104 protein-coding genes and 3 tRNA genes (1 of these 107 running past the window's edge) are annotated in these 112,907 nt (G+C 64.9%); 70 read left to right on the top strand and 37 right to left on the bottom strand.

Going from position 1 to position 112,907, the window contains the following annotated elements:
• From FHS03_RS28665 to corA, 5 genes are all read left to right on the top strand, one after another.
• On the top strand, positions 1-395 hold the 3' portion of the coding sequence (locus tag FHS03_RS28665) for a ribonuclease catalytic domain-containing protein (protein ID WP_183442296.1). The gene continues 1,678 nt to the left of window position 1, outside the view; only the last 395 of its 2,073 coding nucleotides appear in the window; its start codon lies beyond the left edge, outside the window; the stop codon is at positions 393-395.
• A gap of 91 nt (positions 396-486) precedes the next feature.
• Positions 487-1,368, top strand: coding sequence for an energy transducer TonB family protein (locus FHS03_RS17860; protein ID WP_371871727.1), 882 nt, complete (start codon positions 487-489; stop codon positions 1,366-1,368).
• 26 nt (positions 1,369-1,394) lie between these two features.
• Entirely contained in the window at positions 1,395-2,213 is an 819-nt protein-coding gene (aroE, locus tag FHS03_RS17855; RefSeq protein WP_183442295.1) for a shikimate dehydrogenase, read from the top strand.
• Positions 2,210-2,923 (top strand): monofunctional biosynthetic peptidoglycan transglycosylase, encoded by a 714-nt coding sequence (mtgA, locus tag FHS03_RS17850; RefSeq protein WP_183442294.1) that lies wholly within the window; start codon positions 2,210-2,212, stop codon positions 2,921-2,923. The genes aroE and mtgA overlap by 4 nt, the downstream gene beginning before the upstream one ends.
• A gap of 172 nt (positions 2,924-3,095) precedes the next feature.
• Positions 3,096-4,064 carry a magnesium/cobalt transporter CorA gene (gene corA, locus FHS03_RS17845; protein ID WP_050411566.1) on the top strand — a complete coding sequence of 323 codons (969 nt, stop codon included), beginning with the start codon at positions 3,096-3,098 and terminating at the stop codon, positions 4,062-4,064.
• A 208-nt stretch (positions 4,065-4,272) separates the two neighbouring features.
• On the opposite strand, the gene FHS03_RS17840 is transcribed toward corA, so the two are convergent.
• From FHS03_RS17840 to thiD, 4 genes are all read right to left on the bottom strand, one after another.
• Positions 4,273-4,773: a hypothetical protein gene (locus tag FHS03_RS17840; RefSeq protein ID WP_183442293.1), complete on the bottom strand. Its 501-nt coding sequence runs from the start codon at positions 4,771-4,773 to the stop codon at positions 4,273-4,275.
• Between the two features lie 69 nt (positions 4,774-4,842).
• Positions 4,843-5,874: a hypothetical protein gene (locus FHS03_RS17835; RefSeq protein WP_183442292.1), complete on the bottom strand. Its 1,032-nt coding sequence runs from the start codon at positions 5,872-5,874 to the stop codon at positions 4,843-4,845.
• Positions 5,875-6,051: 177 nt separating this feature from the next.
• On the bottom strand, positions 6,052-7,338 hold the full coding sequence (gene hemL / locus FHS03_RS17830; protein ID WP_183442291.1) for a glutamate-1-semialdehyde 2,1-aminomutase: 1,287 nt from the start codon (positions 7,336-7,338) through the stop codon (positions 6,052-6,054).
• A 7-nt stretch (positions 7,339-7,345) separates the two neighbouring features.
• Positions 7,346-8,182, bottom strand: a complete 837-nt coding sequence (gene thiD, locus FHS03_RS17825) for a bifunctional hydroxymethylpyrimidine kinase/phosphomethylpyrimidine kinase (protein ID WP_183442290.1) — start codon at positions 8,180-8,182, stop codon at positions 7,346-7,348.
• Positions 8,183-8,277: 95 nt separating this feature from the next.
• Between thiD and FHS03_RS17820 the strand changes: the two genes are divergently transcribed.
• From FHS03_RS17820 to FHS03_RS17795, 6 genes are all read left to right on the top strand, one after another.
• On the top strand, positions 8,278-8,430 hold the full coding sequence (locus FHS03_RS17820; protein ID WP_050411571.1) for a rubredoxin: 153 nt from the start codon (positions 8,278-8,280) through the stop codon (positions 8,428-8,430).
• A 61-nt stretch (positions 8,431-8,491) separates the two neighbouring features.
• Complete coding sequence (locus FHS03_RS17815) at positions 8,492-8,893, top strand: response regulator (protein WP_050411572.1); 402 nt, start codon at positions 8,492-8,494, stop codon at positions 8,891-8,893.
• 16 nt (positions 8,894-8,909) lie between these two features.
• Positions 8,910-9,275, top strand: coding sequence for a response regulator transcription factor (locus FHS03_RS17810; RefSeq protein WP_183442289.1), 366 nt, complete (start codon positions 8,910-8,912; stop codon positions 9,273-9,275).
• A 1-nt stretch (position 9,276) separates the two neighbouring features.
• Positions 9,277-9,837, top strand: coding sequence for a chemotaxis protein CheW (locus FHS03_RS17805; protein ID WP_183442288.1), 561 nt, complete (start codon positions 9,277-9,279; stop codon positions 9,835-9,837).
• Positions 9,838-9,885: 48 nt separating this feature from the next.
• Positions 9,886-12,198, top strand: coding sequence for a methyl-accepting chemotaxis protein (locus FHS03_RS17800; RefSeq protein ID WP_183442287.1), 2,313 nt, complete (start codon positions 9,886-9,888; stop codon positions 12,196-12,198).
• 7 nt (positions 12,199-12,205) lie between these two features.
• Entirely contained in the window at positions 12,206-17,950 is a 5,745-nt protein-coding gene (locus FHS03_RS17795; RefSeq protein ID WP_229426269.1) for a hybrid sensor histidine kinase/response regulator, read from the top strand.
• 6 nt (positions 17,951-17,956) lie between these two features.
• On the opposite strand, the gene FHS03_RS17790 is transcribed toward FHS03_RS17795, so the two are convergent.
• The gene (locus FHS03_RS17790) at positions 17,957-19,408 is read right to left on the bottom strand and encodes a cryptochrome/photolyase family protein (protein WP_183442440.1); all 1,452 of its coding nucleotides are present in this window, start codon (positions 19,406-19,408) and stop codon (positions 17,957-17,959) included.
• A gap of 285 nt (positions 19,409-19,693) precedes the next feature.
• On the opposite strand from FHS03_RS17790, the gene FHS03_RS17785 reads away from it, so the two are divergent.
• The 6 genes from FHS03_RS17785 (at position 19,694) to FHS03_RS17760 (ending at position 24,363) form a co-directional block, all read left to right on the top strand.
• Positions 19,694-20,275: a YqgE/AlgH family protein gene (locus tag FHS03_RS17785; RefSeq protein ID WP_229426268.1), complete on the top strand. Its 582-nt coding sequence runs from the start codon at positions 19,694-19,696 to the stop codon at positions 20,273-20,275.
• Complete coding sequence (gene ruvX / locus FHS03_RS17780) at positions 20,268-20,666, top strand: Holliday junction resolvase RuvX (RefSeq protein WP_176347233.1); 399 nt, start codon at positions 20,268-20,270, stop codon at positions 20,664-20,666. Before FHS03_RS17785 ends, ruvX begins: the two co-directional genes overlap by 8 nt.
• Positions 20,653-21,189 (top strand): bifunctional pyr operon transcriptional regulator/uracil phosphoribosyltransferase PyrR, encoded by a 537-nt coding sequence (gene pyrR, locus FHS03_RS17775; protein ID WP_183442285.1) that lies wholly within the window; start codon positions 20,653-20,655, stop codon positions 21,187-21,189. The genes ruvX and pyrR overlap by 14 nt, the downstream gene beginning before the upstream one ends.
• Complete coding sequence (locus FHS03_RS17770; RefSeq protein ID WP_050411581.1) at positions 21,182-22,147, top strand: aspartate carbamoyltransferase catalytic subunit; 966 nt, start codon at positions 21,182-21,184, stop codon at positions 22,145-22,147. The genes pyrR and FHS03_RS17770 overlap by 8 nt, the downstream gene beginning before the upstream one ends.
• Positions 22,144-23,448, top strand: coding sequence for a dihydroorotase (locus FHS03_RS17765; protein WP_183442284.1), 1,305 nt, complete (start codon positions 22,144-22,146; stop codon positions 23,446-23,448). Before FHS03_RS17770 ends, FHS03_RS17765 begins: the two co-directional genes overlap by 4 nt.
• A 141-nt stretch (positions 23,449-23,589) precedes the next feature.
• Positions 23,590-24,363, top strand: a complete 774-nt coding sequence (locus FHS03_RS17760; protein WP_229426267.1) for a lysophospholipid acyltransferase family protein — start codon at positions 23,590-23,592, stop codon at positions 24,361-24,363.
• Positions 24,364-24,379: 16 nt separating this feature from the next.
• Here FHS03_RS17760 and FHS03_RS17755 read toward each other — a convergent pair whose 3' ends face one another.
• Positions 24,380-25,246, bottom strand: coding sequence for a symmetrical bis(5'-nucleosyl)-tetraphosphatase (locus FHS03_RS17755; RefSeq protein WP_183442283.1), 867 nt, complete (start codon positions 25,244-25,246; stop codon positions 24,380-24,382).
• Between the two features lie 134 nt (positions 25,247-25,380).
• Here FHS03_RS17755 and rfbB point away from each other — a divergent pair, with 134 nt between their 5' ends.
• The 10 genes from rfbB (at position 25,381) to FHS03_RS17705 (ending at position 36,233) form a co-directional block, all read left to right on the top strand.
• A complete protein-coding gene (gene rfbB, locus FHS03_RS17750; protein WP_183442282.1) occupies positions 25,381-26,454 on the top strand; it encodes a dTDP-glucose 4,6-dehydratase in 1,074 nt (357 codons plus the stop codon).
• Positions 26,451-27,356: a glucose-1-phosphate thymidylyltransferase RfbA gene (gene rfbA, locus FHS03_RS17745; protein WP_183442281.1), complete on the top strand. Its 906-nt coding sequence runs from the start codon at positions 26,451-26,453 to the stop codon at positions 27,354-27,356. The genes rfbB and rfbA overlap by 4 nt, the downstream gene beginning before the upstream one ends.
• Positions 27,353-27,898, top strand: a complete 546-nt coding sequence (gene rfbC, locus FHS03_RS17740) for a dTDP-4-dehydrorhamnose 3,5-epimerase (RefSeq protein WP_183442280.1) — start codon at positions 27,353-27,355, stop codon at positions 27,896-27,898. The genes rfbA and rfbC overlap by 4 nt, the downstream gene beginning before the upstream one ends.
• A complete protein-coding gene (gene rfbD, locus FHS03_RS17735) occupies positions 27,895-28,755 on the top strand; it encodes a dTDP-4-dehydrorhamnose reductase (protein ID WP_183442279.1) in 861 nt (286 codons plus the stop codon). Before rfbC ends, rfbD begins: the two co-directional genes overlap by 4 nt.
• Before the next feature lie 179 nt (positions 28,756-28,934).
• A complete protein-coding gene (locus FHS03_RS17730) occupies positions 28,935-30,032 on the top strand; it encodes an MraY family glycosyltransferase (RefSeq protein WP_050411588.1) in 1,098 nt (365 codons plus the stop codon).
• Positions 30,033-30,094: 62 nt separating this feature from the next.
• Positions 30,095-30,406, top strand: a complete 312-nt coding sequence (locus FHS03_RS17725) for an H-NS histone family protein (protein ID WP_183442278.1) — start codon at positions 30,095-30,097, stop codon at positions 30,404-30,406.
• Between the two features lie 170 nt (positions 30,407-30,576).
• A complete protein-coding gene (locus FHS03_RS17720) occupies positions 30,577-31,959 on the top strand; it encodes a phosphomannomutase/phosphoglucomutase (RefSeq protein WP_183442277.1) in 1,383 nt (460 codons plus the stop codon).
• Between the two features lie 7 nt (positions 31,960-31,966).
• Positions 31,967-32,944: a lipopolysaccharide heptosyltransferase I gene (waaC, locus tag FHS03_RS17715; protein ID WP_183442276.1), complete on the top strand. Its 978-nt coding sequence runs from the start codon at positions 31,967-31,969 to the stop codon at positions 32,942-32,944.
• Between the two features lie 6 nt (positions 32,945-32,950).
• Entirely contained in the window at positions 32,951-34,231 is a 1,281-nt protein-coding gene (gene waaA, locus FHS03_RS17710) for a lipid IV(A) 3-deoxy-D-manno-octulosonic acid transferase (RefSeq protein WP_183442275.1), read from the top strand.
• Between the two features lie 199 nt (positions 34,232-34,430).
• Positions 34,431-36,233, top strand: a complete 1,803-nt coding sequence (locus FHS03_RS17705; protein ID WP_229426266.1) for a CIA30 family protein — start codon at positions 34,431-34,433, stop codon at positions 36,231-36,233.
• 15 nt (positions 36,234-36,248) lie between these two features.
• On the opposite strand, the gene FHS03_RS17700 is transcribed toward FHS03_RS17705, so the two are convergent.
• The 7 genes from FHS03_RS17700 to FHS03_RS17670 form a co-directional block, all read right to left on the bottom strand.
• A complete protein-coding gene (locus FHS03_RS17700) occupies positions 36,249-37,175 on the bottom strand; it encodes a M48 family metallopeptidase (protein WP_183442274.1) in 927 nt (308 codons plus the stop codon).
• 86 nt (positions 37,176-37,261) lie between these two features.
• On the bottom strand, positions 37,262-38,002 hold the full coding sequence (locus FHS03_RS17695) for a lysophospholipid acyltransferase family protein (RefSeq protein WP_183442273.1): 741 nt from the start codon (positions 38,000-38,002) through the stop codon (positions 37,262-37,264).
• 19 nt (positions 38,003-38,021) lie between these two features.
• Positions 38,022-38,591: a D-glycero-beta-D-manno-heptose 1,7-bisphosphate 7-phosphatase gene (gene gmhB, locus FHS03_RS17690; RefSeq protein WP_183442272.1), complete on the bottom strand. Its 570-nt coding sequence runs from the start codon at positions 38,589-38,591 to the stop codon at positions 38,022-38,024.
• Between the two features lie 13 nt (positions 38,592-38,604).
• Positions 38,605-40,713 carry a glycine--tRNA ligase subunit beta gene (gene glyS, locus FHS03_RS17685; RefSeq protein WP_183442271.1) on the bottom strand — a complete coding sequence of 703 codons (2,109 nt, stop codon included), beginning with the start codon at positions 40,711-40,713 and terminating at the stop codon, positions 38,605-38,607.
• Positions 40,714-40,726: 13 nt separating this feature from the next.
• Entirely contained in the window at positions 40,727-41,638 is a 912-nt protein-coding gene (glyQ, locus tag FHS03_RS17680) for a glycine--tRNA ligase subunit alpha (protein WP_183442270.1), read from the bottom strand.
• Positions 41,639-41,753: 115 nt separating this feature from the next.
• Positions 41,754-43,319 carry an apolipoprotein N-acyltransferase gene (gene lnt / locus FHS03_RS17675; protein WP_183442269.1) on the bottom strand — a complete coding sequence of 522 codons (1,566 nt, stop codon included), beginning with the start codon at positions 43,317-43,319 and terminating at the stop codon, positions 41,754-41,756.
• Positions 43,319-44,197 (bottom strand): CorC family transporter, encoded by an 879-nt coding sequence (locus FHS03_RS17670; RefSeq protein WP_183442268.1) that lies wholly within the window; start codon positions 44,195-44,197, stop codon positions 43,319-43,321. The genes lnt and FHS03_RS17670 overlap by 1 nt, the downstream gene beginning before the upstream one ends.
• A gap of 150 nt (positions 44,198-44,347) precedes the next feature.
• Here FHS03_RS17670 and FHS03_RS17665 point away from each other — a divergent pair, with 150 nt between their 5' ends.
• Positions 44,348-45,361: a transporter gene (locus tag FHS03_RS17665; protein ID WP_183442267.1), complete on the top strand. Its 1,014-nt coding sequence runs from the start codon at positions 44,348-44,350 to the stop codon at positions 45,359-45,361.
• Positions 45,362-45,439: 78 nt separating this feature from the next.
• Here FHS03_RS17665 and ybeY read toward each other — a convergent pair whose 3' ends face one another.
• The 3 genes from ybeY to miaB are packed head-to-tail and all read right to left on the bottom strand — an operon-like array spanning position 45,440 to position 48,307.
• Entirely contained in the window at positions 45,440-45,907 is a 468-nt protein-coding gene (ybeY, locus tag FHS03_RS17660) for an rRNA maturation RNase YbeY (protein ID WP_183442266.1), read from the bottom strand.
• Positions 45,891-46,943, bottom strand: coding sequence for a PhoH family protein (locus tag FHS03_RS17655; protein WP_183442265.1), 1,053 nt, complete (start codon positions 46,941-46,943; stop codon positions 45,891-45,893). Before FHS03_RS17655 ends, ybeY begins: the two co-directional genes overlap by 17 nt.
• A 2-nt stretch (positions 46,944-46,945) precedes the next feature.
• Positions 46,946-48,307 (bottom strand): tRNA (N6-isopentenyl adenosine(37)-C2)-methylthiotransferase MiaB, encoded by a 1,362-nt coding sequence (gene miaB, locus FHS03_RS17650; RefSeq protein ID WP_183442264.1) that lies wholly within the window; start codon positions 48,305-48,307, stop codon positions 46,946-46,948.
• 109 nt (positions 48,308-48,416) lie between these two features.
• On the opposite strand from miaB, the gene FHS03_RS17645 reads away from it, so the two are divergent.
• Both FHS03_RS17645 and FHS03_RS17640 read left to right on the top strand, forming a co-directional pair.
• Positions 48,417-48,710: a hypothetical protein gene (locus tag FHS03_RS17645; protein ID WP_183442263.1), complete on the top strand. Its 294-nt coding sequence runs from the start codon at positions 48,417-48,419 to the stop codon at positions 48,708-48,710.
• A gap of 366 nt (positions 48,711-49,076) precedes the next feature.
• On the top strand, positions 49,077-49,427 hold the full coding sequence (locus tag FHS03_RS17640) for a hypothetical protein (RefSeq protein ID WP_176347212.1): 351 nt from the start codon (positions 49,077-49,079) through the stop codon (positions 49,425-49,427).
• Positions 49,428-49,460: 33 nt separating this feature from the next.
• Here the strand turns inward: FHS03_RS17640 and FHS03_RS17635 are convergent, their stop codons facing one another.
• Together FHS03_RS17635 and FHS03_RS17630 are read right to left on the bottom strand one after the other, a co-directional pair.
• Positions 49,461-50,303 carry an HDOD domain-containing protein gene (locus FHS03_RS17635; protein WP_183442262.1) on the bottom strand — a complete coding sequence of 281 codons (843 nt, stop codon included), beginning with the start codon at positions 50,301-50,303 and terminating at the stop codon, positions 49,461-49,463.
• Positions 50,300-50,638: a hypothetical protein gene (locus tag FHS03_RS17630; RefSeq protein WP_183442261.1), complete on the bottom strand. Its 339-nt coding sequence runs from the start codon at positions 50,636-50,638 to the stop codon at positions 50,300-50,302. Before FHS03_RS17630 ends, FHS03_RS17635 begins: the two co-directional genes overlap by 4 nt.
• Positions 50,639-50,804: 166 nt before the next feature.
• On the opposite strand from FHS03_RS17630, the gene FHS03_RS17625 reads away from it, so the two are divergent.
• The 7 genes from FHS03_RS17625 to FHS03_RS17595 all read left to right on the top strand — a co-directional run bounded on the left by FHS03_RS17625 (position 50,805) and on the right by FHS03_RS17595 (position 56,706).
• Positions 50,805-52,388 carry a sensor histidine kinase gene (locus tag FHS03_RS17625; RefSeq protein WP_183442260.1) on the top strand — a complete coding sequence of 528 codons (1,584 nt, stop codon included), beginning with the start codon at positions 50,805-50,807 and terminating at the stop codon, positions 52,386-52,388.
• Positions 52,389-52,453: 65 nt separating this feature from the next.
• Positions 52,454-52,996 (top strand): DUF1697 domain-containing protein, encoded by a 543-nt coding sequence (locus FHS03_RS17620; RefSeq protein ID WP_183442259.1) that lies wholly within the window; start codon positions 52,454-52,456, stop codon positions 52,994-52,996.
• 39 nt (positions 52,997-53,035) lie between these two features.
• Positions 53,036-53,425 carry a DUF3224 domain-containing protein gene (locus FHS03_RS17615; RefSeq protein WP_050411610.1) on the top strand — a complete coding sequence of 130 codons (390 nt, stop codon included), beginning with the start codon at positions 53,036-53,038 and terminating at the stop codon, positions 53,423-53,425.
• A 61-nt stretch (positions 53,426-53,486) separates the two neighbouring features.
• On the top strand, positions 53,487-53,663 hold the full coding sequence (locus tag FHS03_RS17610; RefSeq protein WP_183442258.1) for a hypothetical protein: 177 nt from the start codon (positions 53,487-53,489) through the stop codon (positions 53,661-53,663).
• Positions 53,664-53,782: 119 nt separating this feature from the next.
• On the top strand, positions 53,783-54,607 hold the full coding sequence (locus FHS03_RS17605) for a ChaN family lipoprotein (RefSeq protein ID WP_183442257.1): 825 nt from the start codon (positions 53,783-53,785) through the stop codon (positions 54,605-54,607).
• A gap of 55 nt (positions 54,608-54,662) precedes the next feature.
• Positions 54,663-54,989 (top strand): thioredoxin family protein, encoded by a 327-nt coding sequence (locus tag FHS03_RS17600; RefSeq protein ID WP_183442256.1) that lies wholly within the window; start codon positions 54,663-54,665, stop codon positions 54,987-54,989.
• A gap of 139 nt (positions 54,990-55,128) precedes the next feature.
• Positions 55,129-56,706: an aldehyde dehydrogenase (NADP(+)) gene (locus tag FHS03_RS17595; protein ID WP_183442255.1), complete on the top strand. Its 1,578-nt coding sequence runs from the start codon at positions 55,129-55,131 to the stop codon at positions 56,704-56,706.
• A gap of 215 nt (positions 56,707-56,921) precedes the next feature.
• Here FHS03_RS17595 and FHS03_RS17590 read toward each other — a convergent pair whose 3' ends face one another.
• From FHS03_RS17590 to FHS03_RS17570, 5 genes are all read right to left on the bottom strand, one after another.
• Positions 56,922-59,564 (bottom strand): TonB-dependent receptor, encoded by a 2,643-nt coding sequence (locus tag FHS03_RS17590; protein ID WP_183442254.1) that lies wholly within the window; start codon positions 59,562-59,564, stop codon positions 56,922-56,924.
• A 340-nt stretch (positions 59,565-59,904) separates the two neighbouring features.
• A tRNA-Met gene (locus FHS03_RS17585) sits at positions 59,905-59,981 on the bottom strand.
• A gap of 122 nt (positions 59,982-60,103) precedes the next feature.
• Positions 60,104-61,069 carry a tRNA (adenosine(37)-N6)-dimethylallyltransferase MiaA gene (gene miaA / locus FHS03_RS17580; RefSeq protein WP_183442253.1) on the bottom strand — a complete coding sequence of 322 codons (966 nt, stop codon included), beginning with the start codon at positions 61,067-61,069 and terminating at the stop codon, positions 60,104-60,106.
• Positions 61,070-61,082: 13 nt separating this feature from the next.
• Positions 61,083-63,032 carry a DNA mismatch repair endonuclease MutL gene (gene mutL, locus FHS03_RS17575; RefSeq protein WP_183442252.1) on the bottom strand — a complete coding sequence of 650 codons (1,950 nt, stop codon included), beginning with the start codon at positions 63,030-63,032 and terminating at the stop codon, positions 61,083-61,085.
• Between the two features lie 156 nt (positions 63,033-63,188).
• Positions 63,189-64,124 (bottom strand): peptidylprolyl isomerase, encoded by a 936-nt coding sequence (locus FHS03_RS17570; RefSeq protein WP_183442251.1) that lies wholly within the window; start codon positions 64,122-64,124, stop codon positions 63,189-63,191.
• Positions 64,125-64,288: 164 nt separating this feature from the next.
• Between FHS03_RS17570 and FHS03_RS17565 the strand changes: the two genes are divergently transcribed.
• Positions 64,289-64,933: a VTT domain-containing protein gene (locus FHS03_RS17565; protein ID WP_183442250.1), complete on the top strand. Its 645-nt coding sequence runs from the start codon at positions 64,289-64,291 to the stop codon at positions 64,931-64,933.
• Positions 64,934-65,011: 78 nt separating this feature from the next.
• On the top strand, positions 65,012-66,076 hold the full coding sequence (locus FHS03_RS17560; RefSeq protein ID WP_183442249.1) for a carbonic anhydrase: 1,065 nt from the start codon (positions 65,012-65,014) through the stop codon (positions 66,074-66,076).
• Here the strand turns inward: FHS03_RS17560 and FHS03_RS17555 are convergent.
• From FHS03_RS17555 to tsaE, 3 genes are read right to left on the bottom strand one after another with little or no spacing between them, the layout of a single operon-like run.
• Positions 66,060-66,863: a D-hexose-6-phosphate mutarotase gene (locus FHS03_RS17555; RefSeq protein ID WP_183442248.1), complete on the bottom strand. Its 804-nt coding sequence runs from the start codon at positions 66,861-66,863 to the stop codon at positions 66,060-66,062. The genes FHS03_RS17560 and FHS03_RS17555 overlap by 17 nt on opposite strands.
• Before the next feature lie 11 nt (positions 66,864-66,874).
• A complete protein-coding gene (locus FHS03_RS17550; protein WP_183442247.1) occupies positions 66,875-68,365 on the bottom strand; it encodes an N-acetylmuramoyl-L-alanine amidase in 1,491 nt (496 codons plus the stop codon).
• A complete protein-coding gene (gene tsaE, locus FHS03_RS17545) occupies positions 68,329-68,814 on the bottom strand; it encodes a tRNA (adenosine(37)-N6)-threonylcarbamoyltransferase complex ATPase subunit type 1 TsaE (protein WP_183442246.1) in 486 nt (161 codons plus the stop codon). Before tsaE ends, FHS03_RS17550 begins: the two co-directional genes overlap by 37 nt.
• A 58-nt stretch (positions 68,815-68,872) precedes the next feature.
• Here tsaE and queG point away from each other — a divergent pair, with 58 nt between their 5' ends.
• Positions 68,873-69,970: a tRNA epoxyqueuosine(34) reductase QueG gene (queG, locus tag FHS03_RS17540; protein ID WP_183442245.1), complete on the top strand. Its 1,098-nt coding sequence runs from the start codon at positions 68,873-68,875 to the stop codon at positions 69,968-69,970.
• A 151-nt stretch (positions 69,971-70,121) separates the two neighbouring features.
• On the opposite strand, the gene FHS03_RS17535 is transcribed toward queG, so the two are convergent.
• Genes FHS03_RS17535 through FHS03_RS17525 form a run of 3 tightly spaced genes read right to left on the bottom strand, consistent with a single transcriptional unit; the run spans position 70,122 to position 72,400 of the window.
• Positions 70,122-70,982 (bottom strand): CPBP family intramembrane glutamic endopeptidase, encoded by an 861-nt coding sequence (locus FHS03_RS17535; protein WP_183442244.1) that lies wholly within the window; start codon positions 70,980-70,982, stop codon positions 70,122-70,124.
• 19 nt (positions 70,983-71,001) lie between these two features.
• Positions 71,002-71,463, bottom strand: coding sequence for a MarR family winged helix-turn-helix transcriptional regulator (locus tag FHS03_RS17530; protein WP_183442243.1), 462 nt, complete (start codon positions 71,461-71,463; stop codon positions 71,002-71,004).
• A 43-nt stretch (positions 71,464-71,506) separates the two neighbouring features.
• Positions 71,507-72,400, bottom strand: coding sequence for a LysR family transcriptional regulator (locus tag FHS03_RS17525; RefSeq protein WP_183442242.1), 894 nt, complete (start codon positions 72,398-72,400; stop codon positions 71,507-71,509).
• A 152-nt stretch (positions 72,401-72,552) separates the two neighbouring features.
• Between FHS03_RS17525 and FHS03_RS17520 the strand changes: the two genes are divergently transcribed.
• The 4 genes from FHS03_RS17520 (at position 72,553) to FHS03_RS17505 (ending at position 75,288) form a co-directional block, all read left to right on the top strand.
• A complete protein-coding gene (locus FHS03_RS17520) occupies positions 72,553-73,497 on the top strand; it encodes a cyclase family protein (protein ID WP_371871726.1) in 945 nt (314 codons plus the stop codon).
• A gap of 118 nt (positions 73,498-73,615) precedes the next feature.
• Positions 73,616-74,671 carry an alpha/beta hydrolase gene (locus FHS03_RS17515; protein WP_183442241.1) on the top strand — a complete coding sequence of 352 codons (1,056 nt, stop codon included), beginning with the start codon at positions 73,616-73,618 and terminating at the stop codon, positions 74,669-74,671.
• Between the two features lie 51 nt (positions 74,672-74,722).
• Positions 74,723-74,974 (top strand): AbrB/MazE/SpoVT family DNA-binding domain-containing protein, encoded by a 252-nt coding sequence (locus FHS03_RS17510; RefSeq protein WP_183442240.1) that lies wholly within the window; start codon positions 74,723-74,725, stop codon positions 74,972-74,974.
• Positions 74,968-75,288, top strand: a complete 321-nt coding sequence (locus tag FHS03_RS17505) for a type II toxin-antitoxin system PemK/MazF family toxin (protein ID WP_183442239.1) — start codon at positions 74,968-74,970, stop codon at positions 75,286-75,288. The genes FHS03_RS17510 and FHS03_RS17505 overlap by 7 nt, the downstream gene beginning before the upstream one ends.
• 6 nt (positions 75,289-75,294) lie before the next feature.
• Here FHS03_RS17505 and FHS03_RS17500 read toward each other — a convergent pair whose 3' ends face one another.
• Positions 75,295-75,882, bottom strand: a complete 588-nt coding sequence (locus tag FHS03_RS17500; protein ID WP_183442238.1) for a response regulator transcription factor — start codon at positions 75,880-75,882, stop codon at positions 75,295-75,297.
• A 13-nt stretch (positions 75,883-75,895) separates the two neighbouring features.
• A complete protein-coding gene (locus tag FHS03_RS17495) occupies positions 75,896-77,920 on the bottom strand; it encodes a sensor histidine kinase (RefSeq protein ID WP_183442237.1) in 2,025 nt (674 codons plus the stop codon).
• Between the two features lie 127 nt (positions 77,921-78,047).
• On the opposite strand from FHS03_RS17495, the gene FHS03_RS17490 reads away from it, so the two are divergent.
• The 5 genes from FHS03_RS17490 to xerD all read left to right on the top strand — a co-directional run bounded on the left by FHS03_RS17490 (position 78,048) and on the right by xerD (position 82,764).
• Entirely contained in the window at positions 78,048-79,040 is a 993-nt protein-coding gene (locus FHS03_RS17490; protein WP_183442236.1) for a TRAP transporter substrate-binding protein, read from the top strand.
• A gap of 63 nt (positions 79,041-79,103) precedes the next feature.
• Positions 79,104-79,667 carry a TRAP transporter small permease gene (locus tag FHS03_RS17485; protein ID WP_183442235.1) on the top strand — a complete coding sequence of 188 codons (564 nt, stop codon included), beginning with the start codon at positions 79,104-79,106 and terminating at the stop codon, positions 79,665-79,667.
• The gene (locus tag FHS03_RS17480; RefSeq protein ID WP_183442234.1) at positions 79,664-80,944 is read left to right on the top strand and encodes a TRAP transporter large permease; all 1,281 of its coding nucleotides are present in this window, start codon (positions 79,664-79,666) and stop codon (positions 80,942-80,944) included. Before FHS03_RS17485 ends, FHS03_RS17480 begins: the two co-directional genes overlap by 4 nt.
• A gap of 420 nt (positions 80,945-81,364) precedes the next feature.
• Positions 81,365-81,886: a methylated-DNA--[protein]-cysteine S-methyltransferase gene (locus FHS03_RS17475; protein ID WP_183442233.1), complete on the top strand. Its 522-nt coding sequence runs from the start codon at positions 81,365-81,367 to the stop codon at positions 81,884-81,886.
• Positions 81,862-82,764, top strand: a complete 903-nt coding sequence (xerD, locus tag FHS03_RS17470) for a site-specific tyrosine recombinase XerD (RefSeq protein ID WP_183442232.1) — start codon at positions 81,862-81,864, stop codon at positions 82,762-82,764. Before FHS03_RS17475 ends, xerD begins: the two co-directional genes overlap by 25 nt.
• Positions 82,765-82,773: 9 nt before the next feature.
• Here xerD and FHS03_RS17465 read toward each other — a convergent pair whose 3' ends face one another.
• The gene (locus tag FHS03_RS17465; protein WP_183442231.1) at positions 82,774-83,982 is read right to left on the bottom strand and encodes an MFS transporter; all 1,209 of its coding nucleotides are present in this window, start codon (positions 83,980-83,982) and stop codon (positions 82,774-82,776) included.
• 140 nt (positions 83,983-84,122) lie between these two features.
• On the opposite strand from FHS03_RS17465, the gene FHS03_RS17460 reads away from it, so the two are divergent.
• Positions 84,123-84,299, top strand: a complete 177-nt coding sequence (locus tag FHS03_RS17460) for a hypothetical protein (protein ID WP_183442230.1) — start codon at positions 84,123-84,125, stop codon at positions 84,297-84,299.
• Between the two features lie 201 nt (positions 84,300-84,500).
• Here the strand turns inward: FHS03_RS17460 and FHS03_RS17455 are convergent, their stop codons facing one another.
• Both FHS03_RS17455 and FHS03_RS17450 read right to left on the bottom strand, forming a co-directional pair.
• Positions 84,501-87,656, bottom strand: a complete 3,156-nt coding sequence (locus FHS03_RS17455; RefSeq protein ID WP_183442229.1) for an efflux RND transporter permease subunit — start codon at positions 87,654-87,656, stop codon at positions 84,501-84,503.
• Positions 87,657-87,661: 5 nt separating this feature from the next.
• A complete protein-coding gene (locus FHS03_RS17450) occupies positions 87,662-88,894 on the bottom strand; it encodes an efflux RND transporter periplasmic adaptor subunit (protein WP_183442228.1) in 1,233 nt (410 codons plus the stop codon).
• A 296-nt stretch (positions 88,895-89,190) separates the two neighbouring features.
• Between FHS03_RS17450 and FHS03_RS17445 the strand changes: the two genes are divergently transcribed.
• Positions 89,191-91,692 (top strand): sensor domain-containing protein, encoded by a 2,502-nt coding sequence (locus tag FHS03_RS17445; protein WP_183442227.1) that lies wholly within the window; start codon positions 89,191-89,193, stop codon positions 91,690-91,692.
• Between the two features lie 43 nt (positions 91,693-91,735).
• On the opposite strand, the gene FHS03_RS17440 is transcribed toward FHS03_RS17445, so the two are convergent.
• Positions 91,736-92,740: an endonuclease/exonuclease/phosphatase family protein gene (locus FHS03_RS17440; protein WP_183442226.1), complete on the bottom strand. Its 1,005-nt coding sequence runs from the start codon at positions 92,738-92,740 to the stop codon at positions 91,736-91,738.
• 39 nt (positions 92,741-92,779) lie between these two features.
• Here FHS03_RS17440 and ybaK point away from each other — a divergent pair, with 39 nt between their 5' ends.
• The 9 genes from ybaK to FHS03_RS17395 all read left to right on the top strand — a co-directional run bounded on the left by ybaK (position 92,780) and on the right by FHS03_RS17395 (position 100,176).
• Positions 92,780-93,271 carry a Cys-tRNA(Pro) deacylase gene (gene ybaK / locus FHS03_RS17435; RefSeq protein WP_183442225.1) on the top strand — a complete coding sequence of 164 codons (492 nt, stop codon included), beginning with the start codon at positions 92,780-92,782 and terminating at the stop codon, positions 93,269-93,271.
• A gap of 156 nt (positions 93,272-93,427) precedes the next feature.
• Positions 93,428-94,033, top strand: a complete 606-nt coding sequence (gene plsY, locus FHS03_RS17430; protein WP_183442224.1) for a glycerol-3-phosphate 1-O-acyltransferase PlsY — start codon at positions 93,428-93,430, stop codon at positions 94,031-94,033.
• 79 nt (positions 94,034-94,112) lie between these two features.
• Positions 94,113-94,766: a DsbA family oxidoreductase gene (locus FHS03_RS17425; RefSeq protein WP_183442223.1), complete on the top strand. Its 654-nt coding sequence runs from the start codon at positions 94,113-94,115 to the stop codon at positions 94,764-94,766.
• 120 nt (positions 94,767-94,886) lie between these two features.
• Positions 94,887-95,930 (top strand): sensor domain-containing diguanylate cyclase, encoded by a 1,044-nt coding sequence (locus FHS03_RS17420; RefSeq protein WP_183442222.1) that lies wholly within the window; start codon positions 94,887-94,889, stop codon positions 95,928-95,930.
• Positions 95,931-95,947: 17 nt separating this feature from the next.
• Positions 95,948-96,238 (top strand): DUF427 domain-containing protein, encoded by a 291-nt coding sequence (locus tag FHS03_RS17415; protein ID WP_183442221.1) that lies wholly within the window; start codon positions 95,948-95,950, stop codon positions 96,236-96,238.
• Between the two features lies 1 nt (position 96,239).
• On the top strand, positions 96,240-96,968 hold the full coding sequence (locus FHS03_RS17410; protein WP_183442220.1) for an AAA family ATPase: 729 nt from the start codon (positions 96,240-96,242) through the stop codon (positions 96,966-96,968).
• 6 nt (positions 96,969-96,974) lie between these two features.
• Positions 96,975-98,204: a metal-dependent hydrolase gene (locus tag FHS03_RS17405; RefSeq protein ID WP_183442219.1), complete on the top strand. Its 1,230-nt coding sequence runs from the start codon at positions 96,975-96,977 to the stop codon at positions 98,202-98,204.
• A 167-nt stretch (positions 98,205-98,371) separates the two neighbouring features.
• Entirely contained in the window at positions 98,372-99,259 is an 888-nt protein-coding gene (locus FHS03_RS17400; protein WP_183442218.1) for an ion transporter, read from the top strand.
• Positions 99,260-99,261: 2 nt separating this feature from the next.
• Positions 99,262-100,176 (top strand): LysR family transcriptional regulator, encoded by a 915-nt coding sequence (locus FHS03_RS17395; RefSeq protein ID WP_183442217.1) that lies wholly within the window; start codon positions 99,262-99,264, stop codon positions 100,174-100,176.
• Here FHS03_RS17395 and tsaD read toward each other — a convergent pair.
• Positions 100,173-101,204, bottom strand: a complete 1,032-nt coding sequence (tsaD, locus tag FHS03_RS17390; RefSeq protein ID WP_183442216.1) for a tRNA (adenosine(37)-N6)-threonylcarbamoyltransferase complex transferase subunit TsaD — start codon at positions 101,202-101,204, stop codon at positions 100,173-100,175. The two genes, FHS03_RS17395 and tsaD, sit on opposite strands and share 4 nt — an antisense overlap.
• 99 nt (positions 101,205-101,303) lie before the next feature.
• The gene (locus tag FHS03_RS17385) at positions 101,304-102,359 is read right to left on the bottom strand and encodes a 3-deoxy-7-phosphoheptulonate synthase (protein WP_183442215.1); all 1,056 of its coding nucleotides are present in this window, start codon (positions 102,357-102,359) and stop codon (positions 101,304-101,306) included.
• A gap of 120 nt (positions 102,360-102,479) precedes the next feature.
• On the opposite strand from FHS03_RS17385, the gene ybiB reads away from it, so the two are divergent.
• The 10 genes from ybiB to FHS03_RS17335 all read left to right on the top strand — a co-directional run bounded on the left by ybiB (position 102,480) and on the right by FHS03_RS17335 (position 112,557).
• On the top strand, positions 102,480-103,439 hold the full coding sequence (gene ybiB / locus FHS03_RS17380; protein ID WP_183442214.1) for a DNA-binding protein YbiB: 960 nt from the start codon (positions 102,480-102,482) through the stop codon (positions 103,437-103,439).
• A 178-nt stretch (positions 103,440-103,617) separates the two neighbouring features.
• Positions 103,618-104,829 carry a BaiN/RdsA family NAD(P)/FAD-dependent oxidoreductase gene (locus FHS03_RS17375; RefSeq protein WP_183442213.1) on the top strand — a complete coding sequence of 404 codons (1,212 nt, stop codon included), beginning with the start codon at positions 103,618-103,620 and terminating at the stop codon, positions 104,827-104,829.
• A gap of 196 nt (positions 104,830-105,025) precedes the next feature.
• Entirely contained in the window at positions 105,026-105,238 is a 213-nt protein-coding gene (gene rpsU, locus FHS03_RS17370; protein ID WP_005665410.1) for a 30S ribosomal protein S21, read from the top strand.
• Between the two features lie 132 nt (positions 105,239-105,370).
• Positions 105,371-105,820 carry a GatB/YqeY domain-containing protein gene (locus FHS03_RS17365; protein WP_183442212.1) on the top strand — a complete coding sequence of 150 codons (450 nt, stop codon included), beginning with the start codon at positions 105,371-105,373 and terminating at the stop codon, positions 105,818-105,820.
• A gap of 124 nt (positions 105,821-105,944) precedes the next feature.
• On the top strand, positions 105,945-107,741 hold the full coding sequence (gene dnaG, locus FHS03_RS17360) for a DNA primase (protein WP_183442211.1): 1,797 nt from the start codon (positions 105,945-105,947) through the stop codon (positions 107,739-107,741).
• A 444-nt stretch (positions 107,742-108,185) separates the two neighbouring features.
• Positions 108,186-110,429 (top strand): RNA polymerase sigma factor RpoD, encoded by a 2,244-nt coding sequence (rpoD, locus tag FHS03_RS17355; RefSeq protein ID WP_183442210.1) that lies wholly within the window; start codon positions 108,186-108,188, stop codon positions 110,427-110,429.
• A 111-nt stretch (positions 110,430-110,540) separates the two neighbouring features.
• A tRNA-Ile gene (locus tag FHS03_RS17350) sits at positions 110,541-110,619 on the top strand.
• A gap of 510 nt (positions 110,620-111,129) precedes the next feature.
• Positions 111,130-111,243 carry an antitoxin Xre/MbcA/ParS toxin-binding domain-containing protein gene (locus FHS03_RS17345; RefSeq protein WP_183442436.1) on the top strand — a complete coding sequence of 38 codons (114 nt, stop codon included), beginning with the start codon at positions 111,130-111,132 and terminating at the stop codon, positions 111,241-111,243.
• 285 nt (positions 111,244-111,528) lie between these two features.
• Positions 111,529-112,341 (top strand): hypothetical protein, encoded by an 813-nt coding sequence (locus FHS03_RS17340; RefSeq protein ID WP_183442209.1) that lies wholly within the window; start codon positions 111,529-111,531, stop codon positions 112,339-112,341.
• 113 nt (positions 112,342-112,454) lie between these two features.
• Positions 112,455-112,557, top strand: a tRNA-Met gene (locus FHS03_RS17335).
• Positions 112,558-112,907 lie beyond the last annotated feature (350 nt).

Genomic DNA, 112,907 nt, shown 5'->3' with positions numbered 1-112,907 from the left:
TGGAACGCTACTGGTGCCTGCGCTGGTTGGGCCAGGAGGATGCCAAGGAAGTCGACGCCGTCGTGCTCAAGGACGAGGTGCTGCGCCTGGTCGAGATTCCGCTCGTCATCCGCCTGCCGGGCATGCCTTCGCTGGCGCGCGGCATCCAGGTCAAGCTCGACGTGCTGCGCTGGGACGAGGTGGACCTGGGCATCGAAACCCGCCTGGGCGAAGTGCCGGTCACGCAAACGGCCAGCGAGGACGTGGGCTTCGAGGAAGACGATCTGGTGGACGAGGCGAACGATCCGGCCCAGGTGGAAGAGACGGTGGCGGAAGCGGCCGACCCGGTCCAAGCCGAAGTTGCAGTCACCGCAGCGGCCGGCCAGGACGGCGCCGCCGAGCCTTCCGGCCAGTAGCGCCTGGCCGCGCGGCGGGTCTCGATTTTTCTTGAGGCCCGCCGGCTTTGTCGTAGAATGCAGCATTCTGTTTGCTCTGGCCCAGCCCCGCGTGAAGTATTTAAGAGACAATCTGTTCCTCTGCATCGCCATCGGTATTTCGCTGGCGGCCCACGCGGCCATGCTGACGGTGCACTTTGTCGCGCCGAAGGACTTCAAGATCGAACCCACCGATCCGGGCCTGGAAGTCATCCTCGTCAACGCCAAGCACGATAAGAAACCGCTCAAGGCCGAAGCCCTGGCCCAGGCCAATCTGGACGGCGGCGGCAATGCCGCAGCCGGACGCGCCAAGTCGCCCCTGCCCGATATGCGCAAGATGGAATCGGGCGACAGCATCAAGGCCACCAAGCGCCGCATCGCCGAGCTGGAAGAACTGCAGAAAAAACTCCTGACCCAGGTGAAGGACAGCCCTGTCGCCGCGCCGCCCGTCACGGAAAAGAACAAGCCCGAGCCGCTGCCCAGCGGCGCCGACCTGATCGACAGCAGCAAGGCGCTGGCGCGCATGGCGGCCGAAATCACCCAGACCATCGACGACCAGAACAAGCGTCCGCGCAAGACGCGCATCACGCCCAGCACCCAGGAAGTGGGCTATGCCCAGTATTACAAGGAATTCCAGCAGCGCGTGGAAACCATCGGTACGCTGAACTTCCCGCAAAAGAATGGTCGTAAGCTGTATGGGGAGCTGGTGGTGAACATCCCCATCTTTCAGGACGGCACCATCTATATGAAGGAAGGCGGCGCCCGCGTCGAGCAAAGCTCGGGCAACCCGGCGCTGGACGAAGCGGCGCTGGCCATCGTGCGCCGCGCCGCGCCCTTTGGCAAATTCCCGCCCAAAATGCTGTCCAAGGATAAGGATGATCTGTGGATCATCATCACCCGCTTCAAATTCACGCGCGAGGAAAAGCTGGAAGCGAATCTGGGCGGCGTCAATTGAATCCACTCTACCCATCGGAGCCTGATTTGGACCGCTACTGCGTCTTTGGCAATCCCATCGCCCACAGCAAATCGCCTGACATCCACGCCGCCTTCGCCGCCCAGACCGGCCAGCAACTGAGCTATGAAAAGTGCCTGGCCCCGCTGGACGGCTTTGCCGCCGCCGTGCAAGCCTTCATCGCCGCCGGTGGCAAGGGCGCCAATGTGACCGTACCCTTCAAGCTCGAAGCGCACGCCCTGGCCGACGCCCTCACCGTGCGCGCCCAGGCGGCCGGCGCGGTCAACACCCTGGTCTTCAGCGAGCAGGGCATCATCGGCGACAACACCGATGGCGCGGGCCTGGTCAACGACATCGCGCGCAACGCCGGCGTGGCCATCGCCGGCAAGCGCGTGCTGCTGCTGGGCGCGGGCGGCGCGGCGCGCGGCGTCGTGCTGCCGCTGCTGGAACACCGTCCGGCGGCGCTGGCCATCGCCAACCGCACCGTCGCCACGGCCGAAGGCCTGGTGCAGCAGTTCGCCGCGCTGGCGGGCGAGGGCGTGCTCTCGGCCTGCGGCTTTGCCGACGTCCAGGGCCAGTACGATATCGTCATCAACGCCACCTCGGCCAGCCTGAGCGCCGAACTGCCGCCGCTGCCGCCATCGGCCTTCGAGCCCGGCGCGCTGGCGCTGGACATGATGTACGGGAAGGAGCCCACCGTCTTCCTGCGCTTTGCCGCCAGCCATGGCGCCATCCCGCGCGACGGCCTGGGCATGCTGGTCGAACAGGCCGCCGAAGCGTTTGAAGTCTGGCGCGGCGCGCGTCCCGCCACCACGGATTTACTGCAACAACTGCGTACAAAACTATGACAAAAACGCGCAACAAAGCTGGCCGCTTCGCCTGGGTGAAGTGGGTCTTCATCCTTCCCGTGGTTTTGTTCCTGGCGGTGCAGGCTTACTTTCTCGTGCAGATCTGGTGGTGGGTCGACCACAATCCGAGCATGACCTCCTTCATGCGCGAGCAGCAGTCGGCCCTGCGCGAAAAGAATCCCGACGCGAATATCCAGCAGCAGTGGGTGCCGTACAACCGCATCTCGAAAAACCTGAAACGCGCCATCATCGCCTCGGAAGACGCCAACTTCTCCGAACATGAAGGCGTGGACTGGGACGCCCTGCAAAAAGCCTACGAGACCAACCAGAAGCGCAAGAAAGTGGCGCGCGGCGGTTCCACCATCACCCAGCAGCTGGCCAAGAATCTCTTCCTGTCCGGCTCGCGCAGCTATCTGCGCAAGGGCCAGGAGCTGATCATCACCTATATGCTGGAAGCGCTGATGGACAAGGAGCGCATCTTCGAGATCTACCTGAACGTGGTCGAATTCGGCAAAGGCATCTTCGGCGCCGAAGCGGCGGCCAAGCATTACTACGGCATCCCGGCCGCCAAGCTGGGCGCGGCCCAAGCCGCCAAACTGGCCGTGATGCTGCCCAACCCGCGCTATTACGACGGCCACCGCGATTCCAGCTATCTGGCGCGGCGCACCGGCACCATCCTCAAGCGCATGGGATCGGCCGAACTGCCTTAAAGCGCGGCGGAGTGCGCACTCAGCCCGCATAGACCGAAAATAGCCGAAGTTCGGGCCAGGGCAGCAAAAAATAGCACGCCGGGGTGGCCTCGCCCCGGGCTTTGCGAGTACACTTGCGCTGTTTCGTTTTCCGCGCGGCAGCGCCTGAACCCACCGTCGGCTGAGAGTGCCTATGATTAATGTTTTCGTTCTACAAAATGGCCGGCTCAATCAGGTGCCTATTGAGACGCGCGAAGACCTTGAGCAAGCGGCGCCGGTGTGGGTCGACCTGACCGATCCGACCGAAGACGAACGCGCCTGGGTCAAAGCCATTTACGGCGTGATCCTGCCGGGCGAAGACGAAGTCAAAGACATTGAAGCCTCGGCGCGCTACTACGAAGCCGAAAACGGCGACCTCCACCTGCGCACCGATTTCCTGCTGGAAGAAGACGACGGCCCCTCGCGCGTGGTCACCGTGGCCTTCATCCTGGCCAAGAAAATGCTGTTCTCCGTGCACACCGACGACCTGCCGGTGTTCCGCCTGGTGCGCATGCGCGCCCGTTCGCGTCCCGGTTCGATTGCCGACTACATGGACGTGCTGCTCGACCTGTACGCCACCGACGCTGAATACTCGGCCGACGCGCTGGAAGGCATCTACCAGAAGCTGGAAGAGGTCTCGGGCCGCGTGCTGCAGGAGGAATTCACCGACCAGGACGCGGCCGATGCCCTGAGCGCCATCGCCCACGAAGAAGACTTGAACGGCCGCATCCGCCGCAATATGATGGACACGCGGCGCGCCGTCAGCTTCCTGATGCGCGGCCGCCTGCTCAATTCCGAGCAGTTTGAAGAAGCGCGCCAGATCCTGCGCGACATCGAATCGCTGGACGGCCACACCTCCTTCCTGTTCGACAAGATCAACTTCCTGATGGACGCCACGGTCGGCTTCATCAACATCAACCAGAACAAGATCATCAAGATCTTCTCGGTGGCCAGTGTCGCCTTCCTGCCGCCGACCCTGATCGCCTCGATCTACGGCATGAACTTCAAAGGCTGGTTCCCCGAACTCGAATGGTCGATGGGCTACCCCTTCGCCCTCGGCCTGATGGTCTTCAGCGCCATCGCCCCCTTCCTCTACTTCCGCCACCGCGGCTGGCTCAAGTAAGCCCTAAAGCCGAGCTCGTGTCCACCTTGGGGTCAGACCCCAATCTGACACGGCCTGAGCTATGGAATGGCCCGTGTATCGTCGCGTTCTTATCCACCTTGGTGCATGGCAGCGAAACGGACACAAACTCTGCTACTGGCCTATGGACGAGTTCGTGTCCGATTGGGGTCTGACCCCAAGGTGGACACGGACTGGGCTGTGGTGGCGTTCAGGCGGCGAGGCGGGGGCGGAAGTCGAGGGAGAGGGCGCTGCAGTAGGGGATGGCTTGCCATTGCTGGTTTAGCGCCTGGGCTTGCTCGAATAGCGAGTTTTGCACGTCGATCGGGCTGAGGTCGAAGGGACGCTTGCCGCGCGCTTCGCAGGCGGCGGCTGTCAGGCTCAGGAAGCTGGGCAGGTCGAAAGCGCCGGCTTGCAGCTGGGCGTGCAGGCCGTCAACGATGGATTCGGCCTGGACCAGCTGTTCTTCGGCGCGCTGGTTGCCGGCCGTGTGGGCGGCGTCCTGGGCGGCGTCGGCCTCGGCGCCATGGGCGACCCGGCTCAGGAAGCCGTGGTGCAGGGGCAGGGCCGATTCCACCACATAATGCAGCAGGTCGCGCGGCAGGCTGCTTTGGCGCGGCATGCGGATTTCGGTGGCGCTGCCGTTGTTGCGGACCAGGCGCAGCACGTCGAATTGGTCGTGGCGGGAGCGTTTCTCAGCGATCAGGATCATGACAGGTGGGGCAACAATTCTGTAGGTGCAAGTATGCGCCGTACAACTGCCAGAAAAACTCACCAAAAATCACTTTTCATCTGCAATCCGCGCCTGCAAGGCTGACAGAAAATCTTGCGGCCGGTCCAGGCCGAGGCAAATGCACTGCACCGGCTGCATGCCGCCGAGGAAGCCGGGCAATTCGCTGCCGGGACGCAGCCGCAGCGCCACATTCAGCTCGCCCATCTGCTGCAAACGCCGCGTGCCGCGTTCGCGCGGCGCCGGCCCGTGCAGCGGCGCGGCCGATGCCAGCATGGCGTAGGGGATGCGCGCATCGGGGGCGAACAGGCCGCAGCGCAGCAGCAGGGCGTCGCGGCCCAGCGACACCGGGCGGCGCAAAGTGGCGCGGTATTCGGCCAGTAGATACAGCAGGCCGAAGGCGGTAAGGGCGCTGATCAGCCAGGCTACGGCGGGCGCGGCGAGAAAATGCAGTAGCGCATGGGCCAATGGGATTTCGAACATCATCAGGAAAATAATACCGAGCTGGTTGGAGGCATTACCGCCATTTTGCGCATAGCCGAAATGCTGCTCGCCTTCGTATTGAATCGTCTTATTCGTTCTGAGCAGCAGTCCGTAAAACCAGATTTTGGCGTCGAATAATATGATGCGGCTCACGGGGCTGTCGCCCAGGCGGCCAATGACTTCCCGCTCCAGCATATTATCGACATCACCCGATAGGCGCAGCAGTTTCCAGGTCTGATAAACCAGCCAGCCGACCAGGGTGAATTCGGCGATCACCATCAACCCGGCCAGATACGGTCGCACATTCTCCAGGTCATGCCAAAGGATTTTGCTTTCGTCGGGAATGGCGAAACTGTCGAAGCCAATGCCGCCGATGCACAGCGCAATGGTCTTGAATAGAAAGTCTTTGAGGCCGGGACGGAAAATCAGGTAATACAGCAGGGGCAGGAAAAATACGGTATCGAATAAGAGCGGCCATTCTTCGATCTGTCGCCCATATTCGTTCAGCAGCGTGGCGGTATTGAGCAGGGCGTAATGTCCGCTGAATACCAGCAGCACCAGGAAGCCAAACAGCAGTTGTTTGCGCAAGCTGAAAACCATATCTCCTCCGGCCGGTGGGATGGAACGCGGACTATTCTACGCGGCTGCGGCGGCGCTTGCATGAAGACGCCGCAGCCATGCCAGTTCCCTGCGCGATCAGGCTGAAATCTGGCATGAAAAGCAGATGAAAGGACGAAAAAAAGCCCGCGTGGCACGGGCTTCGGGGAGGGGGGCAGCTCAGCCCAGCTTGGCGAATACGCGGCGCGCGGCGGCGATGGTTTCGTCGATTACCGCGTCGTCGTGTTGCGCGGAAACGAAACCTGCTTCAAACGCGGCCGGCGCGAAATACACGCCCTCATCCAGCATCATATGGAAGAAGGTATTGAATTTGGCGCGGTCGCCGGCCATCATTTCCGCGTAATTATTCGGCGGGGTGGCGCTGAAATACAGGCCGAACATGCCGCCTTCGGAATCGGCGCAGAAAGTAATGCCGGCTTCTTTTGCCGCCGCGGTTAATCCGGTGGCCAGGCGTTTGGCGCTGGCGGCGAGTTTATCGTAGAAGCCCGGCTGTTGAATCAGTTTCAGCGTGGTCATGCCGGCGGCCACGGCCACCGGATTGCCGGACAGGGTGCCGGCCTGATATACCGCGCCCAATGGCGCCATTTTCGACATCAATTCGGCGCTGCCGCCGAACGCGGCCACCGGCAGGCCGCCGCCAATAACCTTGCCCAAGGCGGTCAAATCCGGCTTGATGTTATACAGCGCTTGCGCGCCGCCCAGGCCGACGCGGAAACCGCACATGACTTCGTCGAAAATCAGGACCGCGCCGTATTTGCTGCACAGATTGCGCAGCGCTTGCAGGAATGCCGGCGTAGCCTTGATCAGATTCATATTGCCGGCCACCGGTTCCACGATGACGCAGGCAATTTCTTCGCCCATATTGGCAAAGGCCTCTTCGATCTGGGCCACATTGTTATAGTCCAGCACCAGGGTGTGCTTGACGAAATCTTCCGGCACGCCGGCCGAGGTCGGATTGCCGAAGGTCAGCAGGCCGCTGCCCGCTTTCACCAGCAGGGAGTCGGCGTGGCCGTGGTAGCAGCCTTCGAACTTGACGATCTTGTCGCGGCCGGTGGCGCCGCGCGCCAGGCGCAGGGCGCTCATGGTCGCTTCGGTGCCCGACGAGACCAGACGCACCTGTTCGATGGACGGCACCAGGCGGCAGATTTCCTCGGCCATCTCGATTTCCGCCTCGGTCGGCGCGCCGAAGGAGAGGCCGCGCGTGGCCGCTTCCTGCACTGCCTTCACCACTTCGGGATGGGCGTGGCCGACGATGGCTGGTCCCCAGGAACCGATGTAATCGATATAACGTTTGCCGTCCGCGTCCCAGAAATACGGTCCTTCGGCGCGGGTGATGAAGCGCGGCGTGCCGCCCACGGAGCGGAAGGCGCGTACCGGGGAGTTGACGCCGCCCGGGGTGGTTTTCTGGGCGCGGGCAAACAGCGTATCGTTCTTGGAAGTAGTCATAGTCGTTTCAATGGGGGTTGTGCAGCTTGAAAAATCGGTTGGGCACCAATTTGCCCATGCCATGGCGCTGGGCGTGGGCCAGCGTGCCGAAGGTGTATTGCTGGGCCAGATCGACGGCTTGCGGCGTTTCCGCGCCCAAGGCCATGAAGGCGGCGATCGCGCCCGACAGCGTGCCGCCGGCGCCGAGGAAGGAGCCGGGCAGGTGCTGCCAGCGGTCGTGGCGCACCACGCCGCCGGCGCCGTACAGGGTGTTGGCGCGCAGCGAGGCGTCGCTCGGCCCCTTGCCGGCCGGGGTGCCCGTCACCAGCACGTATTCGCAACCCAGGTCGATCAGGTGCTGGGCGTCGTCGGCCGTGGTTTCGCCGTTGCCCAGGTCGCGCCAGGTCTCGGCCAGGCGGCCCAGCTCCACCTGCGACAGCATCAGCAGGGTCGCCTGCGGCACCAGCAGCTGGCGCAGCACGGTGAGCATTTCGTCCATATCCTCGCCTTCGGGCAGTTCCGGCAGGCGCGAGCCGAAGGGATCGAGGACCAGGGACGCGTCCGGATAGTCCGACACCACCTCGGCGATGGCCGAGATATGCTCCATATTATCCAGCGCGCCGATCTTGAAGGCCGCCACCTGCACGTCTTCCAGCACCACGCGGGCCTGGTCGGCCACCCAGTCCGGGTCCACGTGCTGCTGGTCTTCGACCCCGGCGCTGTCGCCGATGAGCAGGGCGGTGGTCACGCCGAAGCCCTGGCAGTGCAGGGCCGAGAAGGTGGCCAGATCGGCGTGGACGCCGATCGCGCCGATCGGATCGGCGGCGCCAAATGTCAGGATGAGGGGCGAAGTTTGGTTTTGCACGGCGGGTAGATTAAGATACCTAATTCGGCATTTTACTTGATTGAGGATGGCAGAACGTGAGTAGCGAGGATACGACCCAAGAATTCCAGACCTGGATGTGCCTGATCTGCGGCTGGATTTACGACGAGGCGGCCGGCCTGCCGGACGAAGGCATCGCCCCTGGAACGCGCTGGGCCGACGTGCCCATGAACTGGGCCTGCCCGGAATGCGGCGCCCGCAAGGACGATTTCGAGATGGTCGCGATCTGAAACGCCCGCCCAGGCGCGGCACCCTGTGCTATCGTGTGGATAACATCCCGGTGAAACGATTATGACGACTACGCCGCAAGCGACAGGTTTGAAAATCATGGTGATCGACGATAGCAGTACCATCCGCCGCTCCGCCGAGATTTTCCTGAGCCAGGCCGGCTACCAGGTGCTGCTGGCCGAAGACGGCTTCGACGCCCTGGCCAAGATCAGCGACCACCACCCGGACCTGATCTTTTGCGACATCCTGATGCCGCGCCTGGACGGCTACCAGACCTGCGCCCTGATCAAGAAAAGCACGCGCTTCCATACGACCCCGGTGCTGATGCTGTCCTCCAAGGACGGCCTGTTCGACCGCGCGCGCGGCGCCATGGTCGGCTCGGCGGCCTATCTGACCAAACCTTTTACCAAAGACAGCCTGCTGGCGGCGGTGCGCGAGCACACGGCCGGCGCGGCAGGCGCATAAGACCAGCGAGGCAAGCATGGCCATCCAAAAAATCCTGATCGTCGACGATTCGCCCACCGAACGTTATTACCTCACCGATATCCTGGTGAAGAACGGCTTTTCCGTCACCACCGCCGAAAACGGCGAGGAGGCGCTGGACAAGATCAAGGCCGACAAGCCGGAGCTGATCCTGATGGACGTGGTGATGCCGGGGGCGAACGGCTTTCAGGTCACGCGCACCATCGCCCGCGATCCGGCCCTGCAGGACGTGCCGGTGATCATCTGCTCCAGCAAGAACCAGGAAACCGACCGGATCTGGGGCATGCGCCAGGGCGCCAAGGACTATCTGATCAAGCCGGTGGCGGCGGCCGAACTGCTGGCGAAGATCGCGGCCCTCGGCTGACATGGCCAGCGCGCACGGGCACGCGGCGGCAGCACCGGACGGCGCCGAGCGCCGCAGCCGGCTGCGCCAATACCAGGTGCAGCTGCTGGAGCGCATGCAGGCGGCCCAGGGCGGCGCGGGCAATGCCGGCCGCGAGCTGGGCGTGCAGGCCGGCGCGCTGCGCGGCCTGCTGGACCTGACCCAGATCGGCGAGATCGTGCACTGCCAGGCGCTGACGCCGGTGCCGCTGGCGCAGGACTGGTATCTGGGCCTGGCCAATATCCGCGGCAACCTGGTTGGGGTGGTCGACCTGGCGCGCTACCTGGGCGAAGCGCCCTGCGCGCCGGAGGCGGACAGCCGCTTCATCACCTTCGCGCCGGCCCTGGGCTATAACTGCGCCCTGCTGGTGGCGCGCGTGCTGGGCCTGCGCCGGCTGGACGAAATGCGGCCAAGCGACGCGGCGGCGGCCGATGCCCAGCCCTGGTGCGCGCAGCGGTTCGAGGACAAGGAAAACCAGGTCTGGACCCGCCTGGATCTGGGCTTGCTGGTGCGCGAGGCGCGCTTCCAGCAGGCCGGTAGATAAGAAAACCGCCACAGGCGGCGCCATACCAAGTAACCGGGGGATGCTGTAATGGTATTCAAGATATTCCCGCGCTCCACGGCGGGCAGCGCCGAGCCAGCGCCCAATTCGGAATTCGCCGGTTATGGCGACGGCAACTCGCAGTTCGGCCATACCGCCCCGCTGCCGGAGGCGGGCGCGCCGGCGGCCGCCGACGACAGCGAAGCGCCGCTGCGCCTGCGCGACGCCATCCGCCGCCGCGGCCCGGCGCCGGTGGCCGATACCGGCCCGGATTTCAAGCTGCCCCTGATCGGCCATCTGGCGCCGCAGCGCCAGTTAAGCATCCTCTCCAGCGCCTTGGCCCTGAGCCTGGCCTTGAGCGTGGCCTTTGTCGCCCTGTACGCGCATGAGGGCACACTGAGCTCCACCCGCACCCAGATCGCGGGCGACGCCCTGATGCACTCGCAGCGCATCGGCAAGGCCGCGCCGAACGCGGTGGAAGGCAATGCCGAAGCCTTCCGCCAGCTGGAAGAGAGCCGGCGCGAACTGAATCACGCCTTCACCCTGATGAGCAGCGGGGGCAGTTACGGCGGCCGCAGCGTGGGCGCCGCGCCGGCCGCGCTGGCGGGGACGCTGGGCCAGGCGCGCCGCGGCTGGGCGGAGTCGGACAAGGCGGCGGAAACCATCCTGCGCCTGAAGCCGGAATTGAGCGGCGTTGATAAAACCCTGCATAGCCTGAACGCCATGTCGCCCGAGCTGCTGGCCCTGAGCGAGGAAATCAGCTCGCTCAAGCTGCAGCGTGGCGGCAATGCGCGCGAGCTGGCGGCGCTGGGCAGGCTGTCCATGCTGACCCAGCGCATGAGCCGTGGCGCCAGCGAATTCCTGACGGCCGGCGGCATCAGTTCGGAAACGGCTTTCCAGCTGGGGCGCGACACCACCGTCTTCCGCAATACGGTCGATGGTTTCCTGAACGGCAGCGACAGCTTGCAGCTGCAGGCCACGCGCGACGCCGAGTTGCGCGAGAAACTGGGCCTGCTGAAAGGGCGCTTCGAGGAATACCAGGCCATGGTCGGCTCGATCCTGAACCGCCTGGATAAATTCACCGCCGCCAAAAGCGCCGAACAGCTGATCTTCAGCCGCAACGAAAATCTGCGGCAAAGCCTGGCGACCTTGCAGAACGCCTTCCGCGCGGAGCAGGAATCGCTGAATTACAGCTTCTGGCTGATGGTGGCGGGCGGCATGCTCACGCTGCTTTCGGCCGCCGCCATCGGGCGCGTGCTGCTGCAGGACTCGCACGCGCGCACGCGCGGCGCCGACCGCCGCCGCAAGGAGGCCGAGGCCATGCGCCTGCAGGCGCAGCAGAAGGAAGAAGAAGCCAAGGCCATGAACGCGCAGAACCAGGCGGCCATCCTGCGCCTGATGAACGAGCTGCAGGAAGTGGCGGACGGCGACCTGACGGTGCAGGCCACGGTGTCCGAGGACATCACCGGCGCCATCGCCGACTCGGTCAACTACACGGTGGAAGAGCTGCGCGGCCTGGTGGGCCGGGTCACGGTGACGGCCGAACAGGTGACGTCGGCCTCCACCCACGCGCAAGGCATCTCCAGCGACCTGCTGCTGGCCTCGCAGCAGCAGTCGCGCGAGATCCAGGACGCCAGCTCCACCGTGGTGAAGATGGCCAACGAGATCACCGAGGTGTCGAAGTCCGCCTCCGAATCGGCCGACGTGGCGCGCCAGTCGGTGGCGGCGGCGCGCCAGGGCGCGACGGCGGTGCAGAACGCCATCAAGGGCATGCACGAGATCCGCGAGCAGATCCAGGAAACCTCCAAGCGCATCAAGCGCCTGGGCGAATCCTCGCAGGAGATCGGCGAAATCACCGAGCTGATTTCCGACATCACGGAACAGACCAATGTGCTGGCGCTGAACGCCGCCATCCAGGCCGCGTCGGCGGGCGAGGCGGGGCGCGGCTTCTCGGTGGTGGCCGAAGAGGTGCAGCGCCTGGCCGAGCGTTCGGCCGGCGCGGCCAAGCAGATTGGCGCCCTGGTGCGGACCATCCAGACCGACACCCACGACGCCGTGGCGGCGATGGAAAAATCGACCCAGGGCGTGGTCGAGGGCGCGCGCCTGTCCGACGCGGCCGGTGCGGCGCTGGAGGATATCTCCCAAGTGTCGAACCGCCTGGCGGAGCTGATCCAGGGCATTTCGCGCGCCACCGGCATGCAGGCGACATCGGCCAGCGGCGTGGCGCACAATATCCAGCACATCCTGCAAGTCACGGAGCAGGCCAAGGATGGCACGCAGCAGACCGCGCAATCGGTGCGCAAGCTGTCGGTGCTGGCGCAGGAACTGAAAAACTCGGTATCGCGTTTCCGTATTACTTCTTGAGGCAAGAATGAGCAGAACTGATCTTCCCTATAGCGCAACGCCGCAATTCGACACCGGCCCGCTGTCATGGGTCATGGTGGAAATCCGCGAGGCGCTGGGGCGGTCAAGGACGGCGCTGTTCGAAGCCGGGGGCAGGGAGGCGGAAGACCAGGCCACCGCCCTGCAGCACGCCAAATCGCATCTGCACCAGGCCCACGGCGCCTTGCAGATGGTCGATGTGGATGGCGTGGTGGTGCTCACCGAACTGGCCGAGCAGGTGCTGGACCGCTTCAAGGCCGGCACGCTTAAATGCAACACCGACCATGTGCGGACAGTGGCGGAGCTGTACCAGGCGCTAACCGAATTCCTGCAGGAGCTGCTGGAAGGCGAGCCGCTGCAGCCGGTGCGGCTATTCCCCTGGTACCGCGAGGTGCAGGCCATGCTGGGCGCGGAGCGCGTGCATCCGGCCGACCTGTTCTTCCCCGATCTCTCGCCGCGCGCCGCCCTGTCGGCCGCAGCGCCGGATGCCGGCGCTCCCGATTACACGGCCTTGCGCCAGCGCTTCGAACGCGCGCTGCTGCCTTATCTGAAAGCGCCCGACGCCGCCGCCCAGATGGCGCAGGCCGCCGCGCTGCAGGACGCCGTCGCCGCCGTCGCCGACGCCCAGCAGGAACCGCAGGCGCGCGCCTTCTGGCTGGCGCAGCAGGCTTTCGCCGGGATGGTGGCCGCCGGCCAGCTCGAAAGCGGCCTGTATGTGAAGCAGCTGTTTGGCCTGATCAATCTGCAGCTGCGCCGCCAGTCGCAAGGCAATATGGCCTTGCCCGACAGCCTGCTGCGCGACGCCCTGTTCTTTGTTGCCGCCGCCGATGCCGACAGCCTGCCGCCGCTGGCGCAGCAGTTGCACCATGCGTATGCGCTGGAGCGCATGGTGCCGCGCGATTACGAGGCGAGGCGCTACGGCCAGCTCGATCAGGAAGCGCTGGCGCGCGCGCGCGAAGGCATGCAGCAGGCGCAAGCCGCCTGGCGCCGGCTGGAGCAGGCCGGCGGCGACGCGGCCCTCAACGATGAATTCGGACAGGCCTTGGCAATCGTCGGCGCGGCCGGCAGCAAGCTTGGGCTGCCCGCGCTGGCGACCCTGATGCGCCAGTTGGCCGACGTCGCCAACAGCGCCGCCACGGTCGGGCGCAGCGAGGAGCTGGGCCTGGAAATGGCGACGGCCCTGCTGTTCGCCGAACATGGCCTGGAGCAGATCCGCCATCTGCCCGACGATTTTGCGGCCCACGCCGACACCATCGGCGCGCGCCTGCAGGCCCTGTTGTCCGGCCAGACTCCGCCCCAGCCCGCGCAATGGCAGGGCAGCCTGGCGCGCCGCATGCAGCAGGACGATACGGTGGCGGCCCTGTCGACGGAGATGAAGACCGGCCTGCGCCAGGTGGAAAAAGTGCTGGACGATTATTACGCCGACCCGGCGCGCCGCGCCGAGCTGGCGCCGCTGGATGGCGTGCTGCACCAGTTGCAGGGCGCTTTGAGCCTGCTCGACCAGGACGACGCCGTGCGCGCCGCCCAGCATGTGCGCGCCGAAGTGCAGAAGCTGGCCGCTGGGCAGGGCGATCCGGCGCAGGAAGCGAAGCTGCTGGACCAGGTCGCGCAGAATGTCGGCGCGCTCGGCTTCTTCGTCGATACGCTGGCGCAGAATCCGGCCGGCGCGCGCGAGCGCTTCAGCTTCGATGCCGGGCAAGGCAGCTTCCGCGCCGTCCCCTTCCGCAAGATGGCGGGAGCGGAATCGATCCCGGTGCTGGAGGACGAAGTCGCGCCGCCCGCCACGCCGGTGCCGCCGCAGCAGGCGCCCGCCATGGCGCCATCGGATGCGCAGAGCGAGGCGGGCGACGCCGCCATCGAAGCCGAGCTGCTTGACATCTTCATCGCCGAGGCCCAGGACGTGCTGGCCTTCGTCGACGCCACCCTGGCCAAGCCGCGCGCCGAGGCGGGCAGCCTGGATCATCTGACGATGCTGCGCCGCTCCTTCCACACATTGAAGGGCAGCGGCCGCATGGTGGGCCTGAACCATTTCGCCGATGCGGCGGGAGCGGTGGAGCGCACCATGAACCAGTGGCTGGCCGAGGAGCGCCCCGCCAGCGATGCGCTGTTCGCGCTGCTGGAACACGCCGCCGCCGAACTGGGCGCCTGGGTCGGCGAACTGGTTGCCGCTGGCGCTTCGCCGCGCAACGGCCTGGCCCTGATCGCCGCCGCCGGCCGCGTGCAGGCAGGCGGCGCCTTCGCGCTGGAGGCGGAAGCCGCCGCCGAGCCAGCGCCCGAACCGGTGTCTGAACCCAGCGCCGCAGAAGATGCCGCGCATGATGCTGACGCTGACGCCGGCGTTGATACCGCCGCCGGCGGGGGCGAAGTCGCGCCGCCGCAGGAGAGTGCCGCGCCGCGTCCCGCGGCGACGGTGAACGGCAATGTGATCGACTTCCCGGCGGCGACCACGCCAGCCGCCCAGCCGGGCGAGGACAATATCAAGTTCGTTGGCCGCCTCGCCATTCCTCTGCCGCTGTACAACATCTATCTGGCCGAAACCGATGAAATCGTGCGCCTGCTGGCGCGCGACTTCGGCGAATGGCGCCACGAGCCGCGCCGCCCTGTCAGCCCGGAAGCCCTGCAGGCCGCGCACACGCTGGCCGGCACCTCGGCCACGGTCGGCTTCAAGGCGCTGCGCGAACTGGCGTATGCGCTGGAATCGACCTTGCTGGCCCTGAGCGCGCCCGCGCCCCAGCTCGACCACGCCCAGCACGACCTGCTCGACTTCTCGGTGGAGCGCGTGCGCCAGATGCTGCAAAGCTTCGCCGCCGCCGACATGCCGCCCGAACAGCCGGAGCTGATCGCCGCCCTCGACAAGCTGCGGGCCGAACTGGCCAGCCCGGCCCGCACCGGCGCGGAACTCGACGCCCGGCTCGACTCCTTGTTGGCCGACAGCGAAGGCGCGGAACTGCCGCAGCCTGTTCCCGGCATGGCCGCCCATGCCATGCCGGCGGAGTCGCCGCTGGAAGAAACCCAGGTTCCAGCGCCCTCCGCCGAAGACGAGTTGGCGGCCCGCCTCGACGCGCTGTTTACCGACACTTACCACAGCCTGATCGCCAGCCCGCCGCCGGCCCCGCAGCGCGCAGCGCGCCCGGCCGCACCGGCCGCCAGCGCCGCCGCCAGCGACGATATCGACGACCTGTTCGCCTCCGCCTTCGACGACAGCTTCGCGCCCGTCGCACCGCTGGAGGCGTCCGAGCTGGCGCCTTTGAGCGAGCACGCCGCCGGCCCCGCGTCGCTGCCGCCCGAAGCGCCGGCCGCCGAACCGGCAGCGCTGCTGGAAGCGTCAAGCGCAACGCCCGTCGAAACGCCGACCGAAGCACCGACTGGTGCAGCGGCCGCCCCCCCGGCCGGCGCCGAAACCGGTGCCGCGGTCGACCTCGATTCCGAAGTCGAAGTGCTGGCGCTGCCCGGCGCGCCGGCCGAACTGGCAACGCCCGCTCCCGGCAGCTTCCAGGACGAAATCGATGCCGACCTGCTGCCGGTCTTCCTCGAAGAAGGTGCCGACCTGCTGCCGCAGATCGGCGAAGCGCTGCGCACCTGGCAGCACAATCCCGCCGATTTCAGCCACGCCCAGATGCTGCAGCGCGTGCTGCATACGGTGAAGGGCAGCGCGCGCATGGCCGGCGCCATGCGCCTCGGCCAGCACGCCCATGAAATCGAAACCCATATCGAAAACATGGTGCACGCGGGCAGCGCCACGCCGCATGCGTTCGAAGAGCTGCTGGCCCACTACGACCATGCCCTGCTGCTGTTCGAACAGTTGCAAGACCCGGCGGCCCTGCAAGGCGCCGTCGTCCAGCCCGGAGCGGCCGTGCCGGATGGCGCTGCGCCAGGCGCGCTGGAAAGCACCGACCCCGCCTCCGACGTCGCCGCCAAAACGCCGCTGGTGCGCGTGCGCGCCGACATTCTCGACCGGCTGGTGAACCAGGCCGGCGAAGTGTCGATCAGCCGTTCGCGCCTGGAAAACGAGGTAGGCTCCCTGCGCGCCTCCCTGAACGACTTCTCGGAAAACCTGAACCGCCTGCGCCGCCAACTGCGCGAAGTGGAAATGCAGGCCGAAACGCAGATCGCCTCGCGCATGTCGATTTCCGGCGAGCGCGAATTCGACCCCCTGGAGTTCGACCGCTTCACCCGCCTGCAGGAATTGACCCGCATGATGGCCGAAAGCGTGAACGACGTGGCGGCCTTCCATGAAAACCTGGGCCGCTCGGTGGAGGCGGCCAGCGGCGACCTGAATCAGCAGGCGCGCATGACGCGCGAATTGCAGCGCGACCTGATGCGGGTGCGCATGGTGCCGTTCGCCAGCATCTCGGAGCGCCTGTTCCGCGTGGCGCGCCAGAGCGCCAAGGAAGTCGACAAACGTGTCAATTTGGATATCCGCGGTAGCGCCGTGGACATCGACCGCAGCGTGCTGGAACGCATGGCGGCGCCTTTCGAGCATCTGCTGCGCAACGCCATCGTGCATGGCGTCGAAACGCGCGAGCGGCGCGGCGCGGCGGGCAAGGAGGAAATCGGCGAGCTGCTGATCCAGGTCAGCCAGCAGGGCAACGAGGTGGTGATCGAATTCAGCGACGACGGCGCCGGCCTCGATCTGCAGCGCATCCGCGCCAAGGCGCGCAGCGTCGGCCTGCTGGGCGAAACGGAGGAGGTGAGCGATGCCGAGGCGGCCAATCTGATCTTCGAACCGGGCTTCTCCACCGCCGACACCCTGACCGAGCTGGCCGGGCGCGGCGTCGGCATGGACATCGTGCGCGCCGAGGCGCAAGCCCTGGGCGGCCGCATCGACACCATGAGCGAAAGCGGCAAGGGCGCGCGCTTCACCATCCATCTGCCGCTGACGCTGGCCGTGACCCAGGTGGTGCTGCTGTCGGCCGGCGGCCGCATGTATGCCCTGCCGTCGGTGCAGGTCGAGCAGGTGCTGCAGATGAAGGACACGGCGCTGGGCGAGGCCCAGGCCAAGGGCGAACTGGTGCTGCATGGCCAGCACACCGCCTTGCACTACTTGCCGGAACTGCTCGGCGGCGCGGCCGTGCGCATGCCGGCGCAGCGCTCCGCGCCGGTGCTGATGCTGCGCAATGGCAGCGATAAACTGGCCCTGCATGTGGATGAAGTGCTGGGCAACCGCGAAGTGGTGATCAAGAATATCGGCCCGCAACTGGCGCGCATGCCCGGCATCGCCGGCGCCACCGTGCTTGGTTCGGGAGAGATCGTACTGATCCTCAATCCCCTGGCCCTGGTGCAGCACCTGGCCCAGCATCCCGAGCTGCGCGCCGAGTATGCCGAAGCGGCCGGCAGCGTGGCGGCAGGGCAGGGCGAACGGCCGGGATGCACCGTGATGGTGGTCGACGATTCGCTCACCGTGCGCAAGGTCACGCAACGCCTGCTGGAGCGCGAGGGTTACCAGGTGGTGCTGGCCAAGGATGGCGTGGACGCGCTGGAACAGATGCAGGAGCTGCGCCCCGACATGATGCTGGTCGATATCGAGATGCCGCGCATGGACGGTTTCGACCTCACGCGCAATGTGCGCGGCGACGCCCGCACGCGCGACATCCCCATCATCATGATCACCTCGCGCAGCGCCGACAAGCACCGCAACTACGCCATGGAACTGGGTGTGAATGCCTACTTCGGCAAGCCCTACCAGGAGGCGGTGCTGCTGAGCGCCATTGCCGGCCTGCTGCCGGCGGCTTGACCGGGTTTAGGCCGGCGCCTTCACCACCGCATAGCGTTCCAGCGTACGCTTGCGCGCCGCGTCGTGCTGCACGATGGGTTCCGGATAATCGCGTCCCAGTTCGATGCCGCGCTGCGCCAGCAGCATGCGCGGCACCAGCCAGGGCGCGTGGATTTCCTTGTCCGACAGCTTGGCCAGCTGCGGCAGGTAGCGGCGGATAAAGCGGCCTTCGGCATCGAACTTCTCCGACTGCGTGATCGGGTTGAAGATGCGGAAATAGGGCTGGGCATCGCAGCCCGAGGACGAAGCCCACTGCCAGCCGCCGTTATTCGCCGCCAGGTCGAAATCGTTCAGGTGCAGGGCGAAATAGGCTTCGCCGCGCCGCCAGTCGATGCCCAGATCCTTGATCAGGAAGCAGGCCGCCACCATGCGCAAGCGGTTGTGCATATAGCCGGTCTGGTTGATCTGGGCCATGGCCGCGTCGACCAGGGGATAGCCGGTGCGGCCCTCGCACCAGGCGGCGAAAGCGGCATCGGCCTCGGGGCCGGTCTCCCACTCGATGGCGTCATAGGCCGGCTTGAACGAGGCGTGCACCACATGCGGATGCTGGTACAGGATCATCATGTAGAACTCGCGCCAGATCAGTTCCGACAGCCAGACCGCGCCGCCTTCCCCGGCCTGGCCGCGCGCCGACAGCTCGGCCACGGTGCGCACCAGGTGGCGGATCGACACCGTGCCGAAGCGCAGGTGCAGGGACAGGTAGGACGGCCCTTTGAGCGCCGGATAATCGCGCGCGAAGCCATAGTCGGCCACGCGGGCCTGGAAGTTCGCGAACAGCGCCGCGCCGCCCGCCATGCCGGTGGGGATGGCCAATTCGCCCAGATTGCTCGGCTCAAATCCCAGTTCGGCCAAGGTGGGCAGGGTGCCCGCGCCGGGCGCCAGGCTGGCCGCATACGGTTCGACCTGCCATGGCGCCAGGCAGGAAGGATCGGCCTGCATTTTCTTGAGCCAGGCGTTCTTGTACGGCGTGAACACCGAAAACGGCGTGCCGGCTTGCGACAGCACCTCGTCCTTCTCGAAAATCACCTGGTCCTTGAAGCTGTGGAAGCCGCGGCCCTGCGCCGCCAGCGCGGCCGCCACGGCGGCGTCGCGTGCGATCGCCTGCGGCTCGTAATCGTGGTTGGCGAACACCGCCTCGGCGCCCAGTTCGGCCGCCAGCGCGGGAATCGCCGTGGCCGCGTCGGCATGGCGCACCAGCAGATGGCCGCCCAGCTGTTGTAAATCCGCACCCAGCGCCGCCACGCTGGCGTGGATGAAGTCGACGCGGCGGTCGCGCTGCGGCAAGCCGTCCAGGATCGCTTTGTCGAAGACAAAGACGCAAAATACGCGGCGGCTGCGGCGCAGCGCATGGTGCAGTGCAGCGTGGTCGAAGCTGCGCAAGTCGCGGCGGAACCAGACCAGGGTGGTGTCAAAAGCCATATTCAAGGAGTAAATCATATTGCAAGCCGGGTTTTTGCCATGGGCGCGGCCAGGAATGCGCTTGGCAGGGCGGCGGAAAATGGCCGGACCGGCAATTCATAGTAAACTGTCGGTGTATACGCGGCGGCCGCTTCGGCGCGGGCCGTGCGATATTACAGCAAAGCATAGAGAAGAACACACCGCAGCCTAGCAGAGAGAGCAAAGCGTATGAAGAAAAGCAAAGTCAGCACGACTCTACCTGTACCCGGCCTGTTACGCGAACCCCGCGACCCAGAGGAGCAAGCAATGTCCATGGCTGCCCCGGCGCTGAACCTGGCGAACCACTTCCTGATCGCCATGCCATCCATGCAGGATCCCGTCTTCGGCGGGACCGTGGTCTACGTCTGCGAGCACAATGAAAACGGCGTGCTCGGCGTAGTCATCAACAAACCCACCGATATGACCATGCAGGTGCTGTTCGACCGCATCGAGCTGGACGTGGCCTCCAGCCTGGACCGCCACGTGGCGGACGAACCCATCATGTTCGGCGGCCCGGTGCAGGACGACCGCGGCTTTGTGCTGCACACGCCCGGCGCGCGCTACTCCTCCTCGCTGACGGTGACCGAGGAAGTGGCTTTCACCACCTCGATCGACGTGCTGGAAGCGGTGGCGCGCGGCAGCGGCCCGCGCCGCGTGCTGGTATCGATCGGCTATTCGGGCTGGAGTCCCGGCCAGCTGGAGGACGAGATCAGCCGCAATGGCTGGCTCACCGTCGGCGCCGACGCCCGCATCCTGTTCGACCTGCCGGTCGAGGAACGCTATATGGCGGCCATGAAGCTGCTCGGCATCGATCCCCTGATGCTCACTTCCGAAGCGGGCCATGCATAGTCCGGAAACCGTGTTTGGCTTTGACTTCGGCATCAAGCGCATTGGTGTCGCGATGGGGAATACGATGATCGGCCAGGCTTCCCCGCTGGCCGTGGTCAGCTCGGTGGGCAACGACGCCCGCTTTGCCGAAATCAAGGCCCTGATCGACCAGTGGGGGCCGACGCGCATCGTGGTCGGCCTGCCTTTCCATCCCGACGGCGCGGAACATGAAATGACCGCGCGCTGCCGCCGCTTCGCCAACCAGCTGCATGGCCGCTTCAACCTGCCCGTGGTGCTGGTGGACGAACGCTATTCCTCGGCCATGATCCAGGCCAAGCGCGGCGAGATCATCGACGACCGCGCCGCCGCCATCATTCTGCAACAATACTTTGACGAATATGTCCCACAATAACCTCCCCCTGGCCGATGCCGCCGCGCTCGACGCGGAAGCGCTGTACGCCACCCTGCTCGCGCAGGTGAAAGCCGGTCTGGCCGAGGCCAGCGATCCGGCCATTCTCGGCATTCATTCCGGCGGCGCCTGGATCGCCGAGCGCCTGGCGCGCGATCTGGGCCTGAGCCAGCGCTGCGGCGCGATCGACGTCTCCTTCTACCGCGACGACTACGCGAAAAAAGGCTTGCCGGCCGAAGTGAAGCCGACCCAGATCGGCTTCAATGTCGATGGCGCCACCATCCTGCTGGTGGACGACGTGCTGTACACCGGCCGCACCACGCGCGCCGCCATCAACGAATTGTTCGACTACGGCCGTCCGGCGCGCATCATGCTGGCCTCCCTGGTCGACCGCGGCGAACGCCAGCTGCCGATCGCCGCCGATTTCGTCGCCGCCCACACCCGCGTGGGGCAGGGCAAGGCGCTGCGCCTGCAACAATCCGACGCCGGAACCTTCACCCTGACTATCGTGGAAGACCATGCTTAACCCGCAACTGAATAAACACGGCGAGCTGCAGCACCTGCTGACCACCGAAGGCCTGCCCAAGGCCATCATCAACCAGATTCTCGATACCGCCTCGTCCTTCGTCGGCGTGTCCGACCGCGATGTGAAGAAGGTGCCGCTGATGCGCGGCAAAAGCGTGTTCAACCTCTTCTTCGAGAACTCGACGCGTACCCGCACCACCTTCGAGATCGCGTCCAAGCGCCTGTCGGCCGACGTCATCAACCTGAATATCCAGGCTTCCTCGGCCAGCAAGGGCGAATCCCTGCTCGACACCATCGACAACCTGTCGGCCATGCACGCCGATATGTTCGTGGTGCGCCACGCGCAATCGGGCGCGCCCTACCTGATCGCCAAGCACCTGATCGACACCAAGCAGCCCCACGTGCACGTGGTGAACGCCGGCGACGGCCGCCACGCCCACCCGACCCAGGGCTTGCTGGACATGTACACCATCCGCCACTACAAGAAGGATTTCACCAATCTGACCGTGGCCATCGTGGGCGACATCCTGCACAGCCGCGTGGCCCGTTCCGACATCCACGCCCTGACCACCTTGGGCGTGCCCGAAATCCGCGCCATCGGCCCGCACACCCTGCTGCCGGGCGGCCTGGAACAGCTGGGCGTGCGCACCTTCACCAATATGGATGAAGGCCTCAAAGGCGTGGACGTGATCATCATGCTGCGCCTGCAGAACGAGCGCATGAGCGGCGCCCTGCTGCCCTCGGCCCAGGAATACTTCAAGAGCTACGGCCTGACGCCGGAGCGCCTGGCGCTGGCCAAGCCGGACGCCATCGTGATGCACCCGGGCCCGATGAACCGCGGCGTGGAAATCGATTCGGCGGTGGCGGACGGCCCGCAGGCAGTGATCCTGCCGCAGGTGACGTTCGGTATCGCGGTCCGCATGGCGGTGATGAGTATTTTGGCAGGAAACCAAGGATGAAACTTCATATCAAGAACGGCCGCCTGATCGACCCGGCCAACGGCATCGACGCAGTACAGGATCTGTTTATCGCCGACGGCAAAGTGGCCGCCGTGGGCGCCGCGCCGGCCGGCTTTGCCGCCGAGCGCGTGATCGACGCCAGCGGCCTGGTGGTCGCGCCCGGCCTGGTCGACCTCTCGGCCCGCCTGCGCGAGCCGGGCTACGAATACAAGGCCACGCTGGAATCGGAAATGCAGGCGGCCGTGCAGGGCGGCGTCACCAGCCTGGTGTGCCCGCCCGACACCGACCCCGTGCTCGACGAGCCGGGCCTGGTGGAAATGCTCAAGCACCGCGCGCGCGGCCTGAACCAGGCCAATGTGCACCCGCTGGGCGCCCTGACCGTCGGCCTCAAAGGCCGCGCGCTGACCGAGATGGCCGAGCTGACCGAAGCGGGCTGCATCGGCTTCTCGCAAGCCGAAGTGCCGGTGGAAGACACCACCGTGCTGCTGCGCGCCATGCAATACGCCAAGACCTTCGGCTACACCGTCTGGCTGCGTCCGCAGGACGCGCATATCGGCCGCGGCGGCATCGCCCATAGCGGCCCGCTGGCTTCGCGCCTGGGCCTGTCCGGCGTGCCGGTGATGGCCGAAACCATCGCCCTGCACACCATCTTCGAGCTGATGCGCGCCAGCGGCGCCCGCGTCCACCTGTGCCGCCTGTCCTCGGCCGCCGGCCTGGAACTGGTGCGCGCCGCCAAGGCTGAAGGCTTGCCGGTCAGCTGCGACGTTGGCGTGCACCACGTCCACCTGACCGACGCCGACATCAACTTCTTCGACTCGAACGCGCGCGTCACCCCGCCGTTCCGCAGCCAGCGCGACCGCGACGCCATCCGCGCCGGCCTGCTCGACGGCACGGTGGACGCCCTGTGCTCGGACCACACCCCGGTCGACGACGACGAAAAACTGCTGCCCTTCGGCGAAGCCTCGCCCGGCGCCACCGGCCTGGAGCTGCTGCTGTCCCTGACCCTGAAATGGGTCGAAGACTACGCCGCCGGCCAGCAGGACGGCCTGGCGCGCGCCCTGTCGCGCGTCACCTCGGAAGCGGCGCGCGTCGCCGGCTTGAGCGCCGGCCGCCTCGACGTGGGCGCCGTGGCCGACGTCTGTCTGTTCGATCCGGCCGCGCGCTGGACGGTGGAAGCGGGCGCCTTGGCCAGCCAAGGCAAGCATACCCCCTTCCTCGGCTACGAGCTGAGCGGCCAGGTGCAAGCGACCATCGTCGCCGGCCACCTCGCCTACGAGCGCCGTGCCGCCAACGCCGCTTGATCTCCCTCAAACAATGTCCGACCCTAGTGTCAGGCACCAGGGTCGGACATTCTTTGATCTATCGCAAACAATGTCCAACCTTGGTGCCTGACACCAGGGTGGGACATTCTTTGATTTATCGCAAACCGGGTTTGGTGTGATTTGAATCTGAGACTCATTTTTCGCGTGGCACGGGTGGTGCTGCATCTGCTGCAGGGGATGGTGACTTGCGCCATCGTGTTTCCGTGGATCGGCGGCGCGCGCCGCAACGACCATGTGCGCCGCTGGTCGCGCCAGCTGTTGCGGCTGTGTAATGTGGAAGTGGAGGTGGTCGCCGGCGGCGCCGAGCCGCTGCAGCAGGCCATGATCGTGGCTAACCATATTTCCTGGCTGGATATTTTCGTCATCAATGCGCTGTATCCTTGCCGCTTCGTGGCGAAGGCGGAAATCCGTTCCTGGCCGCTGGCGGGCTGGCTGGTGGAGAAGGCCGGCACGGTCTTCATCGCGCGCGGCAGCCGGCGCGACCTGCGCCATATCTTCAAGGGCCTGGTGCACAGCCTGCAGGCGGGCGAGCGCGTGGCTTTCTTCCCGGAGGGCACGACGGCGCCCCAGGGTTCCATCCTGCCTTTCCATGCCAATCTGTTCGAGGCGGCCATCGACGCTAAGGTGATGGTGCAGCCGTTCGCGCTATCCTATGCCGATGCGCGCGGCGAGCGTCATCCGACAGTCGATTTCGTCGGCGAGATGACCTTTGTGCAGAGTATTCTGGCGATCCTGGACGGACCGCCCGTGACGGCGCGCCTGCATTGCCTGCCGGCTAGCGATGCGACGGGCACCCACCGCCGCGAGCTGGCCCAGGCCAGCCATGACGCCATCGCCGCCGCGCTGGGCCTGGTGCCGCTGACGGCCGAGGCGGCCAGCCAGGCCAGCCACTGAGCCATCCGCTCCGTGCTCAGGCGCCGTGGCGGGCGCCCGTGTGCACGCAGATCTGCGGACATTCCTCCTGCAGCAGTTGGCGGTCGTCAAGGCAGACGGCCGACAGCTGGCCGCCCCAGACGCAGCCGCTGTCGAGCGCGATCAGGCGCGGCTTGAGCTGCAAGCCCAGCGCCGACCAGTGGCCGAACACCACAGTGACGTCGGCCGTGCGCCGTCCCGGCACTTCGAACCACGGCATCAGGCCGCTGGCCGGGTCGGCCTTGGCGCTTTCCTTGAGCTTGAAATCCATCACCCCGTCGGCGCTGCAGAAGCGCATGCGCGTCAGCGCGTTGACGATGCAGCGCAGGCGCTCCGGCCCGGCCAGGTCCTCGCTCCAGCGGTCCGGGCTGTTGCCATACATCTGGCGCAGGAAGCCGACCCAGTCCGGGCCGCGCAGCGCCGCTTCCACCTCGGCCGCGTGGGCCAGGGTCGCGGCCGCCGACCATTGCGGCAGCACGCCGCCGTGCACCAGCAAGTGATTTTTGTGCAGCAGGGCCATCGGACGCTGGCGCAGCCAGTGCAGCAGGGCGTCGCGGTCGGGCGCGCCAAGGATGGGCATGATGGTGTCGGCCGCCGACTCGGGGCGGATGCCGTTGGCCACGGCCAGCAGGTGCAGGTCATGGTTGCCGAGCACGGTGTCGATGCGGCCATCGCTGCCCTGGGACAGGGCCTGCACATAACGCAAGGTGGCGAGCGAATCCGGGCCGCGGTTGATCAGGTCGCCGCAGAAGAGGATGGCCGGCGGCGGCGCGCCGGCCGCGTGTTCCTGCGCCAGGATGCGCTCGACCAGGGCCACGGCCTGCTGGTGACAACCTTGCAGGTCGCCGATGACGAAAGTTTTCATGGAGGGGGAAAGCGTTGCGGCCAAGGTGATATTTCTTAAAGGTATTGGTTGGGCAGGGTTTTTTTAACCGTGGAAGGCTCAGTTTCACATAAAATCATGAGTATCATCAACCACACGCTGGCGCGGGATACTAAATGATTTTTGTGACGGGCGGTGCAGGGTTTATCGGCTCGAATTTCGTGCTGGATTGGCTGGCTCAATCGGATGAACCCGTGCTCAATTACGACAAGTTGACCTATGCGGGCAATCTGAACAATCTGGCCGCGCTCAAGGAGGATGCGCGCCACGTCTTCGTGCGCGGCGATATCGGCGACCAGGCCCAGGTGCTGGCGCTGCTGCAGCGGCACCAGCCGCGCGCCATCGTGCATTTTGCGGCGGAAAGCCATGTGGACCGTTCCATCCATGGCCCGGCCGAGTTCATCAACACCAATATCAACGGCACCTTCAGCTTGCTCGAAGCGGCGCGCACGTACTGGAACGGCCTGGACGAGACGGCCAAAGCCGCCTTCCGCTTCCTGCATGTCTCGACCGATGAGGTGTATGGCACGCTGGGGCCGGACGACGCGCCGTTCAGCGAAACCACGGCGTATGCGCCGAACAGCCCGTATTCGGCGTCGAAAGCCGCGTCCGACCACCTGGTGCGCTCCTACCACCACACCTATGGTTTCCCGACGCTGACCACCAATTGCTCGAACAACTACGGTCCCTACCATTTCCCCGAGAAGCTGATCCCGCTGATCATCGCCAACGCCCGGGCCGGCAAGCCCCTGCCCATCTATGGCGACGGCCAGCAGATCCGCGACTGGCTGTATGTGAGCGACCATTGCGCCGCCATCCGCCGCGTGCTGGCCGCCGGCCGTCTGGGCGAAACCTATAACGTTGGCGGCTGGAACGAGATGGCCAACCTGGACGTGGTGCATACCCTGTGCGATATGCTGGACCGGCTGCAGCCGAAGGCCGACGGCGCCAGCTACCGCAGCCAGATCACCTATGTCAAAGACCGCCCCGGCCACGACCGCCGCTACGCCATCGATGCGCGCAAGCTTGAGCGCGAGCTGGGTTGGAAACCGGCCGAAACCTTCGAAACCGGCATCGCCAAGACCGTGCAGTGGTATCTCGACCATCCGGACTGGGTGGCCGACGTGCAATCCGGCGCCTACGCCAAGTGGGTGGAAACCAATTACTTCAACCGGGAAGCCCAGCAATGACGACGCCAACCCTGCCCCACCGCAAGGGCATCATCCTGGCCGGCGGTTCCGGCACCCGCCTGTATCCGATCACCAAGGCGGTGTCCAAGCAGCTGCTGCCGATCTACGACAAGCCGATGATCTACCATCCGCTGACGGTGCTGATGCTGGCCGGCATGCGCGAGATCCTGATCATTTCCACGCCGCAGGACACGCCGCGCTTCCAGGAGCTGCTGGGCGACGGCAGCCAGTGGGGCTTGCAGCTCAGCTATGCGGTCCAGCCTTCGCCGGACGGCCTGGCGCAAGCGTTCATCATCGGCCGCGATTTCGTCGGCGATGCGCCTTCGGCGCTGATCCTCGGCGATAACATCTACTACGGCAACGATCTGGACGCCATGCTGCGCAGCGCGGCCGAGCGCACCGAGGGCGCCACCGTGTTCGCCTACCACGTCACCGATCCCGAGCGCTATGGCGTGGTGGAATTCGACGAGCAGCGCCAGGCGGTGAGCATCGAGGAAAAACCGCTGCAGCCGAAATCCAATTACGCCGTGACCGGCCTGTATTTCTATGACCGCCAGGTCGGCGCCATCGCTGCCGCCATCCAACCCTCGGCGCGCGGCGAGCTGGAAATCACCGACGTCAACCAGGCTTACCTGAGGTCCGGCGAACTCAAGGTGGAAGTGATGGGGCGCGGCATGGCCTGGCTCGACACCGGCACCCACGAGTCGCTGCTCGACGCCTCCCAGTTCATCGCTACCATCGAACGGCGCCAGGGTTTGAAAGTCGCGTGTCCGGAGGAGATCGCTTACCGCAAGGGTTATATCGATGCCGCCCAGCTGCGCAAGCTGGCCGAACCGCTGAAGAAAAATGGCTATGGCCAATATCTGCTGCAAATTCTTGAGGATAAGGTAATCCCGCGATGAAAGTGCTTCCGACCGCGATCGACGGCGTGCTGTTGATCGAACCCGCCGTGTTCGGCGATGAGCGCGGCTTTTTCTACGAAAGCTTCAATGCGCGCCGTTTCGCCGAGATGACCGGCGTTCAGGCGGAGTTCGTGCAGGATAACCATTCGCGCTCGGCCAAGGGGGTGTTGCGCGGCCTGCACTACCAGATCCAGCAGTCGCAGGGCAAGCTGGTGCGTGTCACGGCCGGCGCGGTGTTCGACGTGGCGGTCGATTTGCGCAAGAGTTCGCCGACCTTCGGCCGCTGGATGGGGATCGAGCTGTCGGCCGAGAACAAACGCCAGCTGTGGGTGCCGCCGGGTTTTGCCCATGGCTTCGTGGTCACCAGCGATTACGCGGAATTCCTGTATAAAACCACCGATTACTACGCGCCCGAACACGAACGCACCGTGATCTGGAACGATCCGGCCATCGGTATCGAATGGCCGCTGGACGGGGCGCCCCAGCTGTCCGGCAAGGACCGGCAGGGCTTGCTGCTGGCCGATGCGGACATGTTCGCATGAAGATCCTGCTGACGGGCCGCAATGGCCAGGTGGGGTATGAGCTGGAGCGCAGCTTGCAGGGGCTGGGCACGGTGGTGGCGCTGGAGCGCGGCCGCCTCGACCTGTCCGACCTCGACCAGCTGCGCGCCGTGCTGCGCGCCGAACAGCCGCAATTGATCGTCAATCCGGCCGCCTACACGGCCGTGGACAAGGCCGAGAGCGAGCCGCGACTGGCCTACCGCATCAACGCCGAAGCGCCGGCCCTGATGGCGGAAGAGGCTAAGCGCCTGGGCGCGGCCCTGGTGCATTACTCGACCGACTATGTCTTCGCCGGCACGGAGGCCGCGGCGCGCGCCGAGGGCGACGCCACCGGCCCCATCAATGTTTACGGCGCTAGCAAGCTGGCCGGCGAGCAAGCCATCGCGGCGGCCGGCATTCCCCACCTGATTTTCCGCACCAGCTGGGTGTATGGCATGCGTGGCAAGAATTTCCTGCTGACCATGTTGCGCCTGGCGCGCGAGCGCGAAGAATTGCGCATCGTCGATGACCAGCATGGCGCCCCGACCTGGAGCCGCACCATTGCCGACAGCACCGCCCTGGTGCTGGCCCAGGCCCGGGCCGGCGGCCCCGACTGGTGGCGCCAGCACGGCGGTCTGTATCATTTGAGCAGCCAGGGCCAGACCACCTGGTTCGGCTTCACCGAAGCCATTCTGGAGGAGGCCGGCATGGCCTGCCGCCTGCTGCCGATCACCACCGCCGACTACCCGCTGCCCGCGCCGCGGCCCCAGTATTCGGTGCTGTCCTCGGCCAAACTGACGCGGCAGCTGTGCCAGCTGCCGCACTGGCGCGCGGCCCTGCGCCTGTGCATGAGCGGCTAAGCGCGCCCCCCACGGTGTGTCGAAAGGTAAGCGCGGCCGGGTTCAGCCCGGCCGTTTGCTAGAATACCGGCGCCTTGGCCGTCCCCTGCGCCGTACCGGAAGACGGTACAATCGCGGGCTGGCAGCGGACAGGCAGGGGCCTGCGACGGGACAAGCTACTCTATATCGATCAAAAAAACATGTTTTCATTTCTGGTGAGCTTTGTCGCGTCGGCGCTGTTGACCCTGCTGGTCATCAAGGATGCGCGCCTGCACGGCCCGGCCCTGGATGCCAATTTCCACGGCGTGCAAAAAGTGCATGCGCATTCGGTCGCGCGCATCGGCGGCCTGCCCATCTTCCTGGCCGTGGCGCTCAGCGCCTGCATCTCGATCTGGCGCGTGCCGGCCATGACGAGCTGGATGATGTCCCTGCTGTGCTGTTCCATCATCGCCTTTACCGGCGGCATCATCGAGGATTACACCGGCCGCGTCAGCGCCCTGCGCCGCCTCTTGCTGACCATGGTCGCCGCCTTGCTCGGCTATTACCTGCTGGACGCCCGCATCGACCGCATCGACTGGGTATTTTCCGCCTGGCCCCTGCCGTATTTATGGCTGACATTACCGCTGACCATATTGGCAGTGGCTGGCATTGCGAATGCCGTCAATATTATCGATGGATTTAATGGCTTGGCCAGCGTGGTGACGATTTGCATGCTCTTATCACTGGCCTATGTTGCCTTGCAAGTCAATGATATGTTTGTGCTGGTGGCGGCCCTGATGGTGGCCGGCGCCACCGCCGGTTTTCTGATCTGGAATTATCCGGTCGGTCTGATCTTTCTCGGCGATGGCGGCGCCTATTTTATCGGTTTTATGCTGGGGGAATTGACCCTGTTGCTGGTAATGCGCAATCCACAAGTTTCCACATGGTATGCAGCATTGCTTTTAATCTATCCCGCATTTGAAACTTTATTTTCCGCTTACCGGCGCATGTTTATTCGCGGGAAATCGCCGACCATGCCGGACGGCATCCATCTGCATAGCCTGATCTTCCGCCGCGTGGTGCAGTGGGCCGTGGGGCGCAAGGACGCGCGCGCCCTGATGCGCCGCAATTCCCTGACCTCGCCTTATCTGTGGATGTTTTCGCTGATGGCGGTTATTCCGGCCACGGTATTCTGGCGCCATAGCTGGGTTCTGATGTGCTTCTGTTTTTTATTCGTCACCAGTTATGTCTGGCTTTATGTAAGAATTGTCCGATTTAAAGCGCCGCGCTGGATGATACGGCACAAGAAACATTCGTGATTTCAATATTTAGTGTATATTTCGCTCAGAAGCTTTAACCCATTTCTGATTAAGGAGTGACAATGGATCTGACGAATAAGAGTGCCAGTGAATTGCGTGATTTGCAGGAGCAAATCAAGCGTGAATTGAAGAAGCGTGAAACCCAGGATTTGCAGAAAGCGCGCGAGCAGATTCTCGCGATTGCGCAAAGCGTGGGCGTGCCATTGAAAGACTTGCTGGGCGCGCCCGGCAATCGCGGCAAAGGCGGCACCGTGGCGGCGCAATTCCGCAATCCGGCCGATCCAAGCCAGCAATGGACCGGCCGCGGCCGCCAGCCGAAATGGGTCAAGGAATGGCTCGAAGCCGGCAAAGCCATCGACGGCCTGCGCATCTGAGCCCCCTCCCGCCGGGTTCACCCCGGCACGCCTGGCGGCAGGGCTTGCCTGTCGCCGGTATCGCACTTACTATGTCGGTTGTCCGGCTTGCGGCTTAGCAGGCTATCCATTTTTCCCTATCCATTTCGTTGCCACCGGCCCGGCCGGCGCGACTTCACGCGATCTCAATCATGGTTTCCCTCTCCCATACCATTTTCAAAGCTTACGATATCCGCGGTATCATCGGTAAAACCCTGGATGCGGGCGTGGCCCGCCAGATCGGCCACGCCTTCGGCCTGGCCGCCGTCGCCAAAGGCGAGCGCAGCGTGGTCATCGGCCGCGACGGCCGCCTGTCCGGCCCCGAACTGGCCGCCGCCCTGGCCGCCGGCCTGCAGTCGGCCGGCGTCGATGTGATCGACCTGGGCGTGGTCGCCACCCCCATGGTGTATTTCGGCACCCATGTGCTGGAAAGCAAATCCGGCATCATGGTCACGGGCAGCCACAATCCGCCCGACTACAACGGCTTCAAGATGGTGCTGGCCGGCGAGGCCATCCACGGCGAAGCGATCCAGGCCCTGTACCGCAGCATCCAGCAGGATGGCGATAAACTGGCGGCCGCGCCGGGCGCCTACCGCACCCACGACATCCGCGCCGCTTATCTGGAGCGCATCATCGGCGACGTGAAGCTCGCGCGTCCGATCAAGATCGCCGTCGACTGCGGCAACGGCGTGGCCGGCGCCTTCGCCGGCGACCTGTTCCGCGGCATGGGTTGCGAAGTCATTGAACTGTTCTGCGAAGTGGACGGCAACTTCCCGAATCACCACCCCGATCCGGCCCACCCGGAAAACCTGCAAGACCTGATCCGCTGCCTGCAAGAGACCGACGCCGAACTGGGCATCGCCTTCGACGGCGACGGCGACCGCCTCGGCGTGGTCACCAAGGACGGCCAGATCATCTTCCCCGACCGCCAGATGATGCTGTTCGCCTCCGACGTGCTGAGCCGCCATCCGGGCCAGCAGATCCTGTTCGACGTGAAGTGCACGCGCCACCTGGCGCCATGGATCGCCAAGGCCGGCGGCAAGCCGCTGATGTACAAGACCGGCCACTCGCTGGTGAAAGCCAAGCTGCGCGAAACCGGCGCCCCGCTGGGCGGCGAAATGAGCGGCCATATCTTCTTCAAGGACCGCTGGTACGGTTTCGACGACGGCCTGTATTCGGGCGCGCGCCTGCTGGAAATCCTGACCCGCGAACAGGACCCGTCGGCCCTGCTCAATTCCCTGCCGCAGTCCGACAGCACGCCCGAGCTGCACCTGCACCTGAACGAAGGCGAAAACTTCGCGCTGATGGACAAGCTGCGCAGCGACGCCAAATTCCCCGGCCATGAGCAGATCATCACCATCGACGGCCTGCGTGTGGAATACGCCGACGGCTTCGGCCTGGCGCGCTCCTCCAACACCACGCCGGTGATCGTGATGCGCTTCGAGGCGGAGACGCCGGCTGCGCTGGCGCGCATCCAGGGCCAGTTCCGCGACGTCATCCTGGCCGCCAAGCCGGACGCCGAACTGCCATTCTAAGAAGCGCATGAATATCCTGCTGGTGCGCGTCTCCTCGCTGGGGGACGTGCTGCACAATATGCCCATCGTGGCCGATATCGCGCGCCATTTCCCGCGCGCGAATATCGACTGGGTGGTGGAAGAGGGCTATGTCAGCCTGGTGCGCCTGAATCCGCGCGTGCGCAACATCATCCCCTTCGCCCTGCGCCGCTGGCGCAAGAGCCTGGGCCAGAAGGCAACGCGCGCCGAGATCAAGGCCTTTTTCGCCGCCGTGCGCCAGCAGGAATACGATTACGTGTTCGACACCCAGGGCCTGCTCAAGACCGGCGTCATCATGGGCGCGGCCCGCGTCAAAAAAGGCGGACAGAAAGTCGGCCTGGCCAACGGCAGCGAAGGCTCGGGCTACGAAGGCATCTCGCGCATCTTCCACAGCAAGAGCATTCCGCTCGATGCGCGCACCCACGCCGTGGCGCGCGGCCGCCTGGTGGCGGGAGCGGCACTGGGCTATGCGGTGGACACGCCGGCCGACTTCGGCCTGCCCGATGTCTCGCCCGGCGATCCCCGCCCCGACTGGATGCCGGCCGGCCCTTACGCCGTCTACTTCCACGGCACCGCGCGCGACGCCAAGAAATGGGCGCCGCAAAATTGGATCGCCCTGGGCCAGGCACTGGCGCCCATGACCATCCTGCTGCCCTGGGGCTCGCCCAAGGAAAAGGCCGAAGCCGAAGCGCTGGCGGCCGCATTGCCGAACGCGCGCGTGCTGCCCAAGCTGTCGATGGCCGACGCCGTGCTGCTGGCGCGCCATGCGGCGCTGGCGGTGGGCGTGGACACCGGCCTGACCCATATCGCGGCCGCCTTCAGCCGTCCCGTGGTGGAAATCTATTGCGATTCGCCGCGCTGGAAGACCGAAGGCAACTGGTCGCCGAAAATCATCAATCTGGGCGATCGCGGCGCGCCGCCATCCGTGGCCGAGGTGCTGGCCGCCGCCCGTAGCCTGCTGGCCTGAACGATCATGCTGCGATTCTATTCCCTGATGTGGTGGCTGGCCCTGCCCCTGGTGCTGGCGCGCCTATGGCTGCGCGGACGGCAGGAACCGGGTTATCGCCGGCATTGGAGCGAGCGGCTTGGCCTGTACGGCCGCCGCGCCGCCAACGATGAACCGATGACCATCTGGGTGCACGCCGTCTCCGTGGGCGAGACGCGCGCCGCCGAACCGCTGGTCGAAGCCCTGCTCAAGCAATATCCGCGCAGCCGCATCGTGCTCACCCATATGACGCCGACCGGACGCGCCACCGGCAAAGCCCTGTTCAGCAAGCATGGCGCGCGCCTGGTGCAATCCTATCTGCCGTATGACATCGCGCTGCTGGTGCGGCGCTTCATCCGCCACTTCGAACCGCGCATCTGCATCCTGATGGAGACCGAGGTGTGGCCGAATCTGATCGCCCAGTGCGGCCGATCCGAAGTGCCCGTGGTGCTGGCCAACGCCCGCCTCAGCGAACGTTCGCTGCGCAAGGCGCGCCGCTTCGGCCAGATGATGCGCGATGCGGCGCAAGGCATCTCCCTGGTGGCCGCCCAGACCGAGGCCGACGCCGAGCGCGTGCGCGCCCTGGGCGCGGCCAATGTCGCCGTCACCGGCAGCATCAAATTCGACGTGGTGGTGCCGACCGTGGCCTTGGCCACCGGCGCCCAACTGCGCAGCCAGATCGGCGCCCGTCCCGTGCTGCTGTGCGCCAGCACGCGCGAAGGCGAAGAAGAGCTGATCCTCGACGCCTATCGGCAAGCGGCGCTGCCGGCCGGGACGCTGCTGCTGCTCGTCCCGCGCCACCCGCAGCGCTTTGACGCGGTCGAAGCCATGGCAGTGGCGCGCGGCCTGGCCGTGCAGCGCCGCAGCGCATTGAATCAGGCCGGCGCCAGCGTGGCCGGGGAGACGCGCGTGCTGCTGGGCGACTCCATGGGCGAAATGTTCGCCTACTACGCCGCCTGCGACTGCGCCTTCATCGGCGGCAGCCTGCTGCCCCTGGGCGGCCAGAACCTGATCGAAGCCGCCGCCCTGGGCAAGCCCGTCCTGATCGGCGAACACACCTTCAACTTCGCCCAAGTCACTGAAGACGCGCTTGCCGCCGGCGGCGCCGAACGCGTGGCGAATGCCGGCGCGCTCATGTCCGCCGCCGCCCGCCTGCTGGACGACGCCGACGGCCGCGCCGCCATGGGCCAGCGCGCCCAAGGCTTCGCCAACCAGCACCGCGGCGCCACGGCCCGCACCCTGGCCCTGCTCCCCCCCCTGGCCGACTAAGCCCCTCTCTTTGCGCCAAATCAAACAATGTCCACCCTGGTGTCAGGCACCAGAGTAGGACATTGCTTGCGCTCGATCAAACAATGCCCCACCCCAGTGCCTGACACCAGGGTGGGACATTGTTTGATTAAAGTCAAAGGGCGGCGGGGCAGCGGTATTTTGGTTCTTGCTCTATTATTGAATTTTTAATGGAGGGGACATGGCAATGCAAAAGATGCGGGCGGCTTTGCTGCTGGTGGGGCTGGCGGCGGCGTGGCCGGCGCTGGCCGATACGTGGCTGATTCGCGATGTGCGTGTATTCGATGGCGAACGCGTGCATGCGCGCCGTTCGGTGCTGCTGGAGGATGGCAAGATCCGCGATGCGGACTTCAAGGGCAAGCCGCCGGCCGCCGCCAAGGTGGTGGAGGGCAAGGGCCGCACCTTGCTGCCTGGCCTGATCGATTCCCATGTCCACGCTTACCGTCATCTCGATCTGCCGCTGCTGTTTGGCGTGACCACCCAGGTGGATATGTTTACCGCCGTGCCATTGATGCGCGAAGTGAGCGAGCGCATGGCAAAAGGCGAGAACCAGGGACAGGCCGACCTGTTCTCGGCAGGCACCCTGGCGACCGTGCCGGGCGGCCATGGCACGGAGTACGGCATGCCCATCCCCACCCTGACCAAGCCCGAGGAGGCGCAAGCCTGGGTCGATGCGCGCCTGGCGGAAGGCTCTTACTTTATCAAGATCGTGATGGAGCCGGGCAGCGCCGCGCACAAGATTCCGAGCCTGGACCTGCCCACCGTGAAGGCGCTGATCGAGGCGGCGCATCGGCGCGGCAAGCTGGCCGTGGTCCATATCGGCAATCTGGACGATGCGCGCGCCGCGCTGGAGGCGGGCGCCGATGGCCTGGTCCACCTGTTCGATGGCGCGGCCATCGCGGCGGCCGATCTGGAAGCCTTCGTCAGGCTGGCGCGCGAGCGCAAGGCTTTCATCGTGCCCACCTTCAGCGTGCTGGAAAGCATCGCCGGCCTGCGCGAGGACGATGTGCTGGCCGACGCCGGCCTGACCGCCTTGCTCAAAAAGGAGCAGCTGCTGGCGCTGCAAGGCAGTTATGGCAAGCAGCCCAAGCCGGAGGAGATGACGGCGACCAAGGCCGTGACGGCGGCGCTGTACAAGGCCGGCGTGCCGCTGCTGGCCGGCACCGACGCCGGCAATACCGGCACCCAGTATGGCGTCAGCCTGCATCACGAATTGCGCGCGCTGGTGCAGGCCGGCCTGACGCCGCAGGCGGCGCTGGCGGCGGCGACATCGGCGCCGGCCAAGGCTTTCCGCCTGCCGCAGCGTGGCCGCATCGCCAATGGCTATAAGGCCGACCTGCTGCTGGTGGAGGGCGACCCGACCCAGGATATCCAGGCCACGCGCCGCATCGTGGAGGTGTGGAAGGACGGGACGCCGGCTTCCGCCTTGCGCAAGGCGCAGCAGGAGAAGGTGGCGCTGGAGGCGAGCGGCAAGGTGGGCGGCGAGGTGGTGGCCCTGCCGGCCGACGGCCGTATCAGCCTGTTCGGCAAGGACAAGCTGGCCAGTCCCTTCGGCGCCGGCTGGGTGCCGTCGTCCGACGGCTTCCTGGGCGGGAAATCGAGCGTGCAGCTGCAGCGCCAGGAAGGCGACGCCGTGCGCGTCAACGCCAGCGTGGCGCCGGGCTTCGCCTATCCCTGGGCCGGGCTGGCCTTCATGACCGGCGTCCGCCCCGGGGAGGCGGCCAATCTGAGCGCGGCCAAGGTGTTGCGCTTCCGCGTGCGCGGCGACGGCAAGAACTATGGCGTGTCGCTGCTGGCCGAAGGCGTGCAGATTCCGGTCAACCGCAGCTTCACGGCGGCGGCCGAATGGCAGGAGGTGAGCATGAACCTGGCCGACTTCAAGGGCATCGATGCGCGCCTGCTGACCATGATCGCCTTCAATGCCGGTCCGGTGCCGGGCGATTACCAGTTCGAGATCGCCGACGTGCGGCTGCTGGACAAGTAAGAACGGTCCGCGCGCTCAGGAGAACAGCACAGGCAGTTCCTGGGCGCGTTTGCGCAGCAGTTCCTTGGCTTCCGCGTAGCGCGGATAGATGCTTTCCACCGCGGCCCAGAAGCGCGGGCTGTGGTTCATTTCCAGGATGTGGGCCAGTTCGTGCGCCACCACATAGTCGATCAGCGGCAGCGAGAAATGGACCAGCTTCCAGTTCAGGCGGATCACACGCTGCGCCGTGCAGGACCCCCAGCGCGTGCCGGCCGAGGTCAGCGAAAACGCGGAATGGCGCACGCCCAGGCGCGCCGCGTACAGGTCCAGGCGCTGTTCGAACAACTGTTCGGCCTCGCGCTTCATCCAGGCCTTGACCCGTTCTTTCAGCAGGTGCTCGGTCGCGCCCTGCACCAGCCCCATCGACAGCTCGCGCGTGACCGGATTGAAGTCGCTGCGGTTGCGCGCCGCCGTGTACAGGCGCAGCGTGATCTCGCTGCCCAGATACGGTAGCACGGCGCCGTCGATCCATTCGATGGGCGGCTTTTCCAGGCGCGCGGCGCGGCGCTGGCGGCGTTCGTCGAGCTTGGACAGTATCCAGTGTTGCTTGGCGCGGATGGCGTTGTCGATTTCGGCCAGGGTGCAGCGCTTGGGTGCCGTCACGCGCAGTCCGTCGTCGTCGATCATGAAGCCGATCGAGCGGCGCGTCGAGCGGCGCAGCACATATTCGAGGATGAATTCACCGACCAGCAGTTGGCGCCGCGCCTGCACATCGGGCGCGGGCGGCGCCGGATCGGGGCGGCGCAGCGGAACGGGAGGGCGCAGCAAATTCACGGTGGCGGGTGCGGGAACGGGGAAGGGGGCGCTGAAAGCGGGAGCGGGGATGGGTGCTGCAGTCTGGGGCGAAGCGGCGGCGGCCGAGATTCCGGCCGCGCCCGATGTGGCATTGCTGGCGGACGCCATATCCTGCGCAGCCACGCCGGAGGCAAACAGGTCGAACTGATCCCTGCTCGCGGCCCCCGTTGTCTGCTGCGCGCTGGCTTGCTTGTCTAGCCAGCGTTGTAGGCGTGGGGCGAAATGACGCGCATTTCTGATTCTATCCACTGTTCCACCTGTTCCATCAAACTGTCTGGCGTATGGCCCTCGGAAGCGATAGGCTTGCCGACTGAAACCGTGATCTTGCCGGGATACTTGATGAAGGAGTTTTTCGGCCAGCATTCGCCGGAGTTCAGCGCGATCGGCACGACCGGCGCGCCGGTCTCGATGGCCAGGCGCGTACCGCCGCTCTTGTACTTGCCTGCCTTGCCGACCGGGATGCGGGTCCCTTCGGGGAACATGATAATCCATTGGCCGTCTTTCAGGCGGCGTTTGCCATGGGCGACCACGGATTTAAATGCGTTCTTGCCCTGCTTGCGGTCGATCGGGATCATGCGCAGCAGCGCGATGCCCCAGCCGAAGAAGGGAATGTACAGGATCTCTTTCTTGAACACGAACACCAGGGGGCGAGGCAGGTTCGCCAGCAGGAAGATGGTCTCCCACGCCGACTGGTGCTTGGACAGGATGATGGCCGGGCTGTCCGGGAAATTCTCGTAGCCCTTGAACTCGTACTCGATGCCGCAGATGGTTTTGGCGCACCAGACGACGAACACGTTCCAGCGCGAGGTGACGTAGTAGCGCTTGTTGTAAGGCAGCGGGGCCACCAGCATGCAGACCGCGGACCAGATGACGGTGGCAATGCCCATCAGGACCATGAACAGCAGGGAACGCAGGAACAAGACAGCTTTACGCAATGCGGTACTCCATTCGAATTCAGTTGGCGGCTGGCTGGGCGGCGGGCGCTTTCAGCAAGTGCGTCACCATCGCGGCCAGGTCCGGGAAGACCATTGTACCGGGCGGCAGGCCGCCCGTGGCATGAGTTTTTTCGCCCTTGCCGGTCAAGACCAGATAGGGCGTGCAGCCGCTGATGAAGCCGGCCTGCAGATCGCGCAGCGAATCGCCCACGGTCGGCACGCCCTTCAGGCTAAGCTGGTAGCGCTTGGAGATTTCCGCGAACATGCCGGGCTTGGGCTTGCGGCAGTCGCAGTTGTCGGCCGAGGCGTGCGGGCAGAAGAAGATGGCGTCGATGTCGGCGCCCGCCTGCTGCGCCAGCGTGTGCATCTTCTGGTGGATGGCGTTGAGCACGGAGATGTCGAAGAACTCGCGCGCAATGCCCGACTGGTTGGAGGCGACCACCACGCGGTAGCCGGCCTGGTTCAGGCGGGCGATCGCTTCCAGCGAGCCGGGAATCGGTATCCATTCGGCGGGCGACTTGATGAAGTCCGGCGAATCGTGGTTGATCACGCCGTCCCGGTCCAGGATGATGAGCTTCGTCTGCCCCATGCTCTGTCCCATCTTAAGCCGCCAGCTTGGAAATATCGGCCACGCGGTTCATCATGCCGTGCAGCGAAGAGAGCAGGGCCAGACGGTTGTTGCGCAGGGCGACATCCTCGGCCATCACCATCACGTCGTTGAAGAAGGCGTCGACGTCGTCGCGCAGCTGGGCCAGGGTTTTCAGCGTGCCGGTGAAATCGCCGCGGCCGAAGGCGGCGTCGACTTCCGGCTGCACGCGCGCCACGGAGGCGGCCAGCTTTTTCTCGGCCTCGTCCTGCAGCAGGGCAGCGTTGACGCCGCCGGCGGCCACCTGGCTCAGGGCTTCCTCGTTCTTCTTCAAAATATTGGTGATGCGCTTGTTGGCGGCGGCCAGCGAGGCGCTTTCCGGCAGGGCGGCGAAGGCTTGCACCGCCTCCAGGCGCTGCACGATATCGTCCAGGCGGTCGGGATTCTGCGCCACCACGGCTTCGATCTCGTTCGGCGTGAAACCGCGCTCGCGCAGGATGCCGCGCAGGCGGTCCAGCATGAAGGCGGCCACTTCACCGCTCGGGTCCTTGAAGTTGGCAACGCCAGCGAACTGTTTCACCGCGTCGGCCAGCAGGCCGGAAATCGACAGCGGCAGGCGTTTTTCGATCAGCATGCGCAGCACGCCCAGGGCGTGGCGGCGCAGCGCGAACGGGTCCTTGTCGCCGGTCGGCTGCAGGCCGATGGCCCAGATGCCGACCAGGGTTTCCAGCTTGTCGGCCAGGGCCACGGCGGTGCCGGTGTTGGTGCTCGGCAGGCTGTCGCCGGCAAAGCGCGGCTGGTAGTGCTCGGAGGCGGCCAGCGCCACTTCCTCTTGCTCGCCGTCGTGGCGCGCGTAGTAGGTGCCCATGATGCCTTGCAGCTCGGGGAACTCGCCCACCATATCGGTCAGCAGGTCGGCCTTGGACAGGCGCGCGCCGCGTTCGGCCAGCGCCACGTCGGCGCCCAGCTTGGCGGCGATGGCGCCGGCCAGCGCGGTGACGCGGTCGCTGCGCTCGGCCTGGGTGCCCAGCTTGTTGTGGTAGACCACGTTCTTGAGCAGCGGCAGGCGCGATTCCAGGGTCTTCTTCTTGTCCTGCTCGAAGAAGAACTTGGCGTCCGACAGGCGCGGACGCACCACGCGCTCATTGCCGCCGATGATGGCTTGCGGGGTGGCGGTGGCGATGTTCGAGACGATCAGGAAGCGCGAACGCAGCTTGCCCGCGGCATCGGTCAGCGCGAAGTATTTCTGGTTGGTCTGCATGGTGAGGATCAGGCATTCCTGCGGCACGGCCAGGAACTCTTCCTCGAAATGGCATTCGTAGACCACTGGCCATTCCACCAGCGAACTGACTTCATCCAGCAGCGCTTCCGGCATCAGCACCTGGTCGGCGCCGGCTTTTTCCAGCAGCGCGCTGCGGATTTTTTCCTTGCGCTCCTCGAAGCCCGGCACGACTTTCGCCTGTTCCAACAGGGTGGCGGCGTAAGCGTCGGCGTCGGCCACGCTCACGCTGCGCTGGCCGGGGGCGGTCAGGAAGCGGTGGCCTTCGGTCACGTTGGACGCGGTCAGGCCCAACAGGGTCAGCGGCAGCACGCTCGCGCCATGCAGGGCGATCAGGCTGTGCACCGGGCGCACGAACTGCACGGTGGCGCCGTCCGGACGCTGGTAGCTCATCACCTTCGGGATCGGCAGCTTGGCTACGCTGTCTTCCAGCGCCGCCTGCAGGCCGCCTTGCAGCGCCGAGCCGGATGCGGTGTAGGTGTAGAAGAAGGATTCGGCCTTGCCGTCCTGGGCGCGTTCCAGGTCCGTCACTTGCAGGTCGGGGAAGCCCAGCGCGGCCAGTTTCTTGGCCAGCGGCGCGCTCGGCTTGCCTTCGGCGTCCAGCGCCACGCTCACCGGCAGCACTTTTTCGCGGATCGATTTGTCCGGCGAGGTGGCGCGCACCTTGGTGATGGCGACGGCCAGGCGGCGCGGCGTGGCATAGGTGGTGGCTACGCTGTCGGCTTCCAGGAAGTCGCGCGATTTCAGGCCGTTGACGATGCCGGCGGCAAAAGCGACGCCCAGTTTGGACAGGGCTTTCGGCGGCAGTTCTTCGGTCAGCAGTTCGATTAACAGTGTCTGATTCATGTTCGGTATTCTTTTACGCGGCGGTTGGAGCGGTTCCCAGCATCGGGAAGCCGAGGCGTTCGCGGGAATCGTAATAGGCTTGCGCCACCAGGCGCGACAGCGTGCGCACGCGGCCGATGTAGGCGGCGCGCTCGGTCACGGAAATGGCGCCGCGCGCGTCCAGCATATTGAAGCTGTGCGAGGCTTTCATGATCTGCTCGTAGGCGGGCAGGGTCAGTTGCAGCTCGATCAGGCGCTTGGCTTCGGATTCGTGGTTGGCGAATTGGGCGAACAGCAGCTCGGTGTTGGCGTGCTCGAAGTTGTAGGTCGATTGCTCCACCTCGTTCTGGTGGAAGACGTCGCCGTAGCTCAGCTTCTTCGTCACGCCGTTTTCTTCCCACTCGGTCCATACCAGGTCGTAGACGTTTTCCACGCCCTGCAGGTACATGGCCAGGCGTTCGATGCCATAGGTGATCTCGCCCAGCACCGGCTTGCAATCGAGGCCGCCCACTTGCTGGAAGTAAGTGAACTGGGTCACTTCCATGCCGTTCAGCCAGACTTCCCAGCCCAGGCCCCAGGCGCCCAGGGTCGGGCTTTCCCAGTCGTCTTCGACGAAGCGCACATCGTTCTGCTTCAGGTCCAGGCCCAGCGCCGCCAGCGAACCCAGATACAGGTCGAGGATGTTTTCCGGCGCCGGCTTCAGCACCACCTGGTACTGGTAATAGTGCTGCAGGCGGTTCGGGTTCTCGCCGTAGCGGCCATCCTTGGGACGGCGCGAAGGCTGGACATAGGCGGCACGCCATGGCTCGGGGCCGATCGCGCGCAGGAAGGTTCCGGTGTGGAAGGTGCCGGCGCCCACTTCCATATCGTAAGGCTGGAGCAGGGCGCAACCCTGCTTGTCCCAGTAGGATTGCAGGGTCAGGATGATTTGTTGAAATGTCAGCATCGTAGTGTGTCGGTGACGCGCGGGGCGCGCGTGAGCGTTATCGGTTCGCTAAAGCGAATCATTTTAGCGGGTTTTGCGGCGGGGCTGTAGAGATCAGCCCCTATTGGCCGCATTTTCAGGCGCTTTTCAGCCGGTTTTTGGCGCTTTGGCGCGACCATAGCCAGGCGCCGGCGACGGCCAGGGCGGCCAGTCCCAGGAACAGGCGGTTCTGCAGACGGATATACGGCGTGCTGCCGCGCATGCCCTGCACCGTGGCGCTGAGCACTCCGGCCTCGTAATAGGGCAGGGCGTGCGTGACTTGGCCGCGGCTGTCGATCACCACGGTGGCGCCGGTATTGGTGGCGCTGAGCATGGGGCGGCCCGTCTCCAGGCTGCGCATCTGCGAGATCTGCAAATGCTGGGGAATCGCCACCGACTGGCCGTACCAGCCCAGTTCCGACACGTTCAGCAGCAGCGTGGCCGGCTGCGGCGCGTCGTTCAGCTGCTGGGCGATTTCCTCGCCGAAGGCGTTCTCGTAGCAGATATTCGGCAGCACGCGCTGGTCCTTGACCGCGAAGGCCGGCTGCAGCAGCTGGCCGCCGGTCTGCTCGCTGAGCGGAATCTGCATCATGTCGGTGAACCAGCGGAAGCCCAGCGGAATGAATTCGCCGAAGGGCACCAGGTGGTGCTTGTTGTAGCGGTAGGGCGCGCCGCCCAGCGCGGGCGCCAGTCCCAGCACGCTGTTCGAGTAATTGGTCGGGCTGTCCATCACCGGAATGCCGAGCACCACGTGGCTGCCGCTCTTGCGCGCGAACTGGCCGAAGGCGTCCAGGTAGCCGGTCGGCAGCTGGTGCTGGAACAGCGGCACCGCCGTCTCCGGCGTGGCGATCAGGTCGGCCGGCGCCGCCGTCACCGTGCGGTAGTAGCTGCGCAGGGTCTGTTCCAGCTGGGCCGGATCGAATTTGCGTTCCAGCGCGATATTGCCCTGCACCAGGCGCACGCTGATCGGCTTGCCGGCGGCCTCGGTCCAGGCCAGCGATTGCAGCGCGAAGCCGGCCAGCCAGGTGGCAGCGGCCAGGCCGAGCGCGATCCAGCGGCTCTTGTGCATGGCCAGCAGCAGGGCGCCGGCCGTCAGCGCGGCCAGCCAGCTCAGGCCATACACGCCAAGCAGCGGCGCGTAGCCGGCCAGCGGCGACATATTGTGGGCATAGCCGGCCGTGGCCCAGGGGAAGCCGGTGAAGACCCAGCCGCGCAACCATTCGCCGATGGCCCAGGCCACCGGCAGCAGCAGCAGGTTGGCGGCCGGCAGCGGCATGGCCCAGCGCTTGCGCAGCCAGGCCGCGCCGCCCATGGCCAGCGCCGTGTAGCCGCCCATGAACAGGGCCAGCAGCACGATGGCGATGGCGGCGATGGGCGCCGACAGATTGTTAAAGCGGTTCAGGACGATGTACAGCCAGTGCACGCCGGCCAGGCACCAGCCGCAGCCGAAGGCCCAGCCGACCAGTGCGCTGGCCTTCACCGAGGCGGCGCGCAGCACCTGGTAGAACAGGATGGCGAGGCTGAGGATCTGCAGCGGCCACCAGCCCAGCGGCGCGAACGACAGCACGCCCGCCGCGCCGGCCACGGCGGCGATGAGCATGCGGCCTTGGGTGCTGCGCTGGGGGCGGTTCGGATCGACGGGGCGGGCGCGGCGCCAGCGCATCAGTCTTGCTCGTCCATGGCGGGCGGCAGTTTTTCCACGGTCAGCACGTGGATCTGGCGGGCGTCGGCGCGCAGCACTTCAAAGCGCAGATTCTCGATATCGAACACATCGCCCTTGTGCGGCATGCGCGCCAGGTGCTTGGACACCAGGCCGCCGATGGTGTCGACGTCCTCGTCCGAGAGGCCGGTATCGAGTTCCTCGTTGAACTGGCTGATCTCGGTCAGCGCCTTGACGCGCCAGCGCGGGCCGAGCTGGCCTTCCTTGATCGAGAGGATATTGTCCTCTTCCTCGTCGAAGTCGTATTCGTCCTCGATGTCGCCGACGATCTGTTCCAGCACGTCCTCGATGGTGATCAGGCCGGCCACGCCGCTGTATTCATCGACTACGATGGCCATATGATTGTGGTTGGCGCGGAAATCGCGCAGCAGCACATTCAGGCGCTTCGATTCCGGAATGAAGATGGCCGGACGCAGCATATCGCGCACGTCGAAGGATTCTTCGGCGTAGTAGCGCAGCAAGTCCTTGGCCAGCAGGATGCCGACCACCTTGTCGCGCTCGCCCTCGATGGCGGGGAAGCGCGAGTGGGCCGTTTCCAGCACCAGCGGCAGCCATTCCTCGATGGGCTTGGAGATATCGATCACGTCCATCTGCGAACGTGGGATCATGATGTCACGCGCCGACAAGTCCGATACCTGGAACACGCCTTCGATCATCGACAGGGCGTCGGCGTCGATCAGGTTGCGTTCGTGGGCGTCATGCAGGACTTCGAGCAGTTCCGAACGGTTCTCGGGCTCGGGGGAAATCAGGGCGGTGAGGCGCTCGAATAGCGAGCGATGGGGTTTAGCGTCATTCCTGACGCTACTAGAGTGCTCTTGCATAGCAGGCGTGAGCCAGTTGTTTCGAAGTGCTATAGGATACACCAAATGGCGCGCCCGGTCCGATTTTGCCAAAACGGCATGCCCCAGGCGATGCGAAATTTGCTATGCTGCGCTGCGGCGCCAGCGGGGCGCGTCCCTGTTGGAGTCAGCATGCAAGCGAGCGCAGTGACCTATGGATCGGATCAAAATGGCCTGGTGTGCGGCTATCTGTTCGGCCGCGGCGAGCAGCCCGAGCCGATCGAGGCCGATGCCGCGTCGGCCTGGCTGATGCAGCGCGCCGCCCATCCCGGCGAATTCCTCTGGCTGCACTTCAACCTGGCCAATACCGCCAGCGAAAAATGGCTGAAGGAGCGCCTGGTCCTGGCCGAGGAGTTTTACGACAGCCTGCACGAGGGTTCGCGCTCGACCCGCATCGAGCAGGCCGACAACACCCTGGTGGCCGTGGTCAATGATGTTTTGCGCGACTTTTCTTTTGAACCTTCCGATATTTCCAGCCTGTTCCTGAGCGTCGAGCGCCAGGTGGTGGTCAGCGCGCGGCGCAAGCCGCTGCAGGCGGTGGAGCGGCTGCGCCAAGCGGTGCGGCGCGGCGAAGCGATCCGCTCCTCGGTGGAGCTGCTGACCCATCTCTTGCGCGACCAGGCCGACGTGCTGACCCGCATCGTGCGCGATGCCACCAGCCGTGTCGACGGCATCGAGGACAGCCTCCTGTCCGGCAAACTGACCTACAAGCGCGCCGACCTGGGCGCGCTGCGCCGGGTGCTGGTGCGCCTGCAAAGGCTGCTGGCGCCGGAACCGGCGGCCCTGTTCCGCCTCCTGCAGCGGCCGCCGGCCTGGGTCTCCGAGCAGGACCGCCAGGAGCTGCGCGAATCGACCGAGGAATTTGCCGTGGGATTGAGCGATATGGCCTCGCTGCAGGAACGCATCAAATTGCTGCAGGAGGAGATCGCGGCCCTGGTCAACGAAGGCAATAACCGCAGCCTGTATGTGCTGACCATCGTCACCGTGCTGGCGCTGCCGATCAATATCATCGCCGGCCTGCTGGGCATGAATGTGGGCGGCATCCCGCTGGCGCAGGATGCCGAAGGCTTCTGGATCGTGGCCGCCATCGTCGGCGGCTTCACGGTGGTCGCGGGCGGGCTGGTCTACCGCAAGCAGCGCGACTAGCTGGCGTTGGCGGAAAACCGGGGACAGACCCCGCCAGGGATCTGTCCCCGGTTTTGCTCGAATTGAGTTAGGCCTCGATCAGGCCTCGGCGTAGGGATCGGCGATGCCCAGGCCGGCCAGGATTTCCGTTTCCAGGCCTTCCATCTCGGCCGCTTCCTCGTCGTCCTCGTGGTCGTAGCCCTGGGCGTGCAGCACGCCGTGCACGATCAGGTGGGCGGTGTGCTCCTCTACCGATTTTTTCTGTTCGGCCGCCTCGCGCTGCAGCACGTCGGTGCACAGGATGATGTCGGCGCGGGTCGGTTCGTCGTCGGCGATCTCCTCGCCGTCGTTATAGGCGAAGGTCAGCACATTGGTGGCGTAATCCTTGCCGCGGTATTCGCGGTTCAACTGCTGGCCTTCTTCGGCGTCGACGAAGCGGATCGCCAGTTCAGCCGGGGCGAACAGGGCGGCTTGCACCCAGCGCCGGATCTTGGGGCGGGTGATGCTCTCTTGCAGGCGCGGGTCGGCATATTGCACCGACAGGCTCAGTTTATTTTTTTCGGACATTGCGGACAGCTTTAACAGGTTTCAAAAGTGGCGCCACGCCCGCTTCCGCGTGCTGCGCCGTCTCGTAGGCGTCGACGATGCGCGCCACCAGCGGATGGCGCACCACGTCGGCGCTGGTGAAGTGGCTGAAGGCGATGCCGCGCACCTCGCGCAGCACCTGGGTGGCGTCCACCAGGCCGCTCTTCTGGTGCTTCTGCAGGTCGACCTGGGTGACGTCGCCGGTGATCACGGCCTTGCTGCCGAAGCCGATGCGGGTCAGGAACATCTTCATCTGTTCGACGGTGGTGTTCTGCGCCTCGTCCAGGATCACGAAAGCGTGGTTCAGGGTGCGTCCGCGCATATAGGCCAGCGGCGCGATCTCGATCACCTGCTTCTCGAACAGCTTTTGCGTGCGGTCGAAGCCGAGCAGGTCGTACAGCGCGTCGTACAGCGGACGCAGATACGGGTCCACCTTCTGCGCCAGGTCGCCCGGCAGGAAGCCCAGGCGCTCGCCCGCTTCCACCGCGGGGCGGGTCAGGATGATGCGCTTGACGGCGTCGCGCTCCAGCGCGTCGACGGCGCAGGCCACGGCCAGATAAGTCTTGCCGGTGCCGGCCGGGCCGATGCCGAAGCTGATGTCGTGCTCCAGGATATTGCGCAGGTAGCGGATCTGGTGCGGCGTGCGGCCGCGCAGATCGCTGCGCCGCGTTTTCAGCACCGGGCTGCTGATCTCGGGATCGTTGAAGGGCGGCTCTTCCTCGCCGCCTTCGTCGTCCGGCGCCAGGCCGGCGCGCTGTTCGACCAGGGCCAGCTGCACTTCCTCCACCGGCACGGTCTTGCCGGCGACGGCGTAGAACTGTTCCAGGATCTGCACAGCGCGTTCGGCGTTGCTGCCGCTGACGATGAATTTTTCGCCGCGGCGGAAGATGGTCACGTCCAGCGCCGCCGCGATCTGGCGCAGGTTTTCATCGAGCGGGCCGCACAGGTTCGCCAAGCGGGTATTGTCCAGCGGCTCGGGAATGAAGTAGTGCGGCTGCACGGGGGTTTTGGTTTTCAAAATCAGGCTGCATCCAGGCTGGGCGCGGCGGCAATCAGCTCGCCGCGCAGGGAATAAGAGAGGCTTTCGGTGATGCGCACATCGACCATCTGGCCGGCCAGGCGCGCGCCGTCGGCGCCGCCGTCGAACAGCACGGTGCGCGTATTGCCGGCGCGGCCCTGCAGTTCGCCGCCGCCGTTCTTCGACGGGCCTTCCACCAGCACCTGCTGTACGCTGCCCACCATGGCCAGGCTGTGGCGCTTGGTGTTCTCGTCGATCAGCGCCTGCAGGCGCTGCAAACGTGCCAGCTTGGCCTCGTGCGGCGTGTCGTCGGCCAGGTTGGCGGCCGGGGTGCCGGGGCGCTTGCTGAAGATGAAGCTGAAGCTGTTGTCGAAATCGACGTCGCGCACCAGCTTCATCATGGCGTCGAAATCTTCCTCGGTCTCGCCGGGGAAGCCGACGATGAAGTCGGAGGCCACGGTGATGTTGGGACGCACCGCGCGCACGCGGCGGATCACCGATTTGTATTCAAGCGCGGTGTAGCCGCGCTTCATCGCGCCCAGGATGCGGTCGGCGCCATGCTGGGCCGGCAGATAGAGGTGGTCGGCCAGTTGCGGGATTTTCGCGTAGCAGTCGATCAGGCGCTGCGTGAATTCCTTCGGATGGCTGGTGACGAAGCGGATGCGTTCGACGCCGGGAATGGCCGCCACGTATTCGATCAAGAGCGCGAAATCGGCCAGCTGGCCGTCTTCGGCCATGGCGCCGCGGTAGGCGTTCACGTTCTGGCCCAGCAGCATGACTTCCTTCACGCCCTGGGCGGCCAGGCCGGCGACCTCGGTCAGCACGTCGTCGAAGCGGCGCGAGACTTCCTCGCCGCGCGTGTAAGGCACCACGCAGTAGCTGCAATACTTGCTGCAGCCTTCCATGATGGAGACGTAGGCGAAAACGCCGTCCACGCGCGCCGGCGGCAGGTGGTCGAACTTCTCGATTTCCGGGAAGCTGATGTCGACCTGCGGCTTGCCGCTGTGGCGGCGCAGCTCCATCATCTTGGGCAGGCGGTGCAGGGTCTGCGGACCGAACACGATGTCCACCTGGGGCGCGCGCTTGACGATGGCGTCGCCTTCCTGCGAGGCGACGCAGCCGCCCACACCGATCAAGAGATCGGGCTTGGCCTGTTTGAGCTTGCGGAACTGGCCCAGGTCGGAGAAGACTTTTTCCTGCGCCTTTTCGCGCACGGAACAAGTGTTAAGGAGGATCACGTCGGCATCTTCCGGGCGGTCGGTGCGCACCAGCCCCTCGGACGCGCCGAGCACGTCGGCCATCTTGTCCGAGTCGTACTCGTTCATCTGGCAACCAAAGGTTTTGATAAAGACTTTTTTCTGCATAAGTGGAAGTTTACCGTAATTCGAAATGCCAGGGCTGGCGAAATGGCCTTGCATTCCGGGCAAGCGCGCCCTAAATTGAAGAAGCTTGATCTATCCGGCGGAGGTTGCCATGGCAGTGAGTGCGATAGCGGGCGTCAGTTCCGGCGCCTATGTACAGCAGGTCAATAATGCCGCCGCCGAGCGCCGCGTCGAGCAGGCGCGCCTGGCCGAGCAGGACCAGGCCCGGCGCGAAGCCGATGTGGCCCGCACCGAGCAGCAGAATGTGGCGCGGCGCCAGGCCCAGCAAACCTCCGATGCGGAGGCGGCCCAGCAGCGCGATTTCCTGACGCGCCAGCAATTGCAGTCCCAAAACAACCAGCCGCCGGCGCCCGCGCCGGGCAGCCGCGTCAACGAAGTGGTGTGAATCTTTCCCTATAGCTACAGCGCTTTCTTCCCTTCACCCCGGTCCGGCGAGCAAGCCGGACTGCCAGTTTGTAACAGTTTCTTTCCGGTTTCTTGCGTGCGCCGCAAACCGCCCCCATGTGTTGAAATAGCATTGTTGCCAAGTTTTCTAGCGCATTATTGAGCTAGAACAATGTCTGTGCGGCACTGCTTGGCTGGAGCCACCCGGTTTGGGCATAAGATTGCCGGTAGAGCAATTTCGCTTAAGCCCTGGCCCCTGCGCCAGTTTTTCCCGGCGTAACTCGTTCTGCAACTTCTTGACGGCAGTCGCGTCTTGCCAAGTTCGGAGCAGATTTATTTCAGTAACCACATAGAGACGAGGAACATCATGGCACACCACGCACTTGCATCCCAGGATAGTTACAACCCCAACCACTTGCTCGATATTTTGCTGGGCAAGATGCAGCTCAAGAATGACGCTGCGCTGTCGCGCCTGCTTGAAGTGGCGCCGCCGGTCATCAGCAAGATCCGCCACCACCGCTTGCCGGTGGGCGCCTCGCTGCTGATCCGCATGCATGAAGTGACCGGCATGAGCATCCGCGACCTGCGCGACCTGATGGGCGACCGCCGCACCAAGTACCGCCTGTCCGACGCCCAGGGCCGGCCGAAGCCGGAAGACAAGCTGGCTGCCCAGGCCAAGGCCAGCGAGGGCGGCGCCGGCGGCAACTATGCCCACTGAGCAAGCCGCTGCCGGTGGTGCTGCTGGCGCCGGTCAGGCCAGCAGCACCATCGAGATTTCTTCGTATTGCAGCTCGGTTTCGCGGAAGATGTGCATATAGCTGTCTTCATCGATGGCCAAGGCCTGCCAGGCCACGGCCGACACCGGCGGCACCAGATCGTCTTCGGCCTGCGCCAGATCGAGCGCATGCACGATGGCGTCGGCCACGTGGATGATGGCCGCCAAAAAGCCCGCGCCCGGCGCTTCCGGGTCGTGGTGGCCGCCGATGGCCAGCCGCATCGTATCGGAAAAATTCCAATGTTCGGCCAGCGCCAGGCCGGCCTCCACATGGTCGATGCCGAGCACGGCGCGTTCGGCCTCCAGCAGATGGCAATCGTGTTCGGCGCGCCAGGCCAGCACTTCCTCATAGCGCTGCGGGAAACTCGACACTAGCACCAGGCGGCCGATATCGTGCAGCAGGCCGGCGGTAAACGCGTAATCCTGGTTGAAGCGCATATGGCGCGCCAGCACCTTGGCGCAGGCGGCGCTGGCGATCGAATGGCGCCAGAAGGCCTTGTGGTCGAAACCGGCGCAGGCGCCCTCGGCGAAGCAGCCGGTGACGGCGGCCGCCGTGATCAGGTTGCGCGTGGTCTGGAAACCCAGATAGGTGATGGCCTGGTGGATGGTGGTGACCTTCACCTGCAGCCCGTACAGCGAGGAATTGGCCAGGCGCAGGGTCTTGGCCGTCAGCGCCTGGTCGTGCGAGACCTTCTTGGCCAGCACCGAGATATCGATGTCTTCCTGGTCGATGCTATTCAGCAGCTCCATCACCACGGCCGGCAGCGAAGGCAGGTCGTCGAGCTGGGTCACCACATCGTCGTAACTGAGCGGGTTCATGGCGCCTGCTCCATGCCGAGGCGGAAATCGGCGACGAAGCGGCGCAGCACGCCGCGCGCCCAGTCCTGCGGCGCGTCGGGATCGTGGCGGCGGAACAGGTGGTTCAGGCGCGCTTCATGGTGTTGGCGGCTGGCCGCTTCCTCGGCGGCGCTGGGACCGTCCAGGCGGATCGGCAGGCTGGCAATGCCGTGGCGCGGCATCAGGGCGATCATGGCTTCGGTCAGCACCGTGCCTTGCGGCAGCAGCACATAGCCTTGCACGTCCAGCAATTCGTCGGACAGGATCATCCCCGGCTGCACGTCCGCCAGCGCCAGGTGTTGGTAACTTGCCGTCATGGCTCCTCCGTGTTTCTACAGTGCGATCTTACCATTGCGGGGTTGCAATGTCTGTCCCGTCCGCGTGCGCGCCCGCGCTAAAATCTTGCCAAGAGGCAGGCCATACCGTACATTGGTGGGACAAGAGCGAATGCAAGCTTGCGCCGGCAACGGGAGGACAGCTTAGATGTACGGAATTCAAGGCCGCCTGACAGCCCTGTTTGTGGTCATCGTGACCGTGGTGTTGGGCATTTCCGGCACCTATGCCCAGATCAGCCTGGGCCAGGAGCTCGAAGTGAGCAATCAGCGCTTGCGCGAAGGCGTGCTGACCCGTCTGCAAACCAGCCTGCCCTCGGCGCTGTGGGACCTGGACAAGGCCAAGGTGGACAATATCGTGGCGGCCGAAATGCTGCCGCCCGAGCTGGTCGCCATCCGCGTCTACGATACCTCGGTCGGCCTGTTCTCGGGCAAGGTGCGCCGTCCCGACGGCACGGCCGTCAATGTCGAAAACGAGCGCGCCATCGGCGGCTCGCCCGTGGTGGCCGACCTGGCTTACCGCGACGCCGGCGCCGCCGGCAGCCTGAAACCGGTGATCGTCGGCCGCGTGGTCGTCAACTTCAGCCGCGAGCAGATCGACGCCACCCTGGCCGCCGAAATCCGGCGCAAGGTGATCGAGGTGCTGCTGCTCGACCTGATCCTGGTGGTGGCGCTGGCGCTCAGCCTGCGCATCGTGTTCGAGCCGCTCAAGCAGCTGCGCGACGGCCTGTCCGAACTGGCCACGCGCGGCAGCGACGAGGTGGAAGAGCTGCCGGAAAAGCGGCGCGACGAACTGGGCGACGTGATCCGCGGCTTCAACGCCATCCAGCGCAAGGTCAAGTCCATCATCCGCCGCACGCGCGAGGCCGAGGACGAAGCGCGCCGCGCGGCGCAGGAAACGGCGCACGCGCTGGACGATCTGCGCCGCACCCAGGAATCGCTGCTGCAGGCCGAGCGCCTGGCGTCGCTGGGCGGCCTGGTGGCCGGCGTGGCCCACGAAATCAATACCCCGGTCGGCATCGCGCTGACCAGCGCCTCGGTGCTGCGCGACGCCACCGAGCAGGTGCGCCAGTCGGTCGAAGCGGGCGCGGTGAAGAAATCCGACATCCTCAAATACATCGACACGGCCGGCGAAAGCACCACCCTGGTGATGAACAACTGCTACCGCGCCGCCCACCTGATCCACAGCTTCAAGCAGATCGCCGTCGACCAGGTCAGCGAGGCGCGGCGCCGCTTCGAGCTGCAGGAATACATCGGCGAGGTGGTGGCCAGCCTGCAGCCCAAGCTGAAGAAATCGCATATCGCCGTCAGCATCGAATGCCCGCAGGACATCGTGCTCGACAGCTACCCCGGCGCCCTGGCCCAGGTCATCACCAACCTCACGCTGAATTGCGTGGAGCACGCCTTCGACCCGCAGATGGAAGGCTTGATCCAGATCCGCGTGCGCCTCGACGGCGACATCATCGAGATGGCCGTGACCGACAATGGCAAGGGCATCGCGCCCGAGATGCTGGACCGCGTGTTCGACCCCTTCGTCACCACGCGCCGCGGCCAGGGCGGCACGGGGCTGGGCTTGAACATCGTCTTCAACCTGATTGCCAAGCAGTTCGGCGGCACCATCACCGTCAGCAGCACGCTGGGGCAGGGCGCCAGCTTCGTGCTGCGCATTCCGCGCATCACGCCGTCCCACGAGGACAGCGATGAACCGCACGCCGACGCGCCGCTGCATGCCTGAGAGGCAGGCGAGCGCCCGCCTTGGCGCCGCTGCCGCATACTGTCGCCAGAACAAGGAGGATCAAGATGAGCGAACGCCGCCAGATTGCCCTGCTGCGAGGCATCAATGTCGGGCGCGCCAAACGCGTCGCCATGGCCGATCTGCGCAAGCTGCTGGGCGAGTTGGGATTCAGCGATGTGCGCACCCTGCTCAATAGCGGCAATGTGGTCTTCAGCGCCAGCCAGGCGCCGCGCGACGTCGCCACGCGCATGGAGGAAGCCTTGGTGCTGAAGCTGGGCGTGGGCGCGCGCGTCACCGTGCTCGACGCCGAACAGCTCGACGCCATCGTCGAGGACAATAGTTTGCAGGCGCAGGCGGACGATCCCGCGCGCCTGCTGGTGGCCGTGCTGAACCAGCCGGCCGACCGCGCGCGCCTGGAGCCGCTGCTGCACCAGGACTGGCAGCCGGAAGCGTTCGCCCTGGGCCGCTGGGCCGCCTATATCTGGTGCGCCGACGGCGTGCTGGCCAGCCGCGCGGCGGCGGCCATGGGCAAGATCCTGGGCGACGCCGTCACCACGCGCAACTGGGGAACCATCAGCAAGCTGCACGCGCTGGCGCGCGAAGCTTAGCGCCGGCGCCCACATTCAATCAAAAACACGGAGGGAAGCATGGCAATTGCAAACGGTGAATTCGACGTGAAGATGGCGCCCGAAGCCCTGTCCCAGGTCAGCGAGGGCAGCGGCATCGGCCGCATGCATCTGGACAAGCGCTACCACGGCGTGCTGGATGCCAGCGGACGCGGCGAATTCCTCAGCTATATGGGCTCGGTGCCCGGTTCGGCCATTTATGTGGCGGTGGAAAGAGTGGAGGGCACGCTGCACGGCCGCAGCGGCAGCTTTACCCTGGTGCACCGCGGCGTCATGGGCGGGCCGCACGACGGCTTGCAGATCTTCGTCGCGCCCGACTCCGGCACGGGCGAGCTGAAGGGCATCAGCGGCAAACTCGATATCAAGATTGAAAACGGCAAGCATTTCTACTCCTTCGAATACAGTCTGTGACGATTGCCTGAAAGCTAACGGCGGGCTACAATGGCGCTTTGAAAAATTGCCATGTGGAAATATGAAAAAGAAGAACGACCATTTTCGCGGCCTGCTGATCCTGGGCAGCGTGCTGGTGGTTTTAGTGCTGGCCGGCTTTGCCCTGTCTGACGGCGGCGGGCGCAAGGTCGGCTGCATCGGCCGCGCCATCGCCAGCGGCATCTCCTTCTCCAACATCCACGCCGTCTGCGGCCTGTAAGCCTCCACAACGGCTGAGTCCGTGTCCACCCTGGTGCCAGGCACCAGGGTGGACACGGACTCGGCCGTTGGCGCCGGTTTTTGCGCTAGACTGGGGGCTTTCGACTCCCTTATTCACGCATGATGAAATCCTCCACCGTGGGCCTGCTGCTGGCGGGCCTTGTGCTGGCCGGTTGCGGCAGCTTCAAGAAAAAACCTGAACCGGTCGCCGCGTCCGCCAATCCGCAAGTCCTGCTGCTGGGGGAAGTGCATGACAATCCCCAGGGCCACAAGCTGCGCTACGAGGAATTGCGCAAACGCGTGGCGGCGGGCTGGCGCCCGGCCATCGCCATGGAGCAGTTCGACCGCGAACAGCAAGCCTTGCTGGACGAGGCGCAAAAGGGCTGCCTGGACGCCAACTGCGTGATCCGCGTGATGAAGGGGCCGCGCTGGGACTGGCAGCTCTACCACCCCATCATCGAGCTGGCGCTGAACAACAAGCTGCCGCTGATCGCCGCCAACCTCTCGCGCGGCGATGCCTCGAAAGTGGTGCGCGACGGCGTGGCGTCCTCGTTTGACGCGCCGACCGTGGCCGCCTACCGCCTCAACGAGGCGCTGCCGGCCGATATCGTCCAAGGCCAGGAGGCGGAAATCCGTACTGGCCACTGCAATATGCTGCCCGACAGCATGGTGCCCGGCATGGTCAACGCCCAGGTGGCGCGCGATATCTGGATGGCCAAGCTGGTGCGCGCGCAAAGCCCGCGCGATGTGGTGCTGATCGCCGGCAATGGCCATGTGCGGCGCGATATCGGCGTGCCGCGCTGGCTGGACGCCGTCCAGCCCAAGCTGACCTGGACCAGCATCGCTTACGCCGAAGGCAAGGCCGGCGCCGGCCAGTTCGACCAGCTGCGCCAGGTCGAGGCCGTGCAGCGGCCCGATCCCTGCGCCAAATTCAAAGGCAAGTAAGCGCGCCTGCAGGCCTGGCGCCGGCGTGCTAAGGTGGCGCCAGGAGGACAGACTTATGGAACAGCTGTATCACGCCGCCGCGCCCGCCCGCGCCGAGGTCGACGCGCTGCGCGGCCCGGCCCTGCTGGAGTTCGGCGCCAACTGGTGCGGCTACTGCCGCGCCGCCCAGCCGCTGCTGGCCGAAGCCTATGCCGGCCATGCCGCCGTGCCGCACATCAAGGTGGAAGATGGCCCCGGCCGCGCGCTGGGCCGTTCCTTCCGTGTCAAGCTGTGGCCGACCCTGGTCTTCCTGCGCGACGGCCAGGAAGTGGCGCGCCTGGTGCGCCCTGGCAGCGCCGAAGAAATCCGCCAAGCCTTCGCCCGGCTCGCCGCCACGGCCTAGCATCCCGCTAGCCGCGGGCCCTGGACGGGCCGCCGCCGCCGCGTCCTCCCGCCGCGTGGCCGGCGTTTCGGTGTATCCTTCCGCGGTATTCATAAGCCAACCGCGCCATCCGGCGCCGAATAATAAAGGAGAGGAAGCGATGCAGATTGCCGGCGAGATGATCATCGGACACCAGGCAGTAATGGGCAGGGAAGGGTTTATCAAGGCGGTCGATCCGGCGCGCAATGCCGAGATCGAACCGGGCTTCGGCCTGGCCAGCCGCGCCGAGCTGGAACGCGCTTGCGCGCTGGCCGCCGGCGCTTTCGACGCCTACCGCGAAACCGGCCTCGAAGAGCGCGCCCGCTTCCTGGAAGCGATCGCCCAAAACATCCTCGACCTCGGCCCGGCCCTGATCGAACGCGCCATGGCCGAATCGGGCTTGCCGCAAGCGCGCCTGGAAGGCGAGCGCGGCCGCACTGTCAATCAGCTGCGCCTGTTCGCCAAGGTGGTGCGCGACGGCCACTGGATCGGCGCCACGCTCGACGCGGCCCTGCCGCAACGCGTGCCGCCACGCGCCGACCTGCGCCTGCGCAAGATCGCCGTTGGCCCGGTCGCCGTCTTCGGCGCCAGCAACTTCCCGCTCGCTTTCTCGGTCGCGGGCGGCGACACCGCCTCCGCGCTGGCCGCCGGCTGCCCGGTGGTGGTCAAGGCTCACCCGGCCCACCTCGGCACTTCCGAACTGGTGGCCAAGGCCGTGCAAAAAGCCGCCATCGGCTGCGCCATGCCGGAAGGCGTGTTCTCCATGCTGATCGGCGCCGGCGTGCAGATCGGCCAGGATCTGGTCAGCCACCCCGCCATCAAGTCCGTCGGCTTCACCGGCTCGCGCCACGGCGGCCTGGCCCTGATGCGCATCGCCGCCCAGCGCAAGGAACCGATTCCCGTGTACGCGGAAATGGCCAGCATCAACCCGGTGTTCCTGCTGCCCGGCGCCCTGGCCGACGACGCCGCCAAGCTGGCGCAAGCCTATGTCGACTCGCTGACCCTGGGTTCCGGCCAGTTCTGCACCAATCCCGGCTTGCTGCTGGGCATCGACAGCCCCGAGCTGGCGCAATTCGCCGCCGCCGTGGCCGCGGCCCTGCCGGCCAAGGTCGGCAGCACAATGCTGACGCCGGGCATCCACCAGTCCTATACCGCTGGCGTGGAGCGCCTGGCCGGCCAGAACGGCGTGCAACTGCTGGCCCAAGGCCAGCCCGGCCCCGGCGCCTGCGCCGCCCAAGCCGCCGTCTACCAATGCGACGCCGACACCTTCCTGCGCACCGCCGCGCTGGAAGACGAAAACTTCGGCCCCAGCTCCCTGCTGGTACGCTGCCGCGACGCGGACGACTTGCTGCGCATCGCCGAGCATGTGGAAGGCCAGCTCAGCGCCACCCTGCACGCGCGCGCCGGCGACCGCGACTTGGCCGCGCGCCTGTTGCCGGTGCTCGAACGCAAGGCAGGCCGCATCCTGTTCAACGGCTTCCCGACCGGTGTCGAAGTGGCGCACGCCATGGTCCACGGTGGCCCCTTCCCCTCGACGTCCGACCCGCGCAGCACCTCGGTCGGCGCCAGCGCCATCGACCGCTTCCTGCGTCCCGTCTGCTACCAGGACGTTCCCGCCGAGCTGCTGCCGCCCGCCCTGTCCAGCGCCAACCCCCTCGGCCTGACCCGCCTCATCGACGGCACCCTGCATCCCGCCTAAGCCCCGTTTGATCTAAATCAGCAAATGTCCCACCCTGGTGTCAGGCACCAGAGGTGGACATTCTTTGATCTATATCAGCAAATGTCCGACCGTGGTGCCTGACACCAGGGTGGGACATTGTTTGATTTGGCGCAAAGGGGAGGGATAAAAAAATACCCGGACCACAAGGGTCCGGGTGAAGGCACTACAAGAGAGAAGGTAGAGCGCTGGGCGGCTTACAGTTTGCCGCGCAGGCCCAGGTAGAAGGTGCGGCCGTTCGAGTAGAAGGCGCGCGGCTGTTCCTTGGTCTCGGCGAACATCTTGATGGTGGCGTTGTTCAGGTTCAGCGCATCGAAGGTCACGGTCAGCTGCTCGTTGATCTTGTAGTTCAGCGAAGCGGCCAGGTTGCCCATGCCTTTCACGTGCTGGCTGGCGCCACGGTCCACGCCGGCCTTGTAGGTCGAGCGGTAGTTGTAGGCCAGACGCGCGCTGAAGCGCTCGTCTTCATAGTAGCCCGTCAGGTTGTACGTGTTTTTCGACGAGTTGATCAGCTCGCCACCATCGGCCAGCTTGCCATCGGCATAGGTGTAGTTGATCAGGGTGCCGAAGTTGCCGAACAGCGGTTGCTGGTAGCTCAGCTCGATACCCTTGTTCTTGCCCGAGGTATTGAACGGTGAGGTGATCTGGTACACCGTCTGCTTGTTCTGCTTGGTGTTGTAGTAGGTGCCGCTGCTGGTGCCTTGCGACACGATCGACTTCAAGTCCATGTAGAACAGGCCGGCCGTGATCGAGGATTTCGGCGCGAAGTACCATTCGGCGCTGACTTCAAAGTTGTTGGAACGGATCGGGTCCAGCTTGGCATTGCCGCCCTGGCCGCTCAGCGCGTCGTCGTTCAGCGAGACCGAACCGCCCAGCGCGCTGTAGTCGGGACGCGCCATGGTGCGGGCGATGGCGGCACGCACCACCAGATCCTGGCTCACGTCATACTTGATGTTGGCGCTTGGCAGGTAGTCGTTGTAGGTGCGCTCGAACTGGGTCTGGCTGTAAGGACCCCAATCGGAACCGGTGATCGGCGTCACGCCGCCGGCCGAGTTGACCAGGGTGCTTTGCTTGGTGTGGATGGCGCGCACACCGAAGTTGCCGCTCCAGTTGTCGCCGGCCAGATTGGCCATGGCGTAGACGGCCGAGGTTTTTTCCTGCAGCTTGAACTCGTCGGTCCAGTTGTGGCGGCGGACCGGGTCCATCAGGCGGTTGCCTGGCGTGGCGCCCCAGGCGCCCAGGGCGGCGCCGTCATACTTGAAGTAGTTCGAGCTCAGGTTGCCGCCAATCGAATGGGCAAAGTCGCTCGGGTACATCTGGCCGCTCCAGGTTGGACCAGGATTGCTAAAGCCCAGCGCGCCCGGACGCACTTCCAGCGGGTGTTCCGCGCTACGGGTGTGGTCGGTGCCGCGCACGCCGAATTTCACGGAATCCCAGATGCCTTGGCTCAGACGCAGCTCGCCGTCGAGCTGGAAGTATTTTTCCTTGTCCACCGATTGCGATTCGCCGCCGCCGGCCCAGGCGGTGCTGCCCGGCTTGTTGGTGACGCCGCCCGGGTAGGACACGGATGCCGGGCTCAAACCGTTCAGCGCATAGGTCATGCCGCCGTCGACATTGTTTTGGTAGTAGACGTCGTCGCGGTCGTAACCCACACCATTGGTGCGGCCGGCCTTGCCGCTGACGGTGAAGTCCTTGGTGGCGCGGTAGCGGAAGTTGAAGTCGGCGTACCAGGATTTGCCGCCGGCGTTAGGACGGTAGATATTGTCGACTTCGCCCGAGTTCTTGTCGAAGGCCGCCGACACCAGGGTGCCGTTCTGGATCACCGGATTTTTCACCAGCAGGCCGTCGCGGTTGATCGAATTGCCCGGCGCGGCCAGCCAGTTGGTGTTCTGGTGCGGGGCGCTCAGCTTGGAGTAGAAGCCGTTCACGTCCAGGGTCAGTTCCTTGGTCGGACGGATCTCGAAGTCGAAGGCGCCGCCTTCGCGTTTTTTCACCTGCTCGAACAGTGAGGCGCCGATGAAGGTCGGCACGCGCACGCCGGCCAGGCTTGGGTTGGCCTTGGCCGCCGCGCTGGTCGCTTCGATATTGGAATAGCCCAGGATTTCCTGGCCGTCGCGGCGCACCGAGGTTTTCTCGGAGAAGGCTTGGACCAGCATGCCGGCGGTGCCGGCATCGTTCTTCCAGTTGACCATGGCCGACAGCTGCGGCTTGGTCTTGTCGGCCAGATCGTTGCGGGTCGCCTGCACCGACGCTTCCACGGTCAGCTGTTTGCGGAAGTCCAGCGGACGGCGGGTAATGACGTTGATCGCGCCGGACACGCCGCCTTCGACCAGGTCGGCGGTCGCGCTCTTGTGCACGACGATGGAGCCGACCAGCTCCGATGGCAGCAGCGAGAAGCTGCTGGAACGGCCGACGCTGCCGCCGACCTGGTTCAGCACGAACCAGTCGCCGGTGCTGATGGCATGGCCGTTGAACAGGGTTTGCTGCAGGCTGGGGCTGGTGCCGCGCAGGCTGACGCGGTCGTTTTCGCCGAAGCCGCCTTCACCACCCGCGGAGGATTGAATGTTCACGCCTGGCAGACGCTGGATGGCGTCGGCCACGTTCTTGTCGGGCATCTTGCCGATGTCTTCCGCCGTCACCACCTCGACCACGGAGTCGGCATTACGTTTTTGCTTGAGCGACTGCTCCAGGGCGGCGCGCACGCCGGTCACGGTCACAACGCTGGATGGATCGGTCTTGGCATCTTGGGCAAACGCGGGCGCGGAAATGCTCACGATAAGCAGGCCGACGGCCAGGGCGGCCGGGGTCAGGCGGTTTGCTTGTTTCTGATCGAACTTCATTACTCTCTCCAAGGTGATGGGCTTCTTACTTGCTTACTTACGTATGAGTACTTCAGTACTTCAACTGCACCACTCATACCAATATACGTTATTTTAAATACCAAAATGCTACCACTTGAAATTATTTTTTGCATTGTTGTGGAATTTGTACGCAAAACGCTGTCATTATGACACTATTCCGCCAGAGGTAGTCAGAATTGGTGTGTAAATATGCGGATTTCGCGCTTTATTGGTACTGCTCTGGTATGGGGAGGCGGTGAGGGTGGTATGGCGCGGTGGTCTTGGAAAACAAAAAAGGCCTGAACTGTTTCCAGTTCAGGCCTTCTTCGCTTAATTCGGGTGGTGGTGATAGTTGGACTTGAACCAACGACCCTAGCATTATGAATGCTATGCTCTAACCAACTGAGCTATATCACCGCAACGGCAAGCATTATCGGGCTTGGGCCGGACTCTGTCAAGGAAACTGCCACAAGTTTTTTACAGCATCGTGAAAAAATGGTGGGAAGTGGCAATTTCGCTATGATTAGGCGCTTTTCCGCTTAGGCGGCGCGCGCGGCGAGGGCCGCTTCGACCCGCGCCAGCAGCTGGCCGGCCGCATCCGGCGCCAGACAGTCGATGACGCTGCGCTCCGGCATGGCGCGCAGCCAGGTCAGCTGGCGCTTGGCCAGCTGGCGGGTGGCGATGATGCCGGTTTCGCGCAGGGTGGCGTAATCGGTGCGCCCATCCAGATAGTCCCAGGCTTGGCGGTAGCCGACGCAGCGCATCGAAGGCAGGCCGGGATGCAGGTCGCCGCGCCGGCGTAGCGCTTCGACTTCGGCCAGCAGGCCGCCGTCCGGCGCGTCCAGCATCAGGTCGAAGCGCTGCGCGATACGGGCGTGCAGCACGCTGCGCTCGGATGGTTCCAAGGCCAGCGCCAGCAGCTCGAACGGCAGCTCGGTCTTTTCGCGCTGGGCCAGCAGGGCCGACATCGGCTGGCCGCTGAGTTCAATGACTTCCAGCGCGCGCTGGATGCGCTGGGCGTCGTTCGGCTTCAGGCGGGCCGCCGTTTCCGCGTCGAGCGCGGCCAGGCGGGCGTGCATGGCGGGCCAGCCGAGGCGGGCGGCTTCGTCTTCCAGCCGGGCGCGCAGGGCCGGGTCGGCGCCGGGCAGCTCGTCCAGGCCATCGTTGAGGCCCTTGAAATACAGCATGGTGCCGCCCACCAGCAGCGGCAGCCGGCCGCGCGCCTGGATCTCGGCCACCAGACGCAAGGTGTCGGTACGGAACTGGGCCACGGAATAGGCGTCGAGCGGATCGATGATGTCGATCAGGTGGTGCGGCACGGCGGCCAGCTCCTCGCGCGAAGGCTTGGCGGTGCCGATATCCATGCCGCGATAGACCAGGGCCGAATCGACCGAGATGATTTCCGACGGGATGCGGGCGGCGATGGCCAGGGCCGAGGCGGTCTTGCCGCTGGCCGTCGGCCCCATGATGGCGACCGCCAGCGGCCGCCCAGTAATGTGGTTCATGATGCGGGTATTCTTATTGGCCGCGCAGGAACAGCTTGTCCAGCGCGCTGATTTCGACTTGCACCCAGGTGGGACGGCCATGGTTGCACTGGTCGGCGCGCTCGGTGCTTTCCATCTGGCGCAGCAGGGCGTTCATTTCGGGCTGGGTCAGGATGCGGTTGGCGCGCACCGCCGTGTGGCAGGCCAGGGTGCCCAGCAGCTCGTTGCGGCGCTCGATCAGCATGCGCGAGCCGCCATATTCGCGCACATCGCGCAGCACGTCGCGCGCCAGGGTTTGCGCGTCGGCGTTCTTCAGCAGGGCGGGCACGGAGCGCACCGCCAGGGTGGTGGGCGAGAGCGCGGCGATGTCGAAGCCCAGGGTTTGCAGGGTGTCGGCATGCTCCTGCACCGTGCCCACTTCCACCGCGTCGGCGTAGAAGGTGACGGGAATCAGCAGCGACTGGATCTGCATGGCGGCGCCGTTGAGCTGCTCGTCCAGCGCGGTCTTCAATTGCTCGTAGAGGATGCGCTCGTGGGCGGCGTGCATGTCCACCAGCACCAGGCCCTTGCTGTTCTGCGCCAGGATATAGATGCCATGCAGCTGGGCCAGGGCGAAGCCGAGCGGAAACTCCTCGTCCTGCGCCATCACCGCGGGCGAGGCGATATACGGCGTGGCTTGCGGCATGGCATAGCTGCCCGTGGCCGAGAAGCCGCCGCCGCCGTTCAGGGCCGCGCTGCCATCCGGGGCCGTGCCATCCAGGCCGTCGGCGCGCCGTTCGCCCCCGAACAGGGCGCCATAGCGCTCGGTGCTCTGGGCCACGCCGCCGCCCTGGCCGGGCTGGCCGAAAGGCGAGGGCGAGAACGTGGGCTGGTAGTGCGGATTCAGCTCGGCGCCGAAGGAGGCTTGCTGCGGCCGCCAGAGCGGGCCGCCGGCCAGGGTGTCGGCCGCCGGCAGCGGCGAAGGCACGCTGCCGTGGGCCGTGGCCGAGGTCTGGGCCAGGGCGCGCTGCACCGCGTGGAAGACGAATTGGTGCACGGCGCGGCCGTCGCGGAAGCGCACCTCGATCTTGGACGGGTGCACGTTGACGTCCACCAGGGCCGGGTCCAGGTCGAGCGCCAGCACATAGGATGGGAAGCGGTCGCCGTGCAGCACATCCTCGTAGGCGGCGCGCACCGCGTGCACCAGCAGCTTGTCGCGCACGAAGCGGCCGTTGACATAGAAATACTGGGCATCGGCGCGCGCCTTGGAGGCGGTCGGCAGGCCGGCGAAGCCGTGCAGGCGCAGCAGGCCCGAGCCCTCGTCCAGCGGCAGGCGCGCCTCGGCGAAATTCTCGCCCAGGATCTGGGCGCTGCGCTTGGCCATATCGGCCACCATCCAGTGGTCCACGGTGCGGCCGTTATGCGACAGCGTGAACGACACGTCCGGCCGCGCCAGGGCGACGCGGCGCACCACCTCGGCGCAGTGGCCGAATTCGGTCTGTTCCGACTTCAGGAATTTGCGCCGCGCCGGTGTATTGAAATACAGGTCGCGCACATCGACCGTGGTGCCTTGCGCGCCGGAAGAGGGTGACACCGTGCCGTTATGCGAACCCTCGATCTCCCAGGCATGGGCGGCATCGGCCGTGCGCGAGGTCAGGGTCACGGCCGCCACTGACGCGATGGAGGCCAGCGCCTCGCCGCGGAAACCGAGGGTGGCCACGTTTTCCAGGTCATCCAGGCTGGCGATTTTCGAGGTCGCATGGCGCGCCAGTGCGAGCGGCATCTGATCGGGCGGAATGCCGCGTCCGTTGTCGGTAATGCAGATACGCTTGACCCCGCCTTCTTCCAGGCGCACGGTAATCTGCGACGAACCCGCGTCGAGCGCGTTTTCCAGCAACTCCTTGACCACGGCCGAGGGCCGCTCCACCACCTCGCCGGCAGCGATCTGGGAAATAAGCTGGTCCGGCAAAGCCCGGATGGGACGAGGAAGAGTAGGCGCGTTCATGTCCCGCATTATAAATGAGCCCGCTCAACCGTTTGCGCCAGATCAAACAATGTCCCACCCTGGTGTCAGGCACCAAGGTCGGACATTCTTTGATTTTGCGCAAACAATGTCCACCTCTGGTGCCTGACACCAGGGTTGGACATTTGCTGATTTAGATCAAGGGGTTTGCTCGCGGACGGGGAGGGGGGCGTTGCACAGGTCGATGTGGCCGGCGGCGACCTTGGTCCAGGGGCCGCCGCGGTTGCGCTGGGCTTCGACGGCGGCGGCATAGGTCGCCGTTTCGGTGCGCATGACTTCGAGACGGCTGCGCTCGGCCTCGGGGACGTCGGCGGCCAGGCGCACGGCCTTGATCGGGACCATCTGCTCAGGCTTGTCATAAAAGCCCATCGGGCCGGCGCCGCGCGGCAGGACCGATAGCAGGGACATGCCGGAGACGATCCGCCCCACCACGGTGATATTGCGGTCGAGGTGGCGCGGGGCGTTGCCGATCACGGCATACAGGGCGCCGCCGTTGCCGCTGTCGGACTCGTTGCCGCGCGCGACGCCGACCATGCCGTAGCAGTGCGCCAGCCAGGTTTGCTTGTTTTTCAGGTCGCGCCCGACCGGGAAGCCGTTGGAGTGGCCCACCTGCGGCGCGTAGCCGTCGCGGTCGGGCAGGCGGGTGAAATGCTTGTCGTTGGACAGCGGGACGGTGAATTCGCCGGCCAGCTTGGCCTGGGCGGTTTTCAGCGGCTTGGGATTCTTTTCGTCCGGGTCGCCCCATTGCACCACCCAGTTGTCCTGGGAGCGCAGGATGGCCAGGCCGTCGAAATAGTGTTCGCGCGCCATGGCGCGGATATTGGCGGCGTGTTTGGGCGCGAAGGCGGGCGCCAGCTCGATCACCACGCGTCCGGCCGGCAGCTCCATATATAAGGTGTTCTCGGGATCGAGCGGCCGCCAGTCGGCCGCTTTGGAGGCCTTGATCACATCGGCCAGCGTGGCCTTGGGCGGCAGCTCCTTGTCGGCCGCGCCGGCAGTGCCGCCAGCTAGTAGGACAAAAGCCAGGGCCGCTGCGCCCGGCCGCTTCGTCAAAACGCTCAGTGCTTTCTGCATCCTTCAGTCTCCTTGTGGTCGGCGGCTTGCTGCGCCGTGTTGAGGAATTGTAAACTGGAATATCTTGGGCTTGCCCCGCCGGTGCTAAGAAATATCCGATACCGGAGCGTTTCTGCCTGCAAGGCTGGTGTATGATTCCCGCCGCAACCTTTTGGGATTATTTAATGGATTTAGTTCAATTTCTGGACATGCTGGTCCACGTCGACAAGGCGATGGGCACGCTGATCGCGCAATACGGCACTTTGGTGTATGCGGTGCTGTTTGCCATTATCTTTTGCGAGACCGGCCTGGTTGTGCTGTTCTTCTTCCCTGGGGACACCCTGCTGTTTATCGCCGGCGCCTTCTGCGCCACGGGCGAAATGAACCTGGCCTTGCTGGCGGGCCTGCTGATCACGGCGGCCGTGCTGGGCAATACCACCAATTACTGGATCGGCGAGGCCATCGGCCAGCGCGTCTTCACCCACGATTACCGCTGGATCAATAAGGAGGCGCTGCGCCGCACCCACGATTTCTTCGAGCGCCATGGCGGCAAGACCATCATCCTGGCCCGTTTCGTGCCGGTGGTGCGCACTTTCGCGCCGTTCGTGGCCGGTGTGTCGGATATGACCCAGGCCCGCTTCCAGCTGTATAACATCACCGGCGCCGTGCTGTGGGTGCTGTCGCTGACCGTGGCCGGTTATATGTTCGGTCATTTGCCCATCATCCGCGAAAATCTGACCACCATCGTGCTGGTCGGCGTGGGCGTGGCCATCGTGCCGATGGCCCTGGGCGGCATGTGGAAGCTGGGTCGCAAGGTGCTCGGCCGTTAAGCCTTCCTTTGGTTTGCCCTCAAGTTTTCCCCGGGGGCAACCGTTAACAGGGGTAATCAACGATTATCCCTGACTCCCATGCGTAAGCTCATCGTCCTCTCCGCCAGCTGTTTCCTGATTGCCTCGGCGGGTGCCTTCGACGCGGGCCAGCCGCCGCCCAAACCAGCCAATATCAAGTCCATCCATCCGCCCAATCCTTCGGTGCCGGGTTCCTCTTCGGCCTCGGCCAAGGAAGGCAAGGAAGGCAAACCCGCCGCCGGCGCCAAGGGCACGGCCGGCAAGCCCGCCAAGCTGTCGGCGCGCGAACAGGAAGAGCAGGCCGAGGCCGAGCTGTCGGCCAAGATCGCCGAACGCCTGGCCGCGATGCGCGCCAACCAGGCCGCGCGCGCCGCCGCCGCCGCCAAGGCCAAGAAGGATGCCGCCGCCCGCGCCGCCAAGCTGGCCGCCATGCCGCCGCCGCGCGCCAACGGCACGCACTGGGCCTACGAGGGCGAGTTCGGCCCGGCCAACTGGAGCAAGATCAATTCGGACTGGGCCAAGTGCGGCAGCGGCAACCGCCAGTCGCCCATCGATATCCGCGATGGCATGAAAGTCGATCTGGAGCAGATCAATTTCGACTACCGCCCCTCGGCTTTCTCGGTGCAGGACAACGGCCACACGGTGCAGGTGACGGTCGGCGGCGGCAATTTCCTGTCGGTGCAGAACCGCATGTACGAGCTGCAGCAATTCCATTTCCACCGCCCGTCCGAGGAACGCATCAACGGCAAGGGTTTCGAGATGGTGATCCACCTGGTGCACAAGGACGCCGATGGCCGTCTGGCCGTGCTGGCCTTGCTGCTGGAACGCGGCAAGCCGCAACCGGCCATCCAGACCGTGTGGAACCACCTGCCGCTGGAAAAACGCGATATCGCCATGCCCTCGGTGGTGCTCGACCCCAACGACCTGCTGCCGCAGCGCCGCGATTACTTTACGTATATGGGATCGCTGACCACGCCGCCCTGTACCGAAGGCGTGCTGTGGCTGGTGATGAAGGAGCCGGTGCAGGCTTCGCCTGCGCAGATGGCCCTGTTCAGCCGCCTGTATCCGCTCAATGCGCGCCCGATCCAGGCGGGATCGGGGCGCATGATCAAGGAATCGAACTGACGGTGTGAAGCCCGCTCCACTCGGCGCCGGCGCGCAGGATCTGCTTGTCCACGCGCGCCGGTTCGATGCAGACGAAGCGGCGCCATTCCTCATCCGCCATATCCAGCAGGGCCGCCGCATTGGCCGCGCCCGGATTCCAGACCACCCACTCGTTAAAGCCCTGCTGCTGCAATTGCAGCGATTCCTGGCCGGCCGGCTGGCGCAGGCTTAAGGTCGGCGTGGCGGGATGGATCTCGTCGAGGAATTCGCTGAAATCGATGGGAGCCGCCAGGCCGTCCAGCGTGGTGCTGGCGAAATCGGCCAGCGCGTAATAGGTGTGCAGGGCGGCGGCGAAGGAAAAGTCGTCCTGGCCGGTATTGCGCACATTGAAGGCCATGCTCAGCGCGTCGGCGCGCAGGGTAAAGCGCAGGCGCAGCTCGAAAGCGTAAGGCCAGTCGGCTTTGACGGCGGGCGCCAGGTCGTCCTGGTTCAGATGGAATTCGGCGTGGGCCGGAATGCCGGGCTGGCCGTCGGCATGGCTGGCCAGGCGCCAGGTGGCGGTGCGCGCAAAGCCGTGGCGCTGGCCGTTGCCGCGCTGGCCGAACTGGGGAAAGATCACGGGCACGCCGCCGCGGATGGCGGCGCTGCCGTCGAGGGCTGACCTCTCGCTGAGGAAGAGGCGTTCCTTGCCCGCGCCGTTCTTCCACGACAGCAGGTGGCCGCCATACAGCGCGATCAGGGCTTGCGAGCCATCCTGCGCCTTGATGCGCACGGCGGACAATTGGCCCGCCTGTTCCATATTGCTCATGCTGCGGTTCCTCACGTCTGCCGGCTCTTGGCGAGCGGCGGGTTTTTGGCGAAGTAGCTCTTGATGCCTTTGACGATGGCGTTGGCGATCTGCTCCTGATAGGCGTTGTCGAGCAGGCGCGCCTCCTCTTCCGGGTTGGAGATGAAGGCCGTTTCGATCAGGATGGACGGGATGTCGGGCGCTTTCAGCACGGCGAATCCGGCCTGTTCCACCGAGCCTTTGTGCAGCTTGTTGATGCCGCCGATTTCGCCCAGCACCGCCTTGCCGACCTTCATGCTGTCGTTGATCTGGGCCGTGGTGGAGAGGTCGAACAGCACGCTGGCCAATTGCTTGTCCGGCGTTTTCACGTTGGCGCCGCCAATCAGGTCGGCCTGGTTTTCCTTGTTCGCCAGCCAGCGCGCTGCCGTCGAGCTGGCGCCTTTTTCCGACAGCACGAAGACCGAGGAGCCGCGCGCCGAAGGCTGGACGAAGGCGTCGGCGTGGATGGACACGAACAGGTCGGCATCGACCTTGCGCGCCTTTTCCACGCGGGTGGGCAGCGGCACGAAGTAGTCGCCGTCGCGCGTCAGCATCACGCGCATATTCGGATGCTCCTCGATGCGCGCCTTCAGGCGCTTGGCGATGGCCAGCACGATATCCTTCTCGCGGCTGCCGCGCGCGCCGATGGCGCCGGGGTCTTCGCCGCCGTGGCCCGGGTCGAGCGCGATGGTGATCATGCGCGTCACCTTGCCGGGACGGGTCTCGGCGCGTTGTTCGGCCTTGTTATCGGGCTTGGCTTCGTGCTTCGGCTCGGGCTTGGCGGCGGCGATATCGGGCTTGCCGTTGGCTCCCGCGTCCGCCGTGCCGGGCGGCGCCGGATGCGTTGCGGTGCCGCTGCCGACGGGCGGCTGGACGGGGCCGGCGGCAGTATTGGCCTGCGCGCCGCTGCTTGGGGTCGTGGCCGGCGCCGGCGTGGCGGCCGGCTGGGTCGTCGCCGTCGCGCTCTTGCTGTCGCTCGACCATTCGCCTTTTTCGATCATGGCCGCGATCGGATCGACCGCTTTCACCGGATACAGATCGAAGATCAGGCGGTGCTTGTAATTGCCGACCGGCGCCAGGGTGAACACCTGCGGCTTGACCTCTTCCTTCAGGTCGAACACCAGGCGCACCACGTTCGGCCGGTTCTGGCCCACGCGCACCTGCTTGATGTACGGGTCGTTGGACTGGATCTTGGCGACCAGGCTTTTCAGCGTCGGGTTCAGTTCCAGGCCTTCGATATCGACCACCAGGCGTTCCGGATCCTTGACCAGGAAGTGGCTGGTTTTCAGGTCGCTGTCGTTTTCCAGCGTGACGCGGGTATAGTCATCGGCCGGCCACACGCGCACGGCCAGGATCTGGGCGGCGTGGGCCAACTGGGGCGCGAGCACCGACAGCAGCAAAGTGCCGCCGGCTTTCAGGACAGTGCGCCGGGCAACAGGCTTGGCGTTCAAAGATTCGGTGCGAAGGAAAGGCGTTGAAGGCATGACTGGCCCAGAGCTGACGACGCTTGCAATTCTACATCACGCCCCTGGCCTGCCACAGTGAGAAAAATGTGGAGATCGGGCGGCGGCAGTACCGGTTCGCCTTTCTCCGGCCACTCGACGATGCAGATATTCGCGCCGTCGAAGTCCTCGCGGAAGCCCGCGTCGAGGAATTCCTCCGGGCTGCCCATGCGGTACAGATCGTAGTGGATCACGGTCTGCGGCTGGCCGCCGAGCTGCACGCGGTAGGGTTCGGACAAGGTATAGGTCGGGCTTTTCACCGGTCCCACATGGCCGGCCGCGTGCAGCAGGGCGCGCGTGAGGGCAGTTTTGCCGGCGCCCAGGTCGCCGTGCAGATAGATGGACAGGCCGGGCGCCAGGGCGCGCGCCAGCGCCACGCCCAGGGCGGCGGTGCCGGCTTCGTCGTGCAAATGGGATTTAAAGTGCGGCATTGAGTAAAATATTGGTTTGATCCGGTTCAGCCGGCATTGTAATCGCCGGAGCATCCCGATGTCCCTCTCTCAAGCCAATTTAGCCGAACTTGCCGCCGCCATCAAGGCATGGGGCGTGGAACTGGGCTTCGCCGAAGTGCGCATCACCGACATCGACCTGAGCGCCGCGGAGGCCGGCCTGCAAGCCTGGCTCGACGCCGGCATGCACGGCGAAATGGACTATATGGCCAGCCATGGCATGAAAAGAGCGCGTCCGGCCGAGCTGGTGCCGGGCACGGTGCGCGTGATCACGGCGCGCATGAACTATCTGCCGCCGGACAAGGACGGCGAGACGGAAGACTGGCGCGAACGCGAAGCGCGCCGCCTGGCCGATCCCTCGGCCGCCGTGATCTCGGTGTATGCGCGCGGCCGCGACTACCACAAGGTCTTGCGCGCCCGGCTGCAGCAATTGGCCGACCGCATCCAGGCCGGCATCGGCCCCTTCGGCTTCCGCGTGTTCACCGACTCGGCGCCGGTGATGGAGCTGCCGCTGGCCGAAAAATCCGGCCTGGGCTGGCGCGGCAAGCACACCCTGCTGATCAACCGCAGCGCCGGTTCCATGTTCTTCATGGGCGAGCTCCTGGTCGACTTGCCGCTGCCGGTGGACGAACCGACCGGCGCCCACTGCGGCCAGTGCACCGCCTGCATCAGCGCCTGCCCGACCCAGGCCATCGTCGCGCCGGGGCGGATGGATGCGCGGCGCTGCATCTCCTACCTGACCATCGAGCTGAAAAGCGCCATCCCCGAAGAATTGCGGCCTCTGATCGGCAACCGCATCTACGGCTGCGACGATTGCCAGACCGCCTGCCCCTGGAACAAATTCGCCCAGCGCGCCACCTTGCCCGACTTCGACGAGCGGCACGCCCTCGGCAGCGCCGGCATGATCGAGCTGCTGGCCTGGACCGAGGACGAATTCAACCGCCGCATGGAAGGCAGTCCCATCCGCCGCATCGGCCACGAGCGCTGGCTGCGCAATCTGGCCGTCGGCCTGGGCAACGCCGCCGATCTCGGCGCCAAAGGCGATCCCGCCATCGTGGCCGCCCTGCGCAGCCGCCTCGAGCACCCCTCCGAACTGGTCCGCGAGCACATCCGCTGGGCCCTCGCCCGCCACGGCTGACCCTGCCCCCCCTTTGATCTAGATCAGCAAATGTCCCACCCTGGTGTCAGGCACCAAGGTCGGACATTCCTTGCGCAAGATCAAAGAATGTCCACCTCGGGTGCCTGACACCAGGGTGGACATTGTTTGATTTGGCGCAAACGGGGGGAGCTTAGCGGGGGCGGGGGAAGGTGTGGCCGCGCTGCTGGGCCAGGCGCAGCAGGATGAGGCTGGCGAGGCTCCAGACCAGCAGCGTCAGGAGCGAGGCTTCGATGCCGTAGGCGCCGCCGCTGAGCCACTCGGGGCCGTGCATGGTGCCTTGCAGCAAGCCTTTGGCGGGCTGGCCGGAAACGGGGATCGAGAACACGGCGTCGAACAGGTAGTTCCACACAAAGTGCAGGCCGATCGGCAGCCACAGGCGGCGCGTCGCCATATACGCGGCGCTCAGGCCGATGCCGGCCATGCCGGTGTTGAGCACGCCGATGGCGCTGATGTGCTCATTGGGCAGGTGGGCGACGATGAAAAACAGCAGGGAGACCACCAGCGCGGTGGCGCTGCCCCAGGATTTTTCGACCAGACGGAACAGCACGGCGCGGCACAGCAGCTCTTCGAACACGGCGACCAGGGCCATGCCGGCCGCCGGTTTCAACAGCACCGTCCAGGCGTTCACGCCCTGTACCTGGTAGACGTTGAGTAGCCACAGCGGCAGCAGCGCGCCCAGGCTGAGCAGCAGGCCGAGGCCGGCGCCGGCCAGGGTTTCGCCGAGCGCGTCCGGCCCCGACAATTCCAGTAGCGGCCGCTTTTCCACGCGGTGCACGTAGAAGCCGTAGCCGGCCAGGCAGGCCAGCATGGCCAGGATGTTCGGCCAGATCACGCGCAGATGTTTGGGGGCGATGGCTTCCGACAGCATCAGCGCGGCGGCCAGCGGCACGACGACGGCGAGGGCGGCGACGATGCCGCGCACCAGGGGCTTGGCCAGCATGCGGTGGCGGAAGGTGGGGATGGGCATCACGGTTTGCTGCGCGGTGTTCATAAAGCCTCCTTGTGTGTTGTTATTGCTTGCTGCGGGCCTGGCGTATGCGCGCGCCGAAACTCTGGCGTTCGAGCGCCGCGATGGCGTCGGCCAGCGCGGTGGATAAGGGGTAGGGCAGTTCCTGGTCCAGGCTGTCGGCGGCTTCGGCCGTGGCGCGCCAGCATTGCTCCAGCTGGGGCAACAGGGCCAGCCCGGCGGCGCTGAATTGGATGCGCTTTTGCCGCGCGTCCGTCGCGCCGGGCGCGGCCGCGACCAAGCCCGCCTTCTGCATCAGCGCCACCGTCTGGGTGGCGGCCGGCTGGGTGATGCCGGCCGCTTCGGCGATCTGGCCGATGCTGCAACTGCCCTGCGCTTGCAGGGCGCGCATCACCGGCGTGTAGCGCGGGCGGTAATCAATGCCCGCTTCTTCATAGACGGCTTGCACGGCCCCGTCGAGCAGTTCGATCAGGTGGCGCAACTGGGTTCCGAGTCCTGGTTTCATGGAGCTATCCTAACAATATATAAGCGCTTATGAAAATGCTTTTTTATAATAAAGTAGGCAATTCCTCGGCCAGGAAATCGAGCAGTACGCGTACCTTGCGCGGCAGATGGCGGTTGCTCGGATAGACGGCATAGGCGGTGCGCGCCGCCAGGCTGTAGCCGGGCAGCACGGTGTGCAGGCGGCCCTCGTCCAGCAGCGGGCGGGCGACAAAGGAGGGCAGGGTGCCGATGCCGGCGCCGGCCGCCAGCATCTGGGCCAGCATCAGGCTGTTGTCGGCCGAGAAGCGCACCGGCAGCGCGATCAGGCTTTCGCCCTCGGGACCGCGCAGCGCCCAGCGGCCCGGCATCTCGGCCAGGCGATAGGCCAGGCAGTCGTGCAGGGCCAGCTCGGCCGGCGTGGCCGGCGTGCCGCGCGCGGCCAGATAGGCGGGCGCGGCGCAGATCAGCTGTTCGACCTTGCCCAGCGGCCGCGCCACCAGCGAGGAATCGGGCAGCGCGGTGCGCACGCGCAGCGACAGATCGAAGCCTTCCGACACCACGTCGAGCAGGCGATCGGTCAAGGTCAGCTCGACCTTCAGCTGCGGATAAGCGGCCATGAAGCGCGCCAGCAGCGGCCCCAGCACGGCCACGCTGAAGGAGAGCGGCGCGTTCAGGCGCAGCCGCCCGCTCAGCTCGACGCTGTCGGCGGCGGTGGCGCGTTCCAGGCTTTCGAGCTCGTCGAGCAGGCGGCAGCATTCCTGGTAGTAGGCGTGGCCGGTATCGGTCAGGCGCATGGTGCGCGTGGTGCGCGACAGCAGCACGGCGTTCAGGCGCTGTTCGAGCCAGCGCACCTGCTTGCCGATGCCGGCCGGCGACAGGCCCAGCTCGGCCGCCGCCTGGTTGAAGCTGCTGAGCTCGACTACGCGGCGGAAGGATTGCATGGCGTTCAATAAGTCCACATTGTGTCCTGTGAGTGAAATATGTATGTGCTGAATTGCTGATTATTTTATCCGGAGAATTGAATAAGCTCTCGTCTATCTCAACCAGAAAGGAAACAAGATGAGCAAATCGATTCGTATGCGCCGCGTGGCGGCTGTGCTGGCGCTGCTGGGTGCCGGCGTGCTGGGCCAGGGGGGCGGCCCAGGCCGCCGAAGTGGGCATCAGCCCCTGGGGGCCGAAGGACGAGATCGGCCGCCTGAACCTGGTCACGCCGGCCTCGCGCGCCGCCATCATGGCGCGCGTGACGGGCGGCGCGGCCTATGACCTGTCGGTGGATTACTTTGTCGGCATGCCGAGCTGGCAGGCGGCCGGCGATCCGCCCTATCTGATGTGGATGACGCATACGCCGCATGGCAACGGCGTGTCCGACCCCATGGGCACCGGCAAGAAGATGAATGAGCACGTCAGCTACACCGGCGCCGCCATCTCGATGTATTCGCATATGGGCACCCACATCGACGCGCTCAACCACTTCGGCCTGAACGGCAAGATCTATAACGGCTTCAAGGCGTCCGAGCATCTGGGCGACCGCGGCTGGGACGTGACCGGCGCCGAGAAGCTGCCCCCCATCATCGCCCGCGGCGTGATGATCGACGTGGCCGCCGCCAAGGGCGTGAGCATGCTGCCGGACGCTTACCGCATCACGCGCCAGGATCTGGTCGAGGCGTTGGCCAAGCAGAAGGTGGCGCTGGAAAAAGGCGATGTGGTGCTGATCCGCACCGGCCGCATGCAGCAATATGAAAAGGCGCAGGAATACATGGCCAATCCGCCCGGCATGGGCCTGGACGCGGCGCGCTTCCTGGTGGAAGACAAGGGCGCGATGGTGGTGGGCGCCGACAATCTGAGCTTCGAAACCTTCCCCTCCGAAGTCAAGGATAACTACATCCCGCTGCACACCTATCTGCTGGCCGAGCACGGCGTGCCGATCATGGAGCTGGTGAATCTGGAAGGTCTGGCGCGCGACAAGGTCTACCAGTTCGCCTTCATCGGCGCGTCGCTGAAGCTGCGCGGCGCCGACGCCGCACCGATGCGCCCGATCGCCCTGCCGATCAAGTAAGCGGCGCCGGATCAAGGCGCGGAGACGGCCGGCCGCCCTTGATCCGCCATGTCCGGTGCTTGCCTGAAGTTGCGCCTAATGCCACACTGCGCTCCACCATCCACACGGAGATGCATCGATGCCGCGACTGACGCTTGCCCTGATTTTGCCTCTGATGTTGTCTGGTCCCGCGCCGAGCCGCGCGCAGGAGACGCTGCAGCGCCAGGAGCTGTACACGGAAAACATCGCGGGCATGCGTTTGCATCTGCGCCAGGTGCGCGGCGCCGCGGGCGAGGGCAGGGCGATTCTGCTGCTGCATGGAGCGCGGGTGGCGGGCGTCGGCTCTTTCGACCTGCCCGTGGCCGGCGGCTCCTTCGCCGCCGACCTGGCGCAACGCGGCTTCGACGTGTATCTGCTGGATGTGCGCGGCTACGGCGACTCGGCCCGTCCGGTGCAGTTGGAGCAGGCGCCGTCGGCGCACGCGCCGCTGGTGCGCAGCAATGAGGCGGTGCAGGATATCGGCGCCGCCGTGGAGTTCATCCGCCAGCGCCGCAAGGGGCAGCGCGTCGCGCTGTTCGGCTGGGCGACCGGCGGCCAGTGGGCCGGCCACTATGCCAGTCTGCATCCGGACAGGCTGAGCGCCCTGATCGTGCTGAATAGCCTGTATCGCGGCAGCACGCCGCATGCGCTGATCGGCAAAGGTTCGCGCATGGAGCATCCCGCGCAGCCGGGCCGCTTCAATCCGGGCGCTTGCGGTGCCTATCGCCTGAACGAAGCGGCGTCGCTGGCCCGCCCCTGGGACGATGCCATCCCCGAAGCCGACAAGAGCGTGCGGCGCGATCCGCAAGTGGCGCAGGCCTATGCCCAGGCCGCGCTGGCCAGCGATCCAGGCAGCGGCGCGCGCGCGCCTGCGAGCTTCCGCTCGCCCTGCGGCGCTTTCGAAGACAGTTTTTATCTGGCCACCGGCCGTCAGCAATGGGATGCCTCGCTGATTACCGCCCCCACCCTGATCGTGGCCGGCGAGCGCGATTTCTGGTCCCGTCCCGAAGACGTGCAAAACCTGGCCGCCGATCTGGTCCACGCCGGCAAGGTGCAAGTGCTGCGCATCCCAGACGCCTCGCATTTCATCCACCTGGAACGCCCGCAATTCGGCCGCGCCCAATTGCTCGACGCCATCGACGCCTTTGTGCGCTGATGAGGACAGAACGGACATTGTGTACTACCATTCCCATCAGGGGAGGCCAATATGAAAACGGTAATACGCAAGACAGTCGATGCGGACGGCGTATTGATTCCTAGACCTATCCTGGTGCAAAGCGGGATGGATGGCGGCGAAGTCGAGCTGATTGTCGAGGATGAGTCGATAGTGCTTCGTAAGCCGCAGCAGACCGTGCGCGCCGGTTGGGCGCAAGCGAGCCAGGCGCTGGCGCAGACCGGTGAGGATCAACTGGTCTGGCCGGAGTTCGCGAATGAGGCAGACAAGGAAATCGAGTGGTAAAGCGCGGCGATATCTGGCTGGCCGCGCTCGATCCCGCCGTGGGCAGCGAGATTCAGAAAACGCGACCCTGCATCATCATTTCCCCTCCTGAAATGCATGATTACATTCGCACGGTCATCGTCGCGCCCATGACTACCGGCAGTAAGCCAGCTCCCTACCGTATCCCCGTTTCCTTTGAGTTGAAGCATGGGCTGATTCTGCTGGATCAGGTTCGGGCGATCGATAAAACCCGCCTCATTCGCAGGTTGGGCCATGCTGACGCGCCTACGCTGAGCGCCAGCCTGGCGCGCTTGCAGGAACTGTTTGCCGAATAGACCGGCCTACTTCAGCAAGCCCGCCAGCTCCACCGCGGTCTTGACCTGCATCTTGTCGAAGATGTGGGCGCGGTGGACTTCGACGGTGCGCATGCTGATGCCCAGCTCGTCGGCCACCACCTTGTTCATTTTGCCGGCCAGGATCAGGTCCAGCACTTCGCGTTCGCGCGAGGACAGGGTGGCCAGGCGGGCGCGCACGGCGTCGGCGGCGCTGGCGTGGCGGGCCGCGGCCAGGCCTTCCTGCACGCGGTCCATCAACTGGTTGTCGTTGAAGGGCTTTTCGCAGAAATCGAAGGCGCCGCGCTTGAGCGCGTCCACCGCCATCGGCACGTCGCCGTGGCCGGTGAGGAAGATCACCGGCAGGCGCTGGGTCAGGCCGCGCGCGGCCAATTGGTCGAAGACGGCGATGCCGTTCATCTCGGGCATGCGCACGTCGAGCAGCACGCAGTCGCCTTCGGCGTCGAACTGGCCGGCGGCGGCGTAGGCCAGGAAATCGGCCACGCTGGCGTAGGCGGTGGCGGCGATGCCGCGCGAACTGGCCAGCCAGGACAGGGAGTCGCGCACCACCTCTTCGTCGTCAACTATATGCAGCATTGTGTCCCCTCGTTCAGTGTCCTGCGGTCGATGCCGGCAGTGTAAATGTGAATATGGTACCGCCTTGCGGATTGTCGCCGTGCTCCAGCGTGCCGCCGTGGAATTCGATGGCGGTGCGGCAGATGTTCAGGCCCATGCCCATGCCTTCGGCCTTGGTGCTGAAGAAAGCCGAGAACAGGCGTTCGGCCACTTCGCGCGGAATGCCGTGGCCACGGTCGATGACCTTGACCAGCACCTGTTCCGGTTCCGACTCGCCGCCGGCGGTGTATTCGGCCACGATGCTCAGCACGCGCCGCGCAGGCGGCACGTCGGCCATGGATTCGATGGCGTTGCGCGTCAGGTTCAGCAGCACCTGCTCGATCATCACGCGGTCGGCGCGTACCAGCGGCAGCGTGGCCGGAATATCCAGCACGAAGGAAACGTAGTGCTGGCGCGCCTGCATTTCGATCAGGGCGCGGATGCTGTCGACCATCGAGGCCAGGCTCACGTCCTGGCGTTCCGGCTCGCGTTTTTTGACGAATTCGTGCACGCTGCGGATGATCTGGCCGGCGCGCTGGGCCTGGGCGCTGGCCTGTTCCAGCGCCGGCCGCAGCAGCGTGGCGTCGACCGGCTTGTGTTCCTCGGCATTGCGCTTGAGCAGATTCAGGGCACCCGTGGTGTAGCTGGAAATGGCCGCCAGCGGCTGGTTCAGCTCATGCGCCAGCATCGAGGCGATTTCGCCCATGGTGGCCAGGCGCGCGCTGGCCTGCAGCTTTTCCTGGTGCTCGCGGTTCAGTTCTTCGATGCGCTTGCGGTCCGAGATGTCGAGGATGGAACCCATCCAGCCGGTTTGCCGGCCGTCCTTGTCCACCAGCGGCGCTTCGAAGATCAGCACCGGCACGCGTTCGCCGTCGGCGCGCTGGAAGATGGTTTCGACCTGCGGCGTGACGGCGCCCGCCAGCACGCTGGCCAGGCGGCCCTGGTATTCGGCCATGGCTTCCGGCGCCCAGTAAGGCATGGGCGGCAGCTTGCCCACCAGTTCCTCAGCCGGATAGCCGACCATCTGGCAGAAGGCTGGATTGACATAGGTGATGCGGCCTTCCAGGTCGCGCGCGCGCAGGCCGGTGACCAGGGAATTTTCCATCGCCGTGCGAAAGCTCATCTGCTGGCGCAGCGCGCCTTCGGCCGCCAGGCGGCGCGAGATATGGCCCCACAGCGCGAGCAAGCTCCATAACAAGGCCAGCGAGAGCGCGATGACCGAACCGACCAGCAGATTGGGCAGCAGGCGCGGCTCGCTCTTGATGCTGTCGGTGACGAGGGTGATGACGGTGCCGGGCAGGTCGAGCGCGCGCTTATGCGTGTAGACGCCGTGGCCAGGGCCTGCGGCGGCGCGCTGGGCCAGCACCTTGTCGTCGCGGTCGAGCAGGGTGATTTGATTGTCCTGGGCGAACCACCAGGGCACCATCTCTTCCAGCACGGCGCTGAGCTGGAAGGTGGCGACCAGGCTGCCCAGCCAGCGCTCGCCGCTGAACAGGGGCACGTGGAAATCCATCATGATGGCGCCCGGCGGGCCGGCCGGATTCTCGGCCTGGGTTTCGGGCTGGGCGTAGACGGGATTGCGCGACAGGCGGGCGCGTTCGGCCGCGGCCAGCGAGGCCGGCGACAGGCCGGCCAGGAGCGCCGGCGCTTCCTCGCTGGAGGCGAGCACCTTGCCCTGGGCATCGACCCACATCACGCGGCGCAGCTCACGGCCGTTCTTCAGCAGGCTTTCCAGGCGCTGGCGCAGGCGCGCGCCGTGCAGCTGGCCGGCGGCAATCTCGCCGCCCAGGCCGCGCAAGCTCTCTTCATGGCGCCCCAGCTGGAAACGGATGGTTTGCTCCACCCACAGCGTATCGGCGATCAGCTGTTCCTGGCGCTCGCTACGCTCCATCTGGCGCGCCTGCCAGGGTAGCCAGATCAAAATGGCGAGAAAGAACAACACCAGCACCACGGGCAGCAGCCAGCGTACCGGATGGGCAAAATGCAGGCGGCTGGACGATGTAGGGACGGAATTGGGCATTTTCGGAGCGTAACGATTCTAAAAACCAGGGCTATTGTGGTTAACCACAGTTGAAATGCAAATTTCCATTGGACAAAATCAACATGCAAGAATAATAATTCAGCCCTTTTTCATTCGTGGAGACAGTATGAAACTCAAGTCCATCCTGGTCGTGTTGAGCGCGGCCGCCTGCATCACCTCCAACGCCTTCGCCCAGGCGCCCATCGTCATCAAGTTCAGCCACGTGGTGGCGACCGACACGCCGAAAGGCCAGGCCGCCGAGCGCTTCAAGCAGCTGGCCGAGAAGGCCACCAATGGCCGCGTGAAAGTGGAAGTGTATCCGAACAGCCAGCTGTATAAGGACAAGGAAGAGCTGGAAGCCCTGCAACTGGGCGCGGTGCAGATGCTGGCCCCCTCGCTGGCCAAATTCGGCCCGCTGGGCGTGAAAGAATTCGAAGTCTTTGACCTGCCTTATATCTTCCCGACCAAGACCGCGCTGTACAACGTGACTGAAGGCCCGATCGGCAAAGGCCTGCTGAAAAAGCTCGAAGGCAAGGGCATCACCGGCCTGGCTTACTGGGACAACGGCTTCAAGGTCATGTCGGCCAACAAGCCGCTGAAGATGCCGGCCGACTTCAAGGGCCAGAAGCTGCGCATCCAGTCCTCCAAGGTGCTGGACGCGCAGATGCGCGCCCTGGGCGCCAACCCGCAGGTGCTGGCCTTCTCCGAGGTTTATCAGGCCTTGCAGACCGGCGTGGTGGACGGCACCGAGAACCCGCCATCGAATATGTACACCCAGAAGATGCATGAGGTGCAGAAGCATGTGACCGTGTCCAACCACGGCTACCTGGGCTATGCCGTCATCGTCAACAAGAAGTTCTGGGACGGCCTGCCGGCCGACGTGCGCGGCCAGCTCGAAGGCGCGATGCGCGAAGCGACCGTCTACGAAAAAGCCATCGCCCAGCGCGACAACGATATGGCGCTGGAAGCCATCAAGAAAGCCGGCAAGACCCAGATCTACACGCTGAGCGCCCAGGAAACGGCGGAGTGGCGCAAAGTCCTGCTGCCGGTGCACAAGCAGATGGAAGACCGCATCGGCAAAGACCTGATCGGCGCCATCAACAAGGAAAGCGCGAAGTAAGCGCAACCTGATGAGGACGGCCGCTGCGCCGTCCTTTTTTTCTCCAATACCGGAAGAGACACCATGAAATTCCTGGACCACCTGGAAGAGTGGATCATTGCGTTCCTGATGGGCGCAGCCACCTTCATCATTTTCGTGGCGGTGGTGCACCGCTACCTGGCCGGCTTGCCCATCCCCGGGCTGCAGGACTACCTCATCACCCTCAACACCAGCTGGGCGCAGGAACTGTGCATCTATATGTTCGTGTGGATGGCCAAGTTCGGCGCGGCCTATGGCGTGCGCACCGGCATCCACGTCGGCGTCGACGTGGTGATCAACCGCCTCAGCCCCGCGATGCGCGGCAAGTTCGTGATCTTCGGCCTGCTGGCCGGCGCGCTGTTTACCGGCATCGTCGGCACCCTGGGCGCCAGCTTCGTGTGGGAGATGGCGCACACCGACCAGACCTCGGCCGATATGGAAGTGCCGATGTGGCTGGTGTACCTGGCCGTGCCTTGCGGCTCTTACCTGATGTGCTTCCGCTTCCTGCAAGTGATGGTGCAGTTTGTGCGCACCGGCGAATTGCCGAAACATGACCATTCCCACGTCGAGGGACTGGACGAAGAGCTGGAAAAAGGAGCCAAGGCATGAACGCGCTGATTATTTTTGTCCTGCTGCTGGCACTGATGCTGACCGGGATGCCGATCTCGATTTCGCTCGGCCTGACGGTGCTGACCTTCCTCTTCACCATGACCGACGTGCCGATCGAATCGGTGGCCCTGAAGCTGTTCACCGGTATCGAGAAGTTCGAGATCATGGCGATCCCCTTCTTCATCCTGGCCGGTAATTTCCTGACCCACGGCGGCGTGGCGCGGCGCATGATCAACTTCGCCAGCTCGATGGTGGGCCACTGGCACGGCGGTCTGGCGCTGGCCGGCGTGATGGCCTGCGCGCTGTTCGCGGCGGTGTCGGGTTCCAGCCCGGCGACCGTGGTGGCGATCGGCTCCATCATCCTGCCGGCCATGGTCAAGCAGGGCTATCCGAACCGCTTCGGCGCCGGCGTGATCACGACCTCGGGCGCGCTGGGCATCCTGATCCCGCCTTCGATCGTGATGGTGATGTATTCCGTCACCACCAATACCTCGGTCGGCAAGCTGTTCATGGCCGGCGTGGTGCCGGGCCTGATGCTGGCCTTCCTGCTCGGCTTGACCACCTGGTTCTTGGCCAAGAAGCACAACTACCCGCGCCTGAAGAAAGCCACCTGGGGCGAACGCTTCACCACCTTCCGCCAGAGCGCCTGGGGCTTGCTGCTGATCGTGATCGTGATGGGCGGCATTTACTCCGGCGTGTTCACCCCGACCGAGGCGGCCGCCATGGCCGCCGTGTACGCCTTCTTCATCGCCGTCTTCGTCTACAAGGACTTGAAGATCAAGCAGGTCGCCAAGGTGCTGCTCGATTCGGCCTCGATGTCGGCCATGCTGCTCTACATCATCACCAATGCCGTGCTGTTCTCCTTCCTCATGACCAGCGAGAACATCCCGCAGGCCATGGCGGAATGGATCACCGGCAAAGGCCTGGGCGTGGTCAGCTTCCTGCTGGTGGTAAACATCCTGCTGCTGTTGGCGGGTAATGTGATGGAGCCTTCGTCCATCGTGCTGATCATGGCGCCGATCCTGTTCCCGGTGGCGATGAAGCTCGGTATCGATCCGGTCCACTTCGGCATCCTGATCGTGGTGAATATGGAGGTCGGCATGTGCCATCCGCCGGTGGGGCTGAACCTGTATGTGGCCTCGGGGATCACCAAGATGGGCATCTCGGAATTGACCGTGGCCGTCATGCCGTGGCTGCTGACCATGCTCGGTTTCCTGATGCTCGTGACCTACGTACCACAAATCTCGATCTGGTTGCCTAACTTGATTTACTCCTGAATCAAATAAATCCTTTCCTAAAATAAACAGGGAAAATCGGCGCGCCATCGGTTATGATGGCGTCGCTCCCAAATGGTGCAGATTGCATATGGAAATGCACCAAGGTAGCAAGGACATCGGGTTTAGTGGGGAGTGTAGAAGAACCGGTAATCAATACCGCGGATACATGAGGAGACACGTGGCTTACAGAATGTCGTTGGAAAGCAGCTAAGGGCGGCCACAAGCCAGCTACAGCGCGCCAAACGGCCGGGGCCGCGCAATATGTTAAAACGCACCGTAAGGTGCGTTTTTTTTTAGCCTTGCACCGCAAGCTGCGGTTTTTTTTGGGGGCTTGCAGCGCAAGCTGAGTTTTTTATGCCCTTGGCCGTTGCGCGGCACTCGTGTAGCATGAATGCCACAAGAAGCAGGGGAGCAACTGTGATGAAAACGCAACAAGGCAGCGAACTTTTTTCCGCCATTATCCACGTACCTTTTGGCGCGCTGGGCATCCGCACCGCGGGCGCTCTGGTGACCGAGCTGTTCTATCTGCCGGCCAGCTATGCCGAGAAAGCGCCGCAGGACGCGCTGGCCGAACGCGCGGCGCGGCAAGTGCTGGCCTACTGCGCCGACCCCGACTCCCCATTCGATTTGCCGCTGGCCCAGTTGGGCAGCGAATTCCAGCGCCGCGTCTGGGACACCATCCGCGGCATCCCGCGCGGCCAGGTGCGCACCTATGGCGAGCTGGCGCGCCACCTCGGTTCGGCCGCGCGCGCCGTGGGCCAGGCTTGCGGCGCCAACTACTTCCCGTTGGTGATTCCCTGCCACCGCGTGACCGGCGCTAATGGCCTGGGCGGCTTTGCCGGCGACGATAACCAGCAGGGCTTTACGCTGGGCGTGAAACGCTGGCTGCTGGCGCATGAAGGACATAGCGAATACGCATGGCAGCAGACAACCTTGCTCTGATCGACGAGTTCTGCGACAGCCTGTGGCTGGAAGACGGGCTGTCGAAAAATTCCCTGGATGCGTACCGGCGCGATATGCGCCTGTTCCTGCGCTGGCTGGAAGTGGCGCGGCCCGCCGTCGGCAGCCTGCTGGCCGTGGCCAGCCACGATATCGAAGCCTACTTTTCGGCGCGGCATGAACAGACCAAGGCCAGTTCCGCCAACCGCCGCCTGTCGGTGCTCAAGCGCTTTTACCAGCTGGCCTTGCGCGAACGGCGCATTGCCGAAGACCCCTGCTTGAAGCTGGCCTCGGCCAAGCAGCCGCAGCGTTTCGTCCATACCCTGAGCGAAGCCCAGGTCGAAGCCTTGCTGGCCGCGCCCGACCTGCGCTCGCCGCTCGGCCTGCGCGACCGCACCATGCTGGAATTGATGTATGCCAGCGGCTTGCGCGTGTCGGAACTGGTGGAATTGAAGACGCTGGAGCTGAGCATGAACGACGGTGTGCTGCGCATCACCGGCAAGGGCGCCAAGACGCGCCTGGTGCCGTTCGGCGAACAGGCGCGCTTGTGGATCGAGCGTTATCTGAAGGAGGCGCGCGGCGCCATCCTCAACGGCCAGCAGGACGACGCCCTGTTCGTCACGGGACGCGGCGGCCCGATGACGCGCCAGATGTTTTGGGTGGTGGTGAAAAAGCATGCGCTGAAAGCCGATATCACGGCCCCGCTGTCGCCGCACACCCTGCGCCACGCCTTCGCCACCCACCTGCTCAACCATGGCGCCGACTTGCGCGTGGTGCAGCTGCTGCTGGGCCATTCCGATATTTCCACCACCCAGATCTACACCCATGTGGCGCGCGAGCGGCTCAAGCAGCTGCACGCCGTGCACCACCCGCGCGGCTAGGCGTGGCCCTTAGCCGGGCACGCGCGGCGCTTGCGGTGCGGCCGCCTCGTCCAGATGGCATTGGCCATACAGCACGGTAAACAGCACCACGCAGCCGGCGGCCAGCGCCATGCCGAAACCGGCGCGCGCGCCATACAGATCGACCAGTTGGCCGGCCGCCGCCGCGCCCAGCGCCAGGCCGATGCCCAGGCCCGTCACCAGCCAGGTCAAGCCCTCGGTCAGGCGGGCATTGGGCACCATGCGTTCCACCAGGCCCATGGCCACGATCAGCGTCGGCGCGAAGAACAAGCCGGCCAGCAGCACCGCCGCCGACAGGCTGAGGATATTGTTGACGAACAGCAGGGGCAGGGTGGTGGCCGCCGTCGCCAGGCCGGCCAGACGCAGCAGTTGCGGCAGCGGCTGCTGCAGATGCAGGGCGCCGAAAGTCAGGCCCGCCACGCAGGAACCGATGGCATACATGGAGAGCACGATGCTGGCCGCGGCCGGCTCGCCTTCCTGGCGCGCGAACGCCACGCTGACCACGTCCACCGTACCGGCGATGGTGCCCATGGCCACCATCAGCAGCATCAGCACGCGCATGCCGTTTTTGGCCAGCAGCGGCGCCTGGTAGCCCTTGACGCGCGCATGCACCGGCGGCTCGGTGGCGCGCTGCAGCACGAAGGCGGCCACGCCCGCGCCCAGCAGCAGCACGGCCGCCAGCGGCCCGGCTTCGGGGAAGAGGGCCACGCTCAGGCCGACCGAGATCGGCGGCCCGGCGATAAAGCAGACTTCATCGAGCACCGATTCCAGCGCATACGCCGTTTGCAGCTCGGGCCGGCCACGGTAGATTTCAGTCCAGCGCGCGCGCGACATGGCCGACATGCTGGGCATGCAGCCGGCCAGCGCGGCGAAGACGAACAGGGTCCAGTCCGGCGCCTGCAGATGGGCGCACAGCAGCAGGGCCAGCATGGCGGCGATGCTGGCGCCGGCCGCGCGCGGCAAGACCCGGCGCTGGCCATGGCGGTCCACCAGGCGCGAGACCTGGGGCGAGAGCAGGGCGGTGCAGAGGGCGAAGGTGGCGGCCACGGCGCCGGCCAGGCCGTAGGCGCCGCGCATCTGCGCCAGCATGGTGATCAGGCCGATGCCCGTCATCGAGATCGGCATGCGCGCCAGCAGGGCGGCAAGGGCGAAGCGGCGGCTGCCGGGAGCGCGGAAAAGCTTGCGATAGGGATTGACCATGGCTTTGGTATTAATCTAGTCGAAATATCAATGCGCGCCACACTCTAGCACCAATCCATCTTTCTTGCTGGCATGCCGGTTTGATCTGGCCGCTAGGGGGCGGGCGGGCACTGGGGCATAATGGGGGCAGGAGGTGCCCCATGGCAAAGACGAATTTCCAGTACGAGAAGCGGCAGCGCGAGTTAGAGAAGAAACGCAAGGCCGAAGAAAAAGCGCGCCGCAAGCAAGAGGCGAAGAACCATCCGGCCGGCGAGCAGGAGGCCGACGAAGCCGGCTTCGACAGCAGCGAAACCGACACCAGCACCGCCGACGACTAAAGCCGCCGCAGCCCAGCCCGTGTCCACCTTGGTGCCTGGCACCAAGGTGGACACGGGCTGGACTGTAAAAAAAAAGCGGGGAGGGCGCCCGGCGCCTCCCCGCTGTGTGGTGCAAACCCGGGGCGCGGCAGCCCCGCCCCGGGTTTGGTGATAAGCCGCCGAATCGTCCCCGCACGGCGCGGGGACGGGGTGGGCGAACCGTTAGGCGACTTCCGCCGCCTTGTCTCGTTTGCCGGCCACGGCCAGCGGGGCATGGCTGCCCTGTTCTTCATGCGCGTCCTCGGCGCTGCCGAACCAGCGCGCGCAGCGCTTGCCCAGCGTGTCCAGATAGCTGTAGGCCACCGGCACCACCACCAGGGTCAAGAGGGTGGAGGTGATCACGCCGCCGATCACGGCGCGGCCCATCGGCGCCTGCGTTTCGCCGCCGTCGCCAAAGCCGATGGCCATCGGCAGCATGCCGAAGATCATGGCCAGCGTGGTCATCAGGATCGGGCGCAGGCGCACCTGGCCGGCCGCCAGAATCGCCGCGCGCTGGCCCTGGCCGCCCTGCTGGCCATGGTTGACGAAGTCGACCAGCAGGATCGCGTTCTTGGTCACCAGACCCATCAGCATGATGATGCCGATCACCGAGAAGATATTCAGCGTGCTGCCCGTCACCAGCAAGGCCAGCAGCACCCCGATCAGGGACAGCGGCAGCGACACCATGATGGCGATCGGCTGCAGGAAGCTGCCGAACTGCGACGCCAGCACCAGGTAGATGAAGATCACGGCGATGCTCAGCGCCGTCACCGCGCCGCCCATGGTTTCGGCCATTTGCTGGGCGTTGCCGCCGACGTCGAAGCGCACGCCGGCCGGCAGCTGCATGGTGTCCATGGCTTTTTTCACGTCCTTGTCGACGTCGCCGGCCGGACGGCCTTCGACGTTGGCGTAAATCGCCACGCGGCGCTGCAGGGCCTGGCGTTTCAGCACTTGCGGGCTGAAGGAGGGGACAAAGTCCACCACCTGGCGCAGCGGCACCATGATGGGGCGGCCATCGGCGTCCAGCTTGCTCGACGCGAGCGAGAGGTCGGCCAGGTCGGCCACGCGCTGGCGGCCCGACTTCGGCAGCTGCACATTGACTTCATAGTTCTGGCCGTCGCCAGCCAGCCAGTAGCTCACGGTCTCGCCCGCGACGAAGGGACGCAGGGCGACGCCGATCTGCTGCACGTTCAGGCCCAGGTCGCTGGCCAGCTCGCGGTTGATCTTGATCGTGGTCGACGGGTTGGCGCCTTCCTGGCTGTATTCGAGGTCGGCGATGCCCTTGATCTTGCGCATCTTGGCCATCAGCTCGTGGGCAGCCTTGTCCAGCTTGCTCTCGTCGGTGCCGAGAATGGCGATGAAGATGGGCTTGTCGCCGTCGCCCAGCGAAGTGGTCACGCCGGCGATCGGGGCCAGGCGCTTGCGGATCGCTTCTTCGAGCTGCTTCTGGGTGCGGCGCTGGTGCACGTTCTTGTCGAGCAGCTTCAAGTGCATGTCCGCCATATGGCGGCCTTCCGGCTTGCCCACGTTCGACAGCACGGCTTCGATTTCCGGGAAATCTTTCAAGGCCGTTTCGATCTGGCGGATCTTGGCATCGTTGTATTCCAGGCTGGAGCCGACCGGCACCTTGAAGGTCAGGCTGATCCAGCCGCGGTCGGTTTCCGGCATCATCTCGCCGCCGATCTTCGGCACCAGCATCAGGGAGCCGACGAAGATCAGCAGCGCCGCCAGCAGCGTGGTCTTGCGCCAGTGCAGCGCCCATTCCAGCACCTTGCCGTACCAGAGGTGCAGCTTGTCCACGCCGCGCTCGGTGAATTCCATGAAGCGGCCCAGCCATGGCACATACTTGAAGCGGTCCTTGGCCGGATCGCGCCATACCGAGGACAGCATCGGGTCGAGCGTGAAGCTGACGAACAGCGAGACCATCACGGCCACCGCCACGGTGATGCCGAACTGCAGGAAGAAGCGGCCGATGATGCCCTTCATGAAGGCGACCGGCACGAACACGGCGACGATGGCGAAGGTGGTGGCCATCACGGCCAGGCCGATCTCGTTGGTGCCGTCCTCGGCCGCCTTGCGGTGGCCCTTGCCGAAGCCCAGGTGGCGCACGATGTTTTCGCGCACCACGATGGCATCGTCGATCAAGAGGCCGATGCACAGCGACAGCGCCATCAGCGTCAGGAAGTTCAGCGTGAAGCCGAAGGCTTTGAGCGCGATGAAGGTGGCCAGCACGGCGATCGGCAGGGTCAGGCCAGTGATCACGGTCGAGCGCCAGGAGTGCAGGAAGAAGAACACGATGATCATGGTCAGCACCGCGCCTTCGACGATGGTGCGCTTCACATTGTTCAACTGGCTCTGCACGCGGTCCGATTCGGAATCGAGGATGCTGAGCTTGACGTCCGCGGGCAGGGTCTGGCGCAATTCCTCGACCACTTTCTTGACGCCGCTGCCCACTTCCACCACATTGGCGTCCTGCACCTTGGTGATGTCGAAGGAGATCGAGCGCTTGCCGTTCACGCGCGACAGCGATTCCTCTTCGATTTCGCCGTCCACCACCTCGGCCACCTGTTCCAGGTAGACCGGGCCGCTGGCGCGGCGCGCCACGATGATCTTGTTGAATTCGCGCGCGTCCTTGAGCTTGCCCTCGACGCGCACCAGCTGTTCGCTGACGCCGCGGCTGATGCGCCCGGCCGGCAGATTGGTATTGGTGGCCTGGATGGCGCGCATCACCTCATCGACGCCGATGCCCTGGGCCGTCATCTCGTTCGGCTTCAGGCTGATCAGGATCTGGCGCTTGGACAGGCCGAAGGTGTTGACCTGGCCGACGCCGGGCACGCCCTGGAAGCGCTTGACCACCACCTGGTCGGCCAAGGTCGACAGGTCGCGGATGCTGCGCGTGTCCGAGGTCATGCTCAGGTTGACGATGGGCTGGGCGTTGTCGCCTTCGGCGCGCGCGATGAAGGGGTCTTTCGCCTCTTTCGGGAAGCGCGGGCGCACCAGGGCCACCTTGTCGCGCACGTCCTGCATCGCCTTGTCCATATTGGTGGACAGCTGGAATTCGATGTAGACGCCGGAACGGCCTTCCCAGGAGTTGGCGCGGATGGTCTTGATGCCGCTGACGGTGTTGACGATGTCTTCGACCGGACGCGTGATATCGTTTTCCACCGCCTCCGGCGAGGCGCCCGGATAGTTGACTTCGATGGCGGCGAACGGAATTTGCACATTGGGCATGCTCTCCACGCCCAGGTCGCGGTAGGAAAAGATGCCGAGCACCATCAGCGCCACCATCACCATGGTGGCGAAGACCGGGTTACGGATACTGATCTTGGTAATCCACATGGCGCTTAATCCTGCTTAGCCAGCATGGCGGCCTTGTTCGGGGTGGCGCCGCCGGCGGGCGCGGCGGGCAGTTTCACCTTGTCGCCCGGCTTGACGTTCTCCAGCTTGGCGACGATGACCTGGCTGCCTTGCTCCAGGCCGCCGGTCACTTCGGCATAGCCTTCATCCTCGCTGCGCAGGCCGATGGCGACCGGCTGGGCCACCACCTTGTTCTGTTCCACCTTGAACACCACGTCCTTGCCCTCGTGCTTGCGCAGGGCCGCCAGCGGCACCAGCGGCATCACGGCCGATTTCTCGGTGACGATGCTGCCCTTGGCGAACATGCCGCCGCGCAGGGCGCCGTCGGCATTGGCCACGCTGACGTACACCAGCATGGCGCGCGAACCGGCTTCGGTGGTGGGGTTGATGCGCGCCACTTTGCCGTGGAAGGGGCGCCGCTGGAAACCATCGACCTGGAACTGCACGTCCTGTCCCACTTTCACGCGCGGGATTTCGGTGCTCGGCACCTGGGCTTCGAGCACCAGTTCGGCCAGGTTGACGATGGTATAGACGGGCATGTCAGGCGCGACTTTTTCGCCCGCCTGCACATGACGTTTACTGATGATGCCGCTGAACGGGGCGCGGATTGTGCTGTCGTTGAGCGCGATGCGGGCCAGTTCCACCTGGGCAGCGGCAGCCTTGACATTGGCGCGCGCCAGTTCCACCGCGTTGGCCGTGCTGTCATAGGAATTCTGCGAAATATACTGTTGGCGCAGCAGGGCCTGGCTATTGCCCTCGTTCTTCTGCGCCAGCGCCAGGCGGGCCTGGGCTTCGTCGAGCTGGGCTTGCTGCTGCTTCAGGCGCGCCTGGGGATCGGCCTGGTCGATACGGGTCAACACCTGGCCGGCGCTGACGGCCATGCCTTCGCGCGGTGCCGACTCGTGCACCTGGCCCGAGACCTTGGCCTTGATCGTGGCCTGGCTCACCGGCACCAGCGAGCCGGAGAGCGGCAGGCTGACGGCCAGCGCGCGCGCCTCGACGGCGGCGACATCGCTGCCGGCCAGCTCGTAGACCTCGATCTTGTCTTTTTTGCCATCCTTGCCCTCGTCGTGGGCGGCGCTGGCGGGCGCGGCATCGTCCTTGGCGTGGTGCAAGACCGTCCAGCCGCCGCCGACTACGCCCAGCAGCACCAGCGCGATCACGGGCTTGCGCCAGCGCGGCATGCGGGACTGTTTCAGGGGCAGGGTTTCGAATGTCATGCTGGTCTCTCTAATGATGTGGGGCCGCTGCCGGCGGGTGAGGCGATGCTGGCACTTTACGGATTTGCAAGCGTGAAGAGGGGCGGAATGCGATGAAGCGCAAAATCGCGCGCCTGAAATGCAAAAAGCCCGGCTCAGGCGTCCGATTTGGCGGACAGACGGTGTCCGGCGCCGGACAGCCGGCAAGGTGTTGTGTTTTTGGAAAGATCAACCCCGTCCGTTTGAGCCAGCGCAAACGATGGGGGCACGGTGACGCGCAAGATAGAATCCTGTCCGTTTCTCGTTGCGAGGTGAGTATGGCTCCGCCCGACGAACCGCAGGATGAGGCCTCTGCCGCCCATCCCCAGCCCCATCGGCTCCCGCCGCCGTCCCCCTATACCGCCCACGAGGCGCTGCAGATGATCGCGCGCCTGGTGGAGGCGATGGAAATCACGCCCCTGGTCAGCGCCGTCAGCTTCGACCGCGATTGGCGCGTGCGTTTCTGCAATCCCGCCTGCGCCGGCTTGTGCGGCCTGGCGCCCGAGCAGCTGTACGGCCGCTCCATCCGCCAGTTGTTCTTTTACGACGAGCGGGAAGCCGAATACGAAGCCATGGTGGAGGAGGTCTGGCGCAGCGGCCAGCCGGCCACGCCGCGCGAGTGGTGGGTGCGCACCTTGAACGGGCGCCGGCTGTGGCTGTATTCGATCTGCCTGCCCATCTTCAGCGGCGGCGAGTTGAAGCAAATCTTTTGCATGAAAATCAACTTGACCGAGCGCAAGCAGGGCGAGGAGGCGCTGGCGCGCGCCAGCGCCAACTTCCAATCGCTGTTCCAGAAATCGGCCGATGCCATGCTGCTGATCCGCAATAACGAGATCCTGGATGCCAACCCGGCCGCCCTCGGCATGTTCGCTTGCGCCAGCCGCGAGCAGCTGGTGGGCCATAGCCTGGCCAATCTGTCGCCCATGCAGCAGCCCGACGGTTCCGTGTCCGCCCCCGCCGTCGCCGAGCTGATGCAGCAAGCCCTGAGCCAGACCAACTGCCGCTTCGACTGGCGCTTCCTGAGCTGCGAAGGCAGCCTGTTCTGGGGCGAGGTGCTGCTGACCTCGATCAGTCAGGACCACCACCAGCTCTTCTATGCCCAGGTGCACAATGTAACCGAGCGCAAGAAAGCCGAGCGCACCCTGGCCCTGGCGGCCCAGGTCTTCGAGAGCAGCCGTGAAGGCATCGTGCTGACCGACCGCCACAAGCGCGTAATCGCCGTCAACCGCGCCTATAGCGAGATCACCGGCTTCAGCGCCGAGGCCATGGCCGGCCAGCCGCTTGAGCATTTCCGCTCGGCCGAGGAGGATGAGAGCTTCTTCCGCCAGCTCTGGGGCATGGTCGATGCCAGCAGCCACTGGCAGGGCGAAATCCGCCTGCGCCACCGCGACGGCCATGTGTTCCCGGCCCTGGTGGCGCTGACCACCATCCGCGGCAGCGGCAAGCGCAGCAGCCACTATATGGCCATCCTGTCCGATATCAGCGAGCGCAAGAAAAATGAAGAACACACGCGCCACCTGGCCGAGCACGATTTCCTGACCGATTTGCCGAACCGCGTGCTGCTGGCCGACCGCCTGAGCCAGGCGCTGACGGCGGCGCGCCGCCACCACAGCATGCTGGCCCTGCTGTTCATCGACCTGGACCACTTCAAGGGCGTCAACGACACCCTGGGCCACCATACCGGCGACCTGCTGCTCAAGGAAGTGGCGCGCCGCCTGACGCGCTGCGTGCGCGGGGGCGACACCGTCAGCCGCCAGGGCGGCGACGAATTCATCCTGATCCTGCCCGAGATCGGCGGCGTCGAGCATGCGGCCCATGTTGCCGCGTCCGTGCGCCAGGCCGTGGGCCAGGAATACCGGCTGGCCGGGCACCAGCTCAGCATCACGGCCTCGATCGGCGTGGCCATCTATCCCCACGACGGGGCCGATGCCGACAGCCTGCTGCGCCATGCCGACATGGCCATGTTCCACGCCAAGGAGAGTGGGCGCGACCGCTTCCACTTCTTCAGCCCCGACATGAATGCGCGCATGGTCGAACGCGGCACGCTGGAAGAGGGCTTGCGCCGCGCCCTGGACGAGCAGCAGTTCGCGTTGGAATTCCAGCCCTTGCTGGCGCTGGCCAGCGGCGCGCCGGTGGGCATGGAAGCCCTGCTGCGCTGGCATCACCCCGAGCTGGGCGTGCTGCCGCCGGCGCGCTTCCTCGCCGTGGCGGAGGAGAGCGGCTTGATGCTGCCCATCGGCGCCTGGGTCTTGCAGCAAGCCTGCCGCCAGGCCCAGCGCTGGCATGAGCACGGCCAGCGCCTGACGGTGGCGGTGAATCTGTCGGCCGCCCAGTTCATGCAAAAGAGCTTGCCGGACCAGGTGGCCCAGGCCTTGCAGACGGCGGGCCTGGAGCCGGCCTGCCTGGAACTGGAGCTGACCGAAACGATGCTGCTGAAAAACGGCCCGCAGGCGCTGGACACCCTGCGCAGCCTGGCGGCGCTCGGCGTGCGCCTGGCGCTCGACGATTTCGGCAGCGGCTATTCCAGCCTGGAACAGTTGCGCAGCTATCCGATCCACAAGCTCAAGATCGCGCCCGCCTTCCTGCGCGACGGCGGCGATGCCGGTGCCATCCGCGCCATCATCGCCATGGCCCATGGCCTGGGCATGGCCGTGGTGGCGGAAGCGGTGGAGACCGCCGAACAGCTGGACTTGCTGCGCCAGGAAGGCTGCGACCTTTACCAGGGGCAGCAGGCCAGCGCGGCCCTGCCCCAGGGCGAACTGGAACGCCTGTTGCAGTGAGGCTGGCGCGCTGCCTAGCGCCCCGCCTAGCGCGCCGCCCCGCCTAGCGCGCCGCCGCGCCGTTGCCGGCTGCCGCCGCGCCCGCCGCCTCGAACAGGCGCAGGCGCACCAGCACCTGGCCATGGTCGGACACTTCCGGCCGCTCCTGGCGCAGATGGTCGTTCAGATAGCTGACGTCGAGCACTTCGCCGATGGCGCGCGGCGAGGCCGGGTGGAATTCCTCGGACACCAGCACATGGTCGATGGTGGTGTAGTGGCCTTCATAGATATTGGTGTAGCCGACGTGGCGCAAGGTATCCTGGCGGCGCTGGATCTGGTTGCAGTCGAACATGCGGCCGTTGAGTTCTTCGCCGGACTGGGCCAGGGCGCCGCTGCCCAGCACGATGGTGGTGGTGACGGCATCGGCCGTGTCGTTGAAGTCGCCCATGACGATGCAGGGGCGCCGCCCTTCGCGCCGCAGATTGCTCAGCAGCACGCGCAGCGCCACCGCCTCCGTGCCGCGCCACACCAGCGAGCGCAGATTGGCCATCGCGTACAGCAGCGGGTCGTCGCCATTGTCGCCGTTGCGGTAGTCGGGGCGGCGCGACTTCAGGTGCACCACGATCACATCGGCCACCGTGCCGCCGGGCAGCACCACGCGCGCATGCAGCGGCGCGCGCGCGAAGCGGTCGGCGTCGCGGCTGCCCGAGTCGGACGGCACGCCTTCCGGGAAATTCGCATACACCTCGGGCGGCGCGGCCAGCGGCAGGCGCGAGACCAGGGCCACGTTCGGCGTCAGCCGCTCGGCGCGCGGATCGGGGTCGAAGCCGGCGTGCACCGCGTCCTGGTATTTGCGCGTACGGGACAGCACGTCGCGCAGCGCGGCCTGGGAGAAGATTTCCTGGAAACCGATCACATCGGCGTCGAGCTCATCGAGCTGCTGGGCGGTCCAGGCGGCTTTGGCCTCGTATTCCCCGGCCGTGAGCGGGAGCAGATTGTCGTACAATTTCGCGCCCGGCGGGGCAAGATTGCAAACATTGAAAGTGGCAAAGCGAATTTCTTGCTGCATAATTAGAAACTCCTTTTCGAACAATTAGCGTATCACGGCATGGCGAAGAAAGAGCACATTTCCGAAACCCCGGCCACCGCGCTGCTGCGCAAGCACAAGGTGGCTTTCAGCGAACATCCCTATGAATACGAGGAACATGGGGGCACCGGCGTGTCTTCCCAGGCCTTGGGCGTGGCGGAACACCAGGTGGTCAAGACCCTGGTGATGCAGGACGAGGCGGCCAAGCCGCTGATCGTGCTGATGCACGGCGATTGCAAGGTGTCGACCAAGAACCTGGCGCGCAATATCGGCTGCAAATCGGTGGAGCCGTGCAAGCCCGAGGTGGCGCAGCGCCATTCCGGCTATATGATCGGCGGCACCTCGCCCTTCGGCACCAAGAAGGCCATGCCGGTGTATGTGGAGGAAAGCATCCTCGCGCTGGAAACGATTTATATCAATGGCGGCCGGCGCGGCTTCCTGATCGGCATCGCGCCGCGCGTGCTGCTGGAGGTGCTGGCGGCCAAGCCGGTGCACTGCGCCTTGGCCGATTAAAGGCGCTGGTGTATAGTCCAGCGGCCCGGAGGCCGCTTCAAAATGGCCGTGGCGTCGTTGTGGCTCCTGGCCGTGCAGGCGCACTGTCTTCGTCGCCACGCCTAGCCACGCCCATTTTGAAACGGCCTCCAGATTAGAATATATAAAAGGGAAAATATGAATACAGTATTACTGGTTATCGCCGCCTATCTGATCGGCTCGATCTCCTTCGCCGTGGTGGTGAGCAAGGTGTATGGCCTGTCCGACCCGCGCACCTATGGCTCGAAAAACCCCGGCGCCACCAATGTGTTGCGAAGTGGCAATAAAGGCGCGGCGATCTGGACCCTGGTGGGCGACGCCGTCAAGGGCTGGCTGGCGGTCTGGCTGGTGCAGTATTTCGCCGAACCGCTGGGCGTGGGCGATATGACCATCGCGCTGGTGGCGATTGCCGTCTTCCTCGGCCACCTGTGGCCGGTCTTCTTCAAATTCGTCGGCGGCAAGGGCGTGGCGACCGCGCTCGGCGTGCTGCTGGCGCTGAATCCCTGGCTGGGTCTGGGTACGCTCGTCACCTGGCTGGTGGTGGCCTATGCGTTCCGCTACTCTTCGCTGGCGGCCCTGATCGCCTCCATCTTCGCGCCGTTCTACTACGGCCTGCTGTTCGGCACCGAGCCGCAACTGGTGGCCGTGCTGGTCATGAGCGGCCTGCTGATCTGGCGCCACGGCAAGAATATCTCGAACCTGATGGCGGGCAAGGAAAGCCGCATCGGCAGCAAGAAGAAGTAAGCGCTATTGCAATCGGGATGGGCGGCCTCAACTACAATAGACGAGCCGCCGTCGGCGGCGCCCCTATTGAAAGGCCGTCATGTCCACCTCCCTCCGTATCGACTTCGTTTCCGACGTTTCCTGCCCCTGGTGCGCCGTTGGCCTGAATTCGCTGGAAACCGCGCTGCAGCGCCTGGGCGCCGAAGTCCAGCCCGAGATCCACTTCCAGCCCTTCGAACTGAACCCGAATATGGGCAAGGAAGGGCAGGACATCACCGAACACCTGACCCAGAAATACGGCGCCAGTGCCGAGCAGCAGGAGCAGAGCCGCGCCGTGATCCGCCAGCGCGGCGCCGATGTCGGCTTCGAATTCGCCATGGATAAGCGTAGCCGCATCTACAACACCTTCGACGCCCACCGCCTGCTGCACTGGGCCGGCGAAACCTCGGGTCCGGCGCAAAAGGCGCTCAAGCACGCCCTGTTCGGCACCTACTTCACGCGCGGCGAAGACCCCAGCTCGCACGAGGTGCTGCTGAAGGCCGCGGCCGAAGCCGGTCTGGACCAGGCTGCCGCCGCCGAGGTGCTGGCTTCGGGCCGCTATGCCGACGAGGTGCGCGCCGCCGAACGCTTCTACCAGCAGAACGGCATCAGCTCGGTGCCGGCCGTCATCATCAACGAGCGCCACCTGATGGTGGGCGGCCAGCCGCCGGAAGCCTTTGAAGAGGCGCTGCGCGAAATCCTGGCGCAGAAATAAGGCGGGAAAGCGCGCTCTTATCGGACGTATAACAAGTCCCTGTTTTGCGTTACACTGGCCCCGCGTAGCACATCAGCAAGAAGTGAGCGTAAATACGCCGACGACGCTACAGGGAGACACATGTCAGCCGCAGAACCGATCCAGACGCTGCCTTTCCGGCGGCCGCAGGATGACCAGCACCGCCTGGCCGCCCTGCACCGCTACGATGTACTCAAAGAACCGGCCGGGGAAGACTTCCGCTTCCTGACCGAACTGGCCGCCCGCATCTGCGGCGTGCCGTATGCCTTTATCACGCTGGTCGACGCCGAGCAGGTCTGGGTCAAGTCCTATACCGGCCTGGCCATCGACCAACTGCCGCGCGACCAGTGCTATTGCTCGCTGGCCGTGCTGGGCGAAAACGCCACCGAAATTCCCGACCTCAGTGCGGACGCGCGCACCGCGCGCATGCCGCTGACCGCGGGCGAGCCGCATCTGCGCATGTACAGCAGCGTGGCCCTGAGCACTTCCGACGGCTATGCCCTCGGCACCTTGTGCGTGATGGACGTGAAGCCCGGCCGCCTGAGCGCGGAGCAGCGCGGCCTGCTGCAAGGCCTGGCGCGCCAGGCGATGGCCCTGATCGAGCTGCGCGCCAAGGAAAAGGCGCTGCAAGCCTCGCTGCACGAGCTGGAGCAGCTGGCCACCACCGACGAGCTGACCGGCCTGCACAACCGGCGCTCCCTGCTGCATCGCCTGAAATTCGAAGTGGCGCGCACGCGCCGCTTCCGCACCCCGCTCTCGGCCGTGATGATCGACCTGGATCACTTCAAGCGGGTCAACGACGAATACGGCCATGCCGCGGGCGACCTGGTGCTGGCCGACATCGGCCGGCTGCTGCGCGAAAATATCCGCGTGATCGACCTCGCCGGCCGCTATGGCGGCGAAGAATTGTGTATCCTGCTGCCCAACACCCCGCCCGAAGGCGCGCGCAAATTCGCTGAATCTTTGCGTGCAAAAATCGAAGCGCAGGTGCATCATGACGGCGCGCGCAGCATCCAGGTCACGGCCAGCTTCGGCATCGCCTCCTTCAACCATATGGACATCGACGATGCCGACAGCCTGCTGCGCCAGGCCGATGCCGCCCTGTACCGCGCCAAGCAGAATGGGCGCAACCGGGTGGAGAACTGAATGGAATGGAGAATGGAATGCCCACAGCAATATGGAATGGCGCGGTGATCGCCGAAGCCAGCGCCAATGAAGTCGAAATTGTCGAGCACAATGTGTATTTCCCGCCGGAGCGCGTGAACCAGGCATACCTGCAGCCGAACAGCCATACCACCCTGTGCCCGTGGAAGGGCGTGGCCAGCTATTACGACGTGGTCGTCGATGGCAAGGTGAATCAGAACGCCGCCTGGTACTACCCCACGCCAAGCGAAGCGGCGCGCCAGATCAAGGACCGCATCGCCTTCTGGCACGGCGTCGAAGTCGCGCACTGAGATGGGCTTTTCCGCGCGGCCGTATCTGCAGCGCGTCAGCGCGGACTACGGCCGCGCCGATCTGGACGCGTTCCCGTTCACGATTCCGGCCGTGCGCGAACTGAGCGCCATCGATTTTCATCCGGACGTCACCTTCTTCATCGGCGAGAACGGCAGCGGCAAATCCACGCTGATGGAAGCCATCGCCCTGGCGCTGGGCTTCAGCATGGAAGGCGGCACCCTGAACGTGCGCCTGAACACCGCCAGCCACGATGCGCCGCTGAGCGACGCGCTCAAGCTCTCGCGCAGCTTTCGCAAGCCCGCCGACCACTACTTCTTCCGCGCCGAGAGCTTCTTCAACGTCGCCACCTATATGGAGGAGATGGGCTATCTGGCCGGGTATGGCGGCTCGCTGCACGCACGCTCGCATGGCGAAGCCTTCATGTCGGTGCTGGTGAACAAATTCAAGGGCAGGGGGCTGTACCTGCTGGACGAACCGGAAGCGGCGCTCTCGCCCAACCGCCAGCTGGCCGCGCTGTCCGCCATCGACCAGCTGGTGAAGCAGGATTCCCAGTTCATCATCGTCACCCACTCGCCCATCCTGCTGTCCTACCCGAACGCCAAGATCCTGTGCTTCGACAGCGGCGGCATCACCGAAATGGCGTATGAAGACACCGAGCACTACGCCGTCACCCGCGACTTCCTGAACCATTACCAGCGCCGCCTGCAGCAATTGCTGGAACCCGACTAAACCCGCATGGACAATATCACCCACTCCCTGGTTGGCTTGGGCGTGGGCGAGCTGCTGCAACGCAGCCTGCCCGCCGAAGCCAGCGAAGCGCGCCAGCGCACCCGCCACCGTCTGCTGCTCACGGCCTGCGCCCTGGCCAGCAACTTCCCCGACCTCGACCTGTTCCTGACCAAGCTGATGGCGCCGCCGCTCGGCTATCTGCTGCACCACCGCGGCCATACGCACACGCTGCTTTTCCTGCTGCCGCAAGCCTTGCTGCTCCTGGCGGCGCTGTGGCTGTTCTGGCCCAAGGCGCGCGCCCTGCTCAAGGAGAGCCGGGTGGCGCGGCTTGGCCTGCTGGGCGCGATGACGGCCGGCTTCCTGCTACACCTGGGCATGGACTTCATGAACTCCTATGGCGTCCATCCCTTCCATCCCTTCAATGGCGACTGGTATTTCGGCGACATGATCTTCATCATCGAGCCGGTATTCTGGGTTGCCTTCGGCGTGCCGCTGGCGCTGGCCATACCCTGGCGTCCCGTGCGTTGGCTGATGGTCGCGGTGCTGGCCGTGGCCCTGCTGTACTTCACCCTGCACGGCTACCTGGGCTGGACTTCTTATGCCGGCCTGCTCCTGCTGGGTGGCGCGCTTGCCGCGCTGCGCCTGCTGCATCTGCGCAGCCGCCGCGCGCTGGCACTGGCCCTGCTGCTGTGCCTGGGCTTCATCGGCGTGCAGAAGAGCGCCTCCTCGCTGGCGCGCGAACGCGTCGCGGCCGCCCTGCGCCAGGAAGGCGGCGCCGCCCAGCTGCTCGACGTCGCGCTGACCGCCTTCCCCGCCCAGCCCCTGTGCTGGAGCTTCGCCGCCATTGAACGCAACGAAGCGCGCGACAGCTACCGCGTGCGGCGCGGCATGCTCAGTCTGGCGCCCGGCTGGCTGCCGCCAGCCCAATGTCCGGCCAGCATGCTCGATCCCGCGCCGCCGCGCACCGTCCAGGCCGGCGTGCTGCTGCACAGCGAGTGGAACGGCAGCCTGTCCCTGCTGCGCCGCCTGCGGCAAAGCGACTGCCAGCTCGACGCCTGGCTGCGTTTCGCCCGCATCCCCGCCGTGGATGAAGGGCGCGCCAGCGACCTGCGCTTCACCAGCACCCCGCGCGGCAACTTCACCACGATGGACGTCGCCAGCGGCGCCCCGCGTGCCTGTCCCGCCCGCATCCCCCGCTGGAATCAACCCCGCGCCGACCTGCTCACCCCACCCTAAACCGCTTTGCGCCAAATCAAACAATGTCCACCCTGGTGTCAGGCACCAGAGTCGGACATTTGCTGATTTAAATCAAAGAATGTCCTACTCTGGTGCCTGACACCAGGGTGGGACATTGTTTGATCTGGATCAAAGGTGGAGGCCGCACTGCGGTATCATGCCGCTCCATGAATGCCACTGATTCCCGCTTTTCCACGCCGCTGTTCGGCAAGCCTGCCGAGGGCTGGCGCGCGCGCCTGTACACCATTATTTTCGAATCCGATACCCGCAGCGGACGCGCTTTCGATCTGCTGCTGATCGCCGCCATCGCGCTCAGCGTGGCCGCCGTGGTGGCGGGCAGCGTGGCGTCCATCGCCGCCGAATGGGGCGCTTGGCTGCAGACGGCGGAGTGGGTCTTCACTGCGCTGTTCACGTTGGAGTATCTGGCGCGCCTGGCTTGCGTGCAGCGCCCGCTGGCTTACGCACGCAGCTTTTTCGGCGTGATCGACCTATTGGCGATTCTGCCCACCTATCTGTCCTGGTTCGTGCCGGGCGCGCATGTGTTGCTCGATGTGCGCATCCTGCGTTTGCTGCGCATGTTCCGCGTCCTCAAGCTGACCAAGTACATCGAGGAATACGGCATGCTGGCCAGCGCCCTGATCGCCAGCCGGCGCAAGATCCTGATCTTCCTGTCGGTGGTGATGATGATCGTGCTGCTGCTGGGAACCGTGATGTATGTGGTGGAGGGCGCCGAGAGCGGCTTCACCAGCATTCCCACCGCCGTTTATTGGGCCATCAGCGCCATGACCACGGTGGGCTTCGGCGATTTGGTGCCGAAGACCGATCTGGGACGCGCCATTGCCTCGGTCATGATGCTGCTCGGCTGGAGCATCCTGGCCGTGCCGACCGGGATCATCAGCTCGGAGATCAGCTACCAGCGCGCGGGCCAGTTGCGCTGGCGGCGCGTCTGCGCCGCCTGTGGCGCCGGCGGCCACGAGGACAGCGCGTGCTTCTGCAAGAGCTGCGGCAAGGAGCTGCCGGCGCATGCCGCCACCGCCGCAGGGAAGGGCGGCTGAGCATGGACCGCCTGCACCTGATGACGGTCTTCGTCGCCGTGGCCGAGGAAGAGAGCTTTGTCGGTGGGGCGCGCCGCCTGGGTATGTCGCCGCCCGCCGTCACGCGCGCCATTGCCGCGCTGGAAGACCGTCTGCGTCTGAAGCTGCTGGACCGCAGCACGCGCCATGTGCGCGTCACCGAAGCGGGCCAGCGCTACCTGGACGATGCGCGCCGCATCATCGCCGAGGTGGATGAAGCCGACGAAGCGGCCGCCGGCATCAACGCCGCGCCGCGCGGCCACCTGAGCGTGACCGCGCCCGTGCTGTTCGGCCGCATGTATGTGATGCCCGGCATCGTCGAGTATTTGCAGCGCTATCCGGATACCGAAGTGTCGACCGTGTTTGTCGACCGCGTCACCAATCTGTTGGAGGAGGGGCTGGATGTGGGTGTGCGCATCGGCGAGCTGCCCGATTCCAGTCTGCGCGCCATTGCGGTCGGCCATGTGCGGCGCGTGATCTGCGTCGCACCCGCCTATCTGGAGCGGCATGGCTTGCCGCGCACGCCGGAAGAACTGGCGCGCCACACCATCATTTCCGCCACCGGTTCCAGCGCCGCGCCCGAATGGCGCTTTCTGCGCGATGGGACGGCGCAGTCGCTGCGCCTGAAAAGCCGGTTGACGGTGAATAGCAACGACGCGGCCATCGAAGCGGCGCGTCTGGGTTTGGGCGTGATCCGTCTGCTGTCCTACCAGGCCGCGCCGGCGCTGGAGAAAGGGGATCTACAGCGCGTATTGGCCGAGTATGAAATGCCGCCCCTGCCCATCCACATTGTGCATCGCGATAGCCGCCACGGTTCGGCGCGCATCCGCGCCTTCATCGACCTGATGGCCGCGCGCCTGCGCGCCGAGCCGGCGCTCAACTGCGCCAGCCAGGCTTAGACGACTTTCAGCTCGTCCAGCGGCCAGCGCGGACGCACATTGAAGGAGTAGTCGCGCTGCGCCGCAAGCGGATTGATTTGCAGGCGCATGGCGCCGGCAAAGGCGATCATCGCGCCATTGTCGGTGCAGAATTCCAGCTCGGGATAATAGACCTTGAAGCGCTTCTTGGCCGCCGCTGCATCGAGCGAGGCGCGCAGCTGCTTGTTGGCGCCCACGCCGCCGGCGATCACCAGGCGCTTGAGGCCCGTCTGCTTGAGCGCCGCCACGCATTTGGCCGTCAGCACGTCGACGATGGCATCGACGAAGCCGCGCGCGATATTCGCCTTGTCCTGCTCGCAGATATTGGCCAAGCCTTGGTTCTTGGCCACCGTCAGCACCGCCGTTTTCAGGCCGGAGAAGCTGAACATCAGATCCTTGGAATGCAGCATCGGGCGCGGCAGCTTGTACGCCTCGGGATCGCCGAATTCGGCCAGGCGCGAAATCGCCGGGCCGCCCGGATAGCCAAGACCCAGCAGCTTGGCCGACTTGTCGAAGGCTTCGCCGGCCGCGTCGTCCAGCGTCTCGCCCAGCAGCTCGTACTGGCCGACGCCGTCCACGCGCATCAGCTGCGTATGGCCGCCCGAGACCAGCAGGGCGACAAAGGGAAACTCCGGCGGCTCGGACGCCAGCAGCGGCGATAGCAGATGGCCTTCCAGGTGGTGGATGCCGAGCACCGGCTTGTCCAGCGCCAGACCGAGGCTGCAGGCGACCGAGGAACCGACCAGCAGCGCCCCGGCCAGGCCCGGACCCTGGGTGTAGGCGATGGCGTCGATCTGCTGCGGCGTGATGGCCGCGCCTTGCAGCGCCTGTTCCAGCAGCGGGATCGCGCGGCGGATATGGTCGCGCGAAGCCAGTTCCGGCACCACGCCGCCATATTCCTCGTGCATCGCGACTTGGGAATACAGGGCGTGCGACAGCAGGCCGCGCTGCGTGTCATACAGGGCCAGGCCGGTTTCGTCACAGGAGGATTCGACGCCGAGAACGATCATGGAAAGCTGCAAAAAGAAAAGGGGAATCCGCCATTGTAATATGAAAGCGGATTCCCCTCGGCGGCCGCAGCCCGCGCCGGGCGGGCTGGCGGCAGCGGCTTACGGACGCTTGCGCAGCTCGGCGGCGGCGCTGCGCAGCATGGCGGCGGTGGTGTCCCAGTCGATGCAGCCGTCGGTCACGGACTGGCCATAGGTCAGGGTCGACAGGTCGGCCGGGATCTTCTGGTTGCCGGCCACGATATTCGATTCGATCATCACGCCCACCAGCGACTGGTTGCCGTGCATGATCTGGTTGACCACATCGGTCATCACCAGCGGCTGCAGCTCCGGCTTCTTGTAGCTGTTGGCGTGCGAGCAGTCCACCACGATATTGGCGGGCAGCTTGGCCTTGGCCAGCGCCTGTTCGGCGATCGCCACCGACACCGAGTCGTAGTTCGGGCGGCCGTCGCCGCCGCGCAGCACCACGTGGCCGTGCGGATTGCCGCGCGTGCGCACGATCGACACCGTGCCCTGGCTGTTAATGCCGAGGAAGGCGTGCGGATTGGCCGCCGACAGGATGGCGTTGATGGCGATGCCGATGTCGCCATCGGTGCCGTTCTTGAAGCCGACCGGGGTCGACAAGCCCGAGGACATTTCACGGTGCGTCTGCGACTCCGTGGTACGGGCGCCGATCGCCGTCCAAGCGATCAGGTCACCCAGGTACTGCGGAGAGATCGGGTCGAGCGCCTCCGTCGCCGTGGGCAAGCCCAGTTCGCAGACATCGAGCAGGAATTGGCGGGCCTTCTCCATGCCCACGTCGACGCGGAAGGAATCGTCCATGTCCGGATCGTTGATATAACCCTTCCAGCCGGTGGTGGTGCGCGGCTTTTCGAAATACACGCGCATCACCAGCAGCATCGTATCCTTGACTTCTTCCTGCAGCGCTTTCAGGCGGCGTGCATAGTCCAGGCCCGCGGCGGGGTCGTGGATCGAGCAGGGGCCGACCACGACGAACAGGCGCTGGTCCTGGCGGTCGAGGATTTTGCGCAGGTCTTCGCGTCCTTGGGTGACGGTGGCGGAGGCGGCTTCGCTCAGCGGCAGCTTGGCGTGCAGCGACTCCGGCGTCGGCATCGACGCGAAGGATGTAACGTTAATATTTTCCAGGTCTTGAATCATGATGTACTCAGCTACTACGGGTCTTTTTATCGTCAGGGATCATGTAGTGTAGCCGAAACGGCGGCTTTGTGCGGAGCAGCATTCTTCAAGACCGCAGGCAAAGCGTGTAAGCTGTGGCCCATGACTACACAGCAACCCTTCCCGGCGGCCCGCTTCATCAAGGAGATCGGCCGCGGCAAAGACGGCGCCCGCGCCATGACGCGCGACGAGGCGCATGAACTCTACGGCGCCATGCTGGACGGCCGCGTTTCCGACCTGGAGCTGGGCGGCATCCTGCTGGCCATGCGCATCAAGGGCGAAACGGTGGACGAGCTGGCCGGCTTCCTGGCGGCGGCCGAAGCCTCGTTCGCGCCGCTGCGCGCGCCCGCGGGACCATATGCGCCGGTGCTGATCCCCAGCTATAACGGCGCGCGCAAGATGGCCAATCTGACCGCCTTGCTCGGCATGCTGTTGGCGCGCGAAGGCGTGCCGGTGCTGTGCCACGGCGTCGCCCATGACGTGGGCCGGGTGGCCACGGCCGAGGTGTTCGCCGCGCTTGGCGTCCCCGCCGCGCGCGATGCGGCCGAGGCGGAAGCGGCGCTGGCCTCCGGCCACGTCAGCTTCATCACCATTGATGCGCTGGCGCCGCGCCTGGCGTGGATGCTGTCGCTGCGGCGCATCCTGGGCGTGCGCAACTCGACCCACACCCTGGTCAAGATCCTGCAGCCGTTTGCCGGACCGGCGCTGCGGCTGGTGTCCTATACCCACCCCGAGTATTTAGAGACGCTGGGCGCGTTCTTTACCACCACGGCCGACCCGGCGCGCGGCGACGTCTTCCTGATGCGCGGCACCGAAGGCGAAACCGTCGCCAACGCCAACAAAGCCCAGCGCATCGACTGGATCCACGGCGCCGAGCGCACCGTGCTGGTCGAAAAGCAGACCCTGGTCGAAGTGCTGCCCGCGCTGCCCGAAGACAAAAGCGCCGAAGCCACCGCCGCCTGGATCGCTGCCGTGCTGCGCGGCGAGATCCCAGTCCCCGACCCCATCGCCCAGCAAGTGGCCCACTGCCTCACCATCGCGCGCCAACTGCGCCCCCTTTGATCTGCGTCAAACAATGTCCCACCCTGGTGTCAGGCACGGTGGTAGGACATTTTTTGCGCAAGATCAAAGAATGTCCGACTCTGGTGCCTGACACCAGGGTGGGACATTGTTTGATTTGGCGCAAAGGGTGGGGGATCGCGTAGAATCTCGCCTTTGGGCGTTCAGTTTGGCGGGAAATATGGCGAAGCAGTTTGATGTGGCGGTGGTCGGCGCGGGTGCGGCCGGGATGATGTGTGCGGCGACGGCGGCGCAGCGCGGCAAGCGCGTGGTGCTGATCGATCACGCCGATAAATTGGCGGAGAAGATCCGCATCTCGGGTGGCGGGCGCTGTAATTTCACCAATATTAATGCGGGACCGGCGAATTTCCTGTCGGAGAATCCGCATTTCTGCAAGAGCGCGCTGTCGCGCTTTACGCCGCAGGATTTCCTGGCGCTGGTCAAGAAGCACCGTATCGGCTACCACGAGAAGCATAAGGGCCAGCTGTTTTGCGACGATTCGGCCGAGCAGATCATCGAGATGCTCAAGGCCGAGTGCGCTGCCGGCGATGTGCATTGGCGTATGCCGGCCAAGGTCGAGAACCTGCAGCAGCTCGACGGCCAGGGCTTTGTGCTCGACACCGATAGCGGGACGATCCAGGCCGGGGCGGTGGTGATCGCCACCGGCGGCCTGTCGATTCCGAAGATCGGCGCCACCGATTTCGGCTACCGCGTGGCCAAGCAGTTCGGCCTGAAGCTGGTCGAGCCGCGTCCGGCCCTGGTGCCGCTGACCTTCGATGCCGCCGCCTGGGCGCCGTTCGTGCCGCTGGCCGGCATCGCGCTCGAAGTCGAGGTGGAAACGGGCACGCTCAAGGGCCGCAACGCGACGGGCGCGCGCTTCCGCGAGGATTTGCTGTTCACCCACCGCGGCCTGTCCGGCCCGGCCATCCTGCAGATTTCGAGTTTCTGGCAGCCCAATACGCCCATCGTCATCAACCTGCTGCCGGAGATGGATCTGGCGCAGACCTTGATCGAAGGCAAGGCGACGCTGAAAAAGCAGCTCGGCAATGTGCTGGCGCAATGGTTGCCGGCGCGTCTGGCCGAGGGTTTGCTGCAGGCGCATGGCTTCGCCGCCGACGCCCGTCTGGCCGACCTGCCCGATGCGCGCCTGCGCCAGCTGGGCCAGGCGGTCAACCAGTGGTCGCTGCTGCCGAACGGCTCGGAAGGCTACCGCAAGGCCGAAGTCACGCGCGGCGGCGTCGATACGCGCGAGCTGTCGCAGCAGTCGATGATGGCGGCCAAGGTGCCGGGCCTGTACTTTATCGGCGAAACCATCGATGTCACGGGGTGGTTGGGCGGATACAACTTCCAGTGGGCCTGGGCTTCGGGTGTGGCGGCCGGGCTGGCAATCTGATATCATTGCCGTCCCGGTGTGATGCAACGATGCCGGAGCAGATGTTAGCGGGGCGGAAAGATTGCCCTTTTCAGGCGGATTTTCATAGCGGAGTCCGCTTGCTGGGCCGGTTTAGCGTCCATGCCTCTTCCATTTCTGGACAAAAGCTGCTAATATCTTTGTCTTCCTTAAAACCCCTAACGGTTTGAATTTTTACATGACCACTATTCGCCTTAAAGAAAACGAGCCGTTCGAAGTCGCCATGCGTCGCTTCAAGCGCACTATCGAAAAAACGGGTCTGCTGACCGAACTGCGCGCACGCGAGTTCTACGAAAAGCCAACCGCAGAGCGCAAGCGCAAGCTGGCCGCTGCCGTGAAGCGCCACTACAAGCGCATCCGCAGCCAGCAACTGCCGAAAAAGCTGTACTAATACTGCTCTCGCAGAACCGGCCCGTTTTCGGCGCTTTGCTCGCCACGGGTTGCGCTGCGCACAGAGTTTCCACCCGCTCCGGTTCGCCGCAGCGGGTTTTCCGTTTTTAACCGCATATTTTTTGAGGTAGCCATGGGCTTGAAAGCACAAATCTCCGACGACATGAAAAACGCGATGCGCGCCAAGGAAGCCGGCAAGCTGGCCACCATCCGCCTGCTGCTGGCTGAAATCAAGCGCAAGGAAGTGGACGAGCAGATCGAAGTGGACGACGCCCAGACCGTGGCCATCGTCGAAAAAATGATCAAGCAGCGCAAGGATTCGATCACCCAGTTCGAAGCCGGCGGCCGCGCCGACCTGGCCGATATCGAAAAAGCCGAGCTCGAAGTGCTGGCCGCGTATATGCCGGCCGGCCTGTCGGACGAGGAAGTGGCCGCCGCCGTGGCCGCTGCCGTCGCGTCCACCGGCGCCGCCGGCCCGCAGGATATGGGCAAGGTGATGGGCGTGCTGAAGCCGCAATTGGCCGGTCGCGCCGACATGACCGTGGTCTCGGCCCTGGTAAAAAAAGCGCTGACCCCGGCGTAAGCCCTCGGCGTAAGCCCCCGGCGTAAGCCTGTAGCGATATGCCGCTGCAATGCCGCACCTTGCGCTGGCTCAAAGCCCGGCGCGGGGCGGCGGTATAGTCTGATCTAGAACAAGACCGTCAGCCGTGATTCCTCAGTCATTCATTTCCGATCTGCTCAACCGCGTCGACATCGTGGACGTGGTGGGCCGCTATGTGCAGCTTAAAAAGGGCGGCGCCAACTTCATGGGGCTGTGCCCCTTCCACAACGAGAAATCGCCGAGCTTCACGGTCAGCCCGACCAAGCAGTTCTACCACTGCTTCGGCTGCGGCGCCCATGGCACCTCGATCGGTTTCCTGATCGAGTACTCGGGCATGGGCTTTGTCGACGCCGTCAAGGATCTGGCGCAGAGCGTGGGCATGGTGGTGCCGGACGCCGACGACCGCATCCCGCCGGCCCAGCGCGCCCAGATGCAGGCGCAGAGCATGGCGCTGTCGGAAGCGATGTCGGTGGCCTGCGATTACTATCGCGCCCAGTTGCGCACGGCGCCGCAGGCCATCGCCTACCTCAAGGGGCGCGGCCTGACCGGCGAAATCGCCGCCCGTTTCGGCCTCGGCTACGCGCCCGGCGGCTGGGACAATCTGCGCGCCGTCTTCCCCGATTACGAGGCGGTGGCCCTGGTCGAAGCCGGTCTCATCATCGACCGCGTCGATGAGGAAGGCCACAAGACCAAGCGCTACGACCGTTTCCGCGACCGCGTGATGTTCCCGATCCGCAATACCAAGGGCCAGGTCATCGCCTTTGGCGGCCGCATCATGGACCAGGGCGAACCGAAATACTTGAATTCCCCCGAAACGCCCTTATTTTCCAAGGGCAGCGAGTTGTATGGCTTGTTCGAGGCGCGCCAGGCGATCCGCGACGCGGGCTATGTGCTGGTGACGGAAGGGTATATGGATGTGGTGGCGCTGGCGCAGATGGGTTTCCCCCAGGCGGTGGCGACCTTGGGTACGGCGTGCACGCCGACCCATGTGCAAAAACTGCTGCGCCAGACCGATGATGTGATCTTCAGTTTCGACGGCGACAAGGCCGGCCGCCGCGCCGCGCGGCGCGCGCTGGAAGCCTGTCTGCCCCATGTGTCGGACAACAAGACCATCAAATTCCTCTTCCTGCCGGCCGAGCACGATCCGGACAGCTATATTCGCGAGCATGGCGCCCCCGCTTTCGAGCAGCAGGTGCAGGAAGCGATGCCGCTGTCGCAGTTCCTGCTACGCGAGGTGGCCGGCGAGCACGACCTGGGCGAACCCGAAGGCCGGGCCCGCACCCAGTTCGACGCCAAGCCGCTGCTGCAGGCGATGGCGCCGTCGGCCCTGCGCCTGCAGATCGTGCGCGGCCTGGCCGGCATGACGCAGAGCACGCCGGCCGAGATCGAAGGCTTGTTCGAGCTGGCCAAGCCGGTGTCGGTGGCGCGCCGCGCGCCGCCGCGCGCCGGGCGGCCCGAGCCGGTGGGCCTGGAATTGCAACTGGTGCGCCACCTGGTGGCGCATCCGGCGCTGGCGCTGGAAATCGACGCTTCGGCGCTGGCAGCCTTTGCCGCCCTTGGCCCGTCGGCGGCCGAGCGTCTGGGCCAGTTGGTGCAGATGGGGTGCGCGCTGGGGCAGCATGGCGGCTTTGCCGCTCTGGCCCAGCAGTTGAAAGAGCAGGGCGGCGAGTACGACGCCATCATTAGCGAGATCGCCGCCGAGCCGGAGTCCGATGTCGAGGCCGTGCGCGTGTTCACCCACGGCGCCATCCGCCAGATCAAGGGCGATGCGCTGAAGGCCGAACTCAACGCCCTGGCCGGCTCCGGCCTGTCGGCGGCCGAGATCGGCGCGCGCTACCGCGAGATTTCGGCCCAGCTCGACCAGCTGCAGCGCGAGGCCGAGGCGGAACGGGCCAACCGCTAATGGCCCAAGGCGCTGTCCAGGGCAGCCCTCAGGGGCTTGCTCTGGAAATTGTAAAGTTGCGTGCTATAATAAAACGCTAAGTATTAAATACTTTGGCATGGTTTTTCAGTTCAGAATTTGTGTTTGTTTTCAGTAAGTTAGGCTCTTGATCGGCGCAGGAAGACGGCGCTGGCGGCCAGGGCCAGACTTGGGTTGAGACGGCGCGAGTTTCTTGTCGCCGAAGTCAGGCCAGCGGCCTGCATCCTTCCTCTAGCCCCCGCTTGCTGTCATACAGTAGAATTCCTGCCACGCGGCCCTGTTGGAGCCGTCGGTAGCGGTCGGGTCTGTGCGTTGCGGATCGGCCGGCAAGGAGTAGTCGTTGTAGCGGTGCCGGACCTGCGTTGTCGGCGGGTTCGGGAACTTCCTAATCCCGAAAAGCAAGTCGTTGTGAAATCGAAAGCGCCTGTGCCAACAAAGAAACCTGAAACCCAAGCGGCTGCAAAGCCTGCCAAAGTGACCGCGAAAGCCGCCAAGGCGGCCGACAAACCGGAAACCCGCGTCAGCAACGCGCCGCCGGCGGTGAGTCAGACCACGGATGCCGCTGCGCTGGCGGCCATCGATACATCCGGCTATGTGCTGCCGTCGGTCAAGGTGCCGGGCCGCCGTGGCCGCAAGCCGAAGGAATTCCAGCCGGAGAACGACGAAGTGGCCGCGCTCAACGCCGTCGAGCGCGCCGAGCTCAAAGCCGTCGACAAGGCCAAGGCCAAGGACCGCAAGGCCAAGGAAAAAGCGCTGCTCAAAGACGCCTTCTCGTCCGACACGGAAGCGAGCGAGGAAGAGCTGGAGCGCCGCCGCCAGAAACTCAAGACCCTGATCAAGTTCGGCAAGGAACGCGGCTTCCTCACGTATGCCGAGATCAATGACCACCTGCCCGACAATATCGTCGATCCGGAAGCGATCGAAGGCATTATCGGCACCTTCAACGATATGGGCATCGCCGTCTACGAGCACGCGCCGGACGCCGAAACCCTGCTCTTGTCGGACAATGTGGCCACCGTCACCAGTGACGACGAAGCCGAGGCCGCCGCCGAAGCGGCGCTGTCGACCGTCGACTCCGACTTCGGCCGCACCACCGACCCGGTGCGCATGTATATGCGCGAGATGGGTTCGGTCGAGCTGCTCACGCGCGAAGGCGAGATCGAGATCGCCAAGCGCATCGAAGACGGCTTGAAAGACATGATCCAGGCCATCTCGGCCTGCCCGGTGACGATCGCCGAGATCATCGCCACCTCCGACCGCATCCGCGTCGACGAGATCAAGATCGACGAGATCGTCGACGGCCTGGTCAATGACAACGAAGAGGCCGCCGCCCAGGCCGCGCCGCCGTCCGAGGAAGAGGAAGAGGACGCCGACGAGGACGAAGAGGAAGAAGAGGAAGAGGAAGAAGCGGCCAGCCCGTCGGGCGCGGCGGCCGGCTACTCGGCCGAGCAGCTGGAAGCCATGAAGCTGACCGCGCTGGAAAAATTCGACCAGATCGCCGCGCAGTTCGACAAGATGCGCAAGGCCTTCGAAAAGGATGGCTACAATTCCAAAGCCTATGTGAAGGCGCAGGAATCGATTTCGCTGGAATTGCTGGGCATCCGCTTCACGGCCAAGGTGGTCGAGAAGCTGTGCGACACCCTGCGCGGCCAGGTCGATGAAGTGCGCCATATCGAGAAGCAGATTCTCGACGTGGCCGTGAACCGCTGCGGCATGCCGCGCGCCCACTTCATCAAGGTCTTCCCCGGCAATGAAACCAATCTGGACTGGGTGGACGGCGAAGTGGCGGCCAATCACGCCTACAGCGCCATCCTGGGCCGCAATATCCCGACCATCAAGGAATTGCAGCAGCGCCTGATCGACTTGCAGGCGCGCGTGGTGCTGCCGCTGCCCGACCTGCGCAACATCAACCGCCAGATGGCGGCCGGCGAAATGAAGGCGCGCAAGGCCAAGCGCGAAATGACCGAGGCCAACTTGCGTCTGGTGATTTCGATCGCCAAGAAGTACACCAACCGTGGCCTGCAATTCCTCGACCTGATCCAGGAAGGCAATATCGGCCTGATGAAGGCGGTCGACAAGTTCGAATACCGCCGCGGCTACAAGTTCTCGACCTATGCGACGTGGTGGATTCGTCAGGCCATCACGCGCTCGATCGCCGACCAGGCGCGCACCATCCGCATTCCGGTGCACATGATCGAAACGATCAACAAGATGAACCGTATCTCGCGCCAGATCCTGCAGGAAACCGGGGCCGAACCCGATCCGGCGACGCTGGCGATCAAGATGGAAATGCCGGAAGACAAAATCCGCAAGATCATGAAGATCGCCAAGGAGCCGATCTCGATGGAAACGCCGATCGGCGACGACGACGATTCCCATCTGGGCGACTTCATCGAGGACAACAACACCCTGGCGCCGTCCGACGCGGCCCTGCACGCCTCCATGCGCGGCGTGGTCAAGGATGTGCTGGACTCGCTCACCCCGCGCGAAGCGAAGGTGCTGCGCATGCGCTTCGGCATCGAAATGTCGACCGACCACACGCTGGAAGAGGTTGGCAAGCAATTCGACGTCACGCGCGAACGCATCCGCCAGATCGAAGCGAAAGCGCTGCGCAAGCTGCGCCATCCCTCGCGCTCAGACAAGCTGAAAAGCTTCCTGGAAGGTAACTAAAAACTTGACTGGAGCCGGTGCAAGCCCTATCCTCGCGTGTTCGCCATTGCAAGTTCGGCGAGCGCGTCAGAGGGCAGGCTGCATCGGCCCCAGCGCATCCGCATCACCTTTGGGCCTCTAGCTCACGCTTGGTTAGAGCAGCGGACTCATAATCCGTTGGTACCCGGTTCGACTCCGGGGAGGCCTACCAATTAAATGCAGTAAAATCAATGGGTTACGTTAGATCGTGGCCCTTTTTTCTTATGTGGGGTTCAACAGCGAGTTAGCATTGTGAAAATTCATGTTTAACTTACTTCGAGGTGTTTACGCGCTCTTCGTCCCTGTTTTTTGCGTAGCTGCTTTTGGCTGGGGTATGCTGAACAGGGGGGAACTCCCAATGAGTATGAAAAATACGGCTTCCTGCTATTTGCAATGTTGGGGGCGTGGGTATCCGCATTTGCGACATTTGCTGCCGTACTCGTGGCGCTATGGGCCGCCAAGAAACAAGCCGACGAAGCTCGTCAATTGGCTGTCGATTTAGCCCGTGACGAAAGAGGTCAGGATGCAGTTCGTTGCTTGCATCACTCGATGGCGGTCGTGAATGATTTACGAGGAAGGGTGACGTCAATTCGTAAGTTGCTCACAGAAACCCCGAGGCCGCTCGCGGTACTTACACTTAACGTGGCGACTACTATGCGAAGGTATCGGAGAGTGGGTGAATATGCCGTTACCTGCTTTATCCGGCGCGACTCCCGCGAGCTATATGTTCACTACCGAAGGTCGAGCGTTGGTGCATAGGCTGCTTTTGATGAGCCAGAGTCGAGCCTACGCTTGATGACCTGGATTCAGATTGCTGATGCAAGTCTGCTCAATGGTCAAAATTCGCAGCGAATTGGGTATGCGCATCTCTCACCCGATCATATGCAAAAGACACGATCATTTGAATCCTGTTGCAGAGTTGATCAGGTCATCAAGGATCTTTCTTTGTCACATTATTTCCTCCATTTTCGGGCTGAACTCTTCGGATATTAGAATGCTTCCAATATGCAAGTAATAATTCTTGTTGGCAATTTTCTGGCTGACTGGCAAAATCAAGTTTCTTCAATGCTAGGTGGCTACTATGGATACAGCAATTTGTACAGAAGATGGGCATACATACACTGCAGTTGAATTTTCAAGGCTTGATCCAGTACAGCTAGAACGTAAGCGGCGACAACTAATCTGCGAAGAATGCGAGTTCCCCGCCTTTTTCAGAAAACCGTCTCGCAGCGGGCGCGGCGCTTGTTTCGGCGCTCGTCCCCACGGCGAGAACTGCGATCAGGCTGCTGTTGACAATGACGCTCGAGTGCCTGGTGCGGGAGACGATCAAGACGAGGCGTTCAATGCCGGTGACAGGATTGTTGTAGAGTTAGCATTTGGCGGTCAAGATGTTGAAGTACATTTGGATGGCGATGAACGTGGCCCAAGACGTCCGCGTGGAGGTCGTTTTGTCGGAGAGGGGGGGGCACGAGTGGCGCAAATGCATCGGCGCTTAAGCACGTTGCTTCGCCTGCTCGTAACTGCGCCAAATTTCCGTTATTCGAATCAAATAATTGCAGTCGCTAATCAGCCGGAGATGCCTGCCAGCGATTTCTTTGTTCACTTGAGTGATGTGACGGATCGTTATGAAGGGCAATTTCGAGGGTATTGGGGGCAGCTCACTGATGCTGGAGAGGGCTCGGACGGGGTTCTCTGGCTCAACAGTGGCGGACGGTCTGCTGCTAGCTTTCTCCTGCCTCAAGAGTTTAGGCAGCAGGTGATGCAGCGTTTCCGTCTTGATGAGGAAGAGGACTTCTCAGGCATGTATATATTAGTTTTAGGCACTTTGCGTGTGTCGCGTTACGGAAAGAAAATTTGCGACATCGAAGATTCTGCGTTGATCACTTTGCGTTGATTTACTAAATTCAATCTTAACCCCTGATAGGGTGTTGCGTACTAAAACAACTTAGCGGGAACCACAATAGTTTAATGGCGTAATTGCTTGTCGCATGTGCGTTGTTAGATGACGGGAGCTAAGTCATTGTAAAGGTGCACAAAGTTATCTATAGTTGTGTATGGCAAAGGACTCATAATCCTTTGGTGCCCGGTTCGACTCCGGGAGGGCCTACCAATTAAATGTAGTAAAAACAGGGACTTAGGAGCGAGCTTCGGTCCTTTGTTTTTTCTGTGGACCTTCGTGTAGGCATCATGTAGGTTTTTCTAACTGTTCGGTGTTTAAGTTCTCGGATGGCTCAAGAATTTTTTTGAGAAGCATTGCGTCAACCTTTAGAGTGGTTGCGCTTTGAGCTGCCGTACTGCGAACTAGAAATCACTTGAATCTCAACCTGGCCAAGTGCGCGCAAACGCTAGACTTTGGTTGTCGAGTGTAAGCGTCTCGCCAGCGCCGTCTTCCATTGAGTGCAGCGCGTCGCCATGATTGAATTTGGGATGCAAATTGATTGTGTCCACAAATTTATTTAT

This window comes from Pseudoduganella violacea (assembly GCF_014191875.1).
GTDB classification, from domain to species: Bacteria; Pseudomonadota; Gammaproteobacteria; order Burkholderiales; family Burkholderiaceae_D; genus Rugamonas; species Rugamonas violacea_A.
Note: the sequence above shows the minus strand (reverse complement) of the source record. Positions and strands in the feature narration are given on the sequence as shown.

Excerpts from the sequence above, each read along its gene's own strand:
- FHS03_RS17425 (WP_183442223.1), top strand. The coding sequence starts at position 94,113 with ATGTCCACCTCCCTCCGTATCGACTTCGTTTCCGACGTTTCCTGCCCC.
- FHS03_RS17720 (WP_183442277.1), top strand. The coding sequence starts at position 30,577 with ATGGTTTCCCTCTCCCATACCATTTTCAAAGCTTACGATATCCGCGGT.
- FHS03_RS17490 (WP_183442236.1), top strand. The coding sequence starts at position 78,048 with ATGAAACTCAAGTCCATCCTGGTCGTGTTGAGCGCGGCCGCCTGCATC.
- FHS03_RS17820 (WP_050411571.1), top strand. The coding sequence starts at position 8,278 with ATGTGCCTGATCTGCGGCTGGATTTACGACGAGGCGGCCGGCCTGCCG.
- FHS03_RS17615 (WP_050411610.1), top strand. The coding sequence starts at position 53,036 with ATGGCAATTGCAAACGGTGAATTCGACGTGAAGATGGCGCCCGAAGCC.
- FHS03_RS17365 (WP_183442212.1), top strand. The coding sequence starts at position 105,371 with ATGGGCTTGAAAGCACAAATCTCCGACGACATGAAAAACGCGATGCGC.
- FHS03_RS17405 (WP_183442219.1), top strand. The coding sequence starts at position 96,975 with ATGGACAATATCACCCACTCCCTGGTTGGCTTGGGCGTGGGCGAGCTG.
- FHS03_RS17460 (WP_183442230.1), top strand. The coding sequence starts at position 84,123 with ATGGCAAAGACGAATTTCCAGTACGAGAAGCGGCAGCGCGAGTTAGAG.
- pyrR (WP_183442285.1), top strand. The coding sequence starts at position 20,653 with ATGTCCCACAATAACCTCCCCCTGGCCGATGCCGCCGCGCTCGACGCG.
- FHS03_RS17395 (WP_183442217.1), top strand. The coding sequence starts at position 99,262 with ATGGACCGCCTGCACCTGATGACGGTCTTCGTCGCCGTGGCCGAGGAA.
- xerD (WP_183442232.1), top strand. The coding sequence starts at position 81,862 with ATGGCAGCAGACAACCTTGCTCTGATCGACGAGTTCTGCGACAGCCTG.
- FHS03_RS17535 (WP_183442244.1), bottom strand. The coding sequence starts at position 70,982 with ATGAACACCGCGCAGCAAACCGTGATGCCCATCCCCACCTTCCGCCAC.
- FHS03_RS17785 (WP_229426268.1), top strand. The coding sequence starts at position 19,694 with ATGTCCATGGCTGCCCCGGCGCTGAACCTGGCGAACCACTTCCTGATC.
- FHS03_RS17705 (WP_229426266.1), top strand. The coding sequence starts at position 34,431 with ATGGCAATGCAAAAGATGCGGGCGGCTTTGCTGCTGGTGGGGCTGGCG.
- FHS03_RS17765 (WP_183442284.1), top strand. The coding sequence starts at position 22,144 with ATGAAACTTCATATCAAGAACGGCCGCCTGATCGACCCGGCCAACGGC.
- rfbD (WP_183442279.1), top strand. The coding sequence starts at position 27,895 with ATGAAGATCCTGCTGACGGGCCGCAATGGCCAGGTGGGGTATGAGCTG.
- FHS03_RS17455 (WP_183442229.1), bottom strand. The coding sequence starts at position 87,656 with ATGTGGATTACCAAGATCAGTATCCGTAACCCGGTCTTCGCCACCATG.
- FHS03_RS17345 (WP_183442436.1), top strand. The coding sequence starts at position 111,130 with ATGCCGTTACCTGCTTTATCCGGCGCGACTCCCGCGAGCTATATGTTC.
- FHS03_RS17605 (WP_183442257.1), top strand. The coding sequence starts at position 53,783 with ATGATGAAATCCTCCACCGTGGGCCTGCTGCTGGCGGGCCTTGTGCTG.
- ybeY (WP_183442266.1), bottom strand. The coding sequence starts at position 45,907 with ATGTCCGAAAAAAATAAACTGAGCCTGTCGGTGCAATATGCCGACCCG.
- FHS03_RS17725 (WP_183442278.1), top strand. The coding sequence starts at position 30,095 with ATGGATCTGACGAATAAGAGTGCCAGTGAATTGCGTGATTTGCAGGAG.
- FHS03_RS17700 (WP_183442274.1), bottom strand. The coding sequence starts at position 37,175 with ATGGCGTCCGCCAGCAATGCCACATCGGGCGCGGCCGGAATCTCGGCC.
- FHS03_RS17810 (WP_183442289.1), top strand. The coding sequence starts at position 8,910 with ATGGCCATCCAAAAAATCCTGATCGTCGACGATTCGCCCACCGAACGT.
- FHS03_RS17640 (WP_176347212.1), top strand. The coding sequence starts at position 49,077 with ATGGCACACCACGCACTTGCATCCCAGGATAGTTACAACCCCAACCAC.
- FHS03_RS17590 (WP_183442254.1), bottom strand. The coding sequence starts at position 59,564 with ATGAAGTTCGATCAGAAACAAGCAAACCGCCTGACCCCGGCCGCCCTG.
- FHS03_RS17480 (WP_183442234.1), top strand. The coding sequence starts at position 79,664 with ATGAACGCGCTGATTATTTTTGTCCTGCTGCTGGCACTGATGCTGACC.
- FHS03_RS17410 (WP_183442220.1), top strand. The coding sequence starts at position 96,240 with ATGGGCTTTTCCGCGCGGCCGTATCTGCAGCGCGTCAGCGCGGACTAC.
- miaB (WP_183442264.1), bottom strand. The coding sequence starts at position 48,307 with ATGCAGAAAAAAGTCTTTATCAAAACCTTTGGTTGCCAGATGAACGAG.
- FHS03_RS17385 (WP_183442215.1), bottom strand. The coding sequence starts at position 102,359 with ATGATTCAAGACCTGGAAAATATTAACGTTACATCCTTCGCGTCGATG.
- FHS03_RS17515 (WP_183442241.1), top strand. The coding sequence starts at position 73,616 with ATGCCGCGACTGACGCTTGCCCTGATTTTGCCTCTGATGTTGTCTGGT.
- FHS03_RS17400 (WP_183442218.1), top strand. The coding sequence starts at position 98,372 with ATGAATGCCACTGATTCCCGCTTTTCCACGCCGCTGTTCGGCAAGCCT.
- FHS03_RS17340 (WP_183442209.1), top strand. The coding sequence starts at position 111,529 with ATGGATACAGCAATTTGTACAGAAGATGGGCATACATACACTGCAGTT.
- FHS03_RS17840 (WP_183442293.1), bottom strand. The coding sequence starts at position 4,773 with ATGATCCTGATCGCTGAGAAACGCTCCCGCCACGACCAATTCGACGTG.
- waaC (WP_183442276.1), top strand. The coding sequence starts at position 31,967 with ATGAATATCCTGCTGGTGCGCGTCTCCTCGCTGGGGGACGTGCTGCAC.
- tsaE (WP_183442246.1), bottom strand. The coding sequence starts at position 68,814 with ATGCCGCACTTTAAATCCCATTTGCACGACGAAGCCGGCACCGCCGCC.
- FHS03_RS17375 (WP_183442213.1), top strand. The coding sequence starts at position 103,618 with ATGGCGAAGCAGTTTGATGTGGCGGTGGTCGGCGCGGGTGCGGCCGGG.
- lnt (WP_183442269.1), bottom strand. The coding sequence starts at position 43,319 with ATGCGCTGGCGCCGCGCCCGCCCCGTCGATCCGAACCGCCCCCAGCGC.
- gmhB (WP_183442272.1), bottom strand. The coding sequence starts at position 38,591 with ATGGGGCAGACGAAGCTCATCATCCTGGACCGGGACGGCGTGATCAAC.
- ybaK (WP_183442225.1), top strand. The coding sequence starts at position 92,780 with ATGGCGAAGAAAGAGCACATTTCCGAAACCCCGGCCACCGCGCTGCTG.
- FHS03_RS17415 (WP_183442221.1), top strand. The coding sequence starts at position 95,948 with ATGCCCACAGCAATATGGAATGGCGCGGTGATCGCCGAAGCCAGCGCC.
- glyQ (WP_183442270.1), bottom strand. The coding sequence starts at position 41,638 with ATGCTGACATTTCAACAAATCATCCTGACCCTGCAATCCTACTGGGAC.
- FHS03_RS17815 (WP_050411572.1), top strand. The coding sequence starts at position 8,492 with ATGACGACTACGCCGCAAGCGACAGGTTTGAAAATCATGGTGATCGAC.
- miaA (WP_183442253.1), bottom strand. The coding sequence starts at position 61,069 with ATGAACCACATTACTGGGCGGCCGCTGGCGGTCGCCATCATGGGGCCG.
- rpsU (WP_005665410.1), top strand. The coding sequence starts at position 105,026 with ATGACCACTATTCGCCTTAAAGAAAACGAGCCGTTCGAAGTCGCCATG.
- rfbA (WP_183442281.1), top strand. The coding sequence starts at position 26,451 with ATGACGACGCCAACCCTGCCCCACCGCAAGGGCATCATCCTGGCCGGC.
- FHS03_RS17620 (WP_183442259.1), top strand. The coding sequence starts at position 52,454 with ATGAGCGAACGCCGCCAGATTGCCCTGCTGCGAGGCATCAATGTCGGG.
- waaA (WP_183442275.1), top strand. The coding sequence starts at position 32,951 with ATGCTGCGATTCTATTCCCTGATGTGGTGGCTGGCCCTGCCCCTGGTG.
- FHS03_RS17485 (WP_183442235.1), top strand. The coding sequence starts at position 79,104 with ATGAAATTCCTGGACCACCTGGAAGAGTGGATCATTGCGTTCCTGATG.
- FHS03_RS17500 (WP_183442238.1), bottom strand. The coding sequence starts at position 75,882 with ATGCTGCATATAGTTGACGACGAAGAGGTGGTGCGCGACTCCCTGTCC.
- tsaD (WP_183442216.1), bottom strand. The coding sequence starts at position 101,204 with ATGATCGTTCTCGGCGTCGAATCCTCCTGTGACGAAACCGGCCTGGCC.
- FHS03_RS17420 (WP_183442222.1), top strand. The coding sequence starts at position 94,887 with ATGTCAGCCGCAGAACCGATCCAGACGCTGCCTTTCCGGCGGCCGCAG.
- plsY (WP_183442224.1), top strand. The coding sequence starts at position 93,428 with ATGAATACAGTATTACTGGTTATCGCCGCCTATCTGATCGGCTCGATC.
- FHS03_RS17550 (WP_183442247.1), bottom strand. The coding sequence starts at position 68,365 with ATGCCTTCAACGCCTTTCCTTCGCACCGAATCTTTGAACGCCAAGCCT.
- FHS03_RS17610 (WP_183442258.1), top strand. The coding sequence starts at position 53,487 with ATGAAAAAGAAGAACGACCATTTTCGCGGCCTGCTGATCCTGGGCAGC.
- FHS03_RS17800 (WP_183442287.1), top strand. The coding sequence starts at position 9,886 with ATGGTATTCAAGATATTCCCGCGCTCCACGGCGGGCAGCGCCGAGCCA.
- FHS03_RS17755 (WP_183442283.1), bottom strand. The coding sequence starts at position 25,246 with ATGAAAACTTTCGTCATCGGCGACCTGCAAGGTTGTCACCAGCAGGCC.
- FHS03_RS17635 (WP_183442262.1), bottom strand. The coding sequence starts at position 50,303 with ATGAACCCGCTCAGTTACGACGATGTGGTGACCCAGCTCGACGACCTG.
- glyS (WP_183442271.1), bottom strand. The coding sequence starts at position 40,713 with ATGAATCAGACACTGTTAATCGAACTGCTGACCGAAGAACTGCCGCCG.
- FHS03_RS17475 (WP_183442233.1), top strand. The coding sequence starts at position 81,365 with ATGAAAACGCAACAAGGCAGCGAACTTTTTTCCGCCATTATCCACGTA.
- FHS03_RS17560 (WP_183442249.1), top strand. The coding sequence starts at position 65,012 with ATGCGTAAGCTCATCGTCCTCTCCGCCAGCTGTTTCCTGATTGCCTCG.
- corA (WP_050411566.1), top strand. The coding sequence starts at position 3,096 with ATGATTAATGTTTTCGTTCTACAAAATGGCCGGCTCAATCAGGTGCCT.
- rfbB (WP_183442282.1), top strand. The coding sequence starts at position 25,381 with ATGATTTTTGTGACGGGCGGTGCAGGGTTTATCGGCTCGAATTTCGTG.
- FHS03_RS17445 (WP_183442227.1), top strand. The coding sequence starts at position 89,191 with ATGGCTCCGCCCGACGAACCGCAGGATGAGGCCTCTGCCGCCCATCCC.
- ybiB (WP_183442214.1), top strand. The coding sequence starts at position 102,480 with ATGACTACACAGCAACCCTTCCCGGCGGCCCGCTTCATCAAGGAGATC.
- FHS03_RS17595 (WP_183442255.1), top strand. The coding sequence starts at position 55,129 with ATGCAGATTGCCGGCGAGATGATCATCGGACACCAGGCAGTAATGGGC.
- queG (WP_183442245.1), top strand. The coding sequence starts at position 68,873 with ATGTCCCTCTCTCAAGCCAATTTAGCCGAACTTGCCGCCGCCATCAAG.
- FHS03_RS17835 (WP_183442292.1), bottom strand. The coding sequence starts at position 5,874 with ATGGTTTTCAGCTTGCGCAAACAACTGCTGTTTGGCTTCCTGGTGCTG.
- mtgA (WP_183442294.1), top strand. The coding sequence starts at position 2,210 with ATGACAAAAACGCGCAACAAAGCTGGCCGCTTCGCCTGGGTGAAGTGG.
- FHS03_RS17510 (WP_183442240.1), top strand. The coding sequence starts at position 74,723 with ATGAAAACGGTAATACGCAAGACAGTCGATGCGGACGGCGTATTGATT.
- FHS03_RS17625 (WP_183442260.1), top strand. The coding sequence starts at position 50,805 with ATGTACGGAATTCAAGGCCGCCTGACAGCCCTGTTTGTGGTCATCGTG.
- FHS03_RS17670 (WP_183442268.1), bottom strand. The coding sequence starts at position 44,197 with ATGCAAGAGCACTCTAGTAGCGTCAGGAATGACGCTAAACCCCATCGC.
- FHS03_RS17730 (WP_050411588.1), top strand. The coding sequence starts at position 28,935 with ATGTTTTCATTTCTGGTGAGCTTTGTCGCGTCGGCGCTGTTGACCCTG.
- FHS03_RS17555 (WP_183442248.1), bottom strand. The coding sequence starts at position 66,863 with ATGAGCAATATGGAACAGGCGGGCCAATTGTCCGCCGTGCGCATCAAG.
- FHS03_RS17495 (WP_183442237.1), bottom strand. The coding sequence starts at position 77,920 with ATGCCCAATTCCGTCCCTACATCGTCCAGCCGCCTGCATTTTGCCCAT.
- rfbC (WP_183442280.1), top strand. The coding sequence starts at position 27,353 with ATGAAAGTGCTTCCGACCGCGATCGACGGCGTGCTGTTGATCGAACCC.
- FHS03_RS17665 (WP_183442267.1), top strand. The coding sequence starts at position 44,348 with ATGCAAGCGAGCGCAGTGACCTATGGATCGGATCAAAATGGCCTGGTG.
- FHS03_RS17465 (WP_183442231.1), bottom strand. The coding sequence starts at position 83,982 with ATGGTCAATCCCTATCGCAAGCTTTTCCGCGCTCCCGGCAGCCGCCGC.
- mutL (WP_183442252.1), bottom strand. The coding sequence starts at position 63,032 with ATGAACGCGCCTACTCTTCCTCGTCCCATCCGGGCTTTGCCGGACCAG.
- FHS03_RS17600 (WP_183442256.1), top strand. The coding sequence starts at position 54,663 with ATGGAACAGCTGTATCACGCCGCCGCGCCCGCCCGCGCCGAGGTCGAC.
- ruvX (WP_176347233.1), top strand. The coding sequence starts at position 20,268 with ATGCATAGTCCGGAAACCGTGTTTGGCTTTGACTTCGGCATCAAGCGC.
- FHS03_RS17565 (WP_183442250.1), top strand. The coding sequence starts at position 64,289 with ATGGATTTAGTTCAATTTCTGGACATGCTGGTCCACGTCGACAAGGCG.
- FHS03_RS17630 (WP_183442261.1), bottom strand. The coding sequence starts at position 50,638 with ATGACGGCAAGTTACCAACACCTGGCGCTGGCGGACGTGCAGCCGGGG.
- hemL (WP_183442291.1), bottom strand. The coding sequence starts at position 7,338 with ATGACTACTTCCAAGAACGATACGCTGTTTGCCCGCGCCCAGAAAACC.
- FHS03_RS17645 (WP_183442263.1), top strand. The coding sequence starts at position 48,417 with ATGGCAGTGAGTGCGATAGCGGGCGTCAGTTCCGGCGCCTATGTACAG.
- FHS03_RS17570 (WP_183442251.1), bottom strand. The coding sequence starts at position 64,124 with ATGCAGAAAGCACTGAGCGTTTTGACGAAGCGGCCGGGCGCAGCGGCC.
- FHS03_RS17770 (WP_050411581.1), top strand. The coding sequence starts at position 21,182 with ATGCTTAACCCGCAACTGAATAAACACGGCGAGCTGCAGCACCTGCTG.
- FHS03_RS17790 (WP_183442440.1), bottom strand. The coding sequence starts at position 19,408 with ATGGCTTTTGACACCACCCTGGTCTGGTTCCGCCGCGACTTGCGCAGC.
- FHS03_RS17440 (WP_183442226.1), bottom strand. The coding sequence starts at position 92,740 with ATGCAGCAAGAAATTCGCTTTGCCACTTTCAATGTTTGCAATCTTGCC.
- FHS03_RS17795 (WP_229426269.1), top strand. The coding sequence starts at position 12,206 with ATGAGCAGAACTGATCTTCCCTATAGCGCAACGCCGCAATTCGACACC.
- FHS03_RS17530 (WP_183442243.1), bottom strand. The coding sequence starts at position 71,463 with ATGAAACCAGGACTCGGAACCCAGTTGCGCCACCTGATCGAACTGCTC.
- FHS03_RS17450 (WP_183442228.1), bottom strand. The coding sequence starts at position 88,894 with ATGACATTCGAAACCCTGCCCCTGAAACAGTCCCGCATGCCGCGCTGG.
- FHS03_RS17805 (WP_183442288.1), top strand. The coding sequence starts at position 9,277 with ATGGCCAGCGCGCACGGGCACGCGGCGGCAGCACCGGACGGCGCCGAG.